105 protein-coding genes and 1 pseudogene (2 of these 106 running past the window's edge) are annotated in these 115343 nt (G+C 67.4%); 58 read left to right on the top strand and 48 right to left on the bottom strand.

The genetic code is table 11. From position 1 onward, the window contains the following. Both AC1DF4_RS08770 and AC1DF4_RS08765 read left to right on the top strand, forming a co-directional pair. Window positions 1-110, top strand: partial view of a hypothetical protein gene (locus AC1DF4_RS08770; protein ID WP_476912499.1) — the final stretch only. It extends 160 nt beyond the left edge of the window; the window shows 110 of its 270 coding nt (coding positions 161-270); its start codon lies beyond the left edge, outside the window; its stop codon occupies window positions 108-110. 81 nt (window positions 111-191) lie between these two features. Beyond that, window positions 192-929, top strand: coding sequence for a response regulator transcription factor (locus AC1DF4_RS08765; RefSeq protein ID WP_476912498.1), 738 nt, complete (start codon window positions 192-194; stop codon window positions 927-929). On the opposite strand, the gene AC1DF4_RS08760 is transcribed toward AC1DF4_RS08765, so the two are convergent. From AC1DF4_RS08760 to AC1DF4_RS08750, 3 genes are all read right to left on the bottom strand, one after another. Beyond that, window positions 850-2313 carry a sensor histidine kinase gene (locus AC1DF4_RS08760; RefSeq protein WP_476912497.1) on the bottom strand — a complete coding sequence of 488 codons (1464 nt, stop codon included), beginning with the start codon at window positions 2311-2313 and terminating at the stop codon, window positions 850-852. The two genes, AC1DF4_RS08765 and AC1DF4_RS08760, sit on opposite strands and share 80 nt — an antisense overlap. 235 nt (window positions 2314-2548) lie before the next feature. After that, on the bottom strand, window positions 2549-4456 hold the full coding sequence (locus AC1DF4_RS08755; RefSeq protein ID WP_476912496.1) for an amylosucrase: 1908 nt from the start codon (window positions 4454-4456) through the stop codon (window positions 2549-2551). Window positions 4457-4476: 20 nt separating this feature from the next. After that, window positions 4477-4980 carry an HtaA domain-containing protein gene (locus AC1DF4_RS08750; protein ID WP_476912495.1) on the bottom strand — a complete coding sequence of 168 codons (504 nt, stop codon included), beginning with the start codon at window positions 4978-4980 and terminating at the stop codon, window positions 4477-4479. Window positions 4981-5162: 182 nt separating this feature from the next. Here AC1DF4_RS08750 and AC1DF4_RS08745 point away from each other — a divergent pair, with 182 nt between their 5' ends. Further along, window positions 5163-6143, top strand: a complete 981-nt coding sequence (locus AC1DF4_RS08745) for a S1C family serine protease (RefSeq protein WP_476912494.1) — start codon at window positions 5163-5165, stop codon at window positions 6141-6143. Between the two features lie 513 nt (window positions 6144-6656). Beyond that, window positions 6657-7619 carry an AfsR/SARP family transcriptional regulator gene (locus AC1DF4_RS08740; protein WP_476912493.1) on the top strand — a complete coding sequence of 321 codons (963 nt, stop codon included), beginning with the start codon at window positions 6657-6659 and terminating at the stop codon, window positions 7617-7619. Window positions 7620-7635: 16 nt separating this feature from the next. Here the strand turns inward: AC1DF4_RS08740 and AC1DF4_RS08735 are convergent, their stop codons facing one another. The 3 genes from AC1DF4_RS08735 to AC1DF4_RS08725 form a co-directional block, all read right to left on the bottom strand. Beyond that, complete coding sequence (locus AC1DF4_RS08735; RefSeq protein WP_476912492.1) at window positions 7636-8253, bottom strand: dihydrofolate reductase family protein; 618 nt, start codon at window positions 8251-8253, stop codon at window positions 7636-7638. Window positions 8254-8364: 111 nt separating this feature from the next. Then, entirely contained in the window at window positions 8365-9657 is a 1293-nt protein-coding gene (locus tag AC1DF4_RS08730) for a Y-family DNA polymerase (protein ID WP_476912491.1), read from the bottom strand. Beyond that, on the bottom strand, window positions 9650-10081 hold the full coding sequence (locus tag AC1DF4_RS08725) for a LexA family protein (protein WP_476912490.1): 432 nt from the start codon (window positions 10079-10081) through the stop codon (window positions 9650-9652). The genes AC1DF4_RS08730 and AC1DF4_RS08725 overlap by 8 nt, the downstream gene beginning before the upstream one ends. Before the next feature lie 1320 nt (window positions 10082-11401). Between AC1DF4_RS08725 and AC1DF4_RS08720 the strand changes: the two genes are divergently transcribed. Further along, window positions 11402-12106, top strand: a complete 705-nt coding sequence (locus AC1DF4_RS08720; protein ID WP_476912489.1) for a class I SAM-dependent methyltransferase — start codon at window positions 11402-11404, stop codon at window positions 12104-12106. Window positions 12107-12163: 57 nt separating this feature from the next. Next, on the top strand, window positions 12164-12853 hold the full coding sequence (locus tag AC1DF4_RS08715; RefSeq protein ID WP_476912488.1) for an SDR family NAD(P)-dependent oxidoreductase: 690 nt from the start codon (window positions 12164-12166) through the stop codon (window positions 12851-12853). 91 nt (window positions 12854-12944) lie between these two features. On the opposite strand, the gene AC1DF4_RS08710 is transcribed toward AC1DF4_RS08715, so the two are convergent. Both AC1DF4_RS08710 and AC1DF4_RS08705 read right to left on the bottom strand, forming a co-directional pair. Further along, window positions 12945-13886 (bottom strand): hypothetical protein, encoded by a 942-nt coding sequence (locus tag AC1DF4_RS08710; RefSeq protein ID WP_476912487.1) that lies wholly within the window; start codon window positions 13884-13886, stop codon window positions 12945-12947. Between the two features lie 782 nt (window positions 13887-14668). Next, a complete protein-coding gene (locus tag AC1DF4_RS08705; protein WP_476912486.1) occupies window positions 14669-15265 on the bottom strand; it encodes a dihydrofolate reductase family protein in 597 nt (198 codons plus the stop codon). A 174-nt stretch (window positions 15266-15439) separates the two neighbouring features. On the opposite strand from AC1DF4_RS08705, the gene AC1DF4_RS08700 reads away from it, so the two are divergent. Beyond that, window positions 15440-15739 carry a hypothetical protein gene (locus AC1DF4_RS08700; RefSeq protein WP_476912485.1) on the top strand — a complete coding sequence of 100 codons (300 nt, stop codon included), beginning with the start codon at window positions 15440-15442 and terminating at the stop codon, window positions 15737-15739. A gap of 11 nt (window positions 15740-15750) precedes the next feature. Here the strand turns inward: AC1DF4_RS08700 and AC1DF4_RS08695 are convergent, their stop codons facing one another. Continuing rightward, window positions 15751-16371, bottom strand: a complete 621-nt coding sequence (locus tag AC1DF4_RS08695; RefSeq protein WP_476912484.1) for an L-threonylcarbamoyladenylate synthase — start codon at window positions 16369-16371, stop codon at window positions 15751-15753. A gap of 199 nt (window positions 16372-16570) precedes the next feature. On the opposite strand from AC1DF4_RS08695, the gene AC1DF4_RS08690 reads away from it, so the two are divergent. Both AC1DF4_RS08690 and AC1DF4_RS08685 read left to right on the top strand, forming a co-directional pair. Continuing rightward, entirely contained in the window at window positions 16571-17440 is an 870-nt protein-coding gene (locus AC1DF4_RS08690; RefSeq protein ID WP_476912483.1) for an SDR family NAD(P)-dependent oxidoreductase, read from the top strand. After that, window positions 17437-17985: an NAD(P)H-dependent oxidoreductase gene (locus AC1DF4_RS08685; RefSeq protein ID WP_476912482.1), complete on the top strand. Its 549-nt coding sequence runs from the start codon at window positions 17437-17439 to the stop codon at window positions 17983-17985. The genes AC1DF4_RS08690 and AC1DF4_RS08685 overlap by 4 nt, the downstream gene beginning before the upstream one ends. A 26-nt stretch (window positions 17986-18011) precedes the next feature. Here AC1DF4_RS08685 and AC1DF4_RS08680 read toward each other — a convergent pair whose 3' ends face one another. From AC1DF4_RS08680 to AC1DF4_RS08635, 10 genes are read right to left on the bottom strand one after another with little or no spacing between them, the layout of a single operon-like run. After that, window positions 18012-18725: a DUF5134 domain-containing protein gene (locus AC1DF4_RS08680; protein WP_476912481.1), complete on the bottom strand. Its 714-nt coding sequence runs from the start codon at window positions 18723-18725 to the stop codon at window positions 18012-18014. Window positions 18726-18735: 10 nt separating this feature from the next. After that, the gene (locus AC1DF4_RS08675) at window positions 18736-19863 is read right to left on the bottom strand and encodes an XdhC family protein (protein ID WP_476912480.1); all 1128 of its coding nucleotides are present in this window, start codon (window positions 19861-19863) and stop codon (window positions 18736-18738) included. Further along, complete coding sequence (locus AC1DF4_RS08670; RefSeq protein WP_476912479.1) at window positions 19856-20680, bottom strand: SRPBCC family protein; 825 nt, start codon at window positions 20678-20680, stop codon at window positions 19856-19858. Before AC1DF4_RS08670 ends, AC1DF4_RS08675 begins: the two co-directional genes overlap by 8 nt. Next, a complete protein-coding gene (locus AC1DF4_RS08665) occupies window positions 20680-21945 on the bottom strand; it encodes a vWA domain-containing protein (protein WP_476912478.1) in 1266 nt (421 codons plus the stop codon). Before AC1DF4_RS08665 ends, AC1DF4_RS08670 begins: the two co-directional genes overlap by 1 nt. Window positions 21946-21952: 7 nt before the next feature. Beyond that, window positions 21953-22876, bottom strand: a complete 924-nt coding sequence (locus AC1DF4_RS08660; RefSeq protein WP_476912477.1) for an AAA family ATPase — start codon at window positions 22874-22876, stop codon at window positions 21953-21955. Next, entirely contained in the window at window positions 22873-23517 is a 645-nt protein-coding gene (locus AC1DF4_RS08655; RefSeq protein WP_476912476.1) for a nucleotidyltransferase family protein, read from the bottom strand. Before AC1DF4_RS08655 ends, AC1DF4_RS08660 begins: the two co-directional genes overlap by 4 nt. Then, window positions 23501-24430 (bottom strand): XdhC family protein, encoded by a 930-nt coding sequence (locus tag AC1DF4_RS08650; RefSeq protein WP_476912475.1) that lies wholly within the window; start codon window positions 24428-24430, stop codon window positions 23501-23503. The genes AC1DF4_RS08655 and AC1DF4_RS08650 overlap by 17 nt, the downstream gene beginning before the upstream one ends. 1 nt (window position 24431) lies before the next feature. Further along, window positions 24432-26825, bottom strand: coding sequence for an aerobic carbon-monoxide dehydrogenase large subunit (locus AC1DF4_RS08645; RefSeq protein ID WP_476912474.1), 2394 nt, complete (start codon window positions 26823-26825; stop codon window positions 24432-24434). After that, on the bottom strand, window positions 26822-27382 hold the full coding sequence (locus AC1DF4_RS08640; protein ID WP_476912473.1) for a (2Fe-2S)-binding protein: 561 nt from the start codon (window positions 27380-27382) through the stop codon (window positions 26822-26824). The genes AC1DF4_RS08645 and AC1DF4_RS08640 overlap by 4 nt, the downstream gene beginning before the upstream one ends. Before the next feature lie 5 nt (window positions 27383-27387). Then, window positions 27388-28266, bottom strand: coding sequence for an FAD binding domain-containing protein (locus AC1DF4_RS08635; protein ID WP_476912472.1), 879 nt, complete (start codon window positions 28264-28266; stop codon window positions 27388-27390). Between the two features lie 120 nt (window positions 28267-28386). On the opposite strand from AC1DF4_RS08635, the gene AC1DF4_RS08630 reads away from it, so the two are divergent. Together AC1DF4_RS08630 and AC1DF4_RS08625 are read left to right on the top strand one after the other, a co-directional pair. After that, complete coding sequence (locus AC1DF4_RS08630; protein WP_476912538.1) at window positions 28387-29367, top strand: LysR family transcriptional regulator; 981 nt, start codon at window positions 28387-28389, stop codon at window positions 29365-29367. 117 nt (window positions 29368-29484) lie between these two features. Then, on the top strand, window positions 29485-29802 hold the full coding sequence (locus tag AC1DF4_RS08625; protein WP_476912471.1) for a DUF6457 domain-containing protein: 318 nt from the start codon (window positions 29485-29487) through the stop codon (window positions 29800-29802). Window positions 29803-30130: 328 nt separating this feature from the next. Here AC1DF4_RS08625 and AC1DF4_RS08620 read toward each other — a convergent pair whose 3' ends face one another. Next, window positions 30131-32482 carry an FdhF/YdeP family oxidoreductase gene (locus tag AC1DF4_RS08620; protein ID WP_476912470.1) on the bottom strand — a complete coding sequence of 784 codons (2352 nt, stop codon included), beginning with the start codon at window positions 32480-32482 and terminating at the stop codon, window positions 30131-30133. A 209-nt stretch (window positions 32483-32691) separates the two neighbouring features. On the opposite strand from AC1DF4_RS08620, the gene AC1DF4_RS08615 reads away from it, so the two are divergent. Then, on the top strand, window positions 32692-33516 hold the full coding sequence (locus tag AC1DF4_RS08615) for a dienelactone hydrolase family protein (RefSeq protein ID WP_476912469.1): 825 nt from the start codon (window positions 32692-32694) through the stop codon (window positions 33514-33516). Window positions 33517-33529: 13 nt separating this feature from the next. Here AC1DF4_RS08615 and AC1DF4_RS08610 read toward each other — a convergent pair whose 3' ends face one another. Beyond that, complete coding sequence (locus tag AC1DF4_RS08610) at window positions 33530-35332, bottom strand: long-chain-fatty-acid--CoA ligase (protein WP_476912468.1); 1803 nt, start codon at window positions 35330-35332, stop codon at window positions 33530-33532. 259 nt (window positions 35333-35591) lie between these two features. Here AC1DF4_RS08610 and AC1DF4_RS08605 point away from each other — a divergent pair, with 259 nt between their 5' ends. Together AC1DF4_RS08605 and AC1DF4_RS08600 are read left to right on the top strand one after the other, a co-directional pair. After that, window positions 35592-36974 (top strand): MBL fold metallo-hydrolase RNA specificity domain-containing protein, encoded by a 1383-nt coding sequence (locus AC1DF4_RS08605; RefSeq protein WP_476912467.1) that lies wholly within the window; start codon window positions 35592-35594, stop codon window positions 36972-36974. Then, window positions 36971-38284, top strand: a complete 1314-nt coding sequence (locus AC1DF4_RS08600; RefSeq protein ID WP_476912466.1) for an erythromycin esterase family protein — start codon at window positions 36971-36973, stop codon at window positions 38282-38284. The genes AC1DF4_RS08605 and AC1DF4_RS08600 overlap by 4 nt, the downstream gene beginning before the upstream one ends. On the opposite strand, the gene AC1DF4_RS08595 is transcribed toward AC1DF4_RS08600, so the two are convergent. Then, window positions 38281-38988, bottom strand: a complete 708-nt coding sequence (locus tag AC1DF4_RS08595; RefSeq protein ID WP_476912465.1) for a hypothetical protein — start codon at window positions 38986-38988, stop codon at window positions 38281-38283. The two genes, AC1DF4_RS08600 and AC1DF4_RS08595, sit on opposite strands and share 4 nt — an antisense overlap. A 177-nt stretch (window positions 38989-39165) precedes the next feature. Here AC1DF4_RS08595 and AC1DF4_RS08590 point away from each other — a divergent pair, with 177 nt between their 5' ends. The 5 genes from AC1DF4_RS08590 to AC1DF4_RS08570 all read left to right on the top strand — a co-directional run bounded on the left by AC1DF4_RS08590 (window position 39166) and on the right by AC1DF4_RS08570 (window position 43065). Next, the gene (locus AC1DF4_RS08590; protein WP_476912464.1) at window positions 39166-40035 is read left to right on the top strand and encodes a universal stress protein; all 870 of its coding nucleotides are present in this window, start codon (window positions 39166-39168) and stop codon (window positions 40033-40035) included. 103 nt (window positions 40036-40138) lie between these two features. Continuing rightward, window positions 40139-40822: a hypothetical protein gene (locus AC1DF4_RS08585; RefSeq protein WP_476912463.1), complete on the top strand. Its 684-nt coding sequence runs from the start codon at window positions 40139-40141 to the stop codon at window positions 40820-40822. Window positions 40823-41003: 181 nt separating this feature from the next. Continuing rightward, a complete protein-coding gene (locus AC1DF4_RS08580; RefSeq protein WP_476912462.1) occupies window positions 41004-42218 on the top strand; it encodes an inorganic phosphate transporter in 1215 nt (404 codons plus the stop codon). Then, complete coding sequence (locus tag AC1DF4_RS08575; RefSeq protein ID WP_476912461.1) at window positions 42218-42439, top strand: hypothetical protein; 222 nt, start codon at window positions 42218-42220, stop codon at window positions 42437-42439. The genes AC1DF4_RS08580 and AC1DF4_RS08575 overlap by 1 nt, the downstream gene beginning before the upstream one ends. A 74-nt stretch (window positions 42440-42513) precedes the next feature. Continuing rightward, complete coding sequence (locus tag AC1DF4_RS08570; protein ID WP_476912460.1) at window positions 42514-43065, top strand: dihydrofolate reductase family protein; 552 nt, start codon at window positions 42514-42516, stop codon at window positions 43063-43065. 48 nt (window positions 43066-43113) lie between these two features. Here the strand turns inward: AC1DF4_RS08570 and AC1DF4_RS08565 are convergent, their stop codons facing one another. Then, a complete protein-coding gene (locus AC1DF4_RS08565; RefSeq protein ID WP_476912459.1) occupies window positions 43114-43575 on the bottom strand; it encodes a hotdog fold thioesterase in 462 nt (153 codons plus the stop codon). Window positions 43576-43792: 217 nt separating this feature from the next. Between AC1DF4_RS08565 and polA the strand changes: the two genes are divergently transcribed. The 3 genes from polA (at window position 43793) to rpsA (ending at window position 49513) form a co-directional block, all read left to right on the top strand. Next, window positions 43793-46486 (top strand): DNA polymerase I, encoded by a 2694-nt coding sequence (gene polA / locus AC1DF4_RS08560; protein ID WP_476912458.1) that lies wholly within the window; start codon window positions 43793-43795, stop codon window positions 46484-46486. A 48-nt stretch (window positions 46487-46534) separates the two neighbouring features. Beyond that, complete coding sequence (locus tag AC1DF4_RS08555) at window positions 46535-47824, top strand: GNAT family N-acetyltransferase (protein ID WP_476912457.1); 1290 nt, start codon at window positions 46535-46537, stop codon at window positions 47822-47824. 213 nt (window positions 47825-48037) lie between these two features. Beyond that, a complete protein-coding gene (rpsA, locus tag AC1DF4_RS08550; protein ID WP_224046436.1) occupies window positions 48038-49513 on the top strand; it encodes a 30S ribosomal protein S1 in 1476 nt (491 codons plus the stop codon). Between the two features lie 630 nt (window positions 49514-50143). Here the strand turns inward: rpsA and AC1DF4_RS08545 are convergent. Together AC1DF4_RS08545 and AC1DF4_RS08540 are read right to left on the bottom strand one after the other, a co-directional pair. Continuing rightward, window positions 50144-50668, bottom strand: coding sequence for a GNAT family N-acetyltransferase (locus tag AC1DF4_RS08545; RefSeq protein ID WP_476912456.1), 525 nt, complete (start codon window positions 50666-50668; stop codon window positions 50144-50146). Next, window positions 50652-51353 carry an IMPACT family protein gene (locus AC1DF4_RS08540; protein WP_476912455.1) on the bottom strand — a complete coding sequence of 234 codons (702 nt, stop codon included), beginning with the start codon at window positions 51351-51353 and terminating at the stop codon, window positions 50652-50654. The genes AC1DF4_RS08545 and AC1DF4_RS08540 overlap by 17 nt, the downstream gene beginning before the upstream one ends. Before the next feature lie 22 nt (window positions 51354-51375). Here AC1DF4_RS08540 and coaE point away from each other — a divergent pair, with 22 nt between their 5' ends. The 4 genes from coaE (at window position 51376) to AC1DF4_RS08520 (ending at window position 57421) form a co-directional block, all read left to right on the top strand. After that, entirely contained in the window at window positions 51376-52653 is a 1278-nt protein-coding gene (coaE, locus tag AC1DF4_RS08535; RefSeq protein ID WP_476912454.1) for a dephospho-CoA kinase, read from the top strand. A 40-nt stretch (window positions 52654-52693) separates the two neighbouring features. Then, window positions 52694-54775, top strand: coding sequence for an excinuclease ABC subunit UvrB (gene uvrB / locus AC1DF4_RS08530; protein WP_476912453.1), 2082 nt, complete (start codon window positions 52694-52696; stop codon window positions 54773-54775). A gap of 177 nt (window positions 54776-54952) precedes the next feature. Continuing rightward, the gene (locus AC1DF4_RS08525; protein ID WP_476912452.1) at window positions 54953-55981 is read left to right on the top strand and encodes a TerC family protein; all 1029 of its coding nucleotides are present in this window, start codon (window positions 54953-54955) and stop codon (window positions 55979-55981) included. Between the two features lie 27 nt (window positions 55982-56008). Next, entirely contained in the window at window positions 56009-57421 is a 1413-nt protein-coding gene (locus tag AC1DF4_RS08520) for an MFS transporter (RefSeq protein ID WP_476912451.1), read from the top strand. 39 nt (window positions 57422-57460) lie between these two features. Here the strand turns inward: AC1DF4_RS08520 and AC1DF4_RS08515 are convergent, their stop codons facing one another. From AC1DF4_RS08515 to AC1DF4_RS08505, 3 genes are all read right to left on the bottom strand, one after another. Next, the gene (locus tag AC1DF4_RS08515; protein ID WP_476912537.1) at window positions 57461-58735 is read right to left on the bottom strand and encodes an alpha/beta fold hydrolase; all 1275 of its coding nucleotides are present in this window, start codon (window positions 58733-58735) and stop codon (window positions 57461-57463) included. A gap of 121 nt (window positions 58736-58856) precedes the next feature. Beyond that, the gene (locus AC1DF4_RS08510; RefSeq protein WP_476912450.1) at window positions 58857-59354 is read right to left on the bottom strand and encodes an N-acetyltransferase family protein; all 498 of its coding nucleotides are present in this window, start codon (window positions 59352-59354) and stop codon (window positions 58857-58859) included. 57 nt (window positions 59355-59411) lie between these two features. After that, entirely contained in the window at window positions 59412-61958 is a 2547-nt protein-coding gene (locus AC1DF4_RS08505; RefSeq protein WP_476912449.1) for a DEAD/DEAH box helicase, read from the bottom strand. Window positions 61959-62089: 131 nt separating this feature from the next. Between AC1DF4_RS08505 and AC1DF4_RS08500 the strand changes: the two genes are divergently transcribed. The 17 genes from AC1DF4_RS08500 (at window position 62090) to AC1DF4_RS08420 (ending at window position 81913) form a co-directional block, all read left to right on the top strand. Next, on the top strand, window positions 62090-62869 hold the full coding sequence (locus tag AC1DF4_RS08500) for a trans-aconitate 2-methyltransferase (protein WP_476912448.1): 780 nt from the start codon (window positions 62090-62092) through the stop codon (window positions 62867-62869). A gap of 165 nt (window positions 62870-63034) precedes the next feature. Beyond that, a complete protein-coding gene (locus AC1DF4_RS08495; protein WP_476912536.1) occupies window positions 63035-64747 on the top strand; it encodes an ABC transporter ATP-binding protein in 1713 nt (570 codons plus the stop codon). 110 nt (window positions 64748-64857) lie between these two features. Next, window positions 64858-66711, top strand: a complete 1854-nt coding sequence (locus AC1DF4_RS08490; protein WP_476912535.1) for an ABC transporter ATP-binding protein — start codon at window positions 64858-64860, stop codon at window positions 66709-66711. Further along, complete coding sequence (locus AC1DF4_RS08485; protein ID WP_476912447.1) at window positions 66708-67109, top strand: GntR family transcriptional regulator; 402 nt, start codon at window positions 66708-66710, stop codon at window positions 67107-67109. The genes AC1DF4_RS08490 and AC1DF4_RS08485 overlap by 4 nt, the downstream gene beginning before the upstream one ends. A gap of 221 nt (window positions 67110-67330) precedes the next feature. Further along, entirely contained in the window at window positions 67331-70171 is a 2841-nt protein-coding gene (gene uvrA / locus AC1DF4_RS08480; protein ID WP_476912534.1) for an excinuclease ABC subunit UvrA, read from the top strand. 133 nt (window positions 70172-70304) lie between these two features. Next, window positions 70305-71078: an HAD hydrolase-like protein gene (locus tag AC1DF4_RS08475; protein ID WP_476912446.1), complete on the top strand. Its 774-nt coding sequence runs from the start codon at window positions 70305-70307 to the stop codon at window positions 71076-71078. Further along, window positions 71065-71733 (top strand): lysophospholipid acyltransferase family protein, encoded by a 669-nt coding sequence (locus AC1DF4_RS08470; RefSeq protein ID WP_346925545.1) that lies wholly within the window; start codon window positions 71065-71067, stop codon window positions 71731-71733. Before AC1DF4_RS08475 ends, AC1DF4_RS08470 begins: the two co-directional genes overlap by 14 nt. 62 nt (window positions 71734-71795) lie before the next feature. Continuing rightward, entirely contained in the window at window positions 71796-73820 is a 2025-nt protein-coding gene (gene uvrC / locus AC1DF4_RS08465; RefSeq protein WP_476912445.1) for an excinuclease ABC subunit UvrC, read from the top strand. A gap of 123 nt (window positions 73821-73943) precedes the next feature. Beyond that, on the top strand, window positions 73944-74867 hold the full coding sequence (gene rapZ, locus AC1DF4_RS08460; protein ID WP_441404032.1) for an RNase adapter RapZ: 924 nt from the start codon (window positions 73944-73946) through the stop codon (window positions 74865-74867). After that, the gene (locus AC1DF4_RS08455; RefSeq protein ID WP_476912444.1) at window positions 74867-75886 is read left to right on the top strand and encodes a gluconeogenesis factor YvcK family protein; all 1020 of its coding nucleotides are present in this window, start codon (window positions 74867-74869) and stop codon (window positions 75884-75886) included. Before rapZ ends, AC1DF4_RS08455 begins: the two co-directional genes overlap by 1 nt. Before the next feature lie 10 nt (window positions 75887-75896). After that, window positions 75897-76877 carry a DNA-binding protein WhiA gene (gene whiA, locus AC1DF4_RS08450; RefSeq protein WP_066438143.1) on the top strand — a complete coding sequence of 327 codons (981 nt, stop codon included), beginning with the start codon at window positions 75897-75899 and terminating at the stop codon, window positions 76875-76877. A 173-nt stretch (window positions 76878-77050) separates the two neighbouring features. Then, window positions 77051-77674, top strand: a complete 624-nt coding sequence (locus AC1DF4_RS08445) for a superoxide dismutase (RefSeq protein ID WP_441404034.1) — start codon at window positions 77051-77053, stop codon at window positions 77672-77674. A gap of 289 nt (window positions 77675-77963) precedes the next feature. Further along, window positions 77964-78974: a type I glyceraldehyde-3-phosphate dehydrogenase gene (gene gap / locus AC1DF4_RS08440; RefSeq protein ID WP_476912443.1), complete on the top strand. Its 1011-nt coding sequence runs from the start codon at window positions 77964-77966 to the stop codon at window positions 78972-78974. A gap of 10 nt (window positions 78975-78984) precedes the next feature. Beyond that, window positions 78985-80211, top strand: a complete 1227-nt coding sequence (locus AC1DF4_RS08435) for a phosphoglycerate kinase (protein ID WP_476912442.1) — start codon at window positions 78985-78987, stop codon at window positions 80209-80211. Between the two features lie 82 nt (window positions 80212-80293). Continuing rightward, window positions 80294-81109 (top strand): triose-phosphate isomerase, encoded by an 816-nt coding sequence (tpiA, locus tag AC1DF4_RS08430; protein ID WP_476912441.1) that lies wholly within the window; start codon window positions 80294-80296, stop codon window positions 81107-81109. A gap of 49 nt (window positions 81110-81158) precedes the next feature. After that, window positions 81159-81416 carry a preprotein translocase subunit SecG gene (gene secG / locus AC1DF4_RS08425; RefSeq protein ID WP_056433976.1) on the top strand — a complete coding sequence of 86 codons (258 nt, stop codon included), beginning with the start codon at window positions 81159-81161 and terminating at the stop codon, window positions 81414-81416. 116 nt (window positions 81417-81532) lie between these two features. Beyond that, entirely contained in the window at window positions 81533-81913 is a 381-nt protein-coding gene (locus tag AC1DF4_RS08420; protein ID WP_476912440.1) for an RNA polymerase-binding protein RbpA, read from the top strand. 35 nt (window positions 81914-81948) lie between these two features. Here AC1DF4_RS08420 and pgl read toward each other — a convergent pair whose 3' ends face one another. The 6 genes from pgl to tkt all read right to left on the bottom strand — a co-directional run bounded on the left by pgl (window position 81949) and on the right by tkt (window position 90205). Beyond that, window positions 81949-82755, bottom strand: a complete 807-nt coding sequence (gene pgl / locus AC1DF4_RS08415; RefSeq protein WP_476912439.1) for a 6-phosphogluconolactonase — start codon at window positions 82753-82755, stop codon at window positions 81949-81951. Next, the gene (locus AC1DF4_RS08410; protein ID WP_476912438.1) at window positions 82745-83686 is read right to left on the bottom strand and encodes a glucose-6-phosphate dehydrogenase assembly protein OpcA; all 942 of its coding nucleotides are present in this window, start codon (window positions 83684-83686) and stop codon (window positions 82745-82747) included. The genes pgl and AC1DF4_RS08410 overlap by 11 nt, the downstream gene beginning before the upstream one ends. Further along, window positions 83683-85245, bottom strand: a complete 1563-nt coding sequence (gene zwf, locus AC1DF4_RS08405) for a glucose-6-phosphate dehydrogenase (protein WP_476912437.1) — start codon at window positions 85243-85245, stop codon at window positions 83683-83685. Before zwf ends, AC1DF4_RS08410 begins: the two co-directional genes overlap by 4 nt. Window positions 85246-85266: 21 nt before the next feature. Further along, on the bottom strand, window positions 85267-86895 hold the full coding sequence (locus AC1DF4_RS08400; RefSeq protein ID WP_476912436.1) for a glucose-6-phosphate isomerase: 1629 nt from the start codon (window positions 86893-86895) through the stop codon (window positions 85267-85269). Window positions 86896-86900: 5 nt separating this feature from the next. Beyond that, window positions 86901-88019 (bottom strand): transaldolase, encoded by a 1119-nt coding sequence (tal, locus tag AC1DF4_RS08395; protein ID WP_476912435.1) that lies wholly within the window; start codon window positions 88017-88019, stop codon window positions 86901-86903. Between the two features lie 68 nt (window positions 88020-88087). Beyond that, the gene (tkt, locus tag AC1DF4_RS08390; protein WP_476912533.1) at window positions 88088-90205 is read right to left on the bottom strand and encodes a transketolase; all 2118 of its coding nucleotides are present in this window, start codon (window positions 90203-90205) and stop codon (window positions 88088-88090) included. Between the two features lie 507 nt (window positions 90206-90712). Here tkt and AC1DF4_RS08385 point away from each other — a divergent pair. Then, a complete protein-coding gene (locus AC1DF4_RS08385) occupies window positions 90713-91675 on the top strand; it encodes a heme o synthase (RefSeq protein ID WP_476912434.1) in 963 nt (320 codons plus the stop codon). A 99-nt stretch (window positions 91676-91774) separates the two neighbouring features. Here the strand turns inward: AC1DF4_RS08385 and AC1DF4_RS08380 are convergent, their stop codons facing one another. The 3 genes from AC1DF4_RS08380 to AC1DF4_RS08370 all read right to left on the bottom strand — a co-directional run bounded on the left by AC1DF4_RS08380 (window position 91775) and on the right by AC1DF4_RS08370 (window position 94501). After that, on the bottom strand, window positions 91775-92719 hold the full coding sequence (locus AC1DF4_RS08380; RefSeq protein WP_476912433.1) for a COX15/CtaA family protein: 945 nt from the start codon (window positions 92717-92719) through the stop codon (window positions 91775-91777). Window positions 92720-92726: 7 nt separating this feature from the next. Next, window positions 92727-93437, bottom strand: a complete 711-nt coding sequence (locus AC1DF4_RS08375) for an ABC transporter permease (protein ID WP_476912532.1) — start codon at window positions 93435-93437, stop codon at window positions 92727-92729. 95 nt (window positions 93438-93532) lie between these two features. Further along, on the bottom strand, window positions 93533-94501 hold the full coding sequence (locus AC1DF4_RS08370) for an ABC transporter ATP-binding protein (RefSeq protein ID WP_476912432.1): 969 nt from the start codon (window positions 94499-94501) through the stop codon (window positions 93533-93535). A gap of 117 nt (window positions 94502-94618) precedes the next feature. Here AC1DF4_RS08370 and AC1DF4_RS08365 point away from each other — a divergent pair, with 117 nt between their 5' ends. From AC1DF4_RS08365 to AC1DF4_RS08340, 6 genes are all read left to right on the top strand, one after another. After that, window positions 94619-95491 carry a helix-turn-helix transcriptional regulator gene (locus tag AC1DF4_RS08365; protein ID WP_476912431.1) on the top strand — a complete coding sequence of 291 codons (873 nt, stop codon included), beginning with the start codon at window positions 94619-94621 and terminating at the stop codon, window positions 95489-95491. After that, window positions 95491-96954, top strand: coding sequence for a Fe-S cluster assembly protein SufB (sufB, locus tag AC1DF4_RS08360; RefSeq protein WP_476912430.1), 1464 nt, complete (start codon window positions 95491-95493; stop codon window positions 96952-96954). The genes AC1DF4_RS08365 and sufB overlap by 1 nt, the downstream gene beginning before the upstream one ends. After that, window positions 96954-98240, top strand: a complete 1287-nt coding sequence (gene sufD / locus AC1DF4_RS08355; protein ID WP_476912429.1) for a Fe-S cluster assembly protein SufD — start codon at window positions 96954-96956, stop codon at window positions 98238-98240. The genes sufB and sufD overlap by 1 nt, the downstream gene beginning before the upstream one ends. 31 nt (window positions 98241-98271) lie before the next feature. Continuing rightward, window positions 98272-98631: a non-heme iron oxygenase ferredoxin subunit gene (locus tag AC1DF4_RS08350; protein ID WP_346925524.1), complete on the top strand. Its 360-nt coding sequence runs from the start codon at window positions 98272-98274 to the stop codon at window positions 98629-98631. A gap of 89 nt (window positions 98632-98720) precedes the next feature. Further along, complete coding sequence (gene sufC, locus AC1DF4_RS08345; protein WP_056434015.1) at window positions 98721-99518, top strand: Fe-S cluster assembly ATPase SufC; 798 nt, start codon at window positions 98721-98723, stop codon at window positions 99516-99518. A gap of 13 nt (window positions 99519-99531) precedes the next feature. Beyond that, window positions 99532-99864, top strand: a complete 333-nt coding sequence (locus AC1DF4_RS08340; protein WP_441404053.1) for a metal-sulfur cluster assembly factor — start codon at window positions 99532-99534, stop codon at window positions 99862-99864. 131 nt (window positions 99865-99995) lie between these two features. Here the strand turns inward: AC1DF4_RS08340 and ypfJ are convergent, their stop codons facing one another. Beyond that, window positions 99996-100883 carry a KPN_02809 family neutral zinc metallopeptidase gene (ypfJ, locus tag AC1DF4_RS08335; RefSeq protein ID WP_476912428.1) on the bottom strand — a complete coding sequence of 296 codons (888 nt, stop codon included), beginning with the start codon at window positions 100881-100883 and terminating at the stop codon, window positions 99996-99998. 58 nt (window positions 100884-100941) lie between these two features. On the opposite strand from ypfJ, the gene AC1DF4_RS08330 reads away from it, so the two are divergent. Both AC1DF4_RS08330 and AC1DF4_RS08325 read left to right on the top strand, forming a co-directional pair. Beyond that, window positions 100942-102354: an AMP-binding protein gene (locus tag AC1DF4_RS08330; protein WP_476912427.1), complete on the top strand. Its 1413-nt coding sequence runs from the start codon at window positions 100942-100944 to the stop codon at window positions 102352-102354. After that, entirely contained in the window at window positions 102347-103564 is a 1218-nt protein-coding gene (locus tag AC1DF4_RS08325) for a thiolase family protein (RefSeq protein WP_476912426.1), read from the top strand. The genes AC1DF4_RS08330 and AC1DF4_RS08325 overlap by 8 nt, the downstream gene beginning before the upstream one ends. A 123-nt stretch (window positions 103565-103687) precedes the next feature. On the opposite strand, the gene AC1DF4_RS08320 is transcribed toward AC1DF4_RS08325, so the two are convergent. The 4 genes and pseudogenes from AC1DF4_RS08320 to AC1DF4_RS08305 all read right to left on the bottom strand — a co-directional run bounded on the left by AC1DF4_RS08320 (window position 103688) and on the right by AC1DF4_RS08305 (window position 105800). Then, entirely contained in the window at window positions 103688-104359 is a 672-nt protein-coding gene (locus AC1DF4_RS08320) for an energy-coupling factor transporter transmembrane component T family protein (protein WP_476912425.1), read from the bottom strand. Then, entirely contained in the window at window positions 104356-104664 is a 309-nt protein-coding gene (locus tag AC1DF4_RS08315; protein ID WP_476912531.1) for an AAA family ATPase, read from the bottom strand. The genes AC1DF4_RS08320 and AC1DF4_RS08315 overlap by 4 nt, the downstream gene beginning before the upstream one ends. Beyond that, window positions 104665-105006: pseudogene (locus tag AC1DF4_RS08310) on the bottom strand (ATP-binding cassette domain-containing protein); the annotation flags it as partial. Between the two features lie 98 nt (window positions 105007-105104). Then, window positions 105105-105800 carry a biotin transporter BioY gene (locus AC1DF4_RS08305; RefSeq protein WP_476912424.1) on the bottom strand — a complete coding sequence of 232 codons (696 nt, stop codon included), beginning with the start codon at window positions 105798-105800 and terminating at the stop codon, window positions 105105-105107. Between the two features lie 269 nt (window positions 105801-106069). On the opposite strand from AC1DF4_RS08305, the gene AC1DF4_RS08300 reads away from it, so the two are divergent. Beyond that, complete coding sequence (locus tag AC1DF4_RS08300) at window positions 106070-107668, top strand: ABC-F family ATP-binding cassette domain-containing protein (RefSeq protein WP_476864698.1); 1599 nt, start codon at window positions 106070-106072, stop codon at window positions 107666-107668. Between the two features lie 133 nt (window positions 107669-107801). Here the strand turns inward: AC1DF4_RS08300 and AC1DF4_RS08295 are convergent, their stop codons facing one another. Genes AC1DF4_RS08295 through AC1DF4_RS08280 form a run of 4 tightly spaced genes read right to left on the bottom strand, consistent with a single transcriptional unit; the run spans window position 107802 to window position 109900 of the window. Next, window positions 107802-108278: a YbaK/EbsC family protein gene (locus AC1DF4_RS08295; protein WP_476912423.1), complete on the bottom strand. Its 477-nt coding sequence runs from the start codon at window positions 108276-108278 to the stop codon at window positions 107802-107804. Between the two features lie 3 nt (window positions 108279-108281). Further along, window positions 108282-109172: an SURF1 family cytochrome oxidase biogenesis protein gene (locus tag AC1DF4_RS08290; RefSeq protein WP_476912422.1), complete on the bottom strand. Its 891-nt coding sequence runs from the start codon at window positions 109170-109172 to the stop codon at window positions 108282-108284. Further along, window positions 109173-109421, bottom strand: coding sequence for a hypothetical protein (locus AC1DF4_RS08285; RefSeq protein WP_476912421.1), 249 nt, complete (start codon window positions 109419-109421; stop codon window positions 109173-109175). It lies immediately after the preceding gene. Further along, window positions 109418-109900, bottom strand: a complete 483-nt coding sequence (locus AC1DF4_RS08280; RefSeq protein WP_476912420.1) for a DUF3099 domain-containing protein — start codon at window positions 109898-109900, stop codon at window positions 109418-109420. Before AC1DF4_RS08280 ends, AC1DF4_RS08285 begins: the two co-directional genes overlap by 4 nt. 150 nt (window positions 109901-110050) lie before the next feature. Between AC1DF4_RS08280 and AC1DF4_RS08275 the strand changes: the two genes are divergently transcribed. Both AC1DF4_RS08275 and AC1DF4_RS08270 read left to right on the top strand, forming a co-directional pair. Next, complete coding sequence (locus AC1DF4_RS08275; protein ID WP_476912419.1) at window positions 110051-110776, top strand: beta-ketoacyl-ACP reductase; 726 nt, start codon at window positions 110051-110053, stop codon at window positions 110774-110776. 199 nt (window positions 110777-110975) lie between these two features. Further along, window positions 110976-111395 carry an Hsp20/alpha crystallin family protein gene (locus tag AC1DF4_RS08270; protein WP_476912418.1) on the top strand — a complete coding sequence of 140 codons (420 nt, stop codon included), beginning with the start codon at window positions 110976-110978 and terminating at the stop codon, window positions 111393-111395. Window positions 111396-111482: 87 nt separating this feature from the next. Here the strand turns inward: AC1DF4_RS08270 and AC1DF4_RS08265 are convergent, their stop codons facing one another. Beyond that, window positions 111483-111890 (bottom strand): DUF5655 domain-containing protein, encoded by a 408-nt coding sequence (locus tag AC1DF4_RS08265; protein ID WP_476912417.1) that lies wholly within the window; start codon window positions 111888-111890, stop codon window positions 111483-111485. Between the two features lie 150 nt (window positions 111891-112040). Between AC1DF4_RS08265 and AC1DF4_RS08260 the strand changes: the two genes are divergently transcribed. Next, a complete protein-coding gene (locus tag AC1DF4_RS08260) occupies window positions 112041-112790 on the top strand; it encodes an SDR family oxidoreductase (protein WP_476912416.1) in 750 nt (249 codons plus the stop codon). A gap of 82 nt (window positions 112791-112872) precedes the next feature. Here the strand turns inward: AC1DF4_RS08260 and serB are convergent, their stop codons facing one another. Next, window positions 112873-113781 (bottom strand): phosphoserine phosphatase SerB, encoded by a 909-nt coding sequence (gene serB / locus AC1DF4_RS08255; RefSeq protein WP_476912415.1) that lies wholly within the window; start codon window positions 113779-113781, stop codon window positions 112873-112875. 155 nt (window positions 113782-113936) lie between these two features. Between serB and AC1DF4_RS08250 the strand changes: the two genes are divergently transcribed. Continuing rightward, window positions 113937-114722, top strand: coding sequence for an ABC transporter ATP-binding protein (locus tag AC1DF4_RS08250; RefSeq protein ID WP_476912414.1), 786 nt, complete (start codon window positions 113937-113939; stop codon window positions 114720-114722). A gap of 18 nt (window positions 114723-114740) precedes the next feature. Continuing rightward, window positions 114741-115343 carry the 5' portion of a sulfite exporter TauE/SafE family protein gene (locus tag AC1DF4_RS08245; protein WP_476912413.1) on the top strand. 183 nt of this gene lie beyond the right edge of the window, so only the first 603 of its 786 coding nucleotides appear in the window; the start codon lies at window positions 114741-114743; its stop codon lies off the right edge, out of view.

The following is a 115343-nucleotide window of genomic DNA, read 5'->3' as shown; positions in this document are numbered from 1 at the left end:
CCGGCAGCGTGAGTTCCACGGGGGGACCCCACTTTGTCCTGCGCAGCGACGTCTCCGGCTGGTTGTTCGGTCCTCCTGCCCAGGTTTCGCGGAGCACCGGGGACGTTTAGGACCCTCCCGCCGCACTCTCCTCCCGGCGCCCCACCGAGGCGCCGGAGGCGCATACTGTGTTTGAGGAGAGGAGTCCTGCGATGAGGATTCTGATGGTGGAGGATGAACGGCGCCTCGCCGATACAGTCCGCCGCGGACTCGTGAATGAAGGGTTCGTGGTGGATGTGGCCCACGACGGCGTCACCGGCCTGTCGTCCGCGAGCGAATCCGCCTACGACACAATCCTGCTGGACCTGATGTTGCCGCTCATGAACGGTTACGACGTGCTCAAGGAGCTCCGCCGCCGCGGAATCTGGACCCCGGTGCTGATGCTTACTGCGAAGGACGGCGAATACGACCAGACGGACGCCTTTGACCTTGGCGCCGACGACTACCTGACCAAACCCTTCAGTTTCCTGGTGCTGGTGGCCCGGATCCGCGCGCTGATCCGACGCGGGGCGCCGGAGCGGCCCGTGGTGCTGACTCTGGGGACCCTGTCGATCGACCCGGTCACCCGACGCGTCCGGCGTGGCGGATCGGATATCCCGCTGACTGCCCGGGAGTTCGGGCTGCTCCACTATCTGATGCGCCGGCACGATGAGGTTGTGTCGAAGGCGGAGATCCTCGACAACGTCTGGGATTCGGCCTTCGAGGGCGGGGACAACGTCGTAGAGGTCTACATCGGTTACCTGCGGCGCAAAATCGACGCCCCCTTCGGTGTCCGCAGCCTGGTTACCGTGCGGGGGATGGGTTACCAGCTCAGCTCCGACCAGCTTCCTGAACCGTTGCAAGTTCCGCCCCCGCATCCGGAGCCTCCCGCTCGAGCACGGGAAAAGTAATTTCGAAACGGCATTCACCGGCGGGGCCTTCGGCTGCCCGGATGGTGCCTTGGTGGGCGGACATGATCCCGGCAGCAATCGCCAGGCCCAGGCCGCTTCCACCGCCTTCCCGGGACCTGCTCTCGTCGAGCCGGACGAACCGCTCAAAAATCCGGGTGCGCTCCGCCTCGGGTACGGGCACGCCGTCGTTATCGACCGTGATCACGGCGCCGGCTTCCGTTGTGCGCAGGACGACGCGGATCCGGGACAGCGCGTGCCGCTCTGCGTTGTCGAGGACGTTCCGCAGGACCTGGCCGATGCGCCGGGCGTCGCCATGGATCCGGACCGGGGTGAGGTCGGCGGAGACCTGATGCCGGCTCTCCGAGCGCAGCCGCCGGATTTCCTGGTCAACAACGTCATCCAGGTCCACTTCGGCATCCTCTATCGCCAGCCCCCCGTCGTTCGCCTTGGCGAGGGTGAGCAGGTCGTCCACCAGATAGCGCATGCGGTCGGTTTCGCCGGCGAGAACGTCCTTCATTTGGGTCCACATCGCTCCGGAAGGATCCGCTGCGGCGATCTCGACCCCGGCGCTCAAGGTGGCCAGCGGGCTGCGCAGCTCGTGGCTCGCGTCAGAGACGAAGCGGCGCTGTTCGCGGTCCGATGCTTGGAGCCGCTCCAGCATCATGTTCATGGTCAGTGCCAGTGCCTCGAGTTCGTCGTCGGTGCGCGGAACGTCGACGCGGCCATCGAGGTGGTCGGCGTTGATCCGGGCAACCTGGCCGCGGATCCTTTCGACCTGCTTCAGCGAACGGCCCACCAGCAGCCACACTGAGACGGCAACGATGGCCAGCAACAGAGGCGTAGCCGCCAGCAGAAACCAGGCCACGGTGACCACAGTGTCAGACTGGACCTGCACCGAGGAGGCCACCACCACTGTGTAGGGCTCGTTAGCGACCACTACACCGGCTGCGACCACATGGAAGTCATCATTGTTGCCGATGTTCGGAAGGCTGGAGACATCCTGTGCCTGGGTCTGCCCCGGCGGGGGACGCAGCCCGGTCAAGGGCACTTGTGCGGCCTTGGAATCGGAGGCGGCAGCCACCTGCCCGGAAGGGTCGATGATTTGGACGTACTGGCCGGCGTAGCCCGTCAGCCGGATATATTCAGCCGCATCGTCGACTTCATGGTCAGCCAGCTCAACGATCACGTTTTGTGCCTTCCGAAGGGAAGATGTGTCGATCGAGGCCGTAAGGGTGCTCTGCAGCAGCGCGATCCAGATGACGCCGCCGACCAGCAGGGCAACGGCCACGACGGCGACCGCGGCCGCCGTCGATCGCTTGCGCAATCCCCAGCTGGCCCGGCGGCGGTACCGGCCGGACGGGGTAGTGGACGTGAGCTTGTCCATGTTTCAAGAATGCGGCACCTGCGGTCCCCGGACAACCGCCGCAGGACACTTTTCCGGCCCAGGATCCGGCGGGGGCCTTCTCAGCGTCCTCTCAGGTGGCTTAAGGCACAGTTGGACCAAGACGAAGTCCAGAACAGACTACCGGCCGCACTCTCTCCTCAACCAGTGTGCGGCCGGTCATTTTTTTGCGTTTTGACGCCCAGGGGTGCCGTTCCTGCCCGCCGGGTGCGGGGCATCAGGACATTGGCGTTACCCTAAGCCAGACGAACTCCTGGGGTTCGAGCGCGATGCCGTGTTCAAGGTCCACCGCGGCTCCGGTCAGGATATCGAGGGCGTCGACGGCGAAACCGGAGAGCGTGGCCGCCGCCACTGTTTGGGCCAGGTCACTGAAGTTGGCCAGCGCCAGGATCCGGGTTCCGTCCCCCGGCCGCTGGTAGCCGAGGACGCCTGCGTTCTTTGTTGCGAAATCCAGCAAGCGCGTGCCGGCCAGTTCCGGCGTGCGGGAGCGGACGGCGATCATGTTCCGGAGCCCGGCGAACACTGCGCCCTCCGGTGTGGAGGTGTCATGGCGCCGGGCATACCGGGCGGCCGGGAAGTGCGGCCTGTTTACCCAACGGCTGTCCGTGCCGTGGCCGTCCTCAAGGGCGAAGTCGTAGTCGTTGACCTGCCCCACCTCGTCGCCAAGGTAGAGCAGCGGGATTCCGCCGGTGCTGAACGCGACCGAGTGGGCCAGCAGGATGCGGTCCACCGCCTGGCCGGTGCCGCCCTCCAGCCCGCAGAGGGACGCCGTCGTCCCGGAAATGCGGCAGTCGCCTGTCCGGGGGTTGTCCTGGAACGGGACGCCCCGGGCAAAGCTGCCCGGGAAGCGGTTGACGTAGAAGGAGTTCAGGAACCTCCGGTGGTCGAAGCCGTTGATGCCCAGCTCAGCGGCGTCCTCGTCCGCAAACGTCCAGCCGATGTCGTCGTGGCTCCGGACGTAGTTCACCCAGGACGTTGCCTCCGGAATGTTGTGCCGCCGCTCCAGCGCCTGGGCCAGCAGGGAGACGTCACGGGTGGCCATGGCTTCCCAGATGAGCGCCATCTGCAGCGGGTTATAGGAGAGCTGGCATTCTCCCGGGTCGATGTACTGCGCCACCTCGTCCGGGTGCACGATCGCCTCGGACTTGAACAAAAGCGATGGTGCCGCGATCCGGCACACGGCGTTGAAGGCACGCAGCAGCAGGTGCGCTTCCGGCAGGTTCTCGCAGGGTGTTCCGAGCTGCTTCCAAATGAAGGCGACAGCGTCCATCCGCAGGATGTCCACGCCGAGGTTGGCCAGGAAGAGCATCTCGCCCGCCATAGCCCGGAACACCTCAGGGTTGGAGTAGTTCAGATCCCATTGGAAGGTGTGGAACGTCGCCCAGACCCAGCGCCCGTCCGGCATCGGAACAAACGAGCCCGGATGGTCATCCGGGAAGATCTCGCGCACCTGTTCCTCAAACGCGTCCGGCATGGTCCGGTCGGGATAGATCCAGTAGTAGTTGCTGTAGTCGGGATCCCCGGCGGAGGCATTACGCGCCCACTCGTGTTCATCGGACGTGTGGTTGAAGATGAAGTCCACCACCAGGCTGATGCCGTTGGCCCGGAGCTCGGCGGCAAGGGCGCGCAACTGCTCCATGGTGCCGAGGCTTGGGTTGACTTCGCGGTAGCTGGAGACGGCATAGCCGCCGTCGGAGTGCGGCTCGGGCGCCAGGAACAAAGGCATCAGGTGAAGGTACGTGAGGCCGAGTTCCTTGAAGTACGGGATCCGGTCGCGGACACCGTCCAGGTCCCCGGCGTACCGGTCGACGTAGCAGACTCCGCCGAGCATCTCGTTGGACAGGAACCAGCCGCTGTATTGGCCGCGGACGACGTCGAGGGACTTTAGCTCCGCCGGCCGCTCGGCCCACGATTGTGCGGCCTGCTGCACCAGGGCAGTCAGCTGGTCCGCCCAGTCCGCGCGGGTGCCGTAGAGATCGTGGAACAGCCGCGCCAGTTCGGGGAGGTGGGCGTCCAGGCGGCCCCGGAAATCAGCCGCGTCCCTGTCTCCGGGCCTGGGTCCCGTCCCCGGGCCCGGGAGCGCGCGCTGGCGGGCTGTTTCGACGGCGTCGGCGATGTCGACCATGGAGGTTCTCCTTTGTCGGTCTAGCTGGCGACCCGGATGAAGAGCGGATCCATCGGCTGCCCGGCCGCATACTGGCCGTCGAAGAGTTCAGACCCTTCGGGAGAAATAACGACGTCGACGTGCTCCCAGACCAGGGACCCGTCGGCGTCGCGCGGTTTCGCAGGGCTAAGGAAGCCGACGGCGGTACGGTCCTGGCCGCCGCCGTCGCCGGTGCTGATGGACAGTACGCCGCTGCCGGAGGTGAAGGTGATCCAGGGGTCCAGCAGCCGGACCAGGAGCATGCCATGGTGCCCGGCCAGCCGGACGTCCCCCCGGAAGCGCAACACGCCGGTGCCGCTCGCGGCGTCGTAGTCGGACGAATCGGGGCTGAAGCAGAACAGCGACGATCCGGACACGGTAGCCCCGGCGGTCGCCGAAACCGACCCGTCCGGCAGGCTGGCGATGTAGTCGATGAAGCTGCGCTTGATGCCCCAGCTCAGCCCCGGCGGAGGCAGCGGATCGGGCGCGGTGTTCGCTGGGTTCACGTACGTTCTCCTGTGGCTGTGAGGCTGGTCTCTCCTGAGCCTATCGGCGGATTGCCCGCCAGATGAACTGGCGCCCGGTTGGCGTGACATCCGGAGTACTTCTCTGAGGGCGTAGGCGGCGCCGGACTACCTCCGGGGGGCCGGTGGTTGACTTAGATAAGTACCAGCTCTGGAGGTGCACTGTGGCCACTGCGATCAGCCGGGTCCCCGGACCCGAGGCGTCCGGGGACCCTCTCGATTCTTACTCCGCGACGGTCATCCGTGTGGCCGCCGCCGTAACCCCGCATGTGGCCGCCCTCGAAGTGGGCGGCACCGGCCGGCACGGCCGCTTCCGCACGGGCGCCGGATCAGCAGTTTTGTTCACCTCCGACGGGTACCTCCTGACCAACGCCCACGTGGTGGCCGGCGCCCAGCGGGGCAGCGCGGAGTACTCCGACGGGACACGCACAGCCGTGGACGTGGTCGGCTCTGATCCTCTCTCGGACCTCGCTGTGGTGCACGGGAAGGCCCCGACTGCCGCACCGGCGGATCTCGGCGATGCGGAGTCGCTCAAGGTGGGACAGTTGGTCATCGCGGTCGGGAACCCACTGGGACTCTCCGGGTCCGTGACCGCCGGCGTGGTCAGCGGACTGGGCCGTTCCATCCCCGTCTGGTCCGGCCGTAACCGCCGCATGATCGAGGACGTCATCCAGACTGACGCTGCCCTCAACCCGGGAAGCTCCGGTGGGGCGCTCGCGGACGCGCGGGGCAGGATCGTCGGTATCAACACGGCGGTGGCCGGGGCAGGGCTGGGACTGGCGGTTCCCGTCAACGCCACGTCCAGGCGGATCATTGCTGCCCTCCTGAAGGACGGCCGCGTCCGGCGTGCCTATCTCGGCCTGGTCAACACCCCTGTCCGGCTGCAGCCAAGCGCTGTGGTCAGAACCGGACGCCGCGAAGGTCTGCTGGTGGTGGAAGTTCTGGCCGGCTCACCCGCCGAGCGGGCCGGACTCCGGCCCGGCGATGTGCTCCTCAGCGTCGGCGAAAAGGCAGTTTCCAATGCCGAGAGTCTTCAAAGGCTGCTGTTTGCTGAGGCGATAGGCATGCCCCTGGAGTTGTCGGTGCTGCGCGACGGCGCTGAAACCAAGGTGACCGCCGTTCCCGAGGAGATGTCCGAGGAATGATGGATCCTCAATGCAGTCCGAAATTTCAATAGGGATGCGGCTGGGAGATAATTCCGCGCGCAGGCGGGGTGAGCGGTCATTTGGTCGCGGCCGGAAATATCCAGAAATAGGCGCAGCGGCTGAATTTTCGGTCAGGTGCGGCAGGGCGGCTCACGCACCCACTCGCGGGGGATGATTCCGGACTGCAACTGGCCTGCTGCCCCTCTGCAGCGATGCCGCCGTTCCCTGTTCCTGGGTCCGCCAGAGTGTGGATTCGCATACCTGACGAAGTCGGGCCGACTGGACATGGCGATACTTGCCACGGGTTCCGAGTACTCACATTGTTTTCGGGCGGTACTTGGTGGCGCTCGACGGTGTACTCGACTTTCCTCACGGTAAAGGAACGGGTAGCTTCATTGCTTGTTGTGCCCCGTTTTGCGTGTCACCGTTTCCCTAGAAAGTCGGACGGAAATGAGTCTCAGCACGTAGTTCCAATAATTCTTTCCGGCTCTCCGAATATGGATTAAGTTCTAAATGGGGAAATCGGAGATCAATGTGGACAATTTGGGCGTAAACGCGCCGGCAATTTCGGTCCGGCTATTCGGAACCTTCGAAATCCGGAGAAATGGCGCCGTACTCACGGCCGCGGACATGGGCGGCTGCAAGCCCCGACACATCCTGGAAATTCTCTTGCTGAATCTGGGGACCCCTGTCTCCAAGACACGCCTCGTGGAGATCCTGTGGGGACCACGGGCCAGCAGCGGCGCCGTCGCAAATCTGGAGAGCTATGTCAGTGGTATCCGCAGGGCGATCCAGCCGGGCAACACCAAGACGGGCCCACTGCGCACAGCGAACGGCGGCTACGTACTGGATCCGCAGCTGGTGGAGCTGGACCTGTCGGAGTTCCAACAGCTGGTCCATGCGGCCCGGCAGGCCGCTCCGGCCGAGGCCCACCAGCTGGCCCTGCAGGCCCTGGAACTCGCCGATGAGCCGCTGCTGGGCTTTGAGCTCGTGGCCGATTGGGCAGAAGATGCACGGACGCGGCATGCTGCCGAGAAGGTTGCCGCCCAGATTCTCGCCGCCGAGACCGCCGCTTTCCTCGACAAGCCACAGCTGGCCATTTCGCTCGCACAGGCGGCCATCCAGTCCGAACCGCTCAACGAACGTGCCTGGACCGTTCTTGTCTCGGGATATGAACAGGCCGGACTTCCCGTCGAAGGGCTGTCAGCCTACGAACGCTGCCGCCGGCTGTTCGACCGCGACCTGGGCTGCGCCCCGGGTCCGGCCTTGCAGGCTGCCCATTTGAGGCTGCTGCGGCAGCGCGCCGAGGGAAACACCGAGCTCTCGGAAGTCCTGGCGGCCCTGCTTTACCTGGGGGAACGGCTGCATGGCCCCAAGCGCACGCAGTTTGCCGCCGAGGAATCCCGGCGCATGCACGAGAATGCCGGCAGGGTCCTAGATTCCTTCCTTCAGCAGGCGCTTGCCGCCGCCGTCTGACTGGGCGTGCCTGGCCCTACTGGTCGCCGACGGACATATCGCCGACGCCGGGCGTGCCATCGGCGAGCGCGTAGCGCTGGAGCACCGCACCTATCGGTGAAGCGACCACCGGCTCGATGAGTCTGAGGTTTGTCGGGACCACCCCGTCGGCGAAGACCTTCTTTCCACTGCCGAGGAGGATCGGATAGACCCAGAGCGTGAGCCGGTCGAAGAGCCGCTCGGCGAGCAGGGTTTGTACGAAGTTGAGACTGCCGATGACGTGGATGTTGGTGTGCCGGTCGCGCAGTTCGCGAACGGCGGCGACGACCTCGGGGCCTAGCAGTGTGGAGCCGGCCCACTCGAGGTCCGGTGTCTGGCGTGAGGCCACGTATTTCGGGAGCCGGTTGAACAGCCGCGCGATGTCCCCGTCGGCGTGCGGCCAGTACGCGGCGAAGATGTCGTAGGTCCGGCGTCCCAGCAGCAATGCGTCCATCCCCGCCATTCCGGAGTCGATCTGCTCGCCGACCACCTTGTCTAAGAGCGGCGCCTGCCAGCCGCCGAACGCGAAACCGTTGTCAGGGTCCTCGTCCGGCCCGCCTGGCGCCTGCGCGACGCCGTCGAGCGTCGTGAACAGGTCGATATGGATAAGTCCCATGCCGTGCTCCTTCTGTGCCGCCCGTCGTCGCCCGGCGACGGAATCACTTCGAGGCTGACATACGTGCCCGGTATGAAGCAACGGGGTTTTCGACGCTGTCTTCGGAGGCAGTCACGCGGCTTTGACGACGGGGAGCTCGGCCCAGTGCGTCGTGTAGCGCGGAGACAGCATGTCGCGTCTCATGCTCCAATCAGGTCCGCCCCGGATTCCGGCGTAGCCCAGGCCGATCGACCCCCGCCCGTACCTTCGGCTGACCTTCTCCAGCAGCGGGCCGATGCCGCGTTCCTCGTGCGGATTCTCGAACATCGCCAGGGGCGCCTGGTTGCCGGTAGGGCGCAGATCGGTGACCATGATTCCCGCGCGGACGTACTTGACGCCGTCGTCAATCCGGGGGAGCAGGGCGTAGGCTGCCCTCGCCAGGAGGACGGGGTCGGCAGTGGGCATCGGCAACGGCACGCATACGGAGGGGTTCGAGCTGCTATCCGGGTTGTAGTACGACGTGGCGGCGAACGCCGTCAGCACCTTGGCCTGCAGCCCGTGGCGCGCCAGCCGGGCGCTGGCCTGCTGGCCGTAGACGCCGAGGACCTGGCGCAGTCCGGCGCCGGTGGTGATCGGGGCCGCGAAGGACCGGCTGAAGATGAGCTGGTCGCGGCCGGTTCGTTCCTCTTCCAGCGGGATGCACGGAGTCCCGTTGAGTTCCAGGACGGTCCGCATCAGCACCACCGAAAAGCGGTCCCTGATCCTGATGGGGTCCGCACGCGCGAGGTCCAGCACAGTGTGGATTCCCTGTGCGTTCAGCCGTTTGGTCAGCCGCGCGGCCACACCCCAGAGTTCGACCACGGACAGAGCCGCCATGAGCTTCTCGCGCTGGGCGGCGGGGACAGCGTCCCAGTGGCAGACGCCGTCGAACGCCGGATTGTGTTTCGCCCACTTGTTGGCGAGTTTCGCCAGGGTCTTGGTGCCGGCGATCCCGACGCAGACGGGGACGCCGACGTTCCGGCGCACCGCCGATTTCATGGTGTGGCCGAGGCACTGCAGTTCCTCCGGGCTGCCGTTGACGCCGAGGAAGGCCTCGTCGATGCTGTAAACCTCCAGCCAAGCGGAGTAGCGGCCGAGGAGCTCCATGACGCGGGCGCTGATGTCGCCGTAGAGCTCGTAGTTGCTGGAGCGCGCCACGAGCCCCCATTCCTTCGCCCGGGGGGCGAGCTTGAACCAGGGCTCTCCGAGGGGGATCCCGAGGGCCTTCGCTTCGGGGGAGCGGGTGACAGCACAACCGTCGTTGTTGGAGAGCACCACGAGCGGACGTCCCTCCAGGGAGGGGTCGAAAGCGCGTTCGGCGCTGGCGTAGAAGCAGTTCACGTCAACCAGGGCGATGCTGCCCCGGCCGGTCGCAGCACTAGACATGGTGCAGGCAGCGGGTAGCGACGCCCCAGACGACAAGGTCCGCCAGCGCCGGAACCCTGATGTCCGGGTAGCGGGGGTTGTCGGCCTGCAGCACTACACCCGAGGCCGTGATCCGCAGCCTCTTGACCGTGAGCTCGCCGTCAAGGACCGCGACGACGACGCAGCCGTCGCGGGGCTCGAGCGCGCGGTTTACGATCAGCTCGTCGCCGTCGCTGATCCCGGCGCCCTCCATGGAGTCCCCGGACACCCTGACGACGTAGGTGCTGGTGATGTCCTTGATGAGGTGTTCGTTGAGGTCGATGCGGCCGTCAAAGTAGTCCTGGGCCGGAGAAGGGTAGCCTGCGGCCACCGGCACTGGCGAGATCAGGACGGACAGAAGAGAAGTGCCCGCGTCTATCACGCGGGGCCCAATGATTACGCCCACAACACACCTTTATTCGAATATATGTTCGATACATCCAGTGTAGCCCCGGGCGCTGACAATGAGCAGACCATGGATCCGGTCTGCCGAGCGTGGGCCAGCCGCGGGCAGCTGGGCGCCTGGTGTGGGGGACTCCCGCAGCGTCGCCGCGGCGGCCAGGACTGCGGCGGCGCCCTTAGTCCAGGGCCGGCCGTTGCGGCCTGAGGATCTGCAGGTACTAAACAGAACGTTGAAGGGGCAGAAATTTGATGGCCCGATCAGTAGGGTGACTACATGGATGAAACGCCGCGATTCCGTTCACCGCAATGGTGGCCTTGGGCCGTCGCGATCCTCCTCTTGATCACCGTGAACATTACGCTTCTGGGGTATAAACGGGGCGAGTGCGTCGACTACACAATCGAGTCTGGCGCTACGAGCATGTGTACTAGCGGCCCCGCGCTCAGCATGGATGGCACGTGGATTTTGTCGGCGGTGAGCGTGGTCGCCGTCGTCTACTTCGCGGGGCGCCTCGTGCATGCAGTTAGAGCCCGCAGGGACTAACCGGACACGGACAAGGTAACGAACACGCTGAAATAGCGCGGGCCCACATCAAAGCCGAACGATGCCGGGCTAAACCGTTCGGCTGCGCAGGTTTGTCCCAATAAGAAAGTAATGAGCGCCGCTACCTCCGTGCGCGCCGGAGCTGAGCGGGTGGACATGGCCCAAACTTGAAGGGCCATTCGTTCAAAAGCTACTCCGCAAGTTACCGATATTCTTTGCCCGTCAGGGGTTCGAATACTGCCGCTCTGGTGGCCTGGTCCCAAGGAGCACGAGAGAGATCGCTGCGATCAGAGCCATGAGCCCTCCGGCGATGAGTCCAAGCATCACGCCTGGGGGCGTGTACGCCAGCACGTTCAGAGCGATAAACGCTGACAAGAAGATGGCAACTACTCTCTCCACTGCGGAGGGGAAGATCCATACCTGCGCGAACACGGACAAGAGCAGCAAGATGCGAAGTCCCGCAGTCAGCGCGAACGAGGTTCTACGAGTCATCTCTGCCTCCTGTCGCTGCTTGGCTGCCGGGAAAAGTCACTGCCGTCCCATCACATTACCGACGCCTTGGCCCTGATACACCAGCTCTATCTGTGTTTTGGCCCCGCGTTCAGCAACCCTTCGGTGAGTCAACCATGCCAAATTCATGTTTGTCGCTGGATGCCGCTTTCGGCGAGCGAGAGATATTCGTCAAAGAGGAAATTCACCGACAGTTCCATGGGAGGGCGCCTCTTGCTTGCTAGGGTCAAGCCTGTTGTCCGGCCCGTGAGAATCCGCCTGAAGGGAAAAGACATGAAATCCGACCATTATGACGATTTCGCCGGGAACTACTCGGCTGAAAATGAGGCCAGCCTCCTCAACGCCTACTACGAGCGGCCGGCGATGATAGGCCTTGCCGGCGACGTGTCAGGTCGCCGGGTCCTGGACGCAGGGTGCGGCTCCGGGCCCCTGTCCGCGGCGCTGAGCGCCAAGGGCGCGATCATGACCGGCTTCGATTCCAGTCCTGCGATGCTGGAATTGGCAAGACAGCGTTTGGGCACGGCCGCGGACCTGCACGTGGCCGACCTCAGCAAGCCGCTGCCTTTCGCCGATGGTTCCTTCGACGACGTCGTCTCGTCCTTGGTGCTGCACTATCTGGAAGACTGGTCGGCGCCTCTCGCCGAACTGCGGCGCGTGCTGAAGCCGGGCGGTCGCCTGATCCTGTCGGTCAACCACCCCACGGTCAGCGTGGTCAACTATCCAACCGAGGACTACTTCGCCATCCGCCAGTACTCGGAAGATTACGAGTTCGATGGCGAGCCTGCGGTCCTGACCTTCTGGCACCGGCCCCTTCATGCGATGATCAGCGCCTTCACGTCGACGGGATACCGCGTAGCCGCCGTGAGCGAACCAGAGCCATCTCCAGACACACCGCACGACCTCCTTCCGCCGCGCATCCTCAACGGCGAGAGGACAGCGTTCCTGTCCTTCATCTTCTTCGTCCTCGAAGCAAACTGAGTCCACACTCGAACCGCCAACGAACGAAGTGCCCCGCAATGCGGCTAGCCTGAGCGGATGAAGAAGCTGGTTGTCGTTACAGGCGCTAACCGAGGTCTGGGGCTCGCCTTGGTGAAGGAGTTTGCGGAGTCCGGCTGGAGCGTCGTCGCCGTCGCGCGGTCACCCCGGCCCCCGAACACGGGCGCCTACCCGCGGGACGTCGTAACAGTCCGGCAGGATGTTCGATCGGACATTGCTGCAGAACTTCTCGAAATCCTGGACGGCCGCCCTGTCGACTTACTGATCAATAACGCGGCGCAGGGGGCACCCCATGATGACCTCGGGTCGATTCCCCCAGAGGGCATCTTGAACGCAGTTGATGTCAACGTTGCCGGTCCGCTTCGCCTGGTGCAGTTCCTGTTGCCGAACCTGTTGTCGGCCCCCGATCCGATCATCATCAACATGACTTCCCGGCTGGGATCCCTTGCTGCCCAGGCCAATGGTGACTTCTCACATCTGTCGACGAGTTATGCCTACAAAATCTCCAAAGCCGCGCAGAACATGCTGACCGTCTCGTTGGCTCAGGACCTGCAGGGCCGCGTTCGCTGCTGGGCAGTTCACCCGGGCAAACTCGCGACTGACATGGGACAGCCTGGCGCTTCCAAAGATCCACGCAGCGCCGCCCGCCAACTCCGCGAGCTGGTCGATTCAGCTGTCCGGACTTCGCCCCGCTTCTGTTCCCTCGGTGAACAGGACCTGCCCTGGTAGTACCGGGGAGGTACTCGAATGCGCAAGATCGTCCTTATGATGTCGGTCTCCTTGGACGGATTCTCCGAGACGGCGCCGTGGGGAGCCGCCTTCAGGATGCGGGCAGGCTGACGAAGTACTCCTGCTGGACCGGGCGGCGGCCCAGCTTTTGCGCCGTGCGGAGCGAGGGCAGGTTCCTCTCGTGTATGTGGCCCCATACGGTGTCCACACCCGATCGTTGACCGGCCAGAAACGACGACTGCACCGCGGGAGCCAAGCCCCTGCCGCGCAAGCGTTCCGTCAGGAACACTTCCAGCATGCAGAGTGCCGGTCGGCCAAAGAGCGGTGAGATTGTGGCTGCCGCCAGTCCCGCAAAGCCGTGGTCGTCCCGGACCGACAACAACAACCCCTGGTCCGCCGCTTCCTGGAGACCCGCCTGGTCGGACTCTGAAACAAACGCTGAGAGCCCTGGGGCGCCGGACCGCCACGCTTGATGTTCGCGCTGGTATTCGGCGAACACTTCAGCCGCCGCTTCCGGCCACGAGATCGTCAGAGCCCCGGTCAGATCCCGTTTGTCAGCGCCGGCTGCCGCGCTGAGGGACCCGGCCATGACCGTTGCCCAGTTTTCCGCGGGGGATAGGTCGAGGCCCGGCTGCTCCCAGAATGTGAAGCCACGCACTCCAACACCGCGGTAGGCCGCGGTCACTTTCGCCGCCAGTGCATCAACAGCCTCAGCATCGTTCACCCGGGCAGTGGTTTTGACTGCCACGAAGGGGAAAGCCGGATTGAGGTTGAGGTATCGGAGGCCTGAGACGACGGTGCGCTCGTCGCTGGCTTCAAGTAGCCGCTCGGTCATGTCCCATGTGCTGGCGTTGACTCCCAGCCGGCCGATCCTGGCCGCCGCGACGTCCGGTGAGGCAAGAGCGGCCAGGGATCCGACGTCGTCGATCTCGGCTTGTGTTGCGTCCTCAGCGTCGAACCCGGCCGGAAGGTATTCCAGTACGGGGCGGGCGAAAGCGGCGAGTCGGTGGGCCGGAAGGTCAAAAGGGCTCATTGTTACCCGTCTTCTGGCGGATGGTTGCCAAAGCCGCGGCCAGTCGTGGCCGGGCAGGAACCGTCCCCGTAGCGTCGCTGTTCACAATTTCCCCCGATGTTCGCTGCCCGACGCTACCAGACACTGTCCTCGACGGGTCGGCGAGGAAAGCTAGGGGGTCCCGTAGGGAGTGCGGAAGAGGGTGACTCCCCATTCGGAGTTATGCAGCACAATACTGGCGTCGTGTTGCACGAACTGGAGCGGGGCTTGGACATACCGTGCCATCCGCTGCTGTTCCTCGTCCCACGGGAAGTCGCAAGTGCCGACAAAACTCTCCAGGGTTCCCGGATCCGGCGTGATTGTTTGGTCGGCAATGCTGACCCTAACCGTGTAGGAGGCGCACGGGATCCGCACGGTCATCAATGGGTGGCCGCCAAGGCTGCCGAACCTTACGGCGTAATCCCCAGAACTCAATCCCGGACCGCGGGGCACGGTAGCCGGCTGCATGGACCCGGAAGTGAAGTACTGACACTCCAGCGTTCCGGTGGCCGCGGCGTCCTCTGCACCCCGGGGCAAGCATTCGTCTGCACCCTGCCCGGCGGGGGCTGCTGGCACCGATGGAACCGGCGCGAGCGTCATGCCTGGCGACAGTCCGGCGCCTTTGGAAGGTGCGGCCGAGGCAGCCGGCGGCTGGGCGACCGCTTTTATGTTGGCGTCCGCGTTTGGGGACGGAGCCGCGCAGGCTGCAGTCACGGCGATGACGGCGAGGCAAGCCAGCGACAGCAGGGCCGGCGTCGTGCGTTTCACCGGGTTACCCGGTAGCGCACGTGGGTGACGAGGCCGGTACCGTTCACTTCCGTCGGCTCGAGCTGGAGGTTCGTGACGCCGTCGAGCAGCCGTTCGCCCGCTCCCAGGACGATGGGCGCGATGTGGAGCCGCAGCTCGTCGATTAGCCCCGCCGAAAGGTACTGGCGGACGGTCTGCGCCCCTCCGGCAATGGCCACGTCCTTGCTGCCAGCGGCCTTCCGCGCCCGGCCCAACGCCGACTCGATTCCATCGGTGACGAAGGTGAACGTGGTGCCGCCCTGCATCTCCAGTGGCTCGCGTGGATGGTGAGTGAGCACGAACACGGGTGCGTGATACGGCGGTTCTTCACCCCACCATCCCCGCCATTCCTCGTCCCACGGCCCCGGTCCGGGCCCGGCGAACATGTTCCTTCCCATGATGTAGGCGCCGGACGCGAGGATGCCTGCACGCCAGGCCGCGTTGGCGTGGGGTTCCTCGAACTGCCACCTGTGCATGCGCTCGCCGCCCTCGCCCAGAGGTTCCGCGATGCTTTGGTTCGGGCCGGCGGCGAATCCGTCGAGGGAGATAGTCAGATCGCATGTGACTTGGCTCATGCGCCCATCATGCCACCACTCGGCGGATTGGGTCCGGCCGGGCAGGAGCAAATTGGAGTGCAATCCGTTAGCTTGCTCACGTCGCGGGGAATCGTTGAAAATCCGGTGGCGGACGGCCCCATACTTGGAATGACCCCGGCGGATTCTCCCCACCGCCAGGCATGAGGAGGGTCCATGAAAACGTTGAAAATTCTGCAGGGCACTGTGAAACGTACAGTCACGAACGAGTACTTTCCTGCCGCGGCGGTGCTGGCCGGAGTGCTCCTGTTCTGGGTCCTCGGGATCTTCGGCGGGCTCTCGCTGCTGAGCAACCACCAGACGCTCCTGACCACGCTCAGCTGGTTGCTCTTCGTCTACGCCGCGGCGGTGCTCACGCCCCTCGCGGGACTTATCGCCGTGGTGGACCTGTCACGCCGCTGGTTGCGGAACCGGGCGCCGGGTGTCGGGGGAGCGTCGGGGGCCGCGTCCGCATAAGGGCGGCCGCCCTATTCGAACCGCGCCGGGTCGCCCATGCCGCGACGGACGATTTCCGCCGTCCCGCTGGAGTAGTCAATGACGGTCGTCGGCTCCGCGCCGCAGTCGCCGGAGTCGACGACGGCGTCCACCACATGCTCGAGCCGTTCCTTGATTTCCCAGCCCTGCGTCAGCGGCTCTTCCTCGTCCGGCAGCAACAGCGTGCTGGAGAGCAACGGCTCGCCCAGTTCGGCCAGCAATGCCTGGACCACCTTGTTGTCCGGGATCCGCACACCGACCGTCTTCTTCTTCGGGTGCAGCAGCCGCTTCGGGACCTCCTTCGTGGCGGGCAGGATGAACGTGTAGCTCCCCGGAGTGACGGCCTTGATGCTGCGGAACACGTCATTGTCGATCTGCACGAACTGGCCCAGCTGCGCGAAGTCCTTGCAGACCAGCGTGAAGTGATGCTTGCTGTCGAGGCGGCGGATGGTCCTGATCCGGTCCAGGGCGTCCTTGTTCCCCAGTTGGGCGCCGAGCGCGTAGCAGGAGTCGGTGGGATAGGCGATCAGTCCGCCGGAACGGACGATTTCCACCGCCTGGCTGATGGAGCGTGCCTGGGGGTTGTCCGGGTGAACATCGAAGTATCTCGCCATGGCACGAGCTTACGCCCGACGGAGGGAAGTGCGGCACGGCGCAGCACGGCGCGTCCCGCCGGGGCGGCAGCTGCCGCGGCTTGTGCACAGACAGATCTGTCTGATAGCTTCATGCCCGACGTGGACAACTCCGTCTAGGTCCGCTGACGGCAGTACGGTCCGGCGAACGAGCACCGAGAGCGAGACCCGAATGCAATCAATGGCAGGAAAAACCGTTCTGATCACCGGAGGCACCGGCGGGATCGGCAAGGCCACAGCGCTGGGACTGGCCGCCCGGGGTGCCCGGATCGCCATCACAGGACGTGATGCATGCCGTGCCGCCCGCGCAGCGGAGGAGATCCGCGCCGTAGCCTCGGCCCAGGTCGACGTGTTCATCGCCGACCTCTCCTCCCAACGGGAGGTCCGCCGCCTCGCTGGCGACGTGCTGCAAACCCTGGACCGGCTCGACGTGCTCGTCAACAATGTGGGCGGGTTCTGGAACACGCGCCGCCTCACGGCCGACGGGCTCGAGCACACTTTTGCCCTGAACCACCTCGCGCCGTTCCTGCTGACCAACCTCCTCCTCGAGCGGTTGAAGGAGAGCGAACCGGCGCGGGTGGTGACAGTCTCCTCCGGAGCCCAGGCCATGGGCCGCATGGATTTTGGGGACCTGCAGGCCGAGCGGTCCTACTCCGGGCAACGGGCGTACAACCAGTCGAAACTGGCCAATGTCCTCTTTACCTACGGACTCGCCGCCCGGCTCGCCGGCACCCGGGTCACCGCCAACGCGCTGCACCCCGGAGTTGTGGCGACGGCGTTCGGAGCCGAGGATCCGGGCCGGATGCAGGAGTTCCTGACGCCGCTGGTCCAGCGGTGGATGAAAACCCCGGAGCAGGGTGCCCTGACGTCCATCCATCTAGCCTCGGCGCCCGAGCTGGAAAACGTCACTGGCCAGTACTTTGCCAACAGCACACCCAAGAAATCATCAAAACGCAGTTACGGCCAGGCCGATATTGACCGCCTCTGGCAGGTCAGCATGGACCTGGTCGGCCTCGAATCCGATTCCGAAAGAAGCACGACCCACCCATGACCCCACACCGCACCCTCGTCGTCGTCGCCCATCCAGACCTGGCGGCGTCCCGGATCACGGCACAGCTCGCCGACGCCATCCGGGACCTCGACGGCGTGACCGTCCGGGAACTCTCGTCCACTGACCCGGACCGGCACGTCGACGTCGGCCGGGAGCAGAACCTCCTGCGCGAGCACGACACCATCGTGTTGCAGTTCCCCTGCCACTGGTACTCAGTTCCCGGTGTCCTGAAGGTTTGGATGGACCAGGTCCTTACCTACGGGTTCGCCTACGGAGCCGGCGGCGACGCCTTGCACGGTAAGCGGCTGCAGCTGGTCACCTCCACCGGCGGCCCGGCATCGTCCTACACGGCGGCGGGGCACAACCGCTTCACCATGGCCGAGCTCTTGCGCCCCCTGGAAGCCACCGCACACCTCTGCGGGCTGGACATGGCAGAACCCCTGGTCCTGCATTCGGCGCGCCAGGTGACGGCCGAGGAACTGGCGGAGCACGCCACGAGCTACCGGGAGCTTCTGTCTCCGGTGACGGCAACCGCCGGCCACTGACCGCCCGGACGCAGCCTTTGCCGGCGTCAGGCCGCGAGCATCGCGAACATCACTGACATCGATGCCGCGCCCACGAGTTCGAGGATCGTGTCGGCGCAGCCTCCGCCGTTGCGGGCGCGGATCCGCCGGAGTAGCTGCACGGCGCACACCGCCGCCGCCAGGCCGAAGGCCACGGCCAGAACCAGTGCGGCCTGGCCGACCCAGCCCTGATTGGGGCCCGGCAGCGGTAGCCCTGGGGCGGAGGCAACGCCGTCGCGCCCCGTCTGGCCCAGGACACCGGCGGGCCCGCCGTGGTGCGCCGTCCCCTCTCCCGGCAGCCCGGCGGCCTCCGATCCTGCCAACGCGCCGTGACCCCGTTGGCCGTTCATGGCCGCCAGCATGTATGCCATGGCGGCCATGGTCAGCGCGTTGTACAGCAACGTGCCGCGGCCCGCTCCCTCGCGGCGGCCCTGCGCCGGGCCGGCGGCGGGCGCATGCATCCCGGCGGATACCGGCCCCCGGGAGACGGCACGGAGGACGAACCACCAAGCGGCCAGGCCGAAGAACAGGATCTGGGGGAGTGCGGGCCACCGGAGTCCTGGGATCAGCATCAGCACCATGGCGGTCGTCATCGCGGCGTGGAGGCCAAAGCTGACACGGGTGGCCGGCGGGGAGTCGCGGCTGGCGCGGAACGCCGCGTACAGCGACGCTGCCAGCAACGGTGCCGTCAGCGCCCAGAGCAGGAACCCGTTCTCGATCACGGGTGCCCGGTCAGTGCTGCTCGTCGTGGTGGATGCGCTCGTCGAGCCCCCGCAGCGGTTCCCCGCTTCCGCTCCACTGCTTGGCGATGAATTCCGCAGCGATGGACACTGCTGTCTCCTCGGGGGTCCGCGCACCAAGGTCAAGGCCCACCGGGCTGTGCAGCCGGGCCAGCTCTTCCTCGCCCAGGCCGGCCTCCCGGAGCCTGGCGATCCGGTCTGCATGGGTCCGGCGCGAACCCATGGCGCCGATGAAGGCGATCGGCCGGCCGCGCAGCGCGACCTCCAGCAGCGGAATATCGAACTTCGGATCGTGGGTCAGGACGCACATCACCGTGCGCTCGTCCACCAGGCCCTGTTCCAGCTGCCCGGCAAGGTAGCGGTGCGGCCAGGCGTTGACTACCTCGTCCGCATCGGGAAAGCGTGCGGGCGTCGCGAAAATTGCCCGGGCGTCGCACACCGTGACGCGGTAGCCCAGGAAGGTGCCCAGACGGGCCAGCGCCGAGGCGAAATCGATCGCGCCGAAAACCAGCATCCGCGGCGGCGGGGCGTAACTTGCGAAGAATACGCGCATCCCGGCGTCCAGACGTTCGCCGTCGGGGCCGTAGCTCAGTATGCCGGAGCGGCCGGCGGCCAGCAGTCCCTGGGTGTCATCGCCCACTGCGTGGTTGGCCCGCTCGGAACCGAGGTTGCCCTCGACGCCGTCGGGCCGCACGATCAGGTGCCGGCCCATCCAGCTGCGGTCGGGGTGCTCGATCACGGTGGCGACCCCGACGCGGCGCCCGCCGGCGATGTCCGCCCTGATGGCGTCGAGTTCGGCGAAGCTTTGCCGGGAAACCGGCTCGACGAAGATGTCGATGATCCCGCCGCAGGTCAGGCCGACGGCGAACGCGTCGTCGTCGCTGATCCCGTAGCGCACCAGAACGGGGGTACCGTCCTCCTTGACCTGCGTGGCCAGCTCGTACACGGCACCCTCGACGCAGCCGCCGGAGACGGAACCCACTGCTTCCCCGTCGGCGGTGACGAGCATGGACGCGCCCGGGAGCCGCGGGGCTGACTTGAACGTGCTCACCACGGTGGCCAGGCCGGCGGTGTCACCCCTCTGCCAGCCCGGCATCATGGCTGCCAGGACATCACGCACGGTCGGTCTTCATCCTTCCAACCGCCCGGACCAGCCGGAACGCGGAACACCGGCCCGCCCAGTAGGAGAGGGACGCCACCACCGCCACGAGGGCCAGGACCTTCCCGGGGCTGGACAGTTGCTCCGCCGCGATCCCCTTCGCGAGGCTGAGGGCGTCCAGGCTGCCGGCGGGGGCATGCGCCGGCGTGGGCGCGGACGCCTTCGGTGGCGCTGCGGGAATGGTGCCCGCCGGCACGCCCGGAAGTTCCGACGCCGGTGCCGGGGCCGTCGCGGCGGCGACCTTTGCCGCCACGGCCTCCGCCGCGGGCACGGGTTCCGGAACGCCGGACTCTGTTCCTCCCGCCGGCACTGTTCCTCCGGCCGGAGCGGGGGAGGTGATCATGGCCTGCAGATTGCTGGCGAACAGGGCCATCATCTGTTCGGTCACGCTGCCGATCACGCCCTTGCCCATTGCCGCGGCCTTGCCGGACAGCTTCAGATCGGCGCTGACGGTACCGCGGGTGGTGCCGCCGGCCTCTTCGGCCAGCTGCAGGGTCACCGTGGCCTCGGCCGTGCCTTGGCCGCGGGTTTCCTGGGCTTTGCCTCCGAGCACGGCGCGGTGTTCGGCGGCGTTCCGCTCGATGACGTTGAGCAGGCCCTTGTACTGCATGTTGACCGGGCCGAGTTTGACGGTCATGCCCACCTGGTAGGCGTCGTCGGACAGTTTGTTCAGGATTCTGGCGCCGGGAACGCAACCGGCCACGCGTTCAAAGTCCATGATGGTTTCCCAGACCGTGTCGATCGGAGCGACGACCGAGAAAGTGCTGTCAATCTGCATTAGGTCCCTCTTCCCTTGAGTGATGACTGGCCGTCGCCGCGGATTGCGGCCGCCACCTCTGCCAAAGCTGTGTAGCTGTGTCCGCTGACGAACGCGTCGCAGTAGGGCAGGGCCGCGGCCATGCCGCCGGTCAGGGGCCGGTATTCCGGGGCGGCCTTGCGGGGGTTGACCCAGATGATGCGGTGTGCCAGACGCCGCAGCCTTGCCATCTGTGCCGCCACGAGTGCGGGGTCCTCCTGGGCCCAGCCGTCGGAGAAGATCACCACCACCGCGCCGCGGGCCAGGCCGCGGCGGCCGTGTTCGTCGACGAAGTGCCGGATGCTGTCGGCGATCCGCGTACCGCCGGCCCAGTCCGGGGCGGCCAGGGCGGCCCGGGCCAGGGCCTCGTCCGGATCGCGCAGCGCGAGTTGCCGGGTCAGGCGCGTCAGCCGGGTGGAAAAGACGAAGGCCTCCGCGCCGGCCGTCGCCACTGCACCCTGCAGCAGCGAGACGAAGATCCGCGCGTACGGCTCCATGGAGCCAGAAACGTCGCACAGCATCACCAGCTTGCGGCGCTGCTCGCGCCGGCGGGCATACAGCAGCCGGGTGGTGTCGCTGCCCGAGCGCCGGGCGGCGCGGACCGTGGCGCGGACGTCCAGCCGGGCGCTGCTGTGGGCTGATTTGCGCGTGCGGCGGCTCAAACGTGGCGGCGTGGCGAGCAGCAGCCGGGACGCCAGCCGCCGGATCTCCAGGACTTCCGCCTCTGTGAGCCGGGCGAACGACATACTGTGCAGCCGCTCGTCGGTGGAGGCCATGGCCAGCACGGCCTCCCGCTCCGGCGCGTTGCGGTCCCCGGTGCTGTCCGGTCCCGCGGAGGCAATCGCCGGCGCCGTCGGCCGGTGAGCGGGCGGGTGCCCGGGGGCGCGGGCCTCGGCCGGGGAAGGGCAGGTGCGTGCCTCCTCGGGGGCTTCGGCCGGCGACACGGTGCGCGGAGCGGCGTGGCGGGGCGCGGCAGCGGGGGCGAAGGCGCCGCGGAACACTGCTGCGAAGACGGCGTCGAACACCGGCAGCTGCTCGCGCGCGGACACCAGCACCACGCGGGATGCCCAGTAGAGCTGCCCGACGTCGGCGGGCGGGACCAGTCGGAGGGCCTCGGCCAGCCGGACTGCCCGGTCCGGAGAGCAGGACAGCCCGGCCCGGCGCAGGGCGGTTACAAACGCCGCAGAGAAGGTGGCCGCCTCCACCGCGGGGAGTGCTGCGGCCGTTGTATGGGTGGGCCCGGCCATCAGCGGCTCACCCGCCCGTGCCCGCCACGAGCCAGTCGGCCCCGCGGACGCCGACCAGTTCCAGGTCGTCGCGGTTCTTGACGATCGAGCCGAGGGTCCGGTCCGCCGTCGTGGCGTCGATGCGGTCGATGCCCAGCACGGCGAGCGCCGACACCCAGTCGATGGCCTCTGAGATCCCCGGCGGTTTGGCGAGGTCCAGGGTGCGCAGCTTCGTGATCACTGCGGCGGCCTGCAGCGCCAGCGGGCCGCTGCTGGCGGGCACGCGGCGGCGGACAATTTCCGCGATCCGTTCCGGGCCGGGGTAGTCGATCCAGTGGTAAAGGCAGCGCCGCGTCAGGGCGTCGTGCAGGTCCCTCGTGCGGTTGGACGTCAGGATGACGATCGGCGGGTGCGTGGCGCGGATGGTGCCCAGTTCCGGGATGGTGACCGCGGCCTCGGCCAGGAGCTCGAAGGTAAAGGCCTCGAACTCGGCGTCGGCCCGGTCGATCTCATCCAGCAGAAGGACGGCGGGGCGCGGGCCGGGATGCTCGATGGCCTGCAGCAGCGGCCGGCGCAGCAGGTACTCCGGGCCGAAGAGGTCGGTTTCCGTGACCGCGGCGTCCCGTACTTCCGCCAGCCGGATCCCGAGCAGTTGCCGCTGGTGGTTCCACTCATAGAGGGCCTCTCCGGCGTCGATGCCCTCGTAGCACTGCAGCCGATACAGGGGCGTGTCCAGCAGGTCTGCCAGGGCCTTCGCCGCCTCGGTCTTGCCCACGCCCGCCTCGCCTTCAAGCAGGATGGGCTGCGGCAGCCGGACGGCCAGGAACAGCGCGGTGGCCAGCCCTACGTCGGCAAGGTAGTCGTTGCTGTCCAGCGCCGAGGCCAGGGACGCGACGTCGGGAATCCGCCGCTGGACATCCTCCTCCGCGCCGGTGCGCGCCGCTGTGCTCACTGGGCGCCCTCCAGCCCGGCCAGGACCCTGCGGTAGTCCTCATCCGTGTCGACGTCGAGCGGCACCGTTCCCGGCACGGGGAGCTCGACGACGTCGGCCGCCCGCTGCTCCAGCAGCTTCCAGACCGCCTTGTCGCCGTGCAGGGCGGCCAGTTCCGGGAACATCCTCCGGGTGAACGCCAGGGGGTGGCCGACGCCGTCGTCGTAGCGGCAGACGGCGATCGCGGGGCTGTCGTTGCCGGCGTCTGAAGCGAACAGCAGCTGCAGCAGTGCCCGTGCGGTGGCCGACCGGACCTCCGGCTGGTCCCCCAGCAGGAGGACGACGGCGTCCGTGTCCGGGTGGAGCGCGGCGATGCCGGCAGCGACCGAGGAGGAACAGCCCTCGCCGAAGTCCGGGTTGAGCACGATCTCGCAGCCGGTGGTGTCGACCGTGCGCTGCACTTCCGCGGCCGCGCCGCCAAGGGCCAGAATCGTCTGGTCGAAGCCGCAGTCCCGGGCGGTTGCTAGCACGGCGTCGAGGAGCACGCCCCGGCCGTAGGGGAGGAGCTGCTTGGGCCGGCCCAGGCGCCGCGAGGCCCCGGCCGCCAGGACCAGCCCCGCCGTCCGGTGTTGTGCGGGCGTGCGGTCAGAGAGTGAGGGCATAGCGCTCCGGATCTTTGCGGAAGGCAGCGCGGCAGCCGGGCGAGCAGAAGTACACGGTGACACCGTTGTGCTCGAGGTGCAGCGAGGATTCGACCGCAGCGACGGTCATGCCGCAGACGGGGTCGACCGCCGTCGCCGCCGCTGAGGCCGCAGGGGCTGCCGCCGCGGGAGGCGCCGGTGCGGCGTGCCGGGACTTTGCCCGCTCCTGGATGAGCTGGGCCAGGATCGACAGCGCGATCTCGCCGGGCGTGCGGGCGCCCAGCTGCAGCCCGGCCGGTGTGAAGACCCGCGAGCGCTGTGCCGGCTCGACGTCAAGGGACTCCAGTACCGCGGTGCCCCGCGTGCCGCTGGCCACCAGCGCGACATAGGGCACACCGGCGCGAAGGGCCGCCTCAAGTGCAACCTCCTCGGCTTTGCCGTGCGACGCCACGATCAGCGCCGCATCATCGGCCCCCGGCCGGGCGGATTCCCCGTCGGTGAGTTCCATGGCCAGCCCCACGCCGGAGCCGAGGGTCGCCAGGGCCTGCGCCACGGGCGTGGTGCCGACCACCAGGACCCGCGGTGCCGGGATGCGCGGCTGGAGGAAGATCTCGATGGCACCGCCGCTCAGGCACGGGTTGGAGACCTCGACGGCGCCTTCCTCGGCACTGCGGGACGGTTCGCCGGGGACAACGCGCAGCAGCAGCGGTTCCCCGGACACCAGGACCTGCAGGCTGTACTCCCGCACCGAGGACTCGACGCAGTTGCCGCCGACGAAGCCCTGGATGTCGCCGCTGGGCAGCACCAGGGCCGTATCTCCGGCGTGGGCGCTGGTGGGACGCTGGGCGCGGACCACCGTGGCGTGCACGAACGGCTCACGGCGGGAGGCGAGGTCGTTGGCCTGGGCCGCGAGGGAATCTCCCATCGTCGCCATGTCAGATCGGCGGCCTTGCCCGGCCCTGCATGGCGGCCCAGACGCGGGCCGGGGTGCAGGGCATGTCCATGTGGACCACGCCGTAGGGGGCCAGCGCGTCGACGACGGCGTTCACGATCGCCGGCGGCGACCCGACGGTGGCGGATTCGCCGATGCCCTTGGCGCCGATGGGGTGGTGCGGGGACGGGGTGACGGTGAAGCCGGTTTCCCAGTCCGGCACCTCCATCGCAGTGGGGATCAGGTAGTCCATAAACGACCCGCCGAGGTTGTTGCCGTCCGCGTCGAATTCGATGATCTCCATCAGGGCCATTCCGACGCCGTCGGTCAGCCCGCCGTGGACCTGGCCTTCGATGATCATCGGGTTGATCCGGGTGCCGCAGTCGTCCACGGCGATGAAGCGGCGCACCTTGACGTGTCCGGTGCCCGGATCGACGTCGACGACGCAGATGTAGGCGCCGAACGGGAAGGTGAGGTTCGGCGGGTCGTAGGTGACCTCGGCGTCGAGGTTGCCGTCGACTCCTTCGGGCAGCGTCATGGTGCCGTGGGCGGCCATGGCGATCTCGGAGATGGTCTTCCCGGCGCTGGGATCGCCCTTGACGTACCAGCGGCCCTTCTCCCACTCGAGGTCATCCGGCCGGGTCTCCAGCATGGCGGCCGCGATCAGCTTCGCCTTCTCCCGCACCTTGCGGGCAACGAGGGCGACGGCGCCGCCGCTCACCGGCGTCGAACGACTGCCGTACGTGCCGAGGCCGAACGGCGTCTGGTCGGTGTCGCCATGGACGACGTCGATGTCCTCCGGTGGGATGCCGAGTTCCTCGGCGACGATCTGCGCGAAGGTGGTCTCGTGGCCCTGGCCCTGGCTTTGCACCGAGATCCGGACGACGGCCTTGCCGGTGGGATGGACGCGAAGCTCGGCGCCGTCGGCCATGCCGAGGCCCACGATGTCGAAGTGCTTGCGCGGGCCGGCGCCCACGGTCTCGGTGAAGAAGGAGACGCCGATCCCCATCAGTTCGCCGCGCTCCCGCTTCTCCTGCTGCTCGCGGCGGAGTCCGTCGTAACCGGCCAGCTCCATGGACAGCCGCATGGCCGGCTCGTAGTTCCCGGAGTCGTACACCCAGCCGGTCTTGTTGGCGTAGGGGAACTGCTCAGGCTTGATGAAGTTCTTCAGCCGGAGTTCCGCCGGATCCATGTCCAGCTTGCGGGCCAGGATGTCCACCATCCGTTCGACAAGGTAGACGGCCTCGGTGACGCGGAAGGAGCAGGCATAGGCGACACCGCCCGGTGCCTTGTTCGTGTAGACGCCCGTGACGCTGCAGTACGCAGCCTTCAGGTCATAGCTGCCCGTGAAGATGGAGAAGAAGCCGGCGGGGTTCTTGGTCGGCTGCGCCGTGGCGTTGAAGGCCCCGTGGTCGGCCAGGACGTTGGTGCGCACCGCGAGGATCTTGCCGTCCTTGGTGGCGGCGATTTCGCCCTGCATGATGTAGTCGCGGGCGAAGGACGTGGACATCAGGTTCTCCGAACGGTCCTCCACCCATTTGACCGGCCGGCCGGTGACGATCGAGCCGACGACGGCGAGGATGTAGCCGGGGTAGATGCCGACCTTGTTGCCGAAGCCCCCGCCGATGTCCGGGGACACCACGCGGATCTTGTGCTCCGGTATCCCGGCGACGATCGCGAACAGGGTGCGGTGGGCGTGCGGGGCCTGGGTGGTTTCGTAGAGGGTCAGTTTGCCGTCGACGGCGTCGAAGTCGGCAATCGCGCCGCACGTCTCCATCGGGGCCGGGTGCACGCGCGGGTACACGATTTCCTGCGAGACCACGACGTCGGCGGCCGCGAAGGCGGCCTCGGTTTCGGCCTTGTCGCCAATTTCCCAGTCGAAGATGCGGTTGTCCGTCCGGCCCTCGATCTCGTCGCGGATCACGGGGGCATCGGCGTCGAGGGCTTTCCGGGCGTCGATGACCGGGGGCAGGACGTCGTATTCGACGTCGATCAGTTCCAGCGCGTCGCGGGCGGCGTACCGGTCCTCGGCCACGACGAACGCGACCTCCTGGCCCTGGAAGCGCACCTTGTCGGTCACGAGGACCGCCTGGACGTCCGCGGAGAGGGTGGGGGCCCACGCGAGCTTGAGTCCGAGCAGGTCCTTTCCGGTGATGACAGCGAGGACCTTGGGGTGGGCGAGGGCGTTGGTGGTGTCGATGGAGACGAGCCGGGCGTGCGCCACAGGGGCCCGCAGGATGGCGCCGTGCAGCATGCCGGGCAGGACGATGTCGTCCAGGTAGTTGCCCTTGCCGCGGACAAAGCGGGGGTCTTCCTTCCGCTGGATCCGGCCGTAGCCGATCGGGCGGTCCTCGTCGCCGGCCGCCGGATTGCCGTGCCGTTCGTGGATGACGGTCATGCCTTCACCTCTGCGTCTTGCGTCTCTGCCGGGATGTCTTCAATCACGGTGTCCGTGCCGTCGATGACCTCGTCCACCGTGGCGTCGCTCCCGCCGCCCGCCGGGTGGGCGGCGGCCCACTGCACCGACCGGACGATCGTGGCGTAGCCGGTGCACCGGCAGATCTGGCCCGAAATGGCCTGCCGGATCTCGGTGGTGTCCGGGTGCGGGTTCTTGTCGAGCAGTGCCCGGGCGGTCAGCATCATCCCGGGCGTGCAGAAGCCGCACTGCAGCCCGTGTTCCTCCATGAAGCCCTGCTGGACCGGGTCAAGGGTGCCGCCGGTGGCGAGCCCCTCGACCGTACGGATGTCGTGTCCGGCGGCCATCGCGGCGAGGACGGTGCAGGACTTCACCGGCTGGCCGTCCATCAGGACCACGCAGGTCCCGCAGTTGCTGGTGTCGCACCCCCAGTGGGTGCCGGTCAGGCCCAGGACTTCGCGGATGTAGTGGACCAGGAGCACGCGGGGCTCAATGTCGGATGTGACTTCGTTGCCGTTGACGGTCATGCTGATCTGCATCCGCTTCAGCCTTCCTGTGTCTGGGCGGCGCGGGCACAGGCCTGTCGCAGGACCCGCCGGGTGAGTTCGTCGGCGAGATGCCGTTTGTAGTCAATCGGGCCGCGCTGGTCGGCCACCGGGTCGCAGGCTGCCGCGGCCAGCCGTGCCGCCTCCGCGAACAGTTCCTCCCGGGGCTGCTGGCCGCGGAGCAGTTCCGCGGTGCCCGCCACCGTATGGTCGAGCCCGAGGGCTGTGAGTCCGACGGCGGCGTCGGCGATGGTGCCGTCCTCCGCGAGCGTCACGGACGCGCCGGCGGCACCGACGGCCCAGTCACCCACCCGGCGTTCGACCTTCTCGTAGGCGCTGCCGGAACGGGGGCGGATCGGGAAGCGGAGCTCACACAGCAGTTCGTCCTGGCCCACCGCCGTCTCGTAGGGTCCGCGGTGGAAGTCGGCCATGGCCAGGATGCGCTCGCCGGCGGGCCCACGGACCACGGCCTCCGCGCCGAGCACGACGCAGACCGTGGAGAGGTCCTCGGCCGGGTCGGCCTGGCAAAGTGAGCCGCCGATGGTTCCCCGGTTCCGCACGATCGGATCGGCGATCACGGACTCGGCGTCCCGGACGATGGGGAAGAGCGCCGCGATTTCGTCGGACTCCAGGAGCGTGGTGTGGCGGGTCAGGGCGCCGATGCGCAGTTTGTCGCCGTCGCGCAGGACGAAATCGAGTTCGTACAGGTCGTTGATGTCGATCAGCCACTCGGGCCGGGAGAGCCGGAGCTTCATCATCGGCAGGAGGCTGTGGCCTCCGGCGACGACCCTCGATTCCGGGCCGTGGCGGGAGAGGAGTTCGAGGGCGTTGTCCACGGACGTGGCCCGCACGTAGTCGAAAGGAGCCGGAATCTGCATAGTCCCTACCTCACTCCGGGGCGCTGGCAACGTCGCGCAGCACCAGTGTGAGGCAAGTCTTGCCCCGCCTGATACGGAGTGTCAATATCGTCATAAGCGAAAGGTTATGACGCCGTGTCGATGACATTGAGCCAGCTCCGCACGTTCGCCCTGGTCGCCCGTCTGGGCTCCCTGCACGCTGCCGCGGAGACGCTCGGCGTCAGCGAACCGGCAGTTTCCGCGGCCCTGGCGGCGCTCCGGCAGGACCTCGGTGATCCGCTGTTTGTGCGGGCCGCGGGCGGCATCGCGCTGACCCCCGGCGGCCGGGCGCTGGCTGACTATGCCCAGGACATCGTCGGGCTGGCGGACCAGGCACGCTGGGAAGTTTCCAACGCCAAGAACGACGCCGGCCGGCTGAAGATCGTTTCGACCGCCCCCTTTGCCGAACATGCGGCGGGCAGGCTCCTGGACCTGTTCACCAAGCGGGTTCCTGGCGCTTCGGTGGACGTGGTGGTGGAGTCCGCTGAGGACCTTGGCTCGCTCCTGCACGAGCGCGCATACGACATCGCCTTGGGTGCCCGGCCGGCGGCGACTGCCGGTACCGCGGTTACGGAACTACGCCTGGAGTGTGTCCCGTTCCTGCGCTACCAGCGCGCGCTGGTGGCGGCGGCGGGTCATCCGCTGGCCCCGCTGCACGGACCGGTCCCGGTGGCCCGGCTGCTGGAGCGGCCCTGGTTTGCCGGGCCTGCGGGGATCCAGGACAGCACGGAAGAAGGCCGCTGGCTGGCGGCGACGGGGGTGGCGCCGGAGATCATCCGGCTCAGCAGCGAGACAGAAGCCCTGGCAGCGGTGCGGGCGGGGGAGGGCATCATGCTGGCACTGGGCCATATTGTCCGGGCCGAACTCCAGAGTGGGGTCCTCGTCCGGCTGCCCGTCGTCGGGACACCGGTCACCGGCCTGTGGTGGGCCAGCACGCTGGACCACCGCCGGACCACCACCATGGCGCTGACGCTGCAGCGCTTCGCGGGCACGGCGGATGCGACGGCGGCGATGGTTGCCCCCGGCGGCTCGCGGGGCCTGGAGCGCCGCGGGTCCAAGTTCCACGTCGCGCTGTGGAGCTGAGGCAGCTCCGGGATTCCCCGGCGGGATTGCCTGTGTCGCGTTGCGGTTCGCGGATGTCGGTGCTAACCCTTGTGGGGGTAGACGATCACCTGACGTGCCCTACGAAGAGGAGTAACCATGACTTTGCCCCGGGATGAAGACAGCGCGCTGCGGCACTGGAGTGCCCGCCTGATCCAGGCACTGCAGATCCTTGACCTCGAAGTGGACCACGAGGCGATCGTCCAGGTCGCGGACGAGTCGCGGAAGGCCGTCGGCCCGCACGCGGATGCCATCAGCGCCTTCATAGTCGGCTACGCCGCGGGAACCGCATCGACCGACGGGCGGAAGAGCACCCAGGACGCCGTCCACGCTGCGTCGCAGAAGGTCATCGAGCTGTGCGAGCACGGCGAATCCGGCGGCCCCGACGAAAAGGGCTGGGCCAAGCGGGCCCAGTAGCCGCCGGAACCAACTGCGTCCCGCCAGGGGACATGCCCTCCCTGTGCGCCCGCGGATGGACATGTTGGCATTATGTCCAGTGGTCGCGGCCAGGGCTGGGCATTTCACGTGGAGTGCGAACTAGCTCCCGCGGGACATGCCCTCCGTTGGTGGCGAAGGATGGACATGTGGGCACTATGTCCAGTGGTCGCGGCCGGAACTGAACATGTCCCGTGGGGTGCGAAATTCCTCCCGCGGGACATGCCCTCCGTTGGTGGCGCAGGATGGACATATGGGCATTATGTCCAGTGGCTGCGGCCAGGGCTGGGCATGTCCCGTGGGGTGAGGCCTACCGCTTCTGGGCCGCGCCGGATGCCACGGCAGCCGAGCCGTCCGGGGTCTGGTCCTCGCTGGGTATTAGCCTAACAATCACGGCCTTGGAGACCGGCGTATTGCTGCCTTCGGCCGTGTGGTTCAGGGGCACCAGCACGTTGGCCTCCGGGTAGTAGGCGGCCGCGCAGCCGCGGGCGGTGGGGTAGGAGACCACGCGGAACCTGCGGACCATCCGCTCCACGCCGTCCTTGTATTCGCCCCGGATGTCAACGAACATTCCGTCGGCCAGGCCCAGTTCGGCGATGTCGTCCGGGTTCACGAACACCACGTGGCGGCCCTTTTTGATGCCCCGGTAGCGGTCGTTGTGGCTGTAGATGGTGGTGTTGAACTGGTCGTGGGAGCGCATGCTCTGCAGGATCAGCGTGCCTTCCGGCCGTTCCACATGTTCAAGGTCGTTGACGGTCAGCACGGCCTTGCCCGTCGGGGTGGGGAAGGTGCGGGAATCCCGCGGCCCGTTCGCCAGGATGAAGCCGCCCTCGTGCCGGATCCGCTCGTTGTAGTTCTCGCAGCCGCCGACGACGCGTGAGATGTGGTCCCGGATCAGGTCGTAGTTCTTCTCGAAACCGTCCCAGTCGGCCTTGACCTTGTCCCCGACCAGGGCCTTCGCGAGCCGGCTGACAATTGCCGGTTCGGACAACAGATGGTGCGAGACCGGTTCAACACTGCCCCAGGAGGGGTGCACGGCGCAGACGGTGTCCTCCACCGACACGAACTGCTGCCCCGACTCCTGGATATCGATCTCGCTCCGGCCCATCGTGGGCAGGATCAGGGCTTCCGCCCCGGTCACCGTGTGGGACCGGTTGAGCTTTGTGGAGATCTGCACCGACAGTTCGGTGTTCTGCATGGCCGCTTCGGTAGCGTTCGTGTCCGAGATGGCGCCGACGAAGTTGCCGCCGAGCGCCACGAAGGCCCTGATGCCGCCGTCGCGCATCTTGTTGATGGTCTCCACGGCGTCAACGCCGTGTTCGCGGGGAGGCTCGAAACCGAACTCCTCGCCGAGGGAGTCCATAAAGGACTGCGGCATCTGCTCCCAGATGCCCATGGTGCGGTCGCCCTGGACGTTGCTGTGGCCGCGGATGGGGGATGCCCCGGCACCGGGCTTGCCGATGTTGCCGCGCAGCAGGAGCAGGTTGATGATCTCCTTGATGGTGGCCACGCCCTTCTTCTGCTGCGTGATGCCCATGGCCCAGGTGATGATGACCTTCTCGGCCTTCAGGTAGCGGGCGGCGAGTTCATCGATTTCTTCGGTGCGCAGGCCGGTCGCCTCCAGGACCGCGTCCTCGTCGAGCAGGCTGAGGTGCTCCCGGAGTTCGTCCAGGCCCTCGCAGTGCTCGGCGAGGAAGGCGTGGTCCAGGACGGTGCCCGGGTTGCGGGCCTCGGCGTCGAACACGCGTTTGGAGATCGCCTGCAGCAGTGCCATGTCGCCGCCGATGCGGATATGCAGGAACTGGTCCGCGATCTCCGTGCCATGGCCGACGATGCCCTTGACCTTCTGCGGGTTCTTGTACCGGCGGAGGCCTGCCTCCGGGAGGGGATTGACGGCGACGATCTCGCCGCCGTTTTCCTTGCACGCCTCGAGTTCGGTCAGCATGCGCGGGTGGTTGGTGCCCGGATTCTGGCCCATGACGATGATCAGGTCCGCATGGGCGTAGTCGTCGAAGTTGACGGTGGCCTTGCCGATGCCGATGGTCTGGCCCATCGCCCAGCCCGAGGATTCGTGGCACATGTTGGAGCAGTCCGGCAGGTTGTTGGTGCCGTAGCCGCGGACCATCAGCTGGTAAAGGAAGGCAGCCTCATTCGACGTGCGGCCGCTGGTGTAGAAGGCCGCCTCGTCGGGAGAGTCCAGGCTCTTGAGCTTGTCCGCGATGATCCGGATCGCCTCGGGCCACGTGACCGGCTTGTAGTGGTCCTCTCCGGCCGGCTTGTGCACCGGTTCCGTGAGCCGGCCCTGCATGCCCAGCCAGTACTCGGAGCGGCTGCGCAGATCGCTCACGGAGTGTTCCGCCCAGAACTCCGGGGCGATGACCACCGGCGTCGCCTCCCAGGTGACGGCTTTCGCGCCGTTTTCACAAAACTCGAAGGCCTTGCGGTGGTTCGGGTCCGGCCACGCGCAGCTGGGGCAGTCAAAGCCGTGCTTCTGGTTCATCGCCAAGACGGTCTTGCGCGTGCGGTTGAGGCCCATCTGCTCGATTGCGGGCTTCATGGAGTGCAGCACTCCCGGAATGCCGGCGACCCAGTCCTTTGGACCGTCGCCGACCTCGAGGTCCTTTTCGTCGTATTCCTCGACCATGGGATTCTTGCGGGTCACGTGAACTTCCCTTCTGCAACCACCGCCTGTTCAGGCCGGCGCGTCTCTACTATCAAGCACACTACCTTTAGGCCCATTACAGGCCTATCAGCTGGCCCGGAGTGCCGCAAGGGATCAGCCGTCGACGTCGGCCCCTGCCGTTCCGTAGCATGTGCGGTACGCGGGGCGGCCGGATTCGAAAACCCCGCCCGGACCAAAGGGGGACGTCCATGCCGGAGCAGCGGGACACGCTGGAGGGGTTTACCGAGTCAACTTTCAGCCACGGCGGCATCAGCCACCAGGTCTTCCGGGCGGGAGGGGGCCCGGCTGTGGTCCTGATCCATGAGGTCCCGGGGATCCATCCCGGAGTGCTGGACCTCGCCCGCCGCCTCATCGGCCGGGGGTACACCGTGTACCTTCCGTCGCTGTTTGGCCGGCCGGGAGGTGCCGCGGGCGCCGGAATTGCGAAGTCCATCGCCAAGGTCTGCATTTCCCGCGAATTCGCCGTGCTGGCGAACCGGAGCAGCCCGGCGACGGGCTGGCTGCGTGCCCTCGCCGCCCGGGCGCATCAGGAATGCGGCGGACCCGGCGTCGGGGCGATTGGCATGTGCATGACCGGGAGCTTCGCCCTCGCCATGGCCCTGGAACCCGCGGTTCTGGCGCCGGTCATGAGCCAGCCCGGGCTGCCGGCGGGCCTGACCGCCCGGCGCCGTGCCGCCGTCGGGCTCGACGACGGCGAACTGGCTCGGGTGAAGGCGCGGACCAGCCAGGGACTGGGACTGCTCGGCCTGCGGTTCAGCGACGACCGGGCATGCCCGGCGGCGCGTTTCGAGACGATGCGGCGGGAGTTCGGTGAGAGTTTCGAAAGCATCGAAATCGACTCGTCGCCGGGAAATCCGTTCGGCATCGCCCGGTCGGCGCACTGCGTCCTGACCGTTGACCTGGTGGACACCCCTGGACACCCGACGAAGGCTGCCCTGGACCGGACCATCGAGTTCATCGGCGAGCGGCTGCTGCCTGGGACGGCGCCACGGACCGGAATGGATGGGCCGTGATGCGGGAAGCGGGTCAGTGCCCTGCCACCAGCGTGTCCCGGATCTCGCGGCGGAGGACCTTGCCGATCAGCGACCGGGGCAGGGAATCGAGCACCACCACCCGGCGCGGCACCTTGTAGGCGGTCAGGTGTTTCCGGGCGAACGCGAGGAGCGCGTCCGGGTCGATGGTGGTGCCCGGGATCGGCACCACGGCGGCGACGACGTCCTCGCCGCCGCCTTGGCGCGGCAGCCCGATCACGGAGACATCCGAAATGCCCGGGAAGGTGGCGACGACGTCCTCCACCTCACTGGGCGAGACGTTGAAGCCTCCCGTGATGATCAGCTCCTTGATCCGGTCCCGGATCGTGACGAAGTAGTCGTCATCCACCGAGACGATGTCCCCGGTCCGGAACCAGCCGCCGTCGAGCAGGGTATCTTCGGTTTCCTCCGGCCGGTTCCAGTAGCCGGCAAAGACCTGGGGGCCGCGGATGAGCAGTTCCCCTTCCTCTCCCGGGGCGCGGTCCAGGGCGGTGTTTTTCGGGTCCACGACGCGGATGTCGGTCAGGGGGAACGGCACTCCGACGGTGCCCGGTTTGCGGGTGGGGCCGAACGGGTTGCCGATCGCGATGGGGGAGGTTTCGGTCAGTCCGTAGCCCTCGATCAGGTAGCCGCCGGTGGCCTTCTCCCAGGTCTCCACCGTCGCCGTGGGCAGATTCATGGCGCCGGAGATCGAGAAGCGGATGCTTTCCAGCCCGATGCCGCGTTCCGCCGCGGCGGCGGCGATCCGGTCGTAGATCGGCGGCACCGCCGGCAGGAAGGTCGCGGGGGACTTCTTGAGCGCCTTCAGCACGAGGTCGACGTCGAACTTGGGGAACAGGACCAGCTTCGCGCCGATGCTCAACGCGAAGGTCATGCAGAGGGTCAGGCCGTACGCGTGAAACATCGGCAGCACCGCGTACACGGTTTCCCGGCCGTCCTTGAGCCCCGGCACCCACGCCCGGCCCTGCGCGGCGTTGGCCTGCAGATTGGCGTGGGTGAGCATGGCGGCCTTGGGCAGGCCCGTGGTGCCGGAAGTGTACTGCAGCACGGCGAGGTCCCCGGCCGACGGGCGCGGATGCTTCTTCCTGAGTTCCCCGGCGTCAAGGAGCTCCCGCCACGGCAGCACGGGCCGTACGGCCGGAGCCGGCCGGGCCTGGCGCTCGTCTTTGCCCACGGACAGGGCGGCGCGGGCCTTGCGGGCTGCCGGGACCGGCAGCCGCAGCGCCAGCCGCTGCAGCAGCGGCATCGCGGGGATCAGCTCCACTGAGACGATACTGCGGAGCCCGACGTCGGCCGGCAGTTGCCGGACCCGCTCCACCGCCTTGTCCCAGACGATCGCGACGCCGGCCCCGTGGTCCTCGAACTGGTGGCGGAGTTCCCGTTCCGTGTAGAGGGGATTGTGCTCGACGACGACGGCGCCGAGGCGCAGCACGGCGTGGAAGGCGATGATGTGCTGCGGGCAGTTCGGCATGACCAGGGCGACCCTGTCGCCGGCCTTGACTCCCAGCTTCTTCAGGCCGGCGGCCGCCCGGTTGATCAGGGTACCGAGCTCGCGGTAGCTGGTGCGGGAGCCGAAGAACTCCAGGGCGGGCTTCGACCCGTAGCGGCGAACGGACGCGTCCATGAGGTCCACGAGCGAACCCTCGGGGAGCACGAGGTGCGCCGGCACGCCTGGCCCGTAGGAGCCGGTCCACGGCCGGTCACTCCAGGGCAGCCCTGGTTCCTGGCCGGTGTTGTCTGCAGCCGCGCCCTTGGAAGCCGTGCCCTTGGCGGCTGTCCGCGGGGATTTCTTCTTCATGATCAGTCCTTGCCGCTGGAAGCCGACGGGTGTGCGCGAGCCAAAGAGCCTGCCGGGAAATCTTACCGGCGCCCGGGCACGGCCCGCGCAGCTGCCATGGCGGGGCCTGCTGCCGGTGCCCGGGCGGACGCGAGCCGTTGGTGACTTTAGGCCCTAGGGTCGGGCCCTGCGCAGGCGGAAGCTGGGGTATGCCACCTGCGCGGGTCAGCCGTGCTCCTGCGTGTCGTAGCAGGCCATTCCAGGCGGCAACGGGAGCAACATGAAGCGCCAGCAGCCCACCCTCCGTTTCCTCGGAGCCACCGACACGGTCACCGGCTCCAGGTACCTGCTCGAGGCCGGCGGGAAGCGGGTGCTGGTGGACTGCGGGCTCTTCCAGGGCTACAAACGCAGCCGCGAACGCAACCGGGCGCCCTTCCCCGTTCCTCCGCACTCGATCAACGCCGTGGTGCTGACCCACGCGCACCTGGACCACACCGGCTACGTCCCCGCGCTGGTGCGGGACGGGTTCAGCGGACCGGTGATCGCCACCGACGGCACCACGGACCTGTGCAAACTGCTCCTTCCGGACAGCGGCTACCTGCAGGAGGAGGAGGCCCGGTATGCGACGCACCGGGGATCGTCCCGGCACAGTCCGGCGCTGCCGATCTACACCGCGGCCGACGCCGTCAGGTCCCTCAACAGTTTCAAGATCCAGGATTTCGACGATCCCCTGGACCTGGGCGGAGGGATGGAGATGACGTTCCTGCCGGCCGGCCATATCCTGGGCGCCGCCCAGGTGCGGGTGCGGATCGGCCCGCATTCCGTGCACTTCACCGGGGACCTGGGCCGGGCGGACGACCCGCTGATGCACCCGCCCCGGCCCCTGGGGGAGGCCGACGTCCTAGTCACGGAGTCCACTTACGGGAACCGGCTGCACTCCACCGTCGATCCCGAACGGCAGCTGGGGGAGATCATCAACCGGGTCGCGAAGCGCGGAGGAGTGGTGCTGTTCGCCGCGTTCGCCGTCGGCCGCGCCGAAACGCTGATGCTGCACCTGTCCCGCCTTCGGAGCAAGAACCTGATCCCGGACATCCCCGTGTACCTCAACAGTCCGATGGCCATTGACGCGTCCGGCATGTACCAGCGGCACCCCGAGGAGCACCGGCTCAAGGAGCAGGAGTACATGAACATGTACAGACTGGCCAAGCTCACGCGCTCGGTCGATGAATCCAAGCTCCTCAACCTGCGAGGCGGCCCCATGATCATCATCTCCGCCAGCGGAATGCTTACCGGCGGAAGGATCCTGCACCACATTGCCGCCTACGGGCCGGACCCGAAGAACGCCGTGATCCTCAGCGGATACCAGGCCGGCGGCACCCGCGGCGCCTCCCTCGCAGCCGGCGTGCGGGAGCTCCGCGTCTACGGCGAGGACATCGAAATCCGGGCCGAGGTGGTCCAGATGGAAAGCCTGTCCGCGCACGCCGACGCCGACGGAATCATCGCCTGGATGAAGAACGCGGAACGGGAACCCCGGATGACGTACATTACCCACGGCGAACCCGATGCGTCGGATGCCCTGCGTCTGAGGATCAAGCGTGAACTGGGCTGGCGCGCGCGGGTTCCGGAGCACCTCGAAATGATCTCCCTCGAGGACCCCCGGTGACGTCCGGCGTCCGAAGGTCCGCGGTTCTGGCCGAAATCCACTCGCTGGCCCGGCCGCTGACGACCGACCGGGACCTGAATGGCCTGATCCGGCGCGCCGCGGACTGCCGGTTCGTCGCCATCGGCGAGGCCTCCCACGGCACGCACGAGTTCTACACCTGGCGTGACACCCTCAGCAGGCGCCTGATCGAAGAGGAAGGCTACAACTGGATCGGTGTGGAGGGGGACTGGCCGGACTGCTGGCGGATCAACGGCTGGGTACGCGGCGAGACGGGACGGGACCAGGGCGTCCATGCCCTGCTCGCCGGCTTTGAACGCTGGCCGACCTGGATGTGGGCGAACGAGGAAATCGCCGCGTTCCTGGACTGGCTGCGCACCTGGAATCTCGGTCGTCCGCTGAACCGGCGCGTCGGCTTCTACGGACTCGATGTGTATTCCCTGTGGGATTCGCTTCGCGAGATCATCGGCTGGCTGGAGGACAACGATCCCTCGGCGGTCCCCGGGGCCATGCGCGCGTGGGAGTGCTTCCTGCCCCACCACGAGGATCCGCACAAGTACGCCTGGAGCACCCGGCTGGTGCCACAGTCCTGTGAAGCTGACGTTATCGCCCTCCTGACCGAGGTCAGGAACCGGGTGTCCGGTCCCGGTGACCACGACGAGGCAGCATTCGATGCGGTGCAGAACGCCGAGGTGGCTGCGAACGCCGAGCACTACTACCGGATCATGGTCCGCGGCGACCGCCGGTCCTGGAACATCCGGGACCACCACATGGCTGACACCATCGACCGTCTCAGCAAGCACCTGGGTCCGGACTCCAAGGGACTCATCTGGGAGCACAACACCCATGTGGGGGACGCCCGGGCTACGGACATGGCCCAGGACGGACTCGTCAACGTGGGGCAGCTGCTGCGCGAACGGCATGCCGCGGATGGGGTGATGCTAGTGGGCCTCGCCTCCCACCGGGGCGAGGTGATCGCCGCGGATGCCTGGGGCCGCCCGGAGCGGATCCTCCCGCTTCCGCCGGCGCGGCCGGGCAGCCACGAAGACTTCCTGCATGAGGCCCTGGGTGCGGCCTCGGTGCTGGACTTCGGCGAGGACAGGTCCGGGCCGTGGCTTTCCACCTGGCTCGGCCACCGGGCGATCGGTGTGGTCTACCGTCCCGAGCGCGAGCTGGGGAACTACGTTCCCACCCGGATTGGCGAGCGCTACGACGCACTGATCTGGTTCGAGCGCACCGCCGCGCTGCGCCCCGTGCGCCATGAAAGGCCTCCGCGGGAACCGGAGTTCGAGACCGAGCCCACCGGATTCTAACCGGCCGTCCGCGGCAATCGGCACGGCCGCCGCAGCATCACGACGGCGGCCGGGACATACCAGAACAGCGGCACCAGCCGCAGCGCGGTAGTCACGACGCCGGTCGGGGACAGCGGGCCGTCCGCCGGCACCAGTGACAGGGTGGACAGGAACGCCGCCGCGGCCGCCGCCGCCGCAATCCAGCCCAGCCAGCGGGGAAAGGCCAGCAGCCGCAAGGACAACAGCGCGATGGCAAGGAACATCACGCCGGCGGGCAGGTTGGCGAGGTTCAGTGTCACGAGGCACAGATCCGCCACTGCGGCGGCGACGTCCGGAGGGATCCGTGCCTGGGAGGGCAGGGTTAAGGTGATCTGGGCGGCCTGGCCCAGGATGTTCAGCCCGACCGCCAATACCCCCGCGGCAAAGGCGATGCCGGACACCGTGCCCGGCGCCGGCTCGGCATGGACCAGCCTGGCCCGGACGTAGCCGAGGAACCAGAGCAGCGCTGCGGAGCTGAAGACGAAGAGCAGGCTCTGGGCGAGGATCGGGGCGCGGTTCGCCACCAGATAGTCCGCGTAGCCGGGGTCCGCGGCGTCCGGCCATGGCCCGGTCAGTGCCCCTTCCAGCAGGCCGCCGGCCACGCCGAGGGCGGCGGAGAGCAGGCCGCTTAGTGCTCCGGCCAGGAGGAACAGTCCTCCGGCAGAGGCGGGCCGCCGCTCAGTCAACGTGCCCCCGCTCCATGGGTCGACGGTACGCGCGGCGCCCAGGGGGAGTGAGGGGCTTAAGGCCCTAACCCGGGGTCAGGGCCCGGCGCACACTGAAGCGACGGAGGCCCGCGGTCCATGCCGCCCCCATCATGCGATGCAGAATTGTCCGCGCCATGGAAAAGAGCAGGATTCAGAATGAACAAGCCAATCGTCGTCGGTATCAACGGATCAGCCGGAAGCGAAGCTGCGCTGACGTGGGCCCTGGAGCGGGCAGCCCGGGACAAGCTTCCGGTCACCATCATCCACGCCGTGGACGACCGCTGGATTTCTCCGGATTTCCAGTACCACGAGATCATCAGGCAAGCGGGCATGGACCTGCTCCAGAAAGCGCAAGCCAGTGCCGGCGATCAGGCACCCGGCGTGAAGGTTGACATCCAGCTTCGTCACGGCAGCGGCGGCTCCGTCCTCCGGGAGGTGTCCAAAGAAGCATCCATGGTGGTCGTCGGCGAACATGACAAGCACTGGATGGACGGCGGTCCGCTGACGGACCGTGCCCTGCAGATCGTCTCCGCCTCGGTAATCCCCGCAGCCGTGATCCCGTTGAAGCGCGGAGCCGGGGCCGCCGGCGTCGTGGTGGGTGTGGACGGCTCCGAGGAGTCGCTGCAGGCGGTCGACTTCGCCGCCGCGGAAGCGGACAAGGGAGGCGACCAGTTAACCGTGGTCCTCGCCTTCCGCAGGCCGGCCCGCTGGGTCGAAAACCAGTTGCCGAAGAGCGGCCTTGCCGAATCGATCCTCGAGGAGGACCGGATTGTCCTGGCGGAATCCGTCGCCGGGCTGGGCGACAAGTACCCGGACCTCGTGGTCCACCAACAACTGGAGACCGACACCGAACCCGCCAAGGCACTAATCGGCGCCGCCAAAGAGGCCCGGCTCCTGGTGATCGGCAGCCGGGGACGTGGCGGCTTCTCGCGGATGGTGCTCGGCTCCACGGCCCACGCCGTACTGCTCAACGTGCCGTGCCCGACCCTAGTCACGCGGGTGCACAAGGTAAAGCACGAGGACTGAAGGCCGGCACGGGCGGCGGTCACCAGTTGAGCCTCCTCACTCGAGGGGGCTCTCCCGCTGACCGGCTCTTGAGCCTGTCCGGGGCGGGTGGGAGGATGATGCAGTGGAGCCCTTCTTCGATTTCGTCGGCCACTTCTGGTGGCTCATCTTCCCGTTGAGCGGGCTGTTCGGCGGCTGGGCGCGCTCCTGGTCCAGGGCCAGCGAACGCCGGCACCGCCGCCGGGTGGAGCTCTACAAGCTCCGCAACCAGGCCGCGAAGGTAGAGCAGGCCAGCCAGGCCCAAGTCCGGCAGCTCATGGACAGCCATGACGCCGTCAACCGGCGGTGGCTCGACTACGAGCTTGACGTGGGAAAACTCATCGACTTTCCGGTCATGACCGATGTCCGTGAACCCCTGACCGTGGGTTTCCTCCGGGCGAAGCGGCTGGCCGACGGCCTGCGGCCGGAAGCCCCCGGGGACATCACGACGGCGGCGCGGCTGGCGGAGTACCGCGAGGCCGTCACCAGCTACGAACTGGCGTTCGACGTCGCCGAGCGGGAAGCCCGGCGGATCAAGGACAGCAACTTCACCGGACCGGAACGGGAGCGCCTCGCAACGGCCCGGAAGCTGCTGCGGATCGCTTCGGACGCCGGCGCCACACCGGCGGAACGGCAGACGGCGTACAAGCGTGCGCGGCGCGAACTGGACGGTCTGATTGTCCTGCCGGACGCCACCCTGGCCGCGCTGGAGGAGAAAATCGCCGGCATGATCGACGCCGGGAAGACGCCCGATCTGCACCACGGCTGATGGAAGGGCTGCTCATGGCCTTCTCCGGCGCTTGTTTTGCCCTGATGCCAATGCCCCGTACGCTTTAACGGGTCAGGCAACTTTGCTGAACGCCGCACTTCCTCCCGGTAGATCCCGGATGAACTATGCCGGCAGCGGGGAATGAAACCTCTGACCGTCGACTCTGCAGATTGGGCAACAGGTGGAAATCACCATCATGGTGGCGCTGGTAATAGCCTTGGCGCTTTTTTTTGACTTCACCAACGGATTCCATGACACCGCCAACGCGATGGCCACGCCCATCGCCACCGGTGCCATCAAACCCAAAACGGCTGTCGCACTCGCGGCGGTGCTGAACCTGGTGGGGGCTTTCCTGTCCACGGAAGTGGCGAAGACCGTCTCCGGCGGCATCATCAAAGAAGGATCGGAAGGGGTCCAGATCACCCCGGACATCATTTTCGCCGGACTCATGGGCGCCATCCTCTGGAACATGATCACCTGGCTCAAGGGTCTGCCGTCGAGTTCCTCGCACGCGCTCTTCGGCGGCCTGATCGGCGCTGCCATCGCCGGCATCGGCATCCACTCGATCAACTTCGAGAGCCTGATGCAGAAGGTGATCCTCCCCGCGATTTTCGCGCCGATCATCGCCGGGGCCGTGGCGTACCTGTGCACGAAGCTGGCCTACGCGCTGACTTCCCGCCATGACCCGGAGTCGGGCAGCAAGCTCACGCAAAAGCGCGGCGGCTTCCGCACCGGCCAGATCTTCACGTCCAGCCTCGTGGCCCTCGCTCACGGCACCAACGATGCGCAGAAGACCATGGGCATCATCACGCTGGTGCTGATTTCCGCGGGCACCCAGGCGCCCGGTACCGGTCCGCAGCTCTGGGTCATCACCTCCTGTGCCTTCGCCATCGCGATCGGCACGTACTCCGGTGGCTGGCGGATCATCCGCACCATGGGATCCGGCCTCACCGAAGTCAAGCCCGCCCAGGGCTTCTCAGCAGAAAGCAGCACGGCCTCGGCCATCCTCGCCTCCTCACACCTGGGGTTCGCCCTTTCCACCACCCAGGTGGCCTCCGGCTCGGTCATCGGTTCGGGCATGGGACGCCGCGGCGCCACCGTCCGCTGGGGAACCGCCGGAAGGATCGCGCTTGGCTGGCTCTTCACCCTTCCCGCCGCCGGCATCGTGGGGGCGCTCACGGCAATGCTGGTCCTGACCGGCGTCGTCGGCGTCGTTATCGCCGCGGTGGCCGGCACGGGTGCGGTGCTATACATGTTCTTCCGCTCCAAAAAATCCCAGGTGGGGCACCACAACGCTGTCGCGGTCGAGGAAGCCGGCCAGGCTGTGCGGTTCCGCAAAAAGAAGAAAGCCGTGTCTGTCAGCAGGGCCAAGGACGAGCCGAAGGGCGGACTGTAATGAAGTGGCTGGAACTTATCCAGGTGGCGGGCGCAACGCTCGTCGCGGCGGTGACCGTCGTGGTGCTGTACTCCCTCGGGGTCCGTCTCACTGCCATCGCCGGCGACGTGAGCGAAAGGAAGCCGACCTGGGTGCGGCCGCTCGCTTACGTGTGCTTCGGCCTGTGCGGCCTGGCCGTGCTGTTCGGGCTTTACCTGATCATTCCGTACTTCAGCAAATAGCCGGAACGGCGCCGGCCTGCCCCGCTGCTTTCCGCAGGATGGGCACCCCGGCAGGAATTGGCTAGGCTGGGACCATGCCTGGTTTCCAGTATTTTGTGGCGTCCTCGCTGGACGGATTCATCGCCACCGGCGACGACAATCTGGACTGGTTGCTCCAGTTCGACGGTTTCGCCGGCGGCCAGGAAAGCTACGACGGCTTCATGGCGGAGGTCGGCTGCATCGTCATGGGCGGCGACACCTATGCGTGGCTGCAGAAACACGAACCGGACAACTGGCCGTATCCCGCCACGCCATGCTGGGTGTTTACCCACCACGAGCACTCAGCCCCCAAAGGCGCGGACGTGACATTCGTGCGCGGGCCGGTGGCCGAATTCGTCGAGGACCTCAAAGCCGACGCGGGAGACAAGAACGTCTGGATCGTCGGCGGCGGAGTCCTTGCTGCCCAATTCGCGGACGCCGGAGCGCTCGACGAGATCATCATCTCGATCATTCCCGTGGTGCTGGGCAGCGGCAAGGCGGTACTGCCGATGTCGAGGCCGACGCCGCCGCTGGAGTTGCTCTCCTCGCACGCCATGGGCCGGGGCATCGTGGAGCTGCGCTACCGCCTCGGTGGCAGCCCCGCCTAGTGCCATGGGCGCTCCGGCGCCTGCGGGTGTGTCGAGCCTGTGTCCTGCCTAAGCGATGTCTCGGATCAGATTGGTGATGCGCGCCGTGGACAGCCGGCGGCCCAGCTCGTCCGTCATGACGATCTCGTGCGTGGTGAGGGTCCGGCCGAGGTGGATTGCCGTGCAGGTCCCGGTCACAGTGCCCGAGGTGATGGCCCGGTGATGAGTGGCGCTGACGTCGATCCCCAGTGCCTGCCGCCCCGGCCCGGCGTGCATTCCGGCGGCGAAGGAACCCAGGGTCTCGGCCAGGACCACGTGGGCGCCGCCGTGCAGGATCCCGGCCACCTGGGTGTTGCCTTCCACCGGCATGGTGCCAACTGTCCGCTCGGGACTCATCTCCAGGAAATGGATCCCCATCTTCACCACCAGGGCGCCCACGCCGTATTGCCCCAGCCATTCATGCATTTCCTCGGGAACCCCGGCAGCCGCCAGCTCGGCCGCGTAGGGGCCCGGCGTGAAATTGTCCGTCATGGGAACTAGGCTGGCACCTGTGAGCGAAACTACCAAACCGGCCACTGCCCCCCATGCTGCTGCCCTCGATTCTGCGGCCCTGAATTCTACTGCCCCCCTTTCTGCAGACACCGCGGTAGACCTACTCCCGGCAACTGAGACCGCAGCGGCGGCTGCGGCCAAGCCCGCCCGGAAGTCCAGCCGGGCCGCCGAGTCGGTATCCGCCACTGAGGCGCCCGTGATTCCGATCACGGACCAGCCCCGCCTCCTCGTCCTGGACGGGCACTCCATGGCGTTCCGGGCGTTCTTCGCCCTGCCCGCGGACAAGTTCTCCACCGCCACGGGGCAGCACACCAACGCGATCCACGGCTTCACGTCCATGCTCATCAACCTGATCAAGGAGCAGAAGCCCACGCACGTCGCCGTGGCCTTTGACGTCTCCGACGACACCACACACCGCAAGGCCGAGTACAGCGACTACAAGGGCGGACGCAACGAAACCCCCCGTGAGATGAGCGGCCAGATTGATCTCATCGACAAAGTCATGGGCGCCTGGGGCATCAAGACCATCAAGATGCCCGGCTATGAGGCTGATGACATCCTGGCCACCCTCGCCGCCATGGGCGAGAAAGCAGGTTTCGAGGTCCTGCTCGTCTCCGGCGACCGGGACGCCTTCCAGCTGATCACGGACAACGTTTTTGTGCTGTACCCCAGGAAGGGCGTCAGCGACATTCCCCGGATGGATGCGACCGCCATCCAGGAAAAGTACTTCGTCAGCCCCGCCCAGTACTCGGACCTCGCCGCGCTGGTGGGGGAGTCCGCGGACAACCTCCCCGGTGTTCCCGGCGTCGGCCCCAAGACGGCCGCCAAGTGGATCAACCTGTACGGCGGGCTGGAGGGTGTCCTGGAGAATCTTGACGCGATCGGCGGAAAGGTGGGCGACTCCCTCCGCGAAAACGTGGACGAGGTCAAGCGCAACCGCCGGCTGAACCGGCTCCACACGGACCTCGACCTCCCGGTGACCCTGGACGAGCTCGCGGAGCCGAGGCCTGACCAGGCCGCCCTCGAGGAGTTGTTCGACACGCTCGAATTCAAGACCATCCGCACCCGCCTCTTTGCCCTTTACGGCAGTGAGGTTGCTGAAGCGGAACGGGAAAGCCTCGACACCCCGGACTTCGTGATCCCCTCGGGCGCCGACGAACTGGCCGCGTTCCTCGAGTCCGGGGCAGGCAAGCTTGCGGCCGTCGCCGTCGACGTCGTGCCCGGCCGGATTGGTGAGGATGCCGCCGCCCTGGCCATCGTCCATGACAATGGGGCCGCCTACATCGACCTCGCCAGCCAGGACGCCGCCGCCGAAAACGTCCTGGCCGGCTGGCTCAAAGACCCCGCCGCGGCCAAAGTCATGCATGGTTACAAGGCTGCCCTCAAAGCGCTCTCAAGCCGGGGTCTTGGCCTGGAAGGCGTCGTGGACGACACCTCGATCTCCGGATACCTCATCCAGCCAGACCGCCGCAGCTATGAGCTCGCCGAACTGGCCCAGCACCACCTCAACATCAGCGTCTCGACGGAAGCGGCCAAGGCCGGCCAGCTTGAGTTGGCGTTCGACGGCGAGGACGACGCCGCCGCTGCCGGCGCGCTGGTCCACGTGGGCGCCGTCATCAAGGCCCTCAGCCGGTACTTCGAGACGGAACTGGCCGAACGCAAAGCCCAGGACCTGCTGACGACACTTGAGCTGCCGGTCAGCCGTGTCCTCGCCGACATGGAACTCGCGGGAATCGCGATCGACATGGCACGTATGGACGAGCAGCTGGCGGACCTCGCCAAGGTGATCGACAACGCCCAGGAGCTTGCCTTCGCCGCGATCGGCCATGAGGTGAACCTCGGGTCACCCAAGCAGCTGCAGACCGTGCTCTTCGAGGAGCTGGGGCTGCCGAAGACCAAGAAAATCAAGTCCGGCTACACCACCGACGCCGCTTCGCTGAAGAACCTGCTGGAGAAGACCGGCCACGAATTCCTGGTCCAGCTCATGGCGCACCGCGAGTCCTCGAAGCTGCGGCAGATGCTGGAATCGCTCAAAAAGTCGGTCACCGACGACGGCCGGATCCACACCACGTACGCGCAGAACGTCGCAGCCACGGGCCGGATCTCCTCCAATAACCCGAACCTGCAGAACATCCCCATCCGCAGCGAGGAAGGCCGGCGCGTCCGCGGCATCTTTGTGGTCAGCGAAGGCTATGACTGCCTGCTGTCCGCGGACTACTCGCAGATCGAGATGCGCATCATGGCGCATCTTTCCGGCGATCCGGGGCTGATCCAGGCCTACAAGGACGGCGAGGACCTGCACCGGTTCGTGGGCTCCAACATCTTCCATGTGCCCACCGACGAGGTGACCAGTGCGATGCGCTCCAAGGTCAAAGCCATGTCCTATGGCCTTGCCTACGGCCTGACCTCGTTCGGCCTTTCCAAGCAGCTCGAGATCTCCGTCGATGAGGCGCGGACCCTGATGAAGGACTACTTCGACCGGTTCGGCGCCGTCCGCGACTACCTCCGCGGCGTGGTGGACCAGGCCAGGATCGACGGTTACACCGCCACCATCGAAGGGCGCCGGCGCTACCTGCCGGACCTCACCAGCACCGACCGCCAGTTGCGCGAGAACGCGGAGCGCATCGCCCTGAACTCGCCCATCCAGGGCTCCGCCGCGGACATCATCAAGCGCGCCATGCTGGGTGTTGCCGGCGCGCTGGACGAGCAGGGCCTGAAATCTCGCATGCTGCTGCAGGTCCATGATGAACTGGTCCTCGAAGTGGCGCACGGTGAGCGTGAGGCCGTGGAGAAGCTTGTAACGGAGCAGATGGGCGCAGCAGCTAAGCTGACCGTGCCGCTCGACGTCCAGATCGGCATCGGCTCCAGCTGGTACGAGGCCGGGCACTGACGCCTGCTTCGGTTCGGCAATTGGCAGGATTCCTAGGGGGAGAACTACGTGGCTGACAAGTATGAGATCCGGCGGTTCCGCGCGGTCGAAAAGGGCGAACCGGACTACGCGCGTGGCGTGGACTGGCTGCGCGGCGTCGGCGTCGGATTCTACGACGAGCGGCACAAGGACGAGTTCGTCGACAAGGTCATGGCCATGTACCTCGTGGACAACCGGGAGATGACGGGCGTCTACCAGACCGGGCCCGTCGCCGCCCATTCCCTGGCGGCCGATACCCCCGTGGCGACTTTCGCCACCCTGCGCAAACACCTCAACGTCGGCTACGGCCGGCAGCTCGAAGCGCAGCTGATCACGGCCGTGACAGTCCGCGGAACGCACCGCCGGCAGGGGCTCCTGCGCCGCATGATGACCGAGGACCTGGCCGCGTCGAAGGACGACGGCCTGGCCATGGCCGCCCTGACGGCCTCGGAAGCTTCGATCTACGGTCGGTTCGGCTTCGGCGTCGCGACGTTCGAGCGCAGCATCAAAGTGGACACCGGCCCGCGGTTCCGGCTGCGGCACACCCCGACCGGGACCGTGGAAATCGCCGACCGGAAAGTCCTGCTGGAACTGGCACCGGACGTGTTCGACCGTGTCCACCGGGTCACGCCGGGCTCCATTGTGCGGCAGGACGCGTACCGGCAGCGCAGCTCGGGAACCCTCGGCCGGGACGGCGCGGAGGACGACAGCATCAAGTGCGCCCTGCATTACGACGCCGACGGCGGCGTGGACGGCTATGTCGCCTACAAGTTCTCCGGCTGGGACACCAAGCCCTTCACCATGGAGGTCATCGACCTCGTGGCGGCCACCGATTCCGGCTATCTGGAGCTGTGGCAGTTCCTCGGCAGCATCGACATGATCCAACGGATCAGCTGGGCTGAAGCCCCCGTGGACGACCCCCTGACGTGGGCACTGGAGGATCCGCGCTGCATCGAGTCCAGCGAGGACGCCGACATGCTGTGGCTCCGGATTCTGGACACCGTCCAGGCCCTGGGCGCGAGGCGCTACTCATCCGACGGCAGCCTGGTGCTGTCCCTCACGGACACCCTGGGCTTCGCGGCCGGCACGTTTACCCTGTCCGTCAGTGGCGGGGAGGCAAGCGTTGTGGAAGCTCCGGAAGGCACCGAGCCAGGGCTGTCCCTCGACGTCGCGGACCTTGGATCCATCTATCTCGGCGCTGTCTGCCCGGTGACCCTGACCGCCGCCGGGCGCATCACCGAGCACGTCCCCGGGGCGGCGCTGACAGCGCGACTCATGTTCGCCGTCGAACGCGCACCGCACTGCCTGACGCACTTCTAGCCGGGTCCCCGCCGACCCGTTGCATCGTCCCGCTGCGCTTTGACCCCCGTTCACCAAAGCGACTAGACTAAACGGGCGTGCACTACGTGCGCGCATCTACAATCCACAAAATCAGGATGACCCGGCGTTTTGCCGTGTTCTGTGCCCGTGTCGCCGACGCGGGCGCAGCGGTTTGCCTGACCGACTAACTATCCACAACGGAGCCCCTACTACATGACCATCACCTCCACCGAGAAGCCCGGTACCCCCGTAGTCGCGATTAACGACATCGGTACCGCTGAGGACTTCCTCGCAGCAGTCGACGCCACCATCAAGTACTTCAACGACGGGGACCTCGTCGAAGGTACCGTCGTCAAGGTCGACCGCGACGAAGTTCTGCTCGACATCGGTTACAAGACCGAAGGTGTCATTCCCTCCCGCGAGCTGTCCATCAAGCACGATGTTGATCCCGGAGACGTCGTCTCCGTTGGCGATCTCGTCGAAGCCCTGGTGCTCACCAAGGAAGACAAAGAAGGCCGCCTGATCCTCTCCAAGAAGCGTGCTCAGTACGAGCGTGCCTGGGGCGACATCGAGAAGGTCAAGGAAGAAGACGGTGTCGTTACCGGTACCGTCATCGAGGTTGTCAAGGGTGGTCTTATCCTCGACATCGGTCTGCGCGGCTTCCTGCCCGCATCCCTCGTCGAGATGCGCCGTGTGCGCGACCTGGCTCCGTACATCGGTCAGCAGATCGAAGCCAAGATCATCGAGCTGGACAAGAACCGCAACAACGTTGTGCTGTCCCGCCGTGCGTGGCTCGAGCAGACCCAGTCCGAGGTCCGCTCCACGTTCCTCAACAAGTTGGAAAAGGGCCAGGTCCGTCCCGGCGTCGTTTCCTCCATCGTCAACTTCGGTGCCTTCGTGGACCTGGGCGGCGTAGACGGCCTCGTTCACGTTTCCGAGCTGTCCTGGAAGCACATCGACCACCCGTCCGAGGTTGTCGAAGTTGGCCAGGAAGTCACCGTCGAGGTTCTCGAGGTCGACCTGGACCGCGAGCGTGTTTCCCTGTCGCTCAAGGCTACGCAGGAAGATCCGTGGCAGACCTTCGCCCGCACCCACGCCCTCGGGCAGGTCGTACCGGGTAAGGTCACCAAGCTGGTTCCGTTCGGCGCGTTCGTTCGCGTTGAAGACGGCATCGAAGGCCTGGTCCACATCTCCGAGCTCGCCGTGCGCCACGTTGAGCTGGCCGAGCAGGTTGTCTCCGTTGGCGACGAGCTGTTCGTCAAGGTCATCGACATCGACCTCGAACGCCGCCGCATCTCCCTGTCCCTCAAGCAGGCCAACGAGGGCGTCGACGCCGAGTCCACCGAATTCGATCCGGCTCTCTACGGCATGGCCGCAGAGTACGACGAAGAGGGCAACTACAAGTACCCGGAGGGCTTCGACCCGGAGTCCAACGAGTGGCTTGAAGGCTACGAGACGCAGCGCGCCGCCTGGGAGCAGCAGTACGCTGACGCCCAGACCCGCTGGGAAGCCCACAAGAAGCAGGTTGCCCAGCACGCTGCCGACGACGCTGCAGCTGCAACGTCCGGCGAGAGCGACTCCGGCACCACCAGCTACTCCTCCGAGCCGGCCGCAACCGAGACCGGTGCAGGCACGCTTGCTTCGGACGAGGCTCTTGCCGCTCTGCGCGAGAAGCTGACCGGCAACTAATTGCCCAACGTTCCCGGGGAGGAGGCTCCCCGGGGCTTGGCAGTTGCCAGCTTGAAGTAACACCGTGAAAGTGGTCGTCCCCCAGGGGGCGGCCACTTTTCGTTTAAGGACATGCCCCGCGGCGGCCACCGCCGGGGCACATGCCCATTGGTGGGTACCCGCCCCACCGGACATGCCCAGTCCGGGACGCGGCCACTGGACATAAGGGAACTATGTCCAGCCCTGGGCCCGGACACGGCGCATGCCCTGCTTTCCCGGGCAGCCCGAACCGGGACGGGGGAGCATGTCCAGTCCTCCGGCCATTTGCGGCCCCGGGTCATGTCCAGCCGTGCGCGTCAAAGGTGGACAGAAGCGGACGACGTCGATCTCCGCACCGACTCGGCCGCCGCGGGACAGGCTCCTCCAGGGCCCGGTGGACCGGACCGGGGAACCCGAACGGCCAGCCTCGCGTCCAGGCACGTATATCGGGGGACTTGCGGATTGGTCCACGCACCCGAGCGTGGGACATGTCCAGTGGTGGGCGTAGCGGATGGGCAGAATGGGATGATGTCCATCGGTCGCAGCCAGGACGGGGCATTCCGGTTGGTGCCACGTGGCCGTACCTGGGACATGTCCAGTGGTGGGCCGCCCTCAGCGCAGCGGGATCTTGGCCTTGACCGGAACCGCGGCATCACCGGCGGCTTGGCCCTCGTCGAGCCTGGCGCCGGCGGAGCGAAGCAGGACCAGGGCCGCCGTGTTTCCTGCCGTTGTGTCGGCTTCCAGCACCGTGGCACCAGACGCGGCGGCCCGGTCGATCACGAGGCTAAGGGCCTCCCGGGCGATTCCCTTGCCCCGGAAGCTCCGGCCCAGCCAGATTCCGGTTTCCAACGTGCCTTCGCCGGTCCGTTTGAGTCGGATGGAGCCGGCCAGTTTCCCGTCGCAGCTGATCGCCCAGCTTTTCTGCTGCGCCGGCCCGTCGAGTCCCGCGGCGGCGTGGTGGTATTCGCGGAACCAGCTGATCCGTTCCGAATTCCAGCCGGCGGCGCTGCCCAGCGGAGGCGTTACCTCGTCGGCGTCGGCGTCCTGGATCGCGATGGTCAGGAGCTGCTCCAGGACCGCTTCGGAGACGTCGACGAGCCGGACCGGGGCGGGGGAGGGCTCAGCTGAGGGGGACATCGATCCACTCCGTTTCTCCAGGCAGCAAGGCGGCGGTGCCGGCTGACAATGCGGCGAGCCGGTCACCAGCCAAGGCCAGTCCCGCCGGGTCGTCCGGCAGGGCAAGCCTCAGAACAGTAGTCTGCGCCTCGTAACTGGTTTCGGCCATGACATAGCCCGCGGCGCGCAGGTCGTTCTCCAGCCGGCCGGCCGTTGCATGGGGGACCGTCACTGTACAGATCCGCAGCCGGCGCCGTTGCGCCAGCGGCGCCCGGTCCAGGGCCGCGGTTACAGATTCGGAGTAGGCCCGGACGAGTCCGCCGGCGCCCAGCAGGACTCCGCCGAAGTATCGGACGACGACGGCGGTCACGTCGCTGAGGTCCGCCACGCCGGGCGCAGTCTCGCGCTTCAGCAGCGCGTCGAGCATCGGGATGCCCGCGGTGCCGGACGGCTCGCCGTCGTCGTTGGATCGCTGGACGTCGCGGTCCGGACCGAGCACGAACGCGGAGCAGTGGTGCCGGGCGTCGTGGAATTCCTTGCGCAGCCCGGCGAGGACCGACCGGGCGCTCTCCTCATCCCCGGTGCGGTGCAGCACGGTGATGAAGCGCGAGCGTTTCACCTCGATCTCGTGCCGGAATTGCGGACCCGCGGCCAGCGTGGTGTAAACGGTGGCCCTGCTCTCCGGGGAAACCACGTCTTCAGGCACCGGATCAGTTTAGTCTGGTGGGGTGCTGAAAATCGGGTTGACGGGCGGCATCGCCTCAGGGAAGTCAGTGGCGGCCTCGCGCCTGCGCGAACTCGGCGCGGTGGTGATCGACGCCGATGCCTTGGCCCGCGAGGTGGTGGAACCCGGAACACCCGGTCTCGCGCGGGTGGTCGGGGCCTTCAGCCGGGCCATCCTGACTCCCGACGGCGGCCTGGACCGGCCGAAGCTTGGGGCCCTCGTCTTCGGCAACCCCGAACGGCTCGCGGTACTCAACGGCATCATCCACCCCCTCGTCCGGGAGCGCGCTGCCGCGCTGGCCGCCGGCGCCCCGAAAGGCGCGGTGGTGGTCCAGGACATCCCGCTGCTGGTCGAGACCGGCCAGGGCGCGAGTTTCCATCTGGTGCTGGTGGTCGACGCCCCGGATGATGTCCGTGTGCAGCGCATGGTGCAGCACCGGCACCTGACGACGGACGAAGCCAGGGCCCGGATGGCGGCCCAGGCCCCGCGTGAGGTACGCCTGGCAGCGGCCGACGTGGTCCTGGACAACTCGGGTTCCAAGGACGAACTTCGGGACGCGGTCGACCGGCTCTGGAAGTTCCGGCTGGCACCGTTTGCGGAGAACCTGTCCAGGCACCGCCTCGCACCGCGCGCGGGCGGGCCCGTGCTGGCACCCGCCAACCAGGACTGGCCGGCACAGGCCGGCCGGCTCATCGCGCGCCTGCGGGCGGCCGCCGGCGAGGACATTCTGGCCCTGGACCACGTCGGTTCCACTGCCGTCCCCGGACTCGCCGCGAAGGACGTGCTCGACCTCCAGCTCGGCGTGGAGGACCTGGCTGCCGCGGAGCGGATCGCCCCGCTGCTGGCCGACGCCGGTTTTCCCAGCTGGCCAGGGGTCCTCTCCGACAACCCCAAGCCCTCGCACCCGGACCCTGCCGACTGGTGGAAGCGGCTGCACGGCAACGCGGACCCCGGGCGGGCCGTCAACCTCCACGTCCGGGCCGTCGGGTCCCCGGGCTGGCGGTTTGCGCTCTGCTTCCGGGACTGGCTTCGCGACGACGCGGCAGCCCGGGCCGACTACCTGGCCGAGAAGCGCCGCGTCGCCAAGCTGCACGGCGTGGACAAATCCACTGCAGGCTACGCCGCTGACAAGGAAGGCTGGTTCACGGACTACGCCGCGCCGCGTTTGGACGCATGGGCCCGGCGCACGGGCTGGCGGCCGCCGTCGTACACCGCCCCCGAACCCGGGACCCGGCCGGAGGCGGACACGGACCGTACCGGCTCCGGTACCGCCCAAAGCTGAATCCGGGCATCCTGTCGCAGCCCGGCGGTAGATTAGGTACATGAGTCTTGCGCAGCAGATCAACCGTGTCGTGGCGCCCTTCGAGGTCATCAGCGAGTTCAAGCCGGCCGGTGACCAGCCGGCCGCGATCGCCGAACTGACCGAACGCATCAAGAACGGCGAAAAGGATGTGGTGCTGCTCGGTGCCACCGGTACCGGCAAGAGCGCGACGACGGCGTGGCTGATCGAGCAGGTGCAGCGGCCCACGCTCGTGATGGTGCAGAACAAGACCCTCGCGGCGCAGCTGGCCAACGAATTCCGCGAACTGCTCCCGAACAACGCCGTGGAGTACTTCGTCTCCTACTACGACTACTACCAGCCCGAGGCCTACGTCGCGCAGACGGACACCTTCATCGAGAAGGACTCCTCCGTCAACGAGGAAGTCGAGCGGCTCCGGCACTCGGCCACAAACGCGCTCCTGACCCGCCGCGACGTGATCGTTGTGGCCACGGTGTCCTGCATCTACGGCCTCGGCACCCCGGAAGAGTACATCGCCGGCATGGTGACGCTCCGCAAGGGGGCGGAAATGAACCGCGACGACCTGCTCCGGAAGTTCGTCTCCATGCAGTACGCCCGCAACGACATGGATTTCCACCGCGGCACGTTCCGGGTCCGTGGGGACACGGTCGAAATCATCCCGATGTACGAGGAGCTGGCGATCCGGGTCGAGTTCTTCGGCGACGAGATCGAGAACATCTACACGCTGCACCCGCTGACCGGCGAGGTGATCCGGGACGAGACCGAGATGTACGTCTTCCCGGCTTCCCACTATGTGGCCGGTCCGGAGCGTATGGGCCGGGCCATCAAGAGGATCGAGGACGAACTCGCCGAGCGGCTCCAGGCCCTGGAGAGCCAGAACAAGCTGGTGGAGGCGCAGCGGCTGCGGATGCGCACCACGTACGACCTCGAAATGATGCAGCAGATGGGGTTCTGCAACGGCATCGAGAACTACTCCTCGCACATCGACGGACGCGCCCGCGGAACCGCCCCGCACTGCCTCATCGACTACTTCCCCGACGACTTCCTGCTGGTCATCGACGAATCGCACGTCACCGTCCCGCAGATCGGCGCCATGTACGAGGGCGATATGTCCCGCAAGCGGAATCTCGTGGACCACGGCTTCCGGCTGCCCTCGGCGATGGACAACCGCCCCCTCAAGTGGGACGAGTTCCAGGACCGCGTGGGCCAGGCCGTGTACCTGTCCGCGACCCCCGGCAAGTACGAGCTCGGCAAGGCGGACGGCTTTGTCCAGCAGATCATCCGGCCCACCGGCCTGATCGACCCCGAGGTGATTGTGAAGCCCACCAAGGGTCAGATCGATGACCTGCTGGGCGAGATCCGGATCCGCACCGGGAAGAACGAGCGCGTCCTGGTCACCACGCTGACCAAGCGGATGGCCGAGGACCTCACCGATTACCTGCTGGGGCACGGGGTGAAGGTCGAATACCTGCACTCCGACGTCGACACGCTCCGCCGTGTCGAGTTGCTCCGTGAACTCCGGATGGGCGTCTTCGACGTGCTGGTCGGCATCAACCTGCTCCGTGAAGGCCTCGACCTGCCCGAGGTATCGCTTGTGAGCATCCTGGATGCCGACAAGGAAGGCTTCCTGCGCTCCTCCACCTCGCTGATCCAGACCATCGGCCGTGCCGCCCGCAATGTCTCCGGCCAGGTGCACATGTATGCGGACAAGATCACCGACTCGATGGCGCACGCGATCGACGAAACGAACCGGCGCCGGGCGATCCAAGTCGCCTACAACACGGAAAAGGGGATCGACCCGCAGCCGCTGCGGAAGAAGATCGCCGACATCACGGACCAGATCAACAAGGAGGACGCGGACACCCGCGAGCTGCTGGCCAGCGCCGGCAAGGCCCGCGGCAAGGGCAAGGGCGCGGCGAAGGTCCGGGCGGACGGCCTGGCAGCCGCGCCGGCCGAGGACCTGGTGGGGCTGATCGAACAGCTCACGGAACAGATGCATGCCGCCGCCGGTGAACTGCAGTTTGAACTCGCCGCCCGGCTTCGCGACGAGGTGGGCGAGCTCAAGAAGGAGCTGCGCCAAATGCAGTCCGCGGGGCACGCCTAGGGTAATGTTGGGCGGACGTAGGGGAGTATCCCAAGCGCTACGATCGTCAACACGCACGGCACAGATGCCCTGCCGGGCGTAGCGGGCAGCCAGGCAGTACCAGGTACGCGGTACCGGACACGCAGGCCAGTCGGAGAGACTTACACCGCACTGTCACACCCTGCGAAAGGTATCTTCGTGCCCGAACTTCCCGTCTGGTTTGAGATCGGCTCCTTTGTCGTCCTCGGCATCATCCTGGCCATCGACCTGCTGCTGGTCCTCAAGCGCCCGCACGAACCCTCCATGAAGGAGGCCGGCCTGTGGGTGTCCTTCTACATTGCCCTCGCCTTGGTCTTCGCCGGCGCCATGTTCGCCTTCACCGGCCCCGAGTACGGCGGGCAGTTCCTTGCCGGCTGGGTGACGGAATACAGCCTCAGCATCGACAACCTCTTTGTCTTCATCATCATCATGGCCCGCTTCTCGGTACCCCGTAAGTACCAGCAGGAAGTGCTGATGGTCGGCATCATCATCGCGCTGATCCTCCGCGGCATCTTCATCCTGCTCGGTGCCATTGTGATCGAACAGTTCAGCTGGGTCTTCTACATCTTCGGTGCCTTCCTGCTGTGGACCGCGTGGAAGCAGGCCCAGGACGACGGCCACGAGGAAGAAGACAAGGAAAACCCGCTCATCGCCCGGATCCGCAAGGTCCTGCCGATGTCGGAAAAGTACGACGGCGGCAAGCTCCGCACCGTGGTGGACGGCAAGAAGGTCTTCACGCCCATGCTGATCGTCTTCGTGACCATCGGCCTGACGGACCTGCTCTTCGCGGTGGACTCCATCCCGGCGATCTTCGGCCTGACACAGAGCGCGTTCATCGTCTTCACCGCCAACATCTTCGCGCTGATGGGCCTGCGGCAGCTGTACTTCCTCCTCGGCGGCCTGATGACACGCCTGATCTACCTCAAGCACGCGCTCTCGGTGATCCTCGCGTTCATCGGCGTGAAGCTGGTCCTGCACGCCATGCACGTCAACGAGCTGCCCTTCATCAACGGCGGCCAGCACATCGAATGGGCCCCCGAGATCCCCACCTTTGTCTCCCTCGGGGTGATCATCGGCACCATCATCATCGCCGTGATCGCCAGCCTGATCAGCTCCAAGGCCACGCAGACGAAGATCGACGACCGCCTCGAAGAGGACTCCCGCAAGAGCCTGAGCGACGCAGAGTAGGTCTTCCAGTTCGGCTAAGCTCGGACCGTGAAAATCTTTGACACAACAGCTGTGAACGGTACGGCGCTGGACCCGCAACGGGTCCAGCGCCGTACCGTTTGGGTGCTGAGCTCCGCACAGCTGCTCAGCGGAATCGGCAACGGCGCCAGCCTGTCCGTCGGATCGCTGCTGGCCGTCCAGCTCTCCGGCTCCAACGCCTGGGCGGGCTCCGTCACCACCACCATGACCCTCGGCGCCGCGGCGTCCGCCCTTCCGCTCGCGGGACTGGCCGGACGCCGCGGCCGGCGGGCTTCCCTGGTCACGGGTCTGCTCGCAGCCATGGCCGGCGCACTGCTGGTGATCGTATCCACGGTGACCGGCAGCTTCCCGGTGCTGCTGCTGGCCGCGGCCTTGCTGGGGCTCGGCACGGCCGCCAACCTGCAGGCGCGGTTCGCCGCCGTCGACCTCGCCGAACCTGAACACCGCGGCCGTTCCCTGGCGATCGTGGTGTGGGCGGTGACCGTCGGCGCCGTCGCCGGTCCCAACCTCATCCGCCCCGGCGCACTGGTCGGGGAAGCCCTCGGCCTGCCGGCCCTGGCCGGTCCCTTTGTATTCTCGTCGGTTGGTCTGGCGCTGGCCGCACTGCTGCTGATCGCCGGCCTGCGGCCGGATCCGCTGCTGCTCGCCGCCCGGCTCCGCTCCGCCGGGCAACCCCGCGCAGCCGGAACAACGGGAACAACCGGAACCGCGGCCGCCAACGCCGCGGCCAGCGGCGCTGCCAAAGGCACTTCCGGAGCCCGACGGCGGCACGGCCTCCGTCACGGGATGCGCGCCATCCAGGCCGCCCCGCGGGCCCGCCTCGCCCTCCTCGCCGTGATTGCCGCCCACGGCTGCATGGCGGCCGTGATGTCGATGACGCCCCTCCACCTGCAGCTGCTGACCGAGGGGCCTCTGGCCAACATGCCCTCCGGCCACGCCCACGCCGCCAGCACCGACGTCCTGGTCCTGATCGGATTCACCATTTCGCTGCATATCGCCGGGATGTACGCGCTCTCACCGGTCATGGGCTGGCTGACGGACAAGACGGGCCGGCTCCCGGTTATCCTGCTGGGCCACGGGCTGATCCTGCTGTCCGTCCTGGTGGCCGGCGTCGGCCAGGGCGAGCCGGCCCTGGTGACGGTGGGGCTGGTGCTGCTCGGACTGGGCTGGTCCGCTGCCACCATCGCCGGTTCCACCCTGCTCGCCGAGAGCGTCGGCGCCGATGACCGCGTCCTGGTCCAGGGCGTCTCAGACACCATGATGGGGGTCGCCGGCGCGGTCGGGGCAGGGTTCTCCGGACTGGTGATGAGCGGCGTCGGCTATCAGGGCCTCAACCTGGCGGCCGCCGCAGTCGCCGCGGCGGTGTTTGTGGCCGTCCTGCGCGCGGCGGCCGGGGGCCGCCGGCTCCAAATGGCAGCCTAACGGCCGGAGGGCCGGTGGCCGCTCAGGTTCGGACTCCGCCTAGGCCCGGACGGACCGGGTCAAGCCGAGCAACCGGGCGAAGATGCCCTCGCCGTCATCCGCGATGCCGTCATGGTGGAAGTCCGCCGACTCCCAGACCTGCAGGCCGCGGACGGCCGCGGCCGTCTCCAGCGAGAGGTCGCGGTCCACGTAGATGTCATCGCTGTACACGGCTGCGGCCACCGGAACGGTGTTGAGTGCGAGCTGTTCGGGATCGTACAGCGGCGGCCAGTCGTCCTTTTCGGCGAGCAGCCTGGCAACTTCTTGCAGCGGCCGGAGGGCGGGATCCTGCTCGAAGTACCAGGGGTAGACCATCTCGCCGGTGAGCAGCGGCTCGGGGGCCTCCGGGGAAAACTCCGGGAAGTCCTGCAGGACCCGCCAGGCGGCCCAGTCGGTGGACTCGCCCTGGCCGTAGATCGATTCGTGCATCAGCGCGTACAGCGGGTTGGCCGACCGGGACACGAGCCCGCGGACCTGTTCGAGGAAGGCGTCCGAGAGGCGGTCGCCGCCGGGCGTGCCGACGAAGGCGTCCTCCAGCAGGTGGTGCAGCGCATCCACCCGGGTGTTGCCGCCCAGGAAGGAACCCACCATCTGGAAGCGCTCCACGGTGAGGCGTCCGCCGTCGGGCAGGAATTCCTCAGTGTCGCGGAGGTGCCGGGCGATCCGGGTGACCGCCGCACGGTCCTCGGGATACCGTCCGAAATACTCGGCGTTGCGGGCTGCCACCCGCTGAAAGGTGGCCCGGTAGACCCGGTCTGCGGGGCCCGCAAGGGGGCCGAGCCCTCCGGTGATCAGGGCTTCGCGAAGGCCCTCCGGGGCGAAGGAGAGGTAGCTGAGGGCGCAGAAGCCGCCGTAGCTCTGGCCGTAGATGGTCCACGGCCCGGACCCCAGGGCCAGCCGGATGGACTCCGCATCGGCGACGATCGAATCCGCCCGGAAGTGCGCCAGGTAGTCCGCCTGGTCGGCGTCGTTCCCGCGCAGCGGCAGGGTGTTGCGGTCGATCGCGGAGGACAGGCCGGTCCCGCGCTGGTCCAGCATCAGGATGCGGAAGTCCTTGGCGGCGGCCTTGCTCCAGCCGCCAAGGGACGGCCAGCGGTTGCCGCGGCCGCCAGGGCCGCCCTGGAGGTAGAGCAGCCACGGGAGCCGGGCGGCCTCCTCCTCGGTGTGGTCCGTGGAGACGTATTCGCGGGCAAAGACGGTGATGGTCTCACCGGCCGGCGTGTCGCCGCCGAAATGGTCCAGCGGCACTTCGAAGTAGTGCTCCGCGGTGCGCATCCCGCGGTATTCGTGCCGTGCCTTGATGGTGTGGGGGACCGGCGGCCGCGCCGCCTCGAGCAGGTCCGCGGCACCGGATCCGGTCAGGGGCAGGTCGGCCGCGGGCAAGGGCGCAGGCAGGTCAGCCACGGGCTTCGGCCTTGCTGGCCCCAAAGGCTTCCAACGCCTCGCCGGTAAGGCGGAACGTGGACCATTCCTCCATCGGGCTGGCGCCGAGTTTCTTGTAGAAATTGATGGAGGGTTCGTTCCAGTCCAGGACGCTCCATTCGACGCGTGCGTAGCCGCGGTCCACCGCGGTCGCGGCCAGATGCTGCAGGAGTGCTTTGCCGTGGCCCTCGCCGCGGTCCTCGGGCCGCACGTAAAGGTCCTCCAGGTAGATGCCGTGGACGCCTTCCCACGTGGAGTAGTTCAGGAACCAGAGGGCGAACCCCCGGACATCACCGTCCTCGTTCTCGGCCATGGCGGCGAACACGCGCGGGTTCTCGCCGAAGAGGACCTCGCTCAGCATCTCCGGAGTGTTCCGGACGGCGTCCGGCTCCTTCTCGTAGATGGCCAGGTCATGGATCATCTGCAGGATTGCGGGGACATCATTCGCCGTCGCGGGCCGGATTACACTCATTGTTCGAGTTTACAAGTTGTCCGGGGCTGAAATGGCCCGCCCCACGTGCCGGACCGCCTAGAGCCGGTTCACATCCGTGACACGCACGACGGCGGTGCCGGTCTCGTCGGATGCCGCGAGGTCAACCTCCGCGGAAATGCCCCAGTCGTGGTTCCCGGCCGGGTCCTCGAAGATCTGCCGCACCTTCCACGTCCCGGGTTCCTCGGTGATCATCAGCAGGCCGGGGCCGCGGGCGTCGGGGCCGGTGCCGATGTCGTCGTGTTCGTCGAAGTAGTCATCCAGCACGTCTTCCCAGCGCTCGGCATCCCAGCCGGAACCGGCGTCGAGCTCGGCGAGGGCAGTCGCGTCCTCGTCCGCGAAGAGCTCCACCCGGCGGAACATCTCGTTGCGGACCATGACCCGGAACGCCCGGACGTTGGAGGTCAGCGACGGCGGCGGCGGCGGGGGAGCATCGTGCGGCGTCGGCGCCTTGCCGGAGGTGAGCTCCTCCCACTCATCCAGCAGGCTGGAGTCGACCTGGCGGACCAGTTCGCCGAGCCACGCGATGAGGTCTTCCAGGTCTTCGCGGAGGGCGTCCTGCGGGACGGTCTGCCGCAGGGCCTTGAAGCCGTCGGCGAGATAGCGCAGCACAATGCCCTCGGACCGGGCCAGTCCGTAGAACTGGACGAACTCGCCGAAGTTCATCGCCCGCTCGTACATGTCCCGGACCACCGACTTGGGCGCAAGCTCAAAATCACCGATCCACGGGGCGGCCCGGCGGTAGACATCGAAGGCCTCGCCGAGGAGCTCCGCGAGCGGCTGCGGGTAGGTGACCTCGTCCAGCATGGCCATGCGCTGGTCGTAGTCGATGCCGTCCGCCTTCATCGCGGCGACCGCCTCGCCGCGCGCCTTCTTCAGCTGCGCGGACAGGATCTGCCGGGGCTTCTCCAGCGTCGACTCGATCACGGACACGACGTCCAGGGCGTACGACGGCGACTCCGGATCCAGCAGTTCCAGCGCCGCCAGGGCGAAGGGGGACAGCGGCTGGTTCAAGGCGAAGTTGGCCTGCAGATGGACGGTCAGGCGGACCGTGCGGCCGTCCGCGCCCTGCTCCTCAGGCGGGATGCGTTCCACGACGCCGGCGGCCAGCAGTTCGCGGTAGATCCCGAGGGCCTTCTTCATGAGCTGCAGCTGGGACGAGCGCGGCTCGTGGTTCTCGGTGAGCAGGCGGCGGGCGGCCTTGAACGGATCTCCCGGCCGTTCCATCAGGTTCATCAACATCGCGTGGGTCACGGTGAAGCTTGAGGTCAGGGGATCCGGCACGGACTCCACGAGGCGTGAGTAGGTCGGTTCGCCCCAGGACACGAAGCCCTCCGGCGGCTTCTTCTTGACCACCTGGCGGAGCTTTTTCTGGTCGTCGCCGAACTTCGCTGTGGCCTTGGCCATCGCCTTGACGTTCTCCGTGACGTGCTCCGGGGCCTGCACCACAACGGTCCCGGCGGTGTCGTAGCCGGCCCGTCCGGCGCGGCCGGCGATCTGGTGGAATTCGCGGGAGTTCAGGAGCCGGGTGCGGACGCCGTCGTACTTGCTCAGCGCGGTGAGCAGCACGGTGCGGATGGGGACGTTGATGCCCACGCCGAGCGTGTCCGTCCCGCAGATGACCTTGAGCAGCCCCGCCTGGGCGAGCTGTTCCACCAGCCGGCGGTACTTGGGCAGCATGCCGGCGTGGTGCACGCCGATGCCGTGCCGGACCAGCCGGTTCAGGGTCTTGCCGAAACCCGCGGCGAAGCGGAATCCGGCGATCAGCTCCGCGATCTTGTCCTTCTCCTCGCGGGTGCAGACGTTGATGCTCATCAGGTTCTGGGCCCGGTCGATCGCCTCCACCTGGCTGAAGTGCACGACGTACACGGGAACCTGCCTGGTCGCGAGGAGCTCTTCGAGTGTCTCGTGGACGGGCGTCTGCTCGTAGTAGTAGTGCAGCGGGATGGGCCGCTCCACCGAACTGACGGTCGTCGTCGGGCGGCCGGTCAGTTCAGTGATGCCGGCTTCGAAGCGGCTGACGTCGCCGAGCGTTGCGGACATCAGCAGGAACTGTGCCTGGGGGAGCTCCAGGAGCGGTACCTGCCAGGCCCAGCCGCGCTGCGGGTCGGAGTAGAAGTGGAATTCGTCCATGATGACGGCGCCGAGCTCGGCGGCGGCGCCTTCGCGGAGCGCGATATTGGCCAGGATCTCCGCGGTGCAGCAGATGATCGGGGCGTCCTGGTTGACACCTGAGTCGCCGGTGATCATTCCGACGTTCTCCGCGCCGAAGATCTCGCACAGGGCGAAGAATTTCTCCGAGACGAGGGCCTTGATCGGGGCGGTGTAGTAGCTGCGCTGTCCGCGGGCCATGGCCTGGAAGTGGACGGCGATGGCAACGAGGGATTTACCGGAGCCGGTGGGGGTTGCCAGGATGACGTTGGCGCCGGAGGCGAGCTCCATGATGGCCTCGTCCTGGGCGGTGTACAGGGCCAGCCCGCGGGTTTCCGTCCACTCGACGAAGCGGGTGTAGAGCTCGTCCGGGTCGAGGCCTGTCCGGCCTGGGACCCGGGCGGCCGGGGCGGGGAGCTGATCAACAAGTTTCATCGCTCCCCAGCTTAGTGGCCGCCGCCCGGCCCCGGGCGCGCGCCTCCTTGGCCGCCGTCCCGGCCGGGGATAGGCTTCGGAGGTCGCGTCCTTTGCCGGTGGCTGGAGGAGCGGGAACTGGAGGAAACACCGTGAAATGGGATCCCGCCAAGTATGTGCAGTTCGGGGACTACCGGGACCGGCCGTACTTCGACCTGACGGCCCGGATCCATGCGGACGAACCCCGCCAAGTGGTCGACCTCGGCTGCGGTCCCGGGAACCTGACCGCCACCCTGGCCGAGCGCTGGCCTGCGGCTGAAGTCACCGGCCTGGACTCGTCCGCGGAAATGCTGGCCCGATCTGCGGTGCACACCCACCGGCTGCCCCACCTTTCCTTCGGCCTGGCGGACATCGCCGGCTGGATGCCCTCTGCCGGGACCGACGTCGTCGTCACCAACGCCGCCCTGCAATGGGTGCCCGGCCACCGGGACCTGCTGGCCCGCTGGCTCGCGGCGCTCAAGCCCGGCGCCTGGTTCGCGTTGCAGGTCCCCGGCAACTTCAACGCACCCTCGCACGCACTGATGCGCGGACTGGCGGAGTCCGCGGAGTGGGCGGGCCGGCTCGCCGGTGTGCTGCGCCACGACGACGTCGTGGGCGAACCGGATGAGTATTTGAAGATCATGCTCGACGCCGGCTGCGACGCGGACGTGTGGGAGACCACTTACTACCAGCAGCTCCGCGGCGAAAATCCCGTGCTGGAGTGGGTGCGCGGCACCGGACTCCGGCCGGTGCTGGCCGCCCTGTCCGCCCCGGACGCCCGCGATTTCGAAGCCGAATACTCGGCGCAGCTGGCCCTGGCATACCCGGCCGGCCCGCACGGCACCGTGTTCCCGTTCCGCCGGATCTTCGCCGTTGCCCGCAAGCGGGAATGACCCGCGGCCGCTCCTTCCGGACCGGTTCCAGCGGCCGGCCGACGTGTGACAACAGAGCACTGTGTGATCGTGCTTACAATGTCGGGGCAGCGTGGGGGCCGCTGCAGTCGCGAAGCTGAATCCATGCCCTGAATTAGCGATGGAGGATCGGTGCTTATTGGCCTGATGGGCCGGCTGTTAGCCGCCCACAAAGGGACCGTGCTCGCCATCGTGCTCCTGCAGCTGGTGCAGACCACTGCCAGCCTCCTCCTTCCCACCCTGAACGCGGCCATCATCGATGACGGCATCGTCGGCGGGGACGTCCCGGCGATCCTGCGGCTGGGGTCCTGGATGGCCGCGATCGCCCTGGTGCAGGTGGTCGCGGCCATCGCCGCCGGTTATCTGGGCGCCGTCGCGGCCATGGAGCTGGGCCGGGAACTTCGCGCAGAGCTGTTCGCCAAGGTGCAGGCCATGTCCTCCCAGGAAGTCGCGGCGTTCGGCGCTGCCAGCCTGGTGACGCGGGCCACCAACGATGTCGCGCAGATCCAGAACCTCGTGGTCCTCGTGTTCACGATGCTGGTCGCCGCGCCGGCGATCTTTATCGGCGGGATCGTGTTGGCCCTGCACCAGGACATCGCCTTGTCCGGAATCGTGGTCGCTGTGATCCCGGTGCTCGCTGTCATCATGATCCTGATCGTCCGGCGGCTCGTGCCTCTCTACCGGCAGGGCCAGGAACTCATCGACCGGACCAGCCGGATGCTGCGTGAGCAGATCATCGGCGCCAATGTCATCCGCGGCTTTGTCCGCCAGAGGTACGAAATCCGGCGCTTCGACTCGCTCAACAAGGACCTGACGAAGAACAACCTGCGGTCCGCACTGCTGGTCGCCGGAATGATGCCGCTGATCATGCTGGTGGTCAATCTGTCCTCTGTCGGTGTGGTCTGGTTCGGCGGACACCGGATCCAGGCAGGCGAGATGCGGCTGGGCGCCTTGACGGCGTTCATCGCCTATATCCTGCAGATCCTGATCGCGATCATGATGGCCATGTACGTCTTTATGACAGCCCCGCGGGCGGCAGCCTGCGCGGAGCGGATCCAGGCGGTCCTCGACACGGCGCCGGCGATCACGGACGGCGCGGGCGGCGCCACACCCGAGGGCCACGCAGTGCAGTTCCGGAACGTCTCCTTCGCATATCCCGGCGCCGAGGCTCCGGTCCTGGACGGGGTCAGCTTCACGGCCGTTCCCGGGACCGTGACAGCCGTCATCGGCGCCACCGGCAGTGGCAAAAGCACCCTCCTAAACCTGTTGCCCAGGTTCCTCGCCGCTACCGGCGGGAAGATCAGCATCGGCGGCTGCGATGTGCGGAGCCTGCCGCTGGACACTTTGCGGAGCCTGATCGCCGTCGTACCCCAGCATTCCTATCTGTTCTCCGGGACGCTTGCCGGGAACCTGCGGATGGCCGCCCCGTCGGCGACGGATGAGGACCTGTGGCGTGTGCTGGGCAGCGCGCAGGCGGAGGAGTTTGTGCGGAAGCTGCCGCTGGGACTGGAGGCGCCGGTGAGCCAGGGCGGCACGAATTTCTCGGGCGGGCAGCGGCAGCGCCTGTGCATCGCACGCGCCCTGCTCCGGGAGGCTCCCGTGTACTTGTTCGACGACAGCTTCTCGGCACTGGACTACGGCACCGACTACCGGCTCCGCGAGGCCATGGCGCCGCTGCTGCGAACGGCCACCGTCCTGGTTGTCGCCGAACGGGTGGCGACGATCGTGGACGCGGGCCTGATCCTGGTCCTTGAGGACGGCCGGCTGGTGGCGCAGGGAACACATCACCAGCTGATGGAATCCTCGGCGAGCTACCGGGAAATCGCCGCCTCCCAGCTGGTGCTGGAGGAAACCCTGTGACCCCGGAACAGGCGCTCGACGCCGGCACCGATGCCCCTGCCGTCCGCGACGCCAAAGACCAGCCCCTGGTGGACACCCCGTCCGGCGGCCGCAGCCAGTCCCTCCCGGTGATGGCCCAGGAGGAGGCTCCGAAGGGCAGCCTGTTCCGCTGGCGGACCGCCGGGCGGCTGCTCGGGCTGCTGCGGCCGTCCAAGTGGCGGATGGTGGGAGTCATCGCCGCCACGTGCGCGTTCGTGGTACTCAACGTGGCGGCGCCGAAAGTCCTGGGTGACGCCACCGACGTCGTGGTTGCGGGTGTGGTCGGGGGATCCTTCAATGAGGAAATGCTCGCCGCACTGCTGGCGGGGGTGTCCGTTATGTACCTGGGGGCCTCCGTCTTCAGCTGGATCCAGGGCACCCTGACAGCCGTCGCCGTCCAGCGCCTCGGCTACGGGCTCCGGGCCTCGGTGGAGGCCAAACTGCAGGTGCTGCCCTCCAGCCATTTTGATGAGCAGCACCGCGGGGACGTGCTGAGCCGCGCCACCAACGACGTCGACAACATCGCCCAGGCCCTGAACCAGCTCCTCAACCAGCTGATCATGTCGCTGCTGATGCTCTCCGGGGCGTTGGCCATGATGCTGTGGCTCTCCCCGGTTCTGGCCCTGGTTGCGCTGGTCTCCGTACCGGTGTCCATGCTCATCACCGTCCTCGTGGCCAGGAAGTCCCAGGCCCATTTCACCGAGCAGTGGGGAAGCACGGGCGAACTGCACGCCCAGCTGGAAGAATTCTTCACCGGCCACGAGGTCCTCAAGGCCTTCGGGCGGCAGGATGCCGCCGCTGCCAGTTTCAAGGAAGGCAACGACAAGCTGTGCCGGGCCAGCGCCCGCGCCCAGTACGTTTCCGGCGTAGTTCAGCCCCTGATGGTCTTTGTGTCCAACCTCAACTACATCGCCGTTGCCGTCGTCGGCGCGCTCCAGGTCCTGGCCGGCGCCATGACCATCGGAGGCCTCCAGGCCTTCATCCAGTTCACCCGGCTCTTCAGCCAGCCGATGGGGCAGATTGGCGGCATGCTCACCCTGATGCAGTCCTGCCTCGTTTCGGCCGGGCGGGTCTTCGAACTCCTTGACGCGCCGGAGATCCCGGCGGAGCCCGGCGTCACCGGCGCTGGCTCAGGCGCACCGCCGTCCGTGGCGGACCCGGCCGGCACCGCCGGCCAGGTCTCCGGCCGGGTCGCCTTTGAACATGTCACCTTCGGCTACAGTCCCGGCTCGCCGGTGGTCCGGGATTTGTCCTTCACCGTCGAACCCGGGCAGACCGTGGCCATCGTGGGCCACACCGGGGCCGGCAAGACCACCGTGGTGAACCTCCTGATGCGCTTCTACGAACTGGATTCCGGCCGGATCACCGCCGACGGCACGGACATCGCTGAACTGTCCCGGGATGAATTGCGGGCCAGGTTCGGAACGGTCCTGCAGGACGCCTGGCTGTTCACCGGCAGCATCCGGGACAACATTGAGTACGGCCGCCCCGGCGCTAGCGAAGCGGATATTGTTGCCGCGGCGCAGGCCAGCCATGTGGACCAGTTCGTCCGGTCCCTGCCCGGCGGCTACGCCACCATGCTCGGCAACGACGGCGACTCGCTGAGCCGCGGCCAGCGCCAGCTCATTTCCATCGCCAGGGCGCACCTGGCCGGGCGCAGCATCCTGATCCTCGATGAAGCCACCAGCTCCGTCGACAGCCGCACCGAACTGCAGATCCGGCAGGCGATGCAACGGCTCCGGCGCGGCCGCACCAGCTTCGTCATTGCCCACCGCTTGTCCACCGTGCGGGACGCTGATCTAATTCTGGTCATGGACCAAGGACGGATCGTTGAACAGGGGACCCATCAGCAATTGATGGCCAAGTGCGGGCTCTACGTGGAATTGTACGAGGCGCAGTTCGCCCGCCGCGAACAGCGCAAGAGTGCCCAGGAGCCCGGACAGTGACGACCAGTGACACATCAGCAACATCAGTGACACCCTTCCCCGGCACATGGCGGCCCAATCCGGGCAGCACCGTCCCACTGTTTGAACAGCTCCGGCTCAACATCATTGAACGGGCCGACAACGGGACCCTGGCGCCCGGAACGAAGCTCCCCGCAGTCCGGAGCCTCGCCGGCGAGCTGGCCGTCGCTCCGCACACTGTGGCGCGGGCCTACAAGGAACTGGAGGCCGCCGGCGTCGTGGTAACCCGCGGCCGGAACGGGACGGTGGTGTGCGCCCGGGACGAGGCCTGGAGCTCGCTCTCCGCCGCCGCCGCCGAATTCGCCGCCTCGGCCAAAGCCCAGGGCGCCAGCTTCGCCGAGGCCGTGCAGCTGCTCGCCGCCGCCTACGACCGCGAGTAGCCGGCCGGTAACACACCGGCCGGCAGTCCCCGGCGCGGGACACGGCCGAGAATGGATATTCGAAGAAGTTTTCGATTAGCATTGGTAGCGTGCCTAAAGCCGTAGCTGAAGATCCAGCCGTTGATACCCAGCCCGCCGCAGTCCCGGAGAGTGCCGTTCCCAAGGACTCCCCAAAGCCGGGACGCGCCGTCGAGACCCGCCCAGCAGTGACACGACCGGACATGTCCCGGCTCGTCGTCAAGGGCGCGCGGGAGCACAACCTGCGCAACGTGGACCTCGATTTGCCGCGCGATTCAATGATCGTGTTTACCGGTCTCTCGGGCTCGGGCAAGTCTTCCCTTGCGTTCGACACGATCTTCGCCGAGGGCCAGCGCCGCTACGTTGAATCGCTTTCCGCCTACGCCCGGCAGTTCCTGGGCCAGGTGGACAAGCCCGACGTCGACTTCATCGAAGGGCTCTCGCCCGCGGTGTCCATCGACCAGAAATCGACGAGCAAGAACCCGCGCTCCACCGTGGGCACCATCACCGAGATCTACGACTACATGCGCCTCCTGTGGGCCCGCGTGGGGCGCCCGCACTGCCCCGTCTGCGGCGAGCCCGTCACGAAGCAGACCCCGCAGCAGATCGTCGACCAGCTGCTGGAACTGCCGGACGGCACCCGCTTCCAGGTCCTGGCCCCCGTTGTCCGCGGCCGCAAGGGCGAATTCGTCGAACTGTTCAAGGAACTCACCGCCAAGGGCTACTCCCGGGCGCGGGTCGACGACAAACTGATCCAGCTCAGCGATCCGCCCAAGCTCGGCAAGCAGTTCAAACACACCATCGAAGTGGTCGTGGACCGCCTAGTGGTCAAGGACGGCATCAGCCAGCGCCTCACCGACTCGGTGGAAACCGCCCTCGGCCTGGCCGAGGGGCGGATTCTGGCCGAGTTCGTCGACCTCGAAGAGGACCACCCCGAACGGATCAGGGCCTTTTCCGAGCATCTGGCCTGCCCCAACGAGCACCCGCTCGCGATCGACGAGATTGAACCGCGCTCGTTCTCCTTCAACAACCCCTTCGGTGCCTGCTCCGCCTGCAGCGGCATCGGCACCAAACTGGAAGTTGATGAAGAACTCATCATCCCGAACGGGGAACTGTCCCTCGCGGACGGCGCCATAGCGCCCTGGTCGCTTGGCACCGCGACCACGGAGTACTGGAACCGCCTCCTCGGCGGCCTCGCCAAGGAACTCGGGTTCTCGATGAAGACCCCCTGGGAGAAACTCTCCGAGGACATCCGCCAGACCGTGCTGCACGGCAAGGACCACAAGGTTGTGGTGCAGTACCGCAACCGCTTCGGCCGGGAACGCAAATACAGCACGGGCTTCGAGGGTGTCATCCAGTATGTCCACCGCAAGCACCTTGAAACGGACTCGGACAAGGCCCGGGACCGCTACGAGGAGTACATGCGGCAGATCCCGTGCCCGGCCTGCAATGGCGCCCGCCTGAACCCGGCATCGCTCTCGGTGCTGATCAATTCCAAGTCGATCGCCGAGGTCGCCGCCCTGCCGATGCGCGAATGCGCCCACTTCCTGGACAACCTGGTGCTCACCGGCCGCGAGGCCCAGATCGCCCACCAGGTCCTCAAGGAGATCCAGGCCCGCCTGACCTTCCTGCTCGACGTCGGCCTGGAGTACCTGAACCTGGAACGGCCTTCCGGAACACTGTCCGGCGGCGAAGCCCAGCGCATCCGGCTGGCCACCCAGATCGGCTCCGGCCTCGTGGGTGTGCTCTACGTCCTGGATGAGCCGTCCATCGGCCTGCACCAGCGCGACAACCGCCGCCTCATCGAGACCCTCACCCGGCTGCGCGACCTCGGGAACACCCTGATCGTGGTGGAACACGACGAGGACACCATCCACGAGGCCGACTGGGTGGTGGACATCGGACCGGGCGCCGGCGAACACGGCGGCATGGTGGTGCACTCCGGCTCGTACAAGGAGCTGCTCGAGAACACCGAGTCGCTCACTGGAGACTACCTGTCCGGCCGGAAGCGGATCGAGATCCCGAAGAAGCGGCGCAAATACGACAAAAAGCGCGAGCTCAAGGTGGTCGGAGCCAAGGAGCACAATCTTCTGAACGTGGATGCCACGTTCCCGCTGGGACTCTTCACCGCCGTCACCGGCGTCAGCGGCTCAGGCAAGTCCACCCTGGTCAACGAGATCCTTTACAAGGTCCTGGCGAACAAGCTCAACGGCGCCAAGCAGGTGGCCGGACGGCACAAGTCCATCCAGGGCCTCGAACACCTCGACAAGGTGGTCCATGTCGACCAAAGCCCCATCGGCCGCACACCGCGGTCCAACCCGGCCACCTACACCGGCGTCTTTGACAACATCCGCAAACTCTTCGCCGACACCACCGAGGCCAAGGTCCGCGGTTACCTGCCGGGCCGGTTCTCCTTCAACGTCAAGGGCGGCCGCTGCGAGGCGTGTTCCGGCGACGGCACCCTGAAGATCGAGATGAACTTCCTGCCGGACGTCTACGTGCCCTGCGAGGTGTGCCATGGCGCCCGGTACAACCGCGAAACGCTGGAAGTCCACTACAAGGGCAAAACGATCGCCGATGTCCTGAACATGCCGATCGAGGAAGGCGCCGAGTTCTTCGCGGCCTACTCGCCGATCGCCCGGCACCTCAGCACCCTCGTCGACGTCGGACTCGGCTACGTCCGGCTGGGCCAGCCCGCCACCACGCTTTCCGGCGGCGAGGCCCAGCGCGTCAAGCTCGCGGCGGAGCTGCAGAAGCGCTCCAACGGGCGCAGCATCTACGTCCTGGACGAGCCCACCACGGGTCTCCACTTCGAGGACATCCGGAAGCTGCTGCTGGTGCTCCAGGGCCTCGTCGACAAGGGCAACACGGTCATCACCATCGAGCACAACCTCGATGTCATCAAGAGCGCCGACTGGATCGTCGACCTTGGCCCCGATGGCGGTTCCGGCGGCGGCCGCATTGTCGCCTCGGGAACTCCGGAACAGGTGGCCAAGTCCACGGAAAGCCACACGGCAGCTTTCCTGGCCGACATCCTGGCCTAAGCCACGCCACGCCCCGATGCATCCGCAGCATCCGCAGCATCCGCCGCGGATGCATCGGCGTTGCAGGCCACGTTATATTCCCGTCGGGGCATGCGAGTTTCTGGCATCAGTCCACTCGTGAGAAACTAGGCCGGTGACCCAAACAACAGTGCCCGTGATCTTCGACCTGGACGGCACTCTTGTCGATCCGGCCGGGGGCATAACGGACGGAATCGCAGCGGCCCTCACGGAGCTCGGACTCGGCATTCCCGGCAAAGCCCGGATGGACGCCATGATCGGCCCGAAACTCAGCCATTCCCTCACGGACATCGCCGGGGTCCCCGCCGACCGGCTCGACGACGCCATCCGGATCTACCGCGCGCATTACCGCACCACCGGCATCGCGCAAAGCCGGCTCTACCCGGGAATCCGGGCCCTGCTGGAATCCTTTGCGCAGGCCGGACGGCCCATCGCCGTGGCCACCCAGAAACCCGAAGGCATTGCCAAGACAGTCCTGGAGCACCACGGCATCGCCGGCCTGTTCCACACCATCCGCGGCTCGGCCGCCGACGAGGCGGCAGCAGCAGGCGAGCCGTCCGGTAAAGCCGGGATCGTAGCCGCCGCCCTCGCGGACCTCGCGACGCGGCACGGCCTGGACACACAACATGCCGTGATGGTGGGGGACCGCGCGCAGGACGTGGCCGGCGCCGCTGCCAACGGGCTCGACTGCATCGGCGTAGGCTGGGGCTTCGCTCCGGACGGCGAACTGGACGAGGCGGGAGCCGTGGAGATCGTGCACAGCAGCTCGGCCCTGTACGAGACGATTGCCCGGCGCGACGCCGCACACAGCAGTACAGTGAGCCGCTCAGTGACCCCCGACCTGACGATCCCAGCCCAAGACGAGGTGCACACCGATGGCAATGTTTGACGCAATCCGCTGGACCACGCGGGGCCTTGTCAGCTCCACCTGCCGGCCTACGGTAATCGGACTGGAAAACGTGCCCAAGGAGGGCCCGTTCATCGTGGCTCCCAACCACCTGTCCTTCCTGGACAGCGTGATCGTCCAGGCGCTTATGCCCCGCCCCGTGGCCTTCTTCGCCAAAGCGGAATATTTCACCACCGGCGGTGTCAAGGGCAAAGTGATGAAGTCCTTCTTCGAAGCCGTCGGATCCATCCCGGTGGAACGCGGCGAACAGGCTGCCAGCGTCCAGGCGCTCAAGACCCTGCTGGAAATCCTCGACTCCGGCAAAGGCGTCGGGATCTACCCGGAAGGCACACGCTCCCGGGACGGGATCCTCTACCGCGGCCGCACCGGCGTTGGCTGGCTGGCCCTGACCACGGGCGCCCCCGTGATCCCGGTCGGCCTGATCGGCACCGAGAACCTGCAACCCGCGGACAGCAAGTCGGTCAAGCCGCAGCACTTCACCATGAAGGTCGGCGAACCGCTGTACTTCGATAAGACCGGGCCGGACCATTCCCTGCCCGCCCGCCGCCAGGCCACCGACCGCATCATGGACGCGATCGCCGAACTCAGCGGCCAGGAACGCTCCACGAGCTACAACCAGAGCAAAGCCACCGACTAGCCCAAACCCTGCCCGCGGCTTAATCGTCAAGGGCACGGCTGCCTCCTCAGTAGACTTGAACTGTGGCAGATCCAGCGAGTTACCGACCCCAGACGGGTGAAATTCCGACCAATCCGGGCGTGTACCGCTTTCGCGACACGCACGGCCGGGTCATCTACGTCGGGAAGGCCAAGAACCTCCGCTCGCGGCTGAACTCCTACTTCGCCAATCCGGCGGGGCTGCTCCCCAAAACGTATGCCATGGTGCACACGGCCAGCAGCGTCGAGTGGACGGTCGTCAGCAGCGAGCTCGAGTCGCTGCAGCTCGAATACACCTGGATCAAGGAATTCAAGCCCCGTTTCAACGTGATGTTCCGGGACGACAAGAGCTACCCGTACCTCGCCGTCTCGATGGGGGACAAGTATCCCCGGGTCCAGGTCCTGCGCGGCGAGCGGCGCAAGGGCACCCGCTACTTCGGCCCTTACACCGCCGGAGCCATCCGGGACACGATGGACACCCTGCTGCGCGTCTTCCCGGTCCGCAGCTGCAGCCCCGGAGTCCTGAAACGGGCCGAAGCCAGCGGCAGGCCCTGCCTGCTCGGCTACATCGACAAGTGCGCGGCACCGTGCGTCGGCCGCATCTCGGCCGCGGACCACCGTGCCCTGGCCGAGGACTTCTGCACCTTCATGGGCGGTGAGGCCAAACCGTTCGTCACGAGGCTCGAAAAGGACATGGCCGCCGCGGTGGCTGAACTGGACTACGAGCGGGCGGCCCGGATCCGTGACGACATCGTCGCGCTCAAGAAGGTCTTCGAACGCAACGCCGTGGTCCTTGCCGAGGGCACCGACGCGGACGTCTTCGCCCTTCATGAGGATGAACTCGAAGCCGCCGTGCAGGTCTTCCACGTCCGAGGCGGCCGGATCCGCGGCCAGCGCGGCTGGGTCGTCGAAAAGGTCGAGGACACCACCACTCCGGACCTCGTCGAGCACCTGCTCCAGCAGGTCTATGGCGAGGAAGCCGGTCTTGAAGGCAGGCTGCCCCGCGAGGTCCTCGTCCCGGTGGAACCCAGCAACGCCGCCGAGCTCGCGCTCTGGCTCGGCGGGCTGCGCGGCGCCAGGGTGGACATCCGGGTGCCGCAGCGCGGCGACAAGGCGGCCCTGCTGTCCACGGTCCGGGAGAACGCGGAGCATGCCCTCAAACTCCACAAGTCCCGGCGTGCCGGCGATCTGACCATGAGGTCCCAGGCGCTCCAGGAACTGCAGGAGGCCCTCGAGCTGCCGGTCGCGCTGCTGCGGATCGAATGCTTCGACATCTCGCATGTCCAGGGCACCAACGTGGTCGGCTCCATGGTGGTGGTCGAGGACGGCCTGCCCAAGAAGTCCGACTACCGGAAGTTCTCTGTCACGGGGGAAGCCGCCAACGACGACACCGCCGCCATGCACGACGTGCTGACGCGGCGGTTCCGGAACTACCTGCAGGAGCAGTCCGTCCAGGCCGACGCCGCCCGCCAGCCGGGCCATCAGGCCATGCTTAACGCCACAGCCGACGCGGCGGTGGCCGGCCCGCTGTCCACGGTCGCGGACACCACCACCCCGGCGCCGCGGACCAAGTTCGCGTACCCGCCCAACCTCGTGGTGGTCGACGGCGGCAAGCCGCAGGTCAACGCGGCGGCCCGCGCCCTCGCCGAACTGGGCATCGACGACGTCTACGTCGTCGGGCTCGCCAAGCGCCTCGAGGAAGTCTGGCTCCCGGACAGCGACTTCCCGGTGATCCTGCCGCGGGCCTCGGCCGGGCTGTACCTGCTCCAACGCATCCGCGACGAGGCCCACCGCTTCGCGATTTCCTTCCACCGGCAAAAGCGCGGCAAGGCGATGACCGTCTCCGCGCTGGACGGTGTGCCCGGCCTTGGCGAATCCAAGCGCAAGGCCCTGCTCGCCCAGTTCGGCTCGGTCAAGAGCATCAAGACGGCCAGTGTCGAGGAACTCACCGGCGCCAAGGGGATCGGTCCGTCGCTGGCCGCGGCGATCGTCCGGCACTTCACCGACGACGACGGCGCCACCACCGTCCCAGCGATCAACATGACCACCGGCGAAATCCTTGAGACTTAGCTAGCACCGGCAAACTTAGCTAGGGTAAGGACTTGGGAAACGGCACGCGCGGCGACTTTTCGCGGCGCGGCCGCCGCCCGGCGGTCATAGCGCACAACAGCACAGCAGAACGGGGCTTCACTGATGGCAGAGTCGACGGCAGGATCCGGGACGGAATCGGACGGCATGACGCCGGTCAAACCCGTCGAGGCGGAACTGCTCGTAGTGACGGGCATGTCGGGAGCCGGCCGGAGCACCGCGGCGGACGCCCTGGAGGACCACGGCTGGTACGTCGTGGAGAACCTCCCCCCGCAGATGCTCGGCACCCTCGCGGAAATCGTGTCGCACGCCCCCGGGTCGATTTCCAAGCTCGCCGTCGTCATGGACGTCCGCAGCAAGGAGCTGTTCGCCGACATCCGCGCCGCACTCCGCAATCTTGAAGCGAGCGGCGTCGGCTTCCGGGTCCTGTTCCTCGACGCGGACGACGGCGTCCTGGTCCGTCGTTTCGAGCAGGGCCGGCGCCCGCACCCGCTGCAGGCCGGCGGCAGGATCCTTGACGGCATCGCCGCCGAACGCGAACTGCTGCACGAACTCCGCACCTCCGCCGACATCGTCCTGGACACCTCGGCGCTGAACGTCCACGGCCTCGCCACCGCGATCACCGAACTGTTCAGCGAGACCGGGCCCGTGGCCCTCCGCCTCAACGTGATGAGCTTCGGCTTCAAGTACGGGCTCCCGGTCGACGCGAACTTCGTCGCCGACGCCAGGTTCATCCCCAACCCGCACTGGGTCCCTGCGCTCCGCCCGCACACCGGTCTGGACAAGGACGTCAGCGACTACGTGCTGGAGGCGCAGGGCGTCAGCAACTTCGTGGAGCGCTACGTTCTGGCCCTCGAACCGGTCCTGGACGGCTACCGGCGGGAGAACAAGCACTACGCCACCATCGCCGTCGGCTGCACGGGCGGCAAGCACCGCTCGGTGGCAGTCGCCGTCGAACTGTCCCGCCGGCTCGCGCAGTACCCGCGCGTCACCGTGACCACCACCCACCGGGACCTGGGCCGCGAGTAATGGCGCTGCTTACCGGGCCGCTGCCGCTCGTCCCTCCGGCCAGCGCGGCCTTCGCCAGCCAGCAGGACAAGGGTCCCTCCGTCGTTGCACTCGGCGGCGGCCACGGCCTCTCCGCCTCGCTGTCCGCGCTGCGCCTCCTCACGTCCGAGCTGACCGCCATCGTCACCGTCGCGGACGACGGCGGCTCCTCGGGAAGGCTGCGGGAGGAGTACGGTGTCCTGCCGCCGGGCGACCTGCGGATGGCTCTCTCCGCGCTCTGTGACGACACGGACTGGGGCCGCACCTGGCGCGATGTTATGCAGCACCGCTTCGCGCCCGGCAAGGGCCGCGGCGGTTCCCTCGACGAACACGCCATGGGCAACCTGCTGATCGTGACGCTCTGGGAGCTCCTGGGCGACACCGTCGCCGGCCTCAAGTGGGCCGGGGCGCTGCTCGGAGCCCGCGGCGAGGTGCTGCCGATGTCCAGCGTCCCGCTGACCATCGAGGGCCAGGTCCGGGTCACCGCCCCGGACGGCACCTCGGTGCTCCAGACACTCACCGGGCAGGCGAAATGCGCCGTCGCCGGCTCGCTGGAACGCGTCCGGCTGCTGCCGGAGGACGCGCCGGCCTGCATCGAGGCGCTCACCGCTATCGAGCTGGCCGACTGGGTCATCCTCGGCCCGGGATCCTGGTACACCTCCGTGCTCCCGCACCTGCTGCTGCCGGAAATGCGCGAGGCACTGTGCAACACGGCCGCCCGGCGCTGCCTCACCATGAACCTCGCCACGGACACCAAGGAAACCCTCGGAATGTCCGCCGCGGACCACCTGCGGGTGCTCCGGGAGTACGCGCCGGACTTCACTATCGACGTCGTCCTGGCCGATCCGGCGTCCGTGACGGACCTCGCCGACTTCGAGCAGGCAGCCGGGATGCTCGGTGCCGAGGTGGTGTTGGGTAAAGTGGGGGCGTCGAGCCGCCGGCCGATCCACGACCCGCTGCGTCTGGCAACGGCGTACCACGACATTTTCGGGAACAGGTAGGAAAGGTGCCATGGCACTGACAGCATCAGTCAAGGAAGAACTTTCCCGGCTGGACATCAAGAAGTCCTCGGTCCGCAAGGCTGAAGTGTCCGCCATGCTTCGCTTCGCCGGGGGACTGCACATCATCTCCGGCAGGATCGTGATCGAGGCCGAAGTCGACCTCGCCTCAACGGCCCGGCGGCTGCGCGCCGCCATCGCGGAGGTCTACGGGCACCAGAGTGAAATTATCGTCGTGTCCGGCGGCGGGCTGCGCCGCGGCAGCCGCTACGTGGTCCGGGTGGTGCGCGACGGCGAAGCCCTCGCCCGCCAGACCGGCCTGCTGGACGCCCGGGGCCGGCCCGTCCGCGGCCTGCCCTCCGTGGTGGTGAACGGATCCGCCGCGGACGCCGAGGCCGTCTGGCGCGGCGCCTTCCTGGCCCACGGTTCCCTTACCGAGCCCGGCCGGTCCTCCGCCATGGAGGTCACGTGCCCCGGCCCTGAGTCCGCGCTTGCCCTTGTCGGCGCTGCCCGCCGCCTCGGGATCCAGGCCAAGGCCCGCGAGGTCAGGGGAGTGGACCGTGTGGTCATCCGCGACGGCGACACGATCGCAGCCCTGCTGACCCGGATGGGTGCCCACGACGCGCTGATGGTGTGGGAGGAGCGGCGGATGCGCAAGGAGGTCCGCGCCACCGCGAACCGGCTGGCCAACTTCGACGACGCCAACCTGCGGCGTTCGGCGCAGGCCGCCGTCGCTGCCGGCGCCCGCGTGGACCGCGCCCTGGAGATCCTCGGCGACGACGTCCCAGACCACCTGAAGTACGCGGGGGAACTGCGTGTCGCGCACAAGCAGGCAAGCCTGGACGAACTCGGCCGCCTCGCCGACCCGGTCATGACCAAGGACGCCATCGCGGGGCGGATCCGCCGCCTGCTGGCAATGGCGGACAAACGCGCCCAGGACCTCGGCATTCCCGGTACGGAGGCGAATGTGACACCGGAAATGCTGGACGAGTAGCCTCTGCCGGGAAACACCAGCAGAATCGGATCGGGCCGGCGGGAATACCTCAGGGGGACCGGAGGCTATGCCCACTGGATTCCGATCCAGAGACTTCCGGGTGCCATAACATCCGGATGCACAATCCGAGAGTTACCAAAACGGACAACCAGTCCACGACATTGGAGGATTTTGTGACCGAGTACGTACTGCCCGAACTTGACTACGACTACGCCGCGCTGGAGCCCCACATCTCCGCGAAAATCATGGAGCTGCACCACAGCAAGCACCACGCCGCCTACGTCACCGGAGCCAACAACGCCCTCAAGCAGCTGGCCGAGGCGCGCGAGAAGGGCGATTTCGCCAACATCAACCGTCTCTCCAAGGACCTCGCGTTCCACACCGGCGGCCACATCAACCACTCGGTGTTCTGGAAGAACCTCTCCCCGGACGGCGGCGACAAGCCCGAGGGCGAGCTCGCGGCCGCGATCGACGACGCCTTCGGCTCCTTCGACGCCTTCCGCGCGCAGTTCAGCGCGGCGGCACTGGGCCTGCAGGGCTCCGGCTGGGGTTTCCTCGCCTACGAGCCGATCGGCGGCAACCTCGTGATCGAGCAGCTTTACGATCAGCAGGGCAACGTCGCACTCGGCACCACCCCGCTGCTGATGCTGGACATGTGGGAGCACGCCTTCTACCTGGACTACGTCAACGTCAAGGCCGACTACGTCAAGGCCTTCTGGAACATCGTGAACTGGGCCGACGTCGCCAAGCGCTTTGACGCAGCCCGTAAGAACGCCACCGGCCTCATCACGCTCTAGAGCGGCGTTGGACGGCGGCGATTCGTTTGCGCAGCCGTTAACCGGAACGTAACAAAGCTCACATTTCCCGCCGTCAGGCTCGAATAGTGGACGGTCTGCCCCCGCACTTGCGGGGGCAGACCAAGTTAAACGTAAGATAGGTCACGGAAGGCGGTTAGCCTTCAGCAATGTGGCTGGTCGCCCTCCGATCTGTTAATCATCTCTGCCCAATGGCGTGCGGGATCTGTTAGTTGGCTTGAGCGCCTTCTCAACTAATCGTGCTTGAAGAAGCACCAAGGAGACTGAAAACGTGACCACCCGTATTGGTATCAACGGCTTCGGCCGCATCGGCCGCAACTACTTCCGCGCCGCACTTGCCCAGGGGGCAGACCTCGAGATCGTCGCCGTAAACGACCTCACCAGCCCGGAAGCCCTTGCACACCTCTTCAAGTACGACTCCGTGGGCGGACGCCTGCAGGAAACGATCGAGGTCAAGGATGGCAACATCGTCGTCGACGGCAACATTGTCAAGGTCCTCGCCGAGCGCGATCCGGCCAAGCTGCCCTGGGGCGAGCTCGGCGTTGACATCGTGATCGAATCCACCGGTTTCTTCACCAAGGCCGCCGACGCGCAGAAGCACATCGACGCCGGCGCCAAGAAGGTCCTGATCTCCGCCCCCGCCTCCGACGAGGACATCACCATCGTGATGGGCGTCAACGACAGCCTCTACGACCCCGCCGCGCACCACATCATTTCCAACGCCTCCTGCACCACCAACTGCCTCGGCCCGCTGGCGAAGGTGGTTAACGACGTCTTCGGCATCGAGCGCGGCCTGATGACCACCATCCACGCCTACACCGCCGACCAGAACCTGCAGGACGGCCCGCACAAGGACCTCCGCCGCGCCCGCGCCGCCGCCATCAACATGGTCCCCACCTCCACGGGTGCGGCCAAGGCCATCGGCCTGGTCCTGCCGGAACTCAAGGGCAAGCTCGACGGCTACGCCATCCGCGTGCCAGTCCCCACCGGCTCCGCCACGGACCTCACCGTCACTGTCTCCCGCGAAACCACCGTCGAGGAAGTCAACGCAGCCCTCAAGGCCGCCTCCGAGACCGCCGAGCTCAAGGGCCTGCTGACCTACACCGACGAGCCGATCGTCTCCTCCGACATCGTCGGGGACCCGGCGTCGTCCATCTTCGACTCGGGCCTGACCAAGGTGATCGGCAACCAGGTCAAGGTTGTTTCCTGGTATGACAACGAATGGGGCTACTCCAACCGCCTCGTGGACCTCACGGAGCTCGTCGCAGCCAAGCTGGGCTAGGGTAAGACTCATGACATTCCACACCCTCAACGAACTGATCGCTGATGGTGTCCGCGGGCGGTACGTTCTGGTCAGAAGTGACCTGAACGTGCCGCTCGACGGCTCTACAGTGACTGACGACGGCCGCATCAAGGCCTCCCTGCCAGTGCTGGCGAAGCTCACGGACGCCGGTGCCCGCGTGCTGGTCACAGCACACCTGGGCCGCCCCAAGGGGGCCCCCGAGGACAAGTATTCCCTCAAGCCCGCCGTGGCACGGCTGGCAGAACTTGCCCCCTTCAAGGTCGCCCTCGCCGGGGACACCGTCGGCGACGCCGCCACGGCGTCCGCCGCCGCCCTGCAGGACGGTGAAGTGCTCGTCCTGGAGAACGTTCGCTTCGATGCCCGGGAGACGTCCAAGGACGACGCCGAGCGGGGCGCGTTCGCGGACGAGCTCGTGTCCCTGACCGGTGACAGCGGTGCTTTCGTGGATGACGCCTTCGGCGCCGTGCACCGCAAGCATGCCAGCGTGTACGACGTCGCGACCCGGCTGCCGTCCTACCAGGGCGACCTGGTCCGCACCGAAGTCGAGGTGCTGCGCAAGCTCACCACCGACACGCAGCGGCCCTATGTCGTGGTGCTGGGTGGTTCCAAGGTCTCCGACAAGCTTGCCGTGATCGACAACCTCATCGGCAAGGCGGACACCGTCCTGGTCGGCGGAGGCATGCTGTTCACCTTCCTCGCCGCCGCGGGCCACAAGGTGGCGGGCAGCCTCCTGGAAGAGGACCAGATCCCAGTCGTGCAGGACTACCTCAAGCGCGCCGCGGACGCCGGGACCGAGTTCGTGGTGCCCACCGACGTCGTGGTGGCCAGCAAGTTCGCCGCCGACGCGGACCACGAAACGGTGCGCGCCGACGCGATTGAAGGCAGCAGCTTCGGAGCCCAGGGCATCGGGCTGGACATCGGCCCGGAGTCCGCCGCCGCCTTCGCGGAGCGGATCAAGGGCGCCAAGACGGTGTTCTGGAACGGTCCCATGGGTGTGTTCGAGTTCGCAGCATTCGCCGACGGTACCCGTGCCATCGCCCAGGCATTGACCGAAACCGGGGCCTTCACCGTTGTCGGCGGCGGCGACTCCGCCGCTGCGGTCCGGACCCTCGGCTTCGCCGATGACCAGTTCGGGCACATTTCCACCGGCGGCGGCGCCAGCCTTGAGTACCTTGAAGGCAAGGAACTCCCCGGCCTGAGCGTCCTGGACCGCTAGAAACCTCCAGCCGGCAGGGCACCCGGTCCCACGACGGGCGCCCTGCCGGCTGTTCCACTGCTACGAACTTTTTGGAGACCACGTGACTACGTCAACGAACGGCAAATTCGACCGCACGCCCTTCATCGCGGGCAACTGGAAGATGAACATGGACCACGTCCAGGGCATCACCCTCCTGCAGAAACTGGCCTGGACCCTGTCCGACGCCAAGCACGACTACAGCCGGGCGGAAGTCGCCGTCTTCCCGCCGTTCACCGATCTCCGCGGCGTCCAGACCCTGGTCCAGGGCGATGAACTCAAGGTCGTCTACGGAGGCCAGGATCTCTCCCAGTTCGACTCCGGCGCCTACACCGGCGACATCTCCGGGCAGTTCCTCGCCAAGCTCGGCTGCAGCTACGTGCTGGTCGGGCACAGCGAACGCCGCACCATCCACCACGAGTCCGACGAAGTGCTCAACGCCAAGACCAAGGCAGCCTTCCGGCACGGAATCACCCCCGTGCTCTGCGTCGGCGAAGGCCTGGAGATCCGGCAGGCCGGGACGCACGTCGGCCACACCCTCGCGCAGCTGCGCGCAGGCGTCGAAGGCCTCAGCCCCGAGCAGGCCGCCGAACTGGTCGTCGCCTACGAGCCGGTGTGGGCCATCGGGACCGGCGAAGTCGCCGGGCCGGACGACGCCCAGGAAATGTGCGCCGCCATCCGTGCCGAGCTCTCCACCCTCTTCGGCGCAGACGTCGCCGGAAAGACCCGCCTCCTCTACGGCGGTTCTGTCAAGGCCAACAACGCCGCGTCGATCCTCAAGGAACGCGACGTGGACGGATTGCTTGTCGGCGGTGCCAGCCTGGATGCCGCCGAGTTTGCTAATATTGTCAGGTTCGAGAGTCACCTGCTGACGGATTAGTCCGGACACTGTTGTGGCCCCCGTAATCCAAATCTTCTGAAAGGCCGTCGTGGACGTTCTTCATGTCATTCTGCAGGTCCTCCTGGGTATCACCAGCCTCCTGCTGACCTTGCTCATCCTGCTCCACAAGGGCCGTGGCGGCGGTCTGTCCGACATGTTCGGCGGCGGCATGAGCTCCGGCCTCAGCTCCTCCGGCGTGGCCGAGCGGAACCTGAACCGCTTTACGATCATCCTCGGCGTCACCTGGGGCCTCGTGATCATCGGGCTCGGCCTGATCATGCGGTTCAGCGGCGGCGGCGACTCCTAGCACCAATTCCGGAAAACTTCATAGGGGTCCTGTGGCCCTGCCCGCATCGGGAACTCCGAACTACACTGTGGCTGATTGCACGCGCATTCCGTCCGCCTAGTAGCCAGGAGTTCCCGATGCTGCATTCCGCCTCCGGATTCCGGGGCATCCGTGTAGGAGCCACCGAAGGGGCCGCGCCCCGCCACGAACCGATCGACGGCGCCGCTGTACGCACGCCCCGTATCCGCATCACCTACCAATGCGCCAAGGGCCACGAGACCCCGCTGGTCTTCGCCCAGCTGCCAGATGAGCAGATTCCCGGTGTGTGGGACTGCCGCCGCTGCGGCGGGACGGCCACCCGGGACGAGGCGCAGTTCGCGCTCGAGGAAATTCCAGTGGAAGGCTTCAAGAGCCATCTGGAATACGTTAAAGAACGGCGCTCCAGCCAGGACGCCGAAGACGTGCTGGCCGGAGCGCTCGAGAGACTGCGGTCCCGGCGGGGCTTCCCGGAGGGATAGCACAGAGGGATAGCACAGAGGGATAGCGCGGGCAGCTAGCCCTTCCGGACCAGCTGTTCCGGCACCCGGGAAGCGGCGTTTTCGTCGATCAGCCAGAGCGTCTCGTTCCGTCCCCGCGGACCTGCTGCCGGCACCTGCACCGGGTTTGCCCCCGCGAGGGCCAGCCCGACGGCGCCCGCCTTGTCCTCGCCGGCCACCACCATCCAGATTTCCTCCGCCGTGTTGATGGCAGGCAGCGTCAGGGAAACCCGCAGCGGCGGCGGTTTGGGTGAGTTGCGGACCCCCACCACGGACAACTCCTTCTCCCGGATGCCGGCCTGCTCCGGGAAGAGGGACGCGACGTGCGCGTCCGGGCCCACGCCGAGCAGGACGATGTCGAAGCGGGGGAGGGCGGCCGGGTGCTCCGGCCGGTCATCAGACATGTCCGCGGCGTGCTCCGCGGCAGCCGCGTCGCTGAGCCGGCGGGCGTAGTCCGCGGCTGCCTCCTCCGGCGTGTCGAAATCCTCGGCGGAGCCGGGCACATGGATCCGCGCAGGGTCGGCGGCGATGAGATCGAGCAGCGCCTCGTGGGCCTGCCGGGCGTTGCGTTCCGGGTCGGTGGCTGAAACGAAGCGCTCGTCACCCCACCAGAAGTTGACCTTGGACCAGTCGACCGCGGGCGCCGCCGGCGACTCGGCCACGGCCCTGAGCGAGCCGATCCCCATCGACCCGCCGGTAAGCACCACTGTCGCCTCGCCGTGTTTGTCCTGGATGTCCACCAGCTTGGTGATCAGGCGGGCCGCGATGGCAGCCATGAGGACGGTCGAGTCGGGATGGATGCTTACTCTGGGGTCAGCGCTCACTGGGACGGACACTCCTTAGGTTGGTACGTGGCAGTCCAATAGTAATCACTTCGCCGAACACTTCGTCCGGATCGAGGCGGCGCAGTTCCTCGGCGAGGCAGTCCTTCAGGCTGCGGCGCGGCAGGGAGATGCGCTGGGCGGGCTGGCCGGGCTGCGTCAGTTCGGCCACGGTGAGGCCTGGCCGGAACAGTTGGATGTCGCCGCCGGTGCGGGTGAGCCGCACGCGCCGGATTCCGGTGCCGGCGGGGTCCGCGACGATCGTGACAGGTGCGTCCAGGGCGAGGGTGAGCCACGCGGCCAGCAGGATGGTGCTGGGGGAATCCGAGGCGCCTTCGACGGCGACGGCCGTGACCGGCGAGCCGTCCACCTGGTCCAGGGCCGCGGCCAGCTGGATCCGCCAGTTGGTCAGGCGGGTCCAGGCAAGGTCCGTGTCTCCGGCCTTGTACGTGCGGCGGATGGTCTCCAGCGCCCGTTGCGGATCGGTCTCGTTGGCCGAGTCCGTGATGCGGCGGTGCGCGATCCGTCCAATCGACGTCTCGCAGGCGTTCTTCGGCGCGCCGTGTGGCCACCACGCCACGATCGGCGCATCCGGCAGCAACAGGGCCGCGACGAGCGATTCACTTTCCTCCGCGAGTTCGCCGTAGCCGCGTAGCAGGATGACCTCGGAGGCTCCGGCGTCGCCGCCTACGCGGATCTGCGCGTCGAGCCGGGTCGGGGCAGCGGCCCCGGCGTCTGCGAGGACGATGATCCGGCAGGGATGCTCACGGCTGGCCTCGTTGGCGGCCTCGATGGCTTCCTCTTCCAGACCGGACTTGGTGACGACCACGAGGGTCAGCACCCGGCCCAGGGCGATCACGCCGCCCTGCTCGCGCAGGGCCATAATCTTCTTGGAAATCTTGGAGGTGGTGGTGTCGGGAAGATCTACGATCATGGCCTTCTCCAGGTTCGTCCGTCACGGGCAAGCAACTCGTCGGCGGAGGCAGGTCCCCAGCTTCCGGGCGCGTAGGGTTCGGGCTGCTCGTCCAGGGACGCCCAGTAGTCCTCGAACGGATCGAGGATCTTCCAGGACAGCTCCACTTCCGCGTGCCGCGGGAACAGTGGCGGCTCGCCAAGGAGCACATCGAGGATGAGCCGTTCGTAGGCCTCGGGGCTGGACTCCGTGAACGAGTGTCCGTAGCCGAAGTCCATGGTCACGTCGCGGACTTCCATCTGCGTGCCGGGAACCTTGGACCCGAAGCGGATGGTGGCACCCTCGTCGGGCTGGACCCGGATCACCACGGCGTTCTGGCCGAAGTCGTCCTCGCCGTGGTCCGTGAAGAGCAGGTTGGGGGCGCGTTTGAGCACGACGGCGATCTCGGTCACCCGGCGGCCCAGCCGCTTGCCGGCGCGCAGGTAGAACGGAACGCCGCTCCAGCGGCGGGTGTTGATGTCCACGCGGATCGCGGCGAAAGTCTCTGTCTTGGAATTTGCAGGGATGCCGTCCTCTTCGAGGTAGCCCACCACTTGCTCGCCGCCCTGCCAGCCGCCGGTGAACTGCCCGCGGGCCGAGTGTGTGGAGAGGTCGTCGGGGAGCCGGACGGCAGCGAGGACCTTTTCCTTTTCGGCGCGCAGGTCATCGGCGTTGAAGGAAATCGGTTCTTCCATTGCGGTCAGCGCCAGGAGCTGCAGCAGGTGGTTCTGGATGACGTCGCGGGCCGCGCCGACGCCGTCGTAATACCCTGCCCGGCCGCCGGTGCCGATGTCCTCGGCCATGGTGATCTGGACGTGGTCCACGTAGTTGGCGTTCCACAGAGGCTCGAACAGCTGGTTCGCGAAGCGCAGCGCCAGGATGTTCTGCACCGTCTCCTTGCCCAGGTAATGGTCGATCCGGAAGACCGCGTCCTGCGGGAAAACCGACTCGACGATGTCGTTGAGCTGGCGCGCCGACTCAAGATTGTGGCCGAACGGCTTTTCAATCACCACACGCCGCCACTTGTCGCCCTCAGCCTGGGCCAGGCCGTGCTTGGACAGCTGCCTGCAGACCAGCTCGAACGCGTTTGGCGGGATGGAGAGGTAGAACGCATGGTTGCCGCGCGTTCCCCGCTGCTCGTCGAGTTCGTCGATGGTTTCACTGAGCCGCTTGAAGGCGTCGTCGTCGTCGAACTCACCCTGCACGAAGCGGATGCCCTCGGAGAGCTGCTTCCACACCGTTTCATCAAACGGGGTACGGGCGTAGGCCTTGACGGCTTCCTTGACCTCGGCCGCGAAGTCCTCGTTCTCCCAGTTCCGCCGGGCAAAGCCCACCAGGGCAAAGCTCGGCGGCAACAGCCCGCGGTTGGCCAGGTCGTACACGGCCGGCATGAGTTTCTTGCGCGCGAGGTCCCCCGTGACCCCGAACAGGACCAGGGATGACGGTCCCGCAATACGGTTCAGGCGCCGGTCCCGCGGGTCCCGGAGCGGATTGCGCCCCCGACCCGCGGACGTGCGGCCGCCGTTGAGTTTTTCTGGCATGGTTACGTTGGTGCCTTAGCTTTAGGTGGAGGGGACTGCCTGGCCGGCCAGCGTGGAGACGAGGTCCTGCAGCTGGCGGACGCCGGCTGCGCGGTCCGTGAGGTGCAGGCGGAGAACCGGACGGCCGTGGTCGGAAAGTACCTGCGCGTCGCCTGCGGCCTGCGCCGAGATCAGCTCGCCGAAGCTGAAAGGACGGTCCGGGATGGCAAGGTCGGTGGCGGACGCGGCCGTCACCTGCAGGAAGACGCCGATTGCGGGTCCGCCCTTGTGGAACTGTCCGGTGGAGTGCAGGAAGCGCGGACCCCAGCCGAACGTCACCGGGCGGCCGCTGACGGCGGCCAGTTGGTCCCGCACACCCTCCAGGGGGGCGTAGGCGAGCCGGTCGAAGTAGGCCTGGACGCTCAAGTAGCTGTCCGGGCCGAGCTCCACCAGCAGGGCGGTGACTGCCCCGGCGGCGGTGTCCGCGCCGCCGAGCCAGTCCCCGCCGCGGACCTCGATGGCGCCGTCGGTGAAGGCTGCCGGCGTCGGCTCCGGCTGTGCGTCCAGCAGTCCGCGGGCGGCCACCTTGGCGGCTTCGACGTCGGGCTGGTCGTACGGGTTGATGCCGAGCAGGCGGCCTGCCACGGCGGTCGCGAACTCCCACGTCATCATCTGCGTGGGCAGGCCGCCGGCGATGGCGACCTCGTTTTCGCCGAGTTCGACGTCGGCGTCCGCGGCGACGAGGCGGACCACCAGGACGTCGGCTGCGCCGAGGGCGGCCTCCGGCGACGCGGGTCCGGCAACGACCGGCAGCACGCCGGTGCCGAGCTTGCCGGTGGATTCGGCGATGAGCTGTTCTGCCCAGTCGGCGAAGCCCTTGATGCCGGAGCCGTCCTCTGCGATGACAATCTTGTTGCGCAGCGGGTTGGTGCCGCCCAGCGCCGCGCCGAGGGCGAGGCCAATGTTTTCCTCGCCGTCCTCGTTGAGGACCTCGGCTGCCTCCTCCGCTTCGTCCAGGAAGGCCTGGATGTCCACGCCGGCCAGGCCGCACGGCACGATCCCGAACGCGGTAAGCGCCGAAAAACGTCCGCCGACGTTCGGATCGGCGTTGAAGACGGCGCGGTAACCGGCCTCCCGGGCGGATTTGTCCAGCGGCGAGCCCGGATCGGTGACGATGATGATCCGGCTCTTCGCGTCGAGACCCGCCTCGGTGAAGGCGTGCTCGAAGATCCGGCGCTGGGAGTCCGTCTCCACGGTGGATCCGGACTTGGAGGACACCACAATCGCGGTTTCGGCCAGCCGGTCCGCGAGGGCGGCGGCCACCTGTTCCGGATCTGTGCTGTCCAGCACGGTCAGCTCGACGCCGGCGGTTCCGGCGATGACCTCGGGGGCCAGCGAAGATCCGCCCATGCCGCAGAGGACAATCCGGCTGACGCCCTCGGCGCGCAGGGCGTCACGGAGTGCCAGGATGTCCGCCACGAGCGGCTGGGAGACGGTGGCCGCCTCGACCCAGCCCAGCCGGACGGAAGCCTCGGACTCGGCGTCGGGGCCCCACAGGGTGGGGTCCTTGGCGAAGATCCGGGTGGCGACCTTGTCTTCCAGCAGGGCGGGCAGGTGCTGTTCGTGGGCCAGGCGGGCAGCGCCCGTGGCGTCGTAGCTGAGAGTGGTCATGGAGACTATGCGCCCTTCCGTGCAGCGGCGAGGGCTCCCTCGACGTCGGCCAGCAGTTCCTTCCAGCTTGCCACGAACTTGTCGAGGCCTTCGGACTCGAGCACCGCGACGACCTCGTTGTAGGAGATGCCGAGGGCATCGAGGGCGTTCAGCGTGGCGTTGGCGTCGTCATAGCCGCGGGTGATCGTGTTGCCCGTGACGGTGCCGTGGTCGAACGTGGCGTCGAGGGTCTTTTCCGGCATGGTGTTCACGACGCCGGGGGCGACGAGTTCCGTGACGTAGAGGGTGTCCGGGTAGGCCGGGTCCTTGACGCCGGTGGAAGCCCACAGCGGGCGCTGGGGGAGTGCCCCGGCGTCGGCGAGCAGGGCCCAGCGCTCGGTGGAGAACAGCTCCTCGTAGACCTGGTAGGCGAGGCGGGCGTTGGCCACGCCGGCCTTGCCCTTGAGGGCGCGCGCCTCGTCGGTGCCGATCGCGTCGAGGCGCTTGTCGATTTCGGAGTCCACGCGGGAGACGAAGAAGGACGCAACAGAGTGGATCTTGGAGAGGTCGTGGCCGTTGTCCTTGGCCTGCTCCAGGCCGGACTGGAAGGCGTTGATGACGGCCCGGTAGCGTTCCAGCGAGAAGATCAGCGTGACGTTGACGCTGATGCCCTCGGCCAGGATGGCCGTGATGGCCTCGAGGCCTTCCAGGGTTGCCGGGATCTTGATGTGGACGTTGTCCTTGCCCACCTTCTTGTACAGGTGCTTGGCTTCGGCGATGGTGCCGGCGGTGTCCCAGGCGAGGCGCGGGTCAACCTCGATGGAGACCCGCCCGTCGACGCCCTTGGTGGCGGCGGCGACGGGGGCGAAGAGCTCGCAGGCGTCGGCGACGTCGGTGGTGGTGATTTCGAAGACGGTCTCCTCCACGGTGGCGCCGGCCGCGGCCTGGGCGGCGATGATGGCGTCGTAGTCGTGGCCGGTGGTGATGGCGGCGTGGAAGATGCTGGGGTTCGTGGTGACACCGACAACGTTCTTCTCTTCGATCAGCTTGCGGAGCGTTCCGGTGGCGAGGCGGCCGCGGGAAAGGTCATCGAGCCAGATGGAGACGCCGGCGTCGGAGAGCTGCTGGGTGGGGGTGGTGGTCATGGGTAACTCCTGAAGTCTGGGGCCGCCGCCGTCAGTAGGGCGGCGGCCCGGAAAGTGGGACGTCTGGGTCAGGCCGGGAGGCCCGCGAGGGAATCCTTGGCTGCGGCGGCGACAGCCTCCGCGGTGATGCCGAATTCCTGGAACAGGCGCTTGTAGTCCGCCGAGGCGCCGTAGTGCTCGAGGGAGACGGAACGGCCGGCGTCGCCGACGAATTCCCTCCAGCCCAGGGAGAGCCCGGCCTCGACGGATACCCGTGCCTTGACTGCAGCCGGGAGCACCGCTTCACGGTAGGCGGCGTCCTGCTTGTTGAACCACTCGACGCACGGCATGGAGACGACGCGGGTGGGGATGCCTTCGGCCTGAAGCGCCTCACGGGCGTGCACGGCCAGCTGGACCTCGGAACCGGTGCCGATCAGGATGACCTGGGCGTCGGCGGTCTTGCCGTCCGCCGAGGCCTCGGCCAGGACGTAGCCGCCCTTAGCGACGCCGGCGGTGGAGCCGAACGTGTCGCCGTCGGCGTCGCCGGTTCCGCGGGCATACGTGGGGATGTTCTGGCGGGTCAGCACGATGCCGGCCGGGTTCTCGTGGTTCTCGAGCATGGCCTTCCAGGCGGCCGCGACCTCGTTGGCGTCGCCGGGCCGGACAACGTCCAGGCCCGGAATCGCCCGGAGTGAGGCGAGCTGCTCCACCGGCTGGTGGGTCGGGCCGTCTTCGCCGAGGCCGATCGAGTCGTGCGTCCAGACGTACAGCGACGGGACTCCCATGAGGGCGCCGAGGCGGATCGCCGGGCGCTGGTAGTCACTGAAGATCAGGAAGGTGCCGGAGAACGCGCGGGTGCGGCCGTGCAGGCTGATGCCGTTGACGATCGACGCGGCGGCGTGCTCGCGGATGCCGAAGTGCAGCACCCGGCCGTAGGGGTTGCCCTTCCAGGCATCCGTGGAGCGGGAGACCGGGATGAACGACGGCGAACCCTCGATCGTGGTGTTGTTGGACTCGGCGAGGTCGGCCGAGCCGCCCCACAGCTCCGGCATGACCGGGCCGATCGCGTTCAGGACCTTGCCGGAGGCGGCGCGGGTGGAGACGTCCTTGCCGGACTCGAAGACCGGGAGGGCGGCGTCGAGTTCGGCCGGAAGCTTGCGGGCCTCGACGCGCTCCAGCAGGGCCGCTGCCTCGGGGTTGCCGGACTGCCAGGCCTCGAAGGCCTCCTGCCACTCGCTGCGGACGGCCGCGCCGCGGTCCACGGCCGCACGGGCGTGGGCCAGGACGTCGTCGTCGACCTGGAAGGAACGCTCCGGGTCGAAACCGAGGACCTTCTTCAGGGCGGCGACCTCCTCGGACCCGAGGGCGGAGCCGTGGATCTTGCCGGTGTTCTGCTTCTTCGGGGCCGGGTAGCCGATGATGGTGCGCAGGGACACGATGGAGGGCTTGCCGGTCTCGGCCCTGGCGGCCAGCAGGGCCGCGTGCAGTTCCTGCACGTCCTCCTTGTACTCCCCGGTGCGCGTCCAGTCGACGCGCTGGACGTGCCAGCCGTAGGCCTCGTAGCGCTTCAGGACATCCTCGGTGAAGGAGATGTCGGTGTCGTCCTCGATCGAGATGTGGTTCTCGTCGTAGATCACCACGAGGTTGCCGAGTTCCTGGTGCCCGGCGAGCGAGGACGCTTCGGAGGTGACGCCTTCCTGGAGGTCGCCGTCGGACGCGATGACCCAGACGGTGTGGTCGAACGGGCTGGTGCCTTCGGCGGCGTCGGCGTCGAACAGTCCGCGCTGGCGGCGCTGCGAGTAGGCGAAGCCGACGGCGGAGGCGAGGCCCTGGCCCAGCGGGCCGGTGGTGATCTCGACGCCCTTGGTGTGCTTGTACTCCGGGTGGCCCGGGGTCAGTGAGCCCCAGGTGCGCAGCGCCTCAAGGTCTTTCAGTTCCAGGCCGTAGCCGGAGAGGAAGAGCTGGATGTACAGCGTCAGGGAGGTGTGGCCGGGGGAGAGGACAAAACGGTCGCGTCCCAGCCAGTCGGGGTTCTTCGGGTCGTGCCGCATCAGCTTCTGGAAGAGAAGGTAGGCGGCCGGAGCCAGGCTCATCGCGGTGCCGGGGTGGCCGTTGCCGACCTTCTCGACGGCGTCGGCGGCCAGGACGCGGATGGTGTCCACGGCGCGCTGGTCCAAGCTGGTCCATGACAGTTCTTGCTCTTCCAAATGTGGCACGAAAACCGGGCCCCTCTCTGTGCTGACGGCGGGCGGTAGGGTCAGTCCCGTCCGGGGCACAGTTCGGTGCCCGCTGCGGTACGTACCAGCCGTTCACCATCGAAACGTTGATCTATCATTCAGTCGCGTGTGCACATGCACAGCTGCAGATGCTGCAGCCACCAGGGCGGCCGGATATAGCTGCGGCCCGTGCACGCTGATCTGCTGACAGCTTAGCCCCATTCCACCTGCCGGGTGCTGTATATCTCACCAATTGGACGGGATTTACGCTTATATGAATCACCTGTGTCCGCGGCGGCAGTGAGCCCGCGTTAATCTGTTCGAATCATGGCAGTGCGGCGGCGGCACTCCCGGGAGCGGCCGTCCCGTGCCTGCACGGTATGATGGTCAGTGGCTACCAACGGGGGCGAGGACACGCCTGTGCGCAGCGCGTGGACCCCCCTCGATATGCAACCCGCGTTGCGGAACCAGCCGGACTGAACAGCCAGACAGAACAGAGTGACTGCCACCGTGAGCACAACAGATACGCCGCTGACCGCTTCGCCCACCCGCGGAAGAATCGGCTTCTCCCGTAAAGCCAAGGCCTACCTGGCGCTCACGAAACCCCGCGTCATCGAACTCCTGCTGGTCAGCACCCTGCCCACCATGATCTACGCGGAGCGCGGCTTCCCGTCGATCGGCCTGATCCTGGCAACCCTCGTGGGCGGTGCGTTTGCCGCCGGCAGCGCGGGCGCGTTCAACTGCTACCTCGACCGCGACATCGACAAGCTGATGCACCGCACGGAGAACCGGCCCCTGGTCACGGGTGAGGTCACCCCGCGTGAAGCGCTGGTGTTCTCGTGGCTCCTGGGCGCGGCCGCTATCGCGATCCTCTGGTTCGGCGCCAACCCGCTCTCGGCCTGGCTTGGCCTCGGGGCGATCGTCTTCTACGTTGTCATCTACACGATGATCCTCAAGCGCCGCACGGCGCAGAACATCGTCTGGGGCGGGGCGGCCGGCTGCTTCCCCGTGCTCATTGCCTGGGCCGCCGTGACCAACACGGTGGAATGGCCCGCCATCGTGCTCTTTATGGTGATCTTCCTGTGGACCCCGCCGCACTACTGGCCGCTGTCCATGCGCTACGGCGAGGACTACCGCAACGCCAACGTGCCGATGCTTGGCGCGATCGCCGGGGCCAAGGTCGTCTCGGTGCAGGTGGTCCTGTACGCGTGGGCCATGGTGGCGTGCTCGCTGCTGCTGGTTCCGGCCGGCGGCGCAGGCTGGGTCTACACCGTCACCGCCGTGCTCGCCGGCGCGTGGTTCCTCTACGAGTCGCACGCGCTGTACAACCGGGCGCAGGCCGGCGACGTGTCCAACAAGGGCGCCATGAAGGTCTTCCACGGCTCCATCAGCTACCTGACCCTGCTCTTCATCGCCCTCGCCGTGGACCCGTTCGTCGGCTCCGCCATCATGGGCGGCTGACCAGCCAGCCACGAGGCGCCCGCGCAGACAAGACAGAAGAACCCCGGTCCAGGCGGACCGGGGTTCTTCTGCTTGAGGCCTGGCGCTACTTGTGTGTGCCTACTTGACCGGGCTGCTGCGGGCCAGGTCGGCGGCGTTCGTGGCTGCGCTCATCAGCAAGGCGGCCGCGAGCATGTGCGCCCCGACCAAGAGCGCCGGGATGCCGTTGTAGTACTGGGTGAACCCGATGGCGGCCTGCAGCACGGTGATGCCGAGGAGCAGCATGACGGCAGTGCGGAACGGGCCGGTGATCCGGTCGCGGAGGACGAGGTACAGCGCGAAGAGCGTCCCTGCGGTGACGAGGTAGGCCGGGACGGCGTGGATGTGCGAGAACAGGTCCCAGTCCAGGTTGTTGCGCGGGGCATCGGCGTCGCCGGCGTGCGGGCCGGCACCGGTGACGACGACACCCAGGCACACGGCCAGGGCGGAGAACAGCGCGACGGCGGACATCAGCGGACGCGCGACGCCGGGCAGTGCGGGCAGTTGAGCCGTCCGGAATTTCCCGGTCCGCCCGTAGGCGCGGTTGACCAGCAGGGTCGCCACGACCACCAGGGCCATCGAGACGAGGAAGTGCAGCCCCACCACCCAGGGGTTCAGCTGGGTCAGCACGGTGATGCCGCCGATGATGGCCTGCGCCGGGATGCTGGCGAGCAGCCCGAGGGCAAGCAGGAAGAGGTCGCGGCGTTCCTTGCGGAGGTTCCACAGGTACACCAGCATTGCCACGGCGATGGCGGCCAGGGCGAACGTCAGGAGGCGGTTGCCGAATTCGATGATGCCGTGGATCCCCATTTCCGGCGTGTTCACCAGCGACGCGTCCGTGCAGCGCGGCCAGGTGGGGCAGCCCAGGCCCGATGCGGTGAGGCGGACGGCGCCGCCGGTCACGATCAGGATGGTCTGGCCGATCAGGGACAGCACCGCCAGCCGCTGCACCGTCTTGTCGACGGTGACGGGCAGCCAGGAGATGTTCCGGGAAGCGGTCCGGGGAGGGCGGGAGGCCGTGCTCACAGTTTTCTCAATTCCATTTGAACCAACGGGTTGCTGCGCCGCCGGCAATCGCCGTCCAGAGCAGCAGGACAAGTACGGAGACAGGGTTGACAGTGCCGGACAGGAACGCTTCCCGCATTGCCTGCCCAAGGGCGCCGGAGGGCAGGAACTGCACGATCGCCTCCAGCAGGGCAGGCAGGCGTTCGGCCGGGACCACGATCCCGCCGAGGGCACCCAGCAGGATCCACAGCAGGTTGGTGATGGCCAGGGTCGCTTCCGGCCGGACGGTGCCTGCAACCAGCAGCCCAAGCGCCGTGAAAGCCGCGGCGCCCAGCACCAGCAGGCCGAGTGCCGGGGCCCATCCCTGCGGATTCGGCTGCCAGCCCAGCAACAGGGCCACGGCCGTGACCACGAGTACCTGCAGGGACAGCACCGCGAGGACCGCGAGGATCTTCCCGGCGATCAGCCCGGTGCGGCCCAGGGGAGTGGTGGAGAGGAAGCGCAGAACCCCGTAGCGGCGGTCAAAACCGGTGGAGATGCCCTGTCCGGTGAAGGCGGTGGACATCGCACACAGCGCAAGGATCCCCGGCACGGCAACATTGATCCGGCTCGCGCCGAACCCGTCCAGCAGGGGGGTGACGGTCAGGCCCACCATGGCCAGCAGCGGAAGGACGATCGCCAGGATCAGCTGTTCGCCGTTCCGGAGCATCGTGACGGTCTCGTACCTGCCTTGCAGCATGATGCGCCGCAGCAGCGTGGCGGGCGCACCGCCAAGGGGGCGGGCCGGCGGGGCGCTGCCCGAAGGCGCGTTTCCCAGCGCGGCGCTGTCGCGGGTCATCGGATCTCCCTTCCGGAGATGTCGAGGAAGACGTCTTCCAGGCTGCGGGCCTCAAGGCTCAGCGAACGGGGCATGATTCCCCGGGCCGCCCACCACGCGGTGATCGCGGCGAGGTCGGCGGGGGTCAGCGCGCCGGTGGCGGCATAGCTTCCCGCGCGCGCTTCGGTGACGTCGACGCCGTCGGGCAGCACTCCGGTGAAATCCAGGCCGGGGTCGGCCTCGAAGAGCAGGGTGCGGACGTGCTGTTCCCCGGCCTCGGGCGGCAGGGGGTGCTGCAGGAGCTGCGCGACTGTCCCCTCGGCAACGTTGCGGCCGGCGTCGATGATGTAGACGTAATCGGCGAGGCGCTGGGCGTCATCCATAAGGTGCGTGGTCAGGACGATGCCCATGCCGCTGTTCCGCAGTTCGGAAATGAGTTCAAACACGAGTTGGCGCGACTGCGGGTCCAGGCCGGCGCTCGGCTCGTCGAGGAAAAGCACCTCAGGGTTGCCCACCAGGGCGGCCGCAAGCGCAAGCCGCTGCTTCTGCCCGCCGGAAAGCCGCCGCACGGAGGTCCGGCTGAAGGCGTCGATTCCAAGGCGGTCAACCAGCTCCCCGACCGGCCAGGGGTCCTGGTACATGCCGGCAATATGCTTGAGCAGCGGGATGGGACGGGCCGACGGCGGCAGCCCGCCGTCCTGCAGCATCACCCCGACGCGGGCCCGCAGCCCGGCCCCGGCCGTGTCCGGGTCCTCGCCCAGGAGGCTGATGCTGCCGTGGGTGCGTTTCTGGAGTCCCTGGGCGCATTCGATGGTGGTGGTCTTGCCGGCACCGTTGGCTCCCAGCAGGGCTGTCACCTGTCCGCGTTCGGCGACGAGGGAAAGCCCGCTGACCACCCGAAGCATTTTGCCGTCGAGGGTGGACAGTGGACCTACATCCTTGACTAGCCCGCTGATGGACAGGACGGGGGATTCGGGGGATCGCACCACAGCATTCTACGGGATGTAGTACGCCCCGGGCCTGGGGTGGCCGCACCCGCCGGCTGCCCGGAGGATAGCCATGCCTTACTGGATCAGGGGACTAAATTAGGACATGATTGTGTTGTGTATTCCATGACCACCCCGACTTCTGCGGCGCCTGCCGTGCACGGCCGCCCGCGCGTGGCGCCGGCGTCCCCTTCCGGGACGGCCGGGTCCCTGGCAGCACAGGCTGCAACCGCCTTTCCGGCGGCCGACGCCGAGGAACGCACCCGGGACCGCGTACTGAACGCAGTCCTGGAACATGGCCCCATCAGCGCCGCCGAACTCGGCGATCTGCTCGGCTTTACGCCGGCCGCGGTCCGCCGGCACCTCGACCACCTTTCACGCGACGGTGTGATCGAGGTCAAGCGTGCCACCCGTGCCGGTGCGGGCGCCGGGCGCCCCGCCCGCCGCTATGTGCTCAGCTCCCAGGGCCAGTCCACGCTCGGAAACGACTACCTGGACATTGCCACCCTGGCGCTGCAGCGCCTCGGCGAAATGGCAGGTCCCGAAGCCGTGCGGCAGTTCGCCGTCGAGCGTTTCGGCGACATGGAGCGCCGCTACGCACCCGAAATCGACGCGGCCGGGCCGGACATCACCGCCCGCGCGCAGGCACTCTCCGCGGCGCTCAGCCGGGACGGATTCGTCGCCTCCACGGCGTCGATCGAGGCCAAGGCACCCCTGCCGGCGGCGCTCTCCAGCGTCCAGCTGTGCCAGGGGCACTGCCCCATCCAGCAGCTGGCCGCGCAGTTCCCAGTGTTCTGCGACGTGGAGACCGACGTGTTCTCCCGGCTGGTCGGCGTCGACGTCCGCCGGCTTTCCACACTGGCGCGCGGCGGCCACGTCTGCACCACCCACATACCTACAGGCCGTCCGGCGGCACCGGGGCCCCACAGCCCCGCCGCCACGCCGGGCAGCCTGGACGAAGTATCCAACCATCTGCAAGAAAGGCCGTGATGACGGACCAACTATCAGAGAAGAAGGTTGCTGAATCCACTGTGATTTCGGAGATTCTGGAAAAGAATCCCGAGCTCCACGGAATCGGTACCTATGAGTACGGCTGGTCCGACAAGAACGATGTCGGGGCCAACGCCCGCCGCGGCATCAACGAGGACGTCGTCCGCGACATTTCGGCCAAGAAGAACGAGCCGGAGTGGATGCTGGACCTGCGCCTGAAGGGCCTGAAGTACTTCGACCGCAAGCCCATGCCCACCTGGGGTGCAGACCTCTCCGGCATCGACTTCGACAACATCAAGTACTTCGTGCGGTCCACGGAGAAGCAGGCCGCCACCTGGGAGGACCTGCCCGAGGACATCCGGAACACTTACGAAAAGCTGGGCATCCCGGAAGCCGAGCGCAGCCGCCTCGTCTCGGGCGTCGCCGCCCAGTACGAATCCGAGGTTGTGTACCACCAGATCCGCGAGGACCTGGAACAGCAGGGCGTCATCTTCCTGGACACCGACACCGCGCTGCGCGAGCACCCGGAGATCTTCCAGGAGTACTTCGGCACGATCATCCCGGTGGGCGACAACAAGTTCGCCTCGCTGAACACGGCCGTCTGGTCCGGCGGTTCCTTCGTGTACGTCCCCAAGGGCGTCCACGTCGACATCCCGCTGCAGGCCTACTTCCGCATCAACACGGAAAACATGGGCCAGTTCGAGCGCACGCTGATCATCGCCGACGAGGACTCCTACGTCCACTACATCGAAGGCTGCACCGCGCCGATCTACACCTCGGACTCGCTGCACTCCGCCGTCGTGGAGATCATCGTGAAGAAGGGCGCCCGCGTCCGCTACACGACCATCCAGAACTGGTCCACGAACGTGTACAACCTGGTCACGAAGCGCGCCATCTGCGAAGAGAACGCCACCATGGAATGGATCGATGGCAACATCGGCTCCAAGGTCACCATGAAGTACCCGGCCGTCTACCTCGTGGGCGAGGGCGCCAAAGGCGAGACCCTGTCCATCGCGTTCGCGGGCGAAGGCCAGCACCAAGACACCGGCTCCAAGATGGTCCACATCGCACCGAACACCAAGAGCTCGATCATCTCCAAGTCCGTGGCCCGCGGCGGCGGCCGTGCCGCCTACCGCGGCCTGGTCCAGGTCCGCGAAGGCGCCAAGCACTCGGCCAACACGGTCCGCTGTGACGCCCTGCTGGTGGACACCATCAGCCGCTCGGACACGTACCCGTACATCGACATCCGCGAGGATGACGTCACCATGGGACACGAGGCCACGGTCTCGCGTGTCAGCGAAGAACAGCTGTTCTACCTGATGTCCCGCGGCATGCGCGAGGACGAGGCCATGGCGATGATCGTCCGCGGCTTCATCGAGCCGATTGCCCGTGAGCTGCCGATGGAATACGCCCTCGAGCTGAACCGACTGATTGAACTGCAGATGGAAGGATCGGTCGGTTAATGACTGACATCACTACTGAAAAGGCCCGCATCGGCGCGCCGTCAGCCCAGCCGTTCATCAACGGTTTCACCGAGGAAGGCGAGAGCCTTTCACCGCTGAACGCCGCGGAGTCCAAGTCCCCGCTGGCCGGCGAGGCCGTCAAGCGGCACTCGCACGGCGGCGGCGTCGGCGTTCCGGACAGCTCGCGCGCCGGCCGCCTGACCTCCTACAAGCTGGCGGACTTCAAGCCGCTGACCGGCATGGAGGAGGACTGGCGGTTCACGCCGCTCAAGCGCCTCCGCGGCCTGCACACCGAGGTCCTCAACGGCGCCGCTCCGTCCGTGGCCGTCACCGCCCCGGACAGCGTCCGGGTCGAAACCGTCGGCCGGGACGATGCCCGCATCGGCTCCGCCGCGATCCCCGAGGACCGTGTGTCCGCGAACGCCTGGGAGAACTTCACCGAGGCCACCGTCATCACGGTTCCCGCCGAGGTCCAGGCCGAAGGGGAAGTCAGCGTCCTGCTGACCGGCCAGGGCACCGGGGCGTCCGCCCAGCACATCGTGATTGTCGCGGAGAAGTTCTCCAAGGCCGTCGTCGTCCTGGACCACCAGGGCACCGCCGTCGTCTCAGAGAACATCGAGATCCTCGTGGAGGACGGCGCGCAGCTCACCGTCATCTCGCTCCAGGAATGGAACGACGACGCCGTGCACGCCTCCTCCCAGCAGGCGAAGCTTGGCCGCGACGCCAAGTTCAAGCACATCGTGGTCAGCCTCGGCGGCGACCTCGTCCGCGTCACGCCGTCGGCCCGCTTCACCGCCCCCGGCGCCGAAGTTGAACTGTTCGGCCTGTACTTCGCCGACGCCGGCCAGCACCTGGAGCAGCGCCTCTTCGTCGACCACGCCGTCGCCAACTGCAAGTCCAACGTCCTGTACAAGGGCGCCCTGCAGGGCCGCAACGCGCACACCGTCTGGGTGGGCGACGTCCTGATCCGCAAGGAAGCAGAAGGCACCGACACGTACGAGGCCAACCGCAACCTGGTCCTCACCGACGGCGCCCGCGCCGACTCCGTGCCGAACCTGGAAATCGAGACCGGCCTGATCGCCGGCGCCGGCCACGCCAGCGCCACCGGACGCTTCGATGACCAGCACCTGTTCTACCTGATGGCCCGCGGCATTCCTGAAGAGGTGGCCCGCCGGCTGGTGGTCCGCGGCTTCCTGAACGAGATCATCCAGAAGATCAACGTTCCGGGGATCGAGGAGCGCCTCACGGACGCCGTCGAACGCGAACTCGCGGCAACGAACCACTAGTGCGAAGCACTAGAGAACACGGAAAACATCAATGACTGAACAGCCAAGAGGCGAGCTCGTCTGCAACGCCAGTGAGATCCAACTCAAGCAGGCGCTGCGGATCCTGGTCGACGACTACCCTGTCGCGATCGTCAAGGACTCGATGGGCGAAATCCATGCCATCGGTGACACCTGCTCGCACGCCGACATCTCCCTTTCCGAGGGCGAAGTGGAAGGCTGCATGATCGAGTGCTGGGGCCACGGCTCCCAGTTCGATCTGCGCAGCGGCGAGCCGCTCCAGCTGCCTGCCTATGATCCTGTTCCCGTCTTCGCAGTGACCGTACTGGACGACGAGGTCTATGTGGACTTCACCAACGTCGTGAACGGCGCCGCGGCTCCGAACTTCAGCTAGCTGCCTGCAGCCGGCAACCCGTACAACAGAACTTATCGACAAGAAACCGCACGGTGCCGAAGGGCACGGTGCAGAGGAGAACAAGGCACATGTCTACTCTTGAGATCAAGGACCTGCACGTCAGCATTGACACCGAGCAGGGCACGAAGGAAATCCTGAAGGGCGTCAGCCTGACCATCCGGACCGGCGAGACCCACGCCATCATGGGCCCGAACGGTTCCGGCAAGTCCACCCTGGCGTCCACCATCGCCGGGCACCCGCGCTACAACGTCACCTCCGGCACCATCACGCTGGACGGCGAAGACGTCCTCGCGATGAGCGTCGACGAGCGCGCCCGCGCCGGCATGTTCCTGGCCATGCAGTACCCGGTCGAGGTTCCCGGCGTCAGCATGACCAACTTCCTGCGCACCGCCAAGACGGCCATCGACGGCGAAGCACCCAAGCTGCGCACCTGGACGAAGGACGTCAAGGCCGCCATGGCCCAGCTGCGCATCGACGCCGACTTCACCCAGCGCAACGTCAACGAGGGCTTCTCCGGCGGCGAGAAGAAGCGCGTCGAAATCCTCCAGCTGGAGCTGTTCAAGCCGAAGTTCGCCATCCTCGACGAGACCGACTCCGGACTCGACGTCGACGCACTCAAGGTTGTCTCCGAAGGCGTCAACCGCGCCCACGCCGAAGGCAACATGGGCACCCTGCTCATCACGCACTACACCCGGATCCTGCGCTACATCAAGCCGGACTTCGTGCACGTGTTCGTTGACGGCCAGGTTGTCGAAGAGGGCGGCCCGGAACTTGCCGACCGCCTCGAAGAAGAAGGCTACGACCGCTACGCCACCGGCGCCGGGGCAGCCACCATCGCTGCCGCTGATGCTGCAGCCCAGGCCTAGTTAGGACTTCACAATGACCGAACTCAATGTGGCCCGAACGGGCCTCGAGGATGTCGAAGAGGCACTCAAGGATGTGATCGACCCTGAACTGGGTGTGAACATCGTTGACCTCGGCCTGCTGTACGGCCTCAAGTACTCAGACGACGACGGCGCCCTGCTGATCGACATGACGCTCACCACGGCCGCCTGCCCGCTCACCGACGTGATCGAGGAGCAGGTCGGCAAAGCCCTGGACGGGGTCGTCGACGACTGGCGCCTCAACTGGGTGTGGATGCCGCCGTGGGGTCCGGAACGGATCACCGAGGACGGCCGCGACCAGATGCGCGCCCTCGGCTTCAACATCTAGGACACCCCAACGACGACGGCGGGTCCACCTTTCTGAGGTGGGCCCGCCGTCGTCGTTCTATCGGTTGCTCCGCAACCGCCCTTCTGGCAGCCCATAACGGCTGTTACGGAGCAGCCGACGGCGCTACAGGGTCACGGGGAAGCGACGGCGAACGTGTCGCACTGGTTGATGTCGCCGGTCGAGTAGCCCTGGTAGAACCATTTCTGCCGCTGGGCGCTGGAGCCGTGAGTCCAGGCCTCAGGGGAGACCCTGCCCGTTGCGGCCTGCTGGATCCGGTCGTCACCGACGGCGGAGGCGGCGGAGAGGGCATCCTGCAGATCCCGCTCCTTCAGCGGCTCCAGGAATGGCAGCCCGGTCTTGGGGTCCTGCTGGGTCGTGGCGTAGCGGACCCAGAGGCCGGCGTAGCAGTCAGCCTGCAGCTCCACCCGGACAGCCCCGGATTCCGGTCCCTGCGGGTCCTGCTGGGCCCGGTCCAGGTTCCCCAGCACGTTCTGGATGTGGTGGCCGAATTCGTGCGCCACCACGTATTCCTGCGCGAGGGGTCCGCCGGAGGAGCCGAAGCGGTCCACGAGTTCCTGGAAGAAGCCCGGGTCGAAGTACGCGGTGGAGTCGGCGGGGCAGTAGAACGGGCCCACTTCCGACGTCGCTGAGCCGCAGCCGGTGTTGGTGGCCACGTCGAAGATCACCGTTTCCGGCTGCGGATACTGCCTGTTGTATTGGGCCAGGTAGGCGGGCCAGAAGGCGTTCAGGCTGTTGACCGTTCCGGTGATGCGGCAGTCGAGCCGGGCATCGGCGTCGGCGCCGGTCGTGCAGGCCGGGGCGGTGCCCTGGCTCTGCGATCCGGGATCCTGCGTGCCGGCGCCCAGGCCTTCCAGCAGGCTCGGATTGATGCCGAGCAGCGCCGCGATCAGCAGGATGATGCCGCCGCCGATCCCGCCCCCGACTTTGACGCCGCGGCCCATGCCGCGACGGTCCTGGACCTGCGAGGGATCCAGTTGAACATTGTCGTTGAAACTCATGCTGTCACAATATCGCGTGCCGGCTTCCGGACGGCCCGCGGCCGGTAAAGTTGGTCTGATGCCTTTCCTCGACAGACTTCAGCGCTGGGCCGATGACCGCCCCGACGGGACTGCCGTCGTCGTGGCCGGGCAACGCCTGAGCTGGGAAGAGTTGCGCGACACGGCCGCCGGGCTGGTGCCGGGCACGCCCGCTGTGACAGTGCTGTCGGAGGAGAACTCCCTCCACTTCGCCGCCGCGTTCGCAGCCGGCGTTGCAGGGGAGCGGCAGTGTGCCGTGCTGGACCCGTCGTGGCCGGCGCAGCTGCAGGACGGGATCCGTGACCGGATCCGCGGCCTGTCTATTCGATCGGGCGTGGCGGCCGCGGCGTCCGCAACGGAGCTCGTCGACGGGCCCGCGGACACTCCGTTCCTGATCGGCCTGACCTCTGGAACCACGTCCGTCCCCAAGGCCTTCAGCCGCTCTCGAATGTCCTGGCAGCTGTCCTTTGACGCGTCGGTCGAGTTTTTTGGCCTGGCCGTGGACGACAAGACCCTGGCGCCCGGGCCCCTCGCGGCCAGCCTGAACCTGTATGCCCTGGCCGAATGCCTGTACGCCGGCTCGGAGTTCCACACCCTCTCCGGGTTCGACGTCGGCGCCGCCCACGCCGCGGTCAGCCATGACGGCATCACCCGGCTGGTGCTCGTCCCCACGATGCTGCGGCTCCTCAGCGAGCGGGGACTGAGCGGAGGGGTGGACGCCTCCGGCGTCAGGAGCATCATCTGCGCCGGTTCTAAACTGGACGCCCGGACCCTCGAGGCAGCCCGCCGCTGGGCACCCAACGCGACCATCTTCGAGTACTACGGCGCCTCGGAACTCAGCTTCGTCTCCGGGGCCGGGCTCCCGCCCGGGCAGCAGCCGGAGCAGCGCGGAACCGGGATCGGGCGGCCGTTTCCCGGCGTCGAGATCCGTATCCTCGACGACCACGGAACCCAGCTGCCGGACGGCGCCGACGGCAACATCAGTGTCCGCAGCGGCATGGTCAGCAACGGGTATCTCTGGGGCGACGACGGCCAGGCCCTGCAGAGCTTCGACGGCTGGCACACGGTGGGGGACCAGGGCTACCTCGACGGCGGGACCCTCCACATGCTGGGCCGCCGATCCGACATGATCATCACCGCCGGCACCAACGTCTACCCGCACGAGGTCGAGCTGGCATTGGCGTCCGTGCCCGGCGTGGCCGCCGCCGTGGCCGCCGGCCAGGCAGACGATCTCCGCGGCCAGAAGGTCGTCGCCGGCATAGTCCCCTCCCACGGCGGCGTGACTGCCACGCAGCTGAAGGCCGGCGTCGAGGACGTGCTGGCGCGGAACAAGCGGCCCCTGGAGTACTTCACCCTGGCCGAGCTGCCCCTGACGGACCGCGGCAAGCTCAGCCGTGAACTGCTGCTCGACTGGATCGCGCGCAACGACCCACGGATCCGGCGCCTTGGCTGAGCAGCAGCGGATTCTTCCCGACGACCGGCAGCCCGTCATCATCGCGGCCCGGCGCACCCCGGTCTGCCGCGCCAACGGCGCCCTGAAGACCTGGCACGCCCATGAACTGCTCGCCCCCGTGCTCCGCAGGCTGCTGGCCGACGCCGGAGTCGCTCCGGAATCGGTGGCGGACGTGGTGATCGGCAACGCCGTGGGCGGCGGCGGAAACGTGGCCCGGCTCGCGGCCCTCGAAGCCGGGCTGCCGGTCAGCGTCCCCGGTGTCACGGTGGACCGGCAGTGCGGCTCCGGACTCGACGCGATCGTGCTGGCCGCCCGGCTCGTGGCCGCCGGCGGCAGTGGCCTGTACTTGGCCGGAGGGGTGGAAAGCATCAGCACGGCACCGCTGCGCGCCCGCCGGAGTGCCCAGGGCGACCCCGAGTTCTTTTCACGGGCGCAGTTCGCCCCCAAGGGCCTCGGCGATCCGGACATGGGAGTGGCCGCAGAGAATGTGGCCGCTCATTTCGGCATCAGCCGGGAGCGGCAGGATGAGCTGGCGTTGCGCAGCCACCGGCGTGCCCTGGCGTCCGCCGCCGCCGGGTTGTTCGACGCCGAGATCGTTCAGCTCCCCGGTGTTCCCGGACCGGACGGCGCTGTTGGCACCGGAGGCGGCACGGTGTCAGCCGACGACGGACCGCGCCCGGGGTTGACCGCAGCTGTGCTGGCCCGGTTCCCTCCGGTGTTCGCCGAGGGCGGCACCGTCACCGCAGGGAACTCCTGCTTCGACGCGGACGGGGCCGCCGGCGCCGTGATCACCTCGGTGCAGCGGGCCCGCGAACTGGGGGCCACGGACGGATTCCTGGTACGCGGCACGGACACGGCGGGAGTGGACCCGCGGCTGCTGGGCATCGGGGCGGCCGAGGCCGCCGAACGTCTGCTGGAGCGGTGTGGCGTCACGGCCGCCGGGGTGGGGCTGGTCGAGTTCAACGAGGCGTTCGCATCCCAGACCCTGGCGTGCCTGGACCGGCTCGGCATCGCGCCGGAACGGGCCAACCTCGACGGCGGCGCCCTGGCCTTGGGCCACGCTTACGGGGCATCCGGTGCGGTGCTGGTGACCCGGCTGCTGGCGCAGGCCCGCCGCAACCCGGTCGAGGGGCAACTGGCGCTGGCGATGATCAGCATCGCCGGGGGCATGGGAACCGCCGCGCTGCTGGACTACCGGAGCATTTCCTAGCTGCTGCGTGCGGCTTCCGCGGGCACCGGGGGACATGCCCGGCCCTCGGCCCGGCCAGTGGACATACTGGGATTATGTACACTTGCCGCGCATTGGGGAGCGCATGCTCAGCGGTGTGTCGCGCTAGGGGAGGGCATGTCCCGCTGCGGGGGTGGCAGGCGGCGCATGTTCCTCGGTCTCGTGCTCGCCCAGGCCGCGGGCCGCGAGGGCGTCGCCGGTCTGCCGGGCGAAGGCCACCGTGGTGATAAAGACCGGGAGAATCAGCGCCCGGGGGTTGCGCTCCAGGCCGCGGGCCCGGGCGGAATCGCGGACATCGCTGTACGCGCCCGCGATGAACGGGATGCTGCGCAGCATGATCGCGATCGTCAGGGCGAACCGCTCCGGATCCGCACCGAAGCGCCGGAACGGCGTAGCCAGGGAAGCCACACCGTCCAGCAGCCGCTGCACCGGAGTGGTGGCGGTGAGGATCGACGCCGCCACGATGCAGACCAGCACGTTGAGCACAATCCGCGCCGCCGTGGGCCCGCCGAGCTGCCACCACTGGAACAGGCCGATGGCAGCGAGGACGGGCAGCACGGGCCGGACCGCCCGGAACAGCCGGGACAAGCCTGCCCCGCTGAGCAGGAACAGGGCGCACATCAGCACCAGGACCCCGGCCGCTACGGCCAAGTCCACAATCAGGAACGACGCCATGCCGCAGCCGAGGACCAGCAGGAACTTCAGCCACAGCGGCGCGCGGTGCAGCAGGGAGTTCCCCGGCACGTAGTTGGCGAACAGGAATCCGTGCCCGCTCACCGCTGCTCCTGGCGCGGCTTTTCCAGCCCTCCGCCGGGGGCCGCGGGAACCGCCGCACAGAGCTCGCGGTAGTGCGCGACGGCGGCGGCCGGGCCGCCGTCGAACACCACCGCCCCGACGTCGACAACGAGGACCCGGTCCAGGTCCAGCGCCAGTTCCACGTCGTGCGTGGAGAGGATGACCTGCTGGCTGAGCCCTGCCAGCGTGCGCCGGAGCAGCTCCCTGTTGCGCAGGTCCAGCAGGGTCGACGGCTCGTCGAGGACCAGCACTTCCGGGTCAACGGCGAGAACCGCCGCGAGGGCCAGCAGCTGCCGTTCCCCGCCGGAAAGCTCATAGATGCTCTGGTCGGCCAGCGGCAGCAGGCCGAAGCGGTCCAGGGTTGCCTCCGCCTGACGGCTGCGTTCGCGGGAATTGCGGACCGAACGCCGGAGTGACAGCTCGACATCCTCCCGCCCGGTCGGCATCACCAGCTGGGAGAGCGGATCGGTGAACACGAAGCCGACACGCCGTCGTACCTCCCGCACCGCGCGGACCGTATCCGAGCCGTCCACCGTGACGGTGCCGCTGCTCGGCGCCACGAGCCCGTTGAGGAGCCGCAGCAGGGTGGACTTGCCGGAACCGTTGGCGCCGATCACGCCGATCCGCTGCTCGGTGAGCCGCAGGCTCAGCTCCTCCAGCAGGATCTTGGGCGCAGGCCGGCCGTCGACGGCGACCCGTACCGCAGCCCGGTCCAGGACGATGGTGCTCACGGCCGGCTGTCCGCCTCGGCGCCGGGAGCGGCCGCGGCGGGTACGGGACGGGGAGTCCCGGCGGCCCGGACCCTGCGGATGAGCAGATCCGGGAACGCCTTGTGCAGCGCGAGGGCAATGGTCACGGCCAATGCGTTCTTGATCACATCGCCGGGGTAGAAAACCAGGTCGGCGAGGAACGCCTTGGAGAAGTCCAGCTTCGCGTTGACCATCATTCCCAGGATGCCGAGGCCGTGGATGAAGATGATGCTGCTCACCATTGCGGAGGCGAAAAGGAGGAGCGCACGGAGCTTGCCGGGACGGCCCGCAGTGCGGCGGAACACGACGACGGTCAGCCAGCCCACAGCCGTGGCCGCGAACACGAACCCGATGATGTAGCCCGCGGAGGGGCCAGCGAGGACCCCCAGTCCGCTGCGGCCGCCACTGAAGATCGGCAGCCCGGCGAGCCCGAGGAGGACGTAGAGCCCGACGGCGGCGAAAGCCCTGCCGGGGCCCAGGGCAAGGCCGGTGAGCATCACGGCGAGCGTCTGCAAGGTGATGGGGACACCGAGGCCGCCCACCGGAATGGCGGCGATCAGGGCTGATCCTGCCACCAGCGCGGCGAAGACCGCGATCAGGCCCAGGTCGGTGGCGTTCCAGCGGTTGCGGCGCAGGGCGGGGGCGGCGGCAGCGGCGCCGTCGGTCTGTGTCATGGGAGTTCCTATCGCGAGTGAATCGGGGACATGCTTCTCTGTTTCTGACTGTACGAGCATGGCGGCGCGCGTTTTTTGTAGGTGCTCCACTAACCGGCGGCCCGGTTGCTGGAGGGCAGCGCCAAAGGCTCCCGGCCGGCGTCCTTGTCATGGGGCGGAGGCCTGGCCGGTAGACTGGGAGAGGCCGTCCTCTCGGCCACACTGCCCCGGCCTTTCCAGACTCCACTTTTGTGCCGCGGCGTTCCCTGTTGTGAAAGGCCTTAGCTGCATTGATTACCGTCCAGGATCTCGAACTGCGCGCCGGCGCCCGCCTCCTTATGGACCAGGTGAGCTTCCGGATCGACAAGGGAGACAAGATCGGCCTTGTGGGCCGTAACGGTGCAGGCAAGACCACCTTGACCAGGGTGCTCGCAGGCGAGGGCCTGCCCGCCGGCGGCAAGGTGACCCGCAGCGGCGAGATCGGTTACCTGCCGCAGGACCCGCGCACGCCGGACATGGAGCAGCTGGCCCGTGACCGGATCCTGTCCGCCCGCGGCCTGGACATCGCCGTCGGGAAGCTCCGCGTGGCCCACGAAGAGATGGCCAGCGACGACGCCGACATCCAGCGCAAGGCGATGAACCGCTACGACCGGCTTGAGTCCGAGTTCCTGGCAGCCGGCGGCTACGCGGCCGAGGCCGAGGCCGCCGCGATCTGCTCCAACCTGGCGCTCCCGGACCGGCTGCTGAACCAGCCGCTCAAGACTCTTTCCGGCGGCCAGCGCCGCCGTGTGGAGCTGGCCCGCATCCTGTATTCGGACGCCGAAACGATGCTCCTCGATGAGCCCACCAACCACCTCGACGCCGACTCGATCTCCTGGCTCCGTGAGTTCCTGAAGAACCACCAGGGCGGCCTGATCGTGATCAGCCACGACACGGAACTGCTTGAAGCCACCGTGAACAAGGTGTTCCTGCTGGACCCCAACCGCGCGCAGATCGACTTCTACAACATGGACTGGAAGCGCTACCTCCAGCAGCGCGAGACGGACGAGCGTGCCCGCAAGCGGGAGCGCGCCAACGCGGAAAAGAAGGCCCAGGTCCTCATGGACCAGGCCAACAAGATGCGCGCCAAGGCCACCAAGGCCGTCGCCGCGCAGAATATGGCCAAGCGTGCCGAGCGTCTGCTGGGCGGCCTCGAAGCAGTGCGCGCGACCGACCGCGTGGCAGCCCTTCGCTTCCCGGATCCGTCGCCCTGCGGCAAGACCCCGCTCACCGCGGACGGCCTCAGCAAGTCCTTCGGCTCGCTGGAGATCTTTACGGACGTGGACCTCGCCATCGACCGCGGCTCCAAGGTGGTCATCCTGGGCCTCAACGGCGCCGGCAAGACCACCCTGCTCCGGATGCTCGCCGGCGTCGACAAGCCGGACACCGGCGAAGTCGTCGCGGGCCACGGCCTGAAAGTCGGCTACTACGCGCAGGAGCACGAGACGCTCGACGTCGACCGGACCGTGTTGCAGAACATGCGTTCCTCCGCCCCGGACATGAACGACGCGGAAGTGCGCAACATCCTCGGTTCGTTCCTGTTCTCCGGTGACGACGTCGACAAGCCCGCCGGTGTGCTTTCCGGCGGTGAGAAGACCCGTCTGGCACTGGCCACCATTGTGGCCTCGAGCGCGAACGTGCTGCTCCTCGATGAGCCCACCAACAACCTGGACCCGGCCAGCCGCGCCGAAATCCTCGGAGCCCTGAGCAACTACACCGGCGCCGTGGTGCTGGTGAGCCACGATGAGGGTGCCGTTGAAGCGCTGAATCCTGAGCGCGTGGTTCTGCTGCCCGACGGCGTCGAAGACCTCTGGAACGCGGACTACCTGGACCTGATCACGCTGGCGTAGGCTGGCGCCGGGCTCGCCTTCCGCTTCGCGGCTCGCCCGATTTGCCGCGTGCTCGCTCGGTCCTCGCTTAGACGCACGCTACACAAATCGACCGCGCCGCTCCGCTGGCGGTCGTGTCGCCACTGGCGGAAAGCTAACGAACCTGGAGTTCCTGGGCGTCCGTGATCCGATGCAACTCTTCGTAGGAGATGGAGAACATCGAGTTGTGGTCGCCCGCGCCGGCCCAGAGCACGGGGTGGGCCGCGAGGGACTCGTCCAGCAGCGTCCGAATTTTTGCCGGGTGGCCGACCGGGGCTACGCCGCCAACTTCCTGGCCGGTGTGTTCGAGCACGAAGCCGGGGGAGGCGCGGCGGATTTTGCCGGCGCCCAACTGGGCGGCGACCTTCAGGACATCAACCCTTGCAGCGCCGCTGGCCAGGATCAGCAGCGGGGCGCCCTCGAGGTCGAACACGAGGCTGTTGGTGATCGCCGCGACGTCGCAGCCCAGCGTGGCGGCGGCCGCAACCGCCGTCGGGACTTTCGAATCGAACACTGTAACGGTGTCTTCTGCGCCCAGCACAGTCAACGCCCGCTTCACCCGGGCCACGGGGTCCGGAACCACGATGTCCACGGCTCAGAACCCCTGGGCGTCCAGGATGGCGTCTTCCTCTTCCTCCGCCGTCGCGTTCTTCCGCTTGCGGGGGACAGGACGACGGCGGGCCACCGGGCCGCTGGAGTGCATGAAGCCGCCAGCGGAGTCTCCCTCTGCCGCCTGGGCTTCGGCATCCTCGGCGTCGATGGCCGCGTTCCGGGCCTGCTGACGGGCCGCGTACCCGAAGCCGATGAACATCAGGACGCCGAAGGCAAACCACTGCAGCGAGTACGACAGGTGCGTGCCCTCCTCCGTGGACGGCTTCGGGAACGGGAAGGGCATCTCCGCCACGGACGGGCTCTCGGACGCAAGCTGCCCATACGCGCCCGTCAGCAAGGGGTAGCCGAGTTGGCTCGAGTAGGTTTTGAGGTCGATCGAGGCCAGCTGCCCGTCCGGGGCGCCGCGCTGCAGCTCCGGCTCGGAAGGCTTGAGACGGGCGACGACGGTTACCGTGCCTTGGGGCGGTGCCGGGACCGAGTCCGGGCGGCCCGGGTTGTTGTTGCCGATCGGCAGCCACCCGCGGTTAATCACGACGGTCTCGCCGGTTTCCACCCGGAACGGGACCACGACTTCGTAGCCGGGCTGGCCATTGAGAGGCCGGTTGCGGACGATGCGCTGCCCGTCGACGTCGTAAGTGCCCTTCAGCTCCACCTGCGTCCACTCGCGGTCCGCGGCGAGGGAGCTGAACTGCTCCTTGACCTCGGCGAAGGGGACCGGCGTGGCGGAATAGTTGGAGGTGACACGGTTGATTTCCGCGAGGGTTTCCGCTCGGCGGTCCATCTGCCAGCGGCCCAGCCCGACGCAGGCGGCCGCAAAAATCGCGGCCAGCAACAAATAGCCCAGCCATTTGCTGGAAAAGAGAAAACGGTACATTCAGCTTGCCTTGCCTGCCGGGTCCAGTGCCACAGTTTCTTTCCAGAGCCCGCGGGTCTGCAGATAGTCCTCGAGCCAGGCCCGATGCTCTCCGCAGGCCAGCCAGATCTTGCGCCGTTCCGGGGTGTGGATCTTGGGGTTGTTCCAGAGTAGCTGCCATTCGGCGCCGCTCCGGCATGCTTTGCGGGAGCACACGGCCTCCGCGGGTCCGGCTGCTCCGCCGTTCCCGGTGAGATCAAAAAGGTTCACGACGCCGCCCGTCCCTGACCGGCGTCGTCCCCGGCGTCTCCCGCGGGGAGATCCCGCCCATCCTTCGGGGCGTCCTCGTCATCTACGAGTTCGCCCTGCAACAGCGTCATCGACGGGTCTTCCTGTTCCGGGCCACCTGGAACCGCGGCCGGGGCATCGAGCTGGGCAAGCGGGGCGTAGTCCAGCAGCGAGTCGGCGTGGACCTCCGCCTGGTCACCGCCGTTGGCGATGATAACGGCAACCCAGGGCAGGAACACGGCCCCGATGATCGGCAGGACCTTGAACCAGCCGTCCACAACAAAGATCAGAATCAAGCAGACCATGCGGATACCCATCGCCACGGCGTACTTGATCATCCGCTGGCGCATCTCTTCAGAATGCGCGGTAGCGGCGTCCGTGATGCTGTGAACCTCGGAATCACCGGACGGGACGTCCGGGTTCCCGGGCACAGGTACACCGGGTCGGTTTTTGAGTGTCACGGCTGTCAGATCACGCTCCCAAGGCTTACTGCAATTCTCTCACCAACGGCAGGGCCGCCCAAACGCGGGCCGGCCGGGCGCTAAGATCGGAGGCAGGAAAATCCCGCCCCCAGCGCGGCGCCGTCCGCCGCAGAATTCCGGAGCCCCACCATGTCTGAAACAGCAACCACCGGCCGCAGCGTCCTGATCACCGGCGGAAACCGCGGAATCGGCCTCGCCATCGCCGAAGCCTTCCTCGCCAACGGTGACAAGGTGGCCGTCACATACCGCAGCGAATCAGCGCTTCCCGAGGGCATTCTCGGCGTCAAGGCAGACGTCACCGACGAAGCCTCCGTGGACGCCGCGTTCGCAGAAGTTGAAGCCGCGCACGGCCCCGTCGAGGTGCTGGTGGCGAACGCCGGCATCACCAAGGACACGCTCCTGATGCGAATGAGCGAGGACGATTTCACCTCGGTCATCGACACCAACCTCACCGGCGCCTTCCGCGTGATCAAGCGCGCCTCCAAGGGCATGATCCGGGCACGCAAGGGCCGCGTCGTCCTGATTTCCTCCGTCTCGGGCCTCTACGGAGCGCCCGGCCAGATCAACTATTCCGCGTCCAAGGCCGGCCTGGTCGGAATCGCCCGCTCCCTGACCCGCGAGCTGGGCGCCCGCGGCATCACCGCGAATGTGGTGGCGCCCGGCTTCATCAACACCGATATGACGGCGGAACTGCCCGAGGCAACCCAGAAGGACTACCTGTCCAAGGTCCCCGCCGGCCGCTTCGCCGAAGCCTCCGAGGTTGCCAACGTGGTCCGCTGGATCGCCAGCGAGGAGGCCGCCTACATCTCGGGCGCGGTCATCCCGGTCGACGGCGGCCTCGGCATGGGCCACTAGGCTCCATCCAACAGTCGACGACGCCGACGCGTTGCGGCGGCCGGCCCCTCACCGGGCCGGCCGCACACCGCCTGCCCACTGCTGCCCAGGGCCGCCACGCTGGGACCTTCAGCCCTTTGCGCCGCGCGTCCCCGGGTGTGTAATAGGGCTACAGCCCCTGACCCCACCTTGGCAGGGGCATGGATTCAGGAGGACAACTGTGGCTGAACTGAACAAGTGGGTCGCCTCGGACATGCTGGAGCCGATCAAACGCTTCCTCGACGGCGACCTCACCATGACGCCGTCCATCAAAGTCGAACAGTTTCTGGACGGAACCACGCAGGTGGTGCGCGCCGAGGTTCCGGGGATCGACCCGGACAAGGACGTTGACGTCTCCGTGAGCGGCGGCATGCTGCACATCAGGGCGGAACGTGAGGAAAAGACCGAGCACAAGGGCAAGGACGGCTACCGCTCGGAATTCCGTTACGGCTCCTTCTCGCGCAGTGTTGGCCTGCCGCCGGGCACCAGGGCTGAGGACATCACGGCCACCTACAAGGACGGCGTCCTCGAGGTGCGGGCACCTGCGCCCGTGACAACACCCGACACCACGTCCCGGAAGATCAGGATCGACCACCCGTAGCGAGGCTGGATGCGGGCGGGGCGGCAGGTCAGAACCGGCCCGCCCCGTCCCGTTCTGCGCAGGCAGCAGGACGCTGGCCGCCCAGCCTCAGCCGGCAGCCTCCCTCGCCTCCCGCAGCCAGTCCAGGACCTCCCGGTCAAGCTCGTCCACAGTATGCAACTCCAGGTGATGCATCCACATCCCCGGGGACGGGCTGACCACCTCCTTGAATCTGGCGGACCCGATGCGCCGCGGGAGCGCGATCGACAACACGGCGGGCACCTCGGATGTTACGTAGCGTCCCGGCCACCAGAGATACGCGAATCCGCGTCTGTCCCGGAACGCGACCTGGCTTTTCGTTGCCCGGACGTCAGGCGGGGTTGGTGCGGCCAGCATCGCCTCCACCGCGCGGAACAGCTCAAGGCCCCTCGGTGAACCGCTGAACACCTCTTCCGGCGTCGAGTCCCCGCCTACGCCCCGGGGCACGGGGCGTCCCGTTGCGTCATGATCGGCCATTCCATGCGCGCGAGCCTACGCCCGCGGTCCCGGCCGTCACTAGCCCGCTGCTCCTTCTTTGTGGAACCCGAACAACCGAAAACGCCGGCGGCGCTGGCATGATGGACTGCAGACCCACCGTTTTTGGACGTTTGGAACAAAGGAGCTCGTATGGGACTGCTGGACAACAAGACCGCAATCGTGACCGGTTCATCGAGGGGCATCGGCGCTGAAGTCGCCAAGATCCTCGCCGCCGAGGGCGCCGCCGTCGTCGTGAACTACCGCCAGAAGGCGCCGCGCGCCAACAAGGTCGTTACGGAAATCGAGGCCGCCGGCGGCCGGGCCGCCGCCGTCGGCGCGGACCTCACCACCCAGGAAGGCGTCCAGGCCCTGGCCAGCGCCGCGATGGAGAACTTCGGCTCGCTCGACGTCCTGGTCCTCAACGCCTCCGGCGGGATGGAATCCGGCGTGGAAGAGGGCTACGCGCTCAAGCTCAACCGCGACGCCCAGGTGAACATGCTCAACGCCGCCGTGCCGCTGATGCCCGAAGGTTCCCGGGTGGTCTTCGTGACCAGCCACCAGGCCCACTTCATCAACACCGTGCCCACCATGGAAAACTACGAGCCCGTGGCACGCAGCAAGCGCGCCGGCGAGGACGCCCTGCGCGAACTCGTCCCGAGCCTGGCCGAGAAGGGCATCTCCCTTGTCGTGGTCTCCGGCGACATGATCGAGGGCACCGTGACGGCCACCCTGCTGGACCGCTCAAACCCGGGCGCCATCGAGGCCCGGCGTGCCGAGGCCGGGAAGCTGTACTCGGTGGTCGAGTTCGCCGGCGAGGTCGCCAAGATGGTCACGGCCGACGTCGAGTCCGGCCACACCGAGTACGTCGGCGGGTCCGACTACTTCAACAAGAGCAACTAGGCACCCACCACGGGACGCAGGGAAGGCCGGGGCAACCGCCCCGGCCTTCCTTTGTTCTAAGCCATCAGGTGACCGTGCAGCCTCAGACGCCGGCGATGTGCCGCACCGCGTCAAGGTACGGCAGGTTCACCGCGGCGTCCGCCACAGCACGGACAGCCGGCTTGGCGTTGAACGCCACGCCGATCCCTGCGGCGCCGAGCATGTCCAGATCGTTGGCGCCGTCGCCCACAGCAATCGTGTGCTCCATCGGGATGCCTTCCCGGGCGGCCCATTCGCGCAGGTATTTCTCCTTCGCCGCCCGGTCAATCACCTCGCCGATCACTTTCCCGGTCAGGGCGCCGTCGACGATTTCGAGCTCGTTGGCGATCCAGTAGTCCAGTCCCAGTCCCTCCGCGATGGGCTGCAGGATCTGGTTGAAGCCGCCGGAGATCACGGCCACCACGTGCCCTGCGGCCCGGAAGGCGGCCACGAGCTCCGCCGCCCCGAGGCTCAGCTTCACTTCGGCGCGCACGGAATCGACGACGTCGGCCGGCAGCCCGGCGAGCACCGCCACCCGGGAGTGCAGGCTCTGGGCGAAGTCCAGCTCGCCGCGCATGGCGGCCTCGGTCACGGCCGTCACTTCGTCGCGCTTGCCGGCGTACGCGGCCAGGAGTTCGATCACTTCCTGCTGGATCAGGGTGGAATCCACGTCCAGGATGAGGAACTTCCGCTGCGCACTGCGGAGGGAGGCGGGGACAATCGCCGTGTCCACTCCCGCTGGGCCGTTATCGGCCACCGTCCGGCGCAGTCCAGCCAGCGCCGACTCCCCGCTGTCCGGGCCGGAACCAAGGTCAACGCTGCCGTCCGCCGTGTACACCTCGAAGCGGGAGTCACCGGTGCGGGTTTCGGCGTCGAGGGCCACTCCCGCGGCTGCCAGCAGCGAACGGAGCCGCTGCACTTCGGGGAGGGTCAGTTTCGGGGCATAGCTCACTGCGGTCACGAACAGGTTCATGTCTGCAATCCTAGCGATCAGGCGGATGGGGGCCTGCATTCGTTGCGCCCCGGTGACGCCGCTGCAGCCAGGCGGCGGGTGCCCGGCATGCACCCGGGACGGGCCCGGTGTTCCGGTTATCAGTCGTCCGCTTTTATGTCCTAGTGTCTACTCCTATGAGTGATGTTCTTGAAATGGCCGCCGTCAGCGTTGTGCGTGGGGCAAAAACCCTCCTGGACAAGGTCGACTGGCAGGTCCGGGAAGGCGAGCGTTGGGTGATTCTTGGCCCCAACGGCGCCGGCAAGACCACACTGCTGCAGATCGCCGCGGCGCGGATCCACCCCACGAGCGGGATGGCGGGCATCCTCGAAGAGATCCTCGGCGCCGTCGACGTCTTCGAACTCCGGCCCCGGATCGGCCTGTCCTCAGCCGCGCTGGCCAATCAGATCCCGGAACACGAGAAGGTCCTCAACGTCGTCGTGACGGCCGCCTACGGTGTCACCGGACGGTGGCGCGAAGGGTACGAGAAGGACGACGAACGCCGCGCCTTCTCCCTGCTGAACGAGTGGGGCATGGGCCCGCTGCTCAACCGGCCGTTCTCCTCGCTCTCCGAGGGGGAGCGCAAGCGCGTCCAGATCGCCCGTGCCCTGATGACGGACCCGGAACTGCTGCTCCTCGACGAACCCGCCGCGGGACTCGATCTGGCCGGCCGCGAGGACCTCGTGTACCGGCTCAGTGAACTTGCCCGCGACGAGGCCGCCCCGGCCATCGTCCTGGTCACGCACCACCTCGAGGAGGTCCCGCCGGGCTTCACGCACGCCATGCTGATGCGCGGCGGCAGCGTCGTTGCCCAGGGCCCGATCGAAGGCGTCCTCACCGCGGAAAACCTGAGCGAGACCTTCGGCCTGCCACTGGACGTCAGCGTCACCGCCGGCCGGTACACGGCCACCGCACGCCGCTGAACGGACCGCTGACCGCGCGTGGAGTTCCTCAATAGCGTCTTCATTTTCTTCGCCGGGCTCTGGGCCGGGACCATCAACAGCGTGGTGGGCTCCGGCACCCTGGTGACCTTCCCGGTGCTGATCGCCCTCGGCTACGCGCCGGTCACAGCCTCGATCAGCAACGCGATGGGCCTCGTGGCCGGGAACGCCTCCGGCGCCTGGGGCTACCGCAAGGAGCTCACCGGACGCGGCAGGCAGCTGCTCAAGCTGCTGCCCGCATCGTTGCTGGGCGGCATCACCGGCGCCTACCTGCTGCTGCACCTGCCCGAGCAGGTCTTCTACTACGCCGCCCCCGTCCTGATCGTGCTGGCGCTGCTGATGGTGGCCTTCCAGCCCCGGCTGCAGCAGTGGGTCCGGAACCGGGAACAGAATCCCGAGCACGCCATCCGGGACCGCCGCCACGGCGTCATCCTCGTGGTCCTCGTGTACCTCGCCGGTGTGTACGGCGGATACTTCGTCGCCGCGCAGGGCATCCTGCTGGTCGGGATTTTGGGCATCTTCATGACCGGGACCATGCAGAACGCCAACGCCATGAAGAACATCCTGGTCCTCGCCGTCAACGTCGTGGCGGCGGGCTCCTAC

The organism is Arthrobacter sp. 05N429 (assembly GCF_056397045.1).
This window is presented reverse-complemented; position numbering and strand designations above follow the sequence as displayed.

Coding starts and splice junctions, on each gene's coding strand:
- AC1DF4_RS08765 (WP_476912498.1), top strand. CDS start 192: ATGAGGATTCTGATGGTGGAGGATGAACGGCGCCTCGCCGATACAGTC.
- AC1DF4_RS08760 (WP_476912497.1), bottom strand. CDS start 2,313: ATGGACAAGCTCACGTCCACTACCCCGTCCGGCCGGTACCGCCGCCGG.
- AC1DF4_RS08755 (WP_476912496.1), bottom strand. CDS start 4,456: ATGGTCGACATCGCCGACGCCGTCGAAACAGCCCGCCAGCGCGCGCTC.
- AC1DF4_RS08740 (WP_476912493.1), top strand. CDS start 6,657: ATGGGGAAATCGGAGATCAATGTGGACAATTTGGGCGTAAACGCGCCG.
- AC1DF4_RS08735 (WP_476912492.1), bottom strand. CDS start 8,253: ATGGGACTTATCCATATCGACCTGTTCACGACGCTCGACGGCGTCGCG.
- AC1DF4_RS08730 (WP_476912491.1), bottom strand. CDS start 9,657: ATGTCTAGTGCTGCGACCGGCCGGGGCAGCATCGCCCTGGTTGACGTG.
- AC1DF4_RS08720 (WP_476912489.1), top strand. CDS start 11,402: ATGAAATCCGACCATTATGACGATTTCGCCGGGAACTACTCGGCTGAA.
- AC1DF4_RS08715 (WP_476912488.1), top strand. CDS start 12,164: ATGAAGAAGCTGGTTGTCGTTACAGGCGCTAACCGAGGTCTGGGGCTC.
- AC1DF4_RS08710 (WP_476912487.1), bottom strand. CDS start 13,886: ATGAGCCCTTTTGACCTTCCGGCCCACCGACTCGCCGCTTTCGCCCGC.
- AC1DF4_RS08705 (WP_476912486.1), bottom strand. CDS start 15,265: ATGAGCCAAGTCACATGCGATCTGACTATCTCCCTCGACGGATTCGCC.
- AC1DF4_RS08700 (WP_476912485.1), top strand. CDS start 15,440: ATGAAAACGTTGAAAATTCTGCAGGGCACTGTGAAACGTACAGTCACG.
- AC1DF4_RS08695 (WP_476912484.1), bottom strand. CDS start 16,371: ATGGCGAGATACTTCGATGTTCACCCGGACAACCCCCAGGCACGCTCC.
- AC1DF4_RS08690 (WP_476912483.1), top strand. CDS start 16,571: ATGGCAGGAAAAACCGTTCTGATCACCGGAGGCACCGGCGGGATCGGC.
- AC1DF4_RS08685 (WP_476912482.1), top strand. CDS start 17,437: ATGACCCCACACCGCACCCTCGTCGTCGTCGCCCATCCAGACCTGGCG.
- AC1DF4_RS08670 (WP_476912479.1), bottom strand. CDS start 20,680: ATGCAGATTGACAGCACTTTCTCGGTCGTCGCTCCGATCGACACGGTC.
- AC1DF4_RS08665 (WP_476912478.1), bottom strand. CDS start 21,945: ATGGCCGGGCCCACCCATACAACGGCCGCAGCACTCCCCGCGGTGGAG.
- AC1DF4_RS08655 (WP_476912476.1), bottom strand. CDS start 23,517: ATGCCCTCACTCTCTGACCGCACGCCCGCACAACACCGGACGGCGGGG.
- AC1DF4_RS08650 (WP_476912475.1), bottom strand. CDS start 24,430: ATGGCGACGATGGGAGATTCCCTCGCGGCCCAGGCCAACGACCTCGCC.
- AC1DF4_RS08645 (WP_476912474.1), bottom strand. CDS start 26,825: ATGACCGTCATCCACGAACGGCACGGCAATCCGGCGGCCGGCGACGAG.
- AC1DF4_RS08640 (WP_476912473.1), bottom strand. CDS start 27,382: ATGCAGATCAGCATGACCGTCAACGGCAACGAAGTCACATCCGACATT.
- AC1DF4_RS08635 (WP_476912472.1), bottom strand. CDS start 28,266: ATGCAGATTCCGGCTCCTTTCGACTACGTGCGGGCCACGTCCGTGGAC.
- AC1DF4_RS08630 (WP_476912538.1), top strand. CDS start 28,387: ATGACATTGAGCCAGCTCCGCACGTTCGCCCTGGTCGCCCGTCTGGGC.
- AC1DF4_RS08625 (WP_476912471.1), top strand. CDS start 29,485: ATGACTTTGCCCCGGGATGAAGACAGCGCGCTGCGGCACTGGAGTGCC.
- AC1DF4_RS08615 (WP_476912469.1), top strand. CDS start 32,692: ATGCCGGAGCAGCGGGACACGCTGGAGGGGTTTACCGAGTCAACTTTC.
- AC1DF4_RS08610 (WP_476912468.1), bottom strand. CDS start 35,332: ATGAAGAAGAAATCCCCGCGGACAGCCGCCAAGGGCACGGCTTCCAAG.
- AC1DF4_RS08605 (WP_476912467.1), top strand. CDS start 35,592: ATGAAGCGCCAGCAGCCCACCCTCCGTTTCCTCGGAGCCACCGACACG.
- AC1DF4_RS08590 (WP_476912464.1), top strand. CDS start 39,166: ATGAACAAGCCAATCGTCGTCGGTATCAACGGATCAGCCGGAAGCGAA.
- AC1DF4_RS08575 (WP_476912461.1), top strand. CDS start 42,218: ATGAAGTGGCTGGAACTTATCCAGGTGGCGGGCGCAACGCTCGTCGCG.
- AC1DF4_RS08570 (WP_476912460.1), top strand. CDS start 42,514: ATGCCTGGTTTCCAGTATTTTGTGGCGTCCTCGCTGGACGGATTCATC.
- AC1DF4_RS08565 (WP_476912459.1), bottom strand. CDS start 43,575: ATGACGGACAATTTCACGCCGGGCCCCTACGCGGCCGAGCTGGCGGCT.
- rpsA (WP_224046436.1), top strand. CDS start 48,038: ATGACCATCACCTCCACCGAGAAGCCCGGTACCCCCGTAGTCGCGATT.
- AC1DF4_RS08545 (WP_476912456.1), bottom strand. CDS start 50,668: ATGTCCCCCTCAGCTGAGCCCTCCCCCGCCCCGGTCCGGCTCGTCGAC.
- uvrB (WP_476912453.1), top strand. CDS start 52,694: ATGAGTCTTGCGCAGCAGATCAACCGTGTCGTGGCGCCCTTCGAGGTC.
- AC1DF4_RS08515 (WP_476912537.1), bottom strand. CDS start 58,735: ATGCGCACCGCGGAGCACTACTTCGAAGTGCCGCTGGACCATTTCGGC.
- AC1DF4_RS08510 (WP_476912450.1), bottom strand. CDS start 59,354: ATGAGTGTAATCCGGCCCGCGACGGCGAATGATGTCCCCGCAATCCTG.
- AC1DF4_RS08505 (WP_476912449.1), bottom strand. CDS start 61,958: ATGAAACTTGTTGATCAGCTCCCCGCCCCGGCCGCCCGGGTCCCAGGC.
- AC1DF4_RS08495 (WP_476912536.1), top strand. CDS start 63,035: ATGGGCCGGCTGTTAGCCGCCCACAAAGGGACCGTGCTCGCCATCGTG.
- AC1DF4_RS08490 (WP_476912535.1), top strand. CDS start 64,858: ATGGCCCAGGAGGAGGCTCCGAAGGGCAGCCTGTTCCGCTGGCGGACC.
- uvrA (WP_476912534.1), top strand. CDS start 67,331: ATGTCCCGGCTCGTCGTCAAGGGCGCGCGGGAGCACAACCTGCGCAAC.
- AC1DF4_RS08470 (WP_346925545.1), top strand. CDS start 71,065: ATGGCAATGTTTGACGCAATCCGCTGGACCACGCGGGGCCTTGTCAGC.
- rapZ (WP_441404032.1), top strand. CDS start 73,944: ATGGCAGAGTCGACGGCAGGATCCGGGACGGAATCGGACGGCATGACG.
- AC1DF4_RS08455 (WP_476912444.1), top strand. CDS start 74,867: ATGGCGCTGCTTACCGGGCCGCTGCCGCTCGTCCCTCCGGCCAGCGCG.
- whiA (WP_066438143.1), top strand. CDS start 75,897: ATGGCACTGACAGCATCAGTCAAGGAAGAACTTTCCCGGCTGGACATC.
- AC1DF4_RS08435 (WP_476912442.1), top strand. CDS start 78,985: ATGACATTCCACACCCTCAACGAACTGATCGCTGATGGTGTCCGCGGG.
- AC1DF4_RS08420 (WP_476912440.1), top strand. CDS start 81,533: ATGCTGCATTCCGCCTCCGGATTCCGGGGCATCCGTGTAGGAGCCACC.
- AC1DF4_RS08410 (WP_476912438.1), bottom strand. CDS start 83,686: ATGATCGTAGATCTTCCCGACACCACCACCTCCAAGATTTCCAAGAAG.
- zwf (WP_476912437.1), bottom strand. CDS start 85,245: ATGCCAGAAAAACTCAACGGCGGCCGCACGTCCGCGGGTCGGGGGCGC.
- AC1DF4_RS08400 (WP_476912436.1), bottom strand. CDS start 86,895: ATGACCACTCTCAGCTACGACGCCACGGGCGCTGCCCGCCTGGCCCAC.
- tal (WP_476912435.1), bottom strand. CDS start 88,019: ATGACCACCACCCCCACCCAGCAGCTCTCCGACGCCGGCGTCTCCATC.
- AC1DF4_RS08375 (WP_476912532.1), bottom strand. CDS start 93,437: ATGCTGCAAGGCAGGTACGAGACCGTCACGATGCTCCGGAACGGCGAA.
- sufB (WP_476912430.1), top strand. CDS start 95,491: ATGACGGACCAACTATCAGAGAAGAAGGTTGCTGAATCCACTGTGATT.
- sufD (WP_476912429.1), top strand. CDS start 96,954: ATGACTGACATCACTACTGAAAAGGCCCGCATCGGCGCGCCGTCAGCC.
- AC1DF4_RS08350 (WP_346925524.1), top strand. CDS start 98,272: ATGACTGAACAGCCAAGAGGCGAGCTCGTCTGCAACGCCAGTGAGATC.
- sufC (WP_056434015.1), top strand. CDS start 98,721: ATGTCTACTCTTGAGATCAAGGACCTGCACGTCAGCATTGACACCGAG.
- AC1DF4_RS08340 (WP_441404053.1), top strand. CDS start 99,532: ATGACCGAACTCAATGTGGCCCGAACGGGCCTCGAGGATGTCGAAGAG.
- ypfJ (WP_476912428.1), bottom strand. CDS start 100,883: ATGAGTTTCAACGACAATGTTCAACTGGATCCCTCGCAGGTCCAGGAC.
- AC1DF4_RS08330 (WP_476912427.1), top strand. CDS start 100,942: ATGCCTTTCCTCGACAGACTTCAGCGCTGGGCCGATGACCGCCCCGAC.
- AC1DF4_RS08305 (WP_476912424.1), bottom strand. CDS start 105,800: ATGACACAGACCGACGGCGCCGCTGCCGCCGCCCCCGCCCTGCGCCGC.
- AC1DF4_RS08290 (WP_476912422.1), bottom strand. CDS start 109,172: ATGTACCGTTTTCTCTTTTCCAGCAAATGGCTGGGCTATTTGTTGCTG.
- AC1DF4_RS08275 (WP_476912419.1), top strand. CDS start 110,051: ATGTCTGAAACAGCAACCACCGGCCGCAGCGTCCTGATCACCGGCGGA.
- AC1DF4_RS08265 (WP_476912417.1), bottom strand. CDS start 111,890: ATGGCCGATCATGACGCAACGGGACGCCCCGTGCCCCGGGGCGTAGGC.
- AC1DF4_RS08260 (WP_476912416.1), top strand. CDS start 112,041: ATGGGACTGCTGGACAACAAGACCGCAATCGTGACCGGTTCATCGAGG.
- serB (WP_476912415.1), bottom strand. CDS start 113,781: ATGAACCTGTTCGTGACCGCAGTGAGCTATGCCCCGAAACTGACCCTC.
- AC1DF4_RS08250 (WP_476912414.1), top strand. CDS start 113,937: ATGAGTGATGTTCTTGAAATGGCCGCCGTCAGCGTTGTGCGTGGGGCA.